We start from the raw sequence: 107564 nt of genomic DNA on the forward strand, positions 1-107564 counted from the left end.
CTTCCCACTGTTATTCTATCCAGTGCTTCAAAAGAGGTTGTCCTGTCTTGCGACAAGTAATAATATATCAAGTTTCTTCGCTCAGGTCAATCAAAATATGTCATTTTTTACAACTTTTTTTCATTGCCGATCATTATCCTATTTTGTTCACCTAATGTTCGCATTTGATACACTTTCAACTTGAAGTAGTTATTCTTTCGTTCCGATTTCGGTCTTAATGCGCACGTACTTTAACTATCTAATTTTTCTTTCTTCTCTTCTGATAAATAGAAAATCAACCAAATGCTCAAAGAAGCTTTCAGCATTTGGTTGATTCTATTTTATCTCATCGTCGGGAATAGCAGTACGTCTCTAATTGACTGTGCATCAGTCAGCAGCATAACAAGCCGGTCAATACCGATTCCCAAACCTCCTGTTGGCGGGAGTCCATACTCCAGAGCTTCAATAAAGTCTTCATCCACACCGTGTGCTTCATCATTCCCCTGCTCCCGCTCTTTTTCCTGACCTTCAAATCGTTCTCTTTGATCAATTGGGTCATTTAGCTCTGTAAATGCGTTTGCAAACTCTTTACCTACAATAAAGAGTTCAAAGCGGTCTGTAAAGCGACCATCTTCAGGATTCTTTTTCGCCAGAGGAGATACTTCTACCGGATGACCATAAATAAATGTCGGCTGCTGCAGTGTTTCCTCTGCATAGGTCTCAAAGAATTCGTTTAAGATATGGCCTACTGCCATATTTTCATTTATTTCCACATTATGTTCTTCAGCCAATGCACGAGCTTCCTCTATAGTCATTTCTTTCCAAAAATCAACACCTGTCTGCTCTTTAATTGCATCCACCATATGCAGACGTTTGAACTCACTGCCTAGGTCAATTTGTTTTCCATCATAACTGATAGTTGTGGTTTTCAACACTTTTTCAGCCGCATTACGGATAATTCCTTCCGTCAAATCCATTACGTCATTAAAATCTGTATAAGCAGTATAAGCTTCCAGCATTGTAAATTCCGGATTATGTGTCGTATCTATTCCTTCATTACGGAAGACACGACCAATTTCATAAACTTTTTCCATGCCGCCTACAATTAATCGTTTTAAATGCAGCTCCAGTGCGATTCGTAAATATAAATCCATATCCAAAGCATTATGGTGTGTAATAAATGGTCGAGCAGTTGCTCCGCCGGCTTCATTATGAAGCACTGGTGTTTCAACTTCAACATATCCTTGTCCATCCAAATATCTGCGAATTTCACTGATAATCTGACTGCGTTTCATGAATCGGTCAAAGCTTTCTTTATTACTGATTAAATCAAGATAACGCTGGCGATACCTCTGCTCAATATTTGTCAGTCCATGATATTTATCAGGAAGAGGACGTAATGCTTTAGTTAAAAGCTCAATTGTTTTTGCTTTGACTGTCACTTCTCCTGTGTCTGTTTTCATAATTTGACCGGTGACTCCAAAAAAGTCACCCAAATCTGCGTGTTTAAAAAGCTCGTATGCTTCATCGCCGACTTGATCTTTGCGTACATATATTTGAATTTGCCCCTCACGATCCTGCAGGTGAGCAAACCCAGCTTTTCCTTTTCCTCGTTTTGTCATCATACGGCCGGCAACGCTCGCTGACAGCTCTTTTTCATTCAACTCTTCTTTTGTCTGCTCATCAAAAGATTCGTGCAATTCTGCAGAATTATGTGTACGGTCAAAACGTTTACCGAATGGATCAATTCCTTCTTCACGCAGTTTTTCCATCTTTTCACGCCGCACCAACATTTGGTCATTCAAATCTGCGACTTGTGATTGTTGTTCTTCAGACACTTTTCTTCCTCCATTCTTAAAATAAACATACACTAATAATGCCATAGTAATTCTAAAAAAAGCAAGCCGAATATTGCTATTCGGCTTGAAATTATTTATTTTAGGACCTAGCTAAAAGCTATTGAGGAATCGAGTTGCCCATGCATTTCCCAATAGACATGTTTGTATCGGGAATCGAACATTGTGAGACTCGTAGATACAGGGATTTTCTGTCGGTGTAGGAACTTTTAGTAACTAGGAAAATAGGGAGTTGTTATCAACTTTCAACAAATAATTGTATAGAAGCTTCCCGTTTTTGACGAAATAGTACAGGTGTTTTGGAAATAGATAGCTGAAGCTTTTCCTTTTTTGCTTATAGGGGATGAATCATGATATGCGCAATGCTGATTAAGTGAATGCGAAAAAATTCATTCCATTAATGGGAGTCCGCTCAGTTAATATTTTTGGAAAGAGTCGCCGCTAGAGCTTTCATATAAAGCCTAGATGGCTTCTTCTATTTTGTTGCTGGTTGACTTCTCTACAAACTGATCCATTAGCTCCACGATTTCTTTTTGAGTATCAGCCTGATTAATTGCTGCTTTTACTTTTGCCGCTCTTGGAATTCCTTTTAGATAATAAGAGGCATGTTGACGAAATTCTCTGGCTGCGACAGATTCACCTTTTAGGTCTACAAGCCTTTGAAGATGTATTTTTGCTGTTTCAACTTTTTCAAAAGCAGTTGGTTCAGGGATAAGTTCTCCGGTCTCCAAATAATGCTGTGTCCGATGAATCATCCATGGATTGCCTAACGCAGCTCTTCCGATCATAACGCCATCTGCACCCACATAATCCAACATACGTTTTGCATCTTCCGGGGTGCGTACATCTCCATTTCCCATAAAAGGGATGGTAAGTTGGCTTTTTACTTCTTTCAAAATATCCCAATCTGCCTGTCCTTCATACATCTGTATACGTGTTCGACCATGCATGGCAATCGCTGATGCTCCGCCCTTTTCTGCTGCCAAAGCATTATCTACAGCAAAAACGTGCTCGTCATCCCACCCGATCCTCATTTTTACAGTAACTGGTAAATCAACAGATGATGCTACAGCATGAACCATCTCGTAAACTTTATTTGGATCCAGCAGCCACTTTGCTCCGGCTTCTGCTTTAATCACTTTGTTTACCGGGCAGCCCATATTAATATCGATAATATCTGCTTCTGTATTCTCTTGTACAAATTGAGCTGCTTCAACTAGAGTATCCTTATCCCCACCAAATATTTGCAGGCTTAACGGATGTTCCCGCTCGTCAATATACAGCATATCCAATGTCTTTTTATTTCTAAAATGGATGCCTTTATCACTGATCATTTCGCAGACAACCAGCCCTGCACCAAATTCTTTCACTGTTACCCGAAATGCAGCATTTGAAATACCAGCCATTGGAGCAACTACCACGCGATTGGGAATCTCTACATTACCTATTTTCCACATCAATCAATTCCTCCTAATTTCTTTGGGTATTTTTAATTGCTTCATCTCTAAGTTTCATCAAGTCTTCTTCACTGTACTGATAGTTGTTTCCGCAAAACTGACAAACAGCCTCTGCCCCATGATCTTCTTCGATCATTGCATTTATTTCATCCAATCCTACAGCAATAATTGCCGTGCCGAATTTTTCTTTTGAACAGTCACACTTAAACTGAACAGGCATTTTTTCCAGTATATCTACTTCTCCTTCACCAAGCAGACGTTCTAAAATTTGTTCCGGCGCTTCTCCTTCATCTAATAAACGTGAGACCATCGGAACTTCTTTCAATCGCTGTTCAATAAAATCTATCGTTTTTTCATCAGCCCCCGGCATCACCTGAATCATGAACCCGCCAGCCGCTTTAACTGTTTCATCTGCCTCTACCAACACACTTAATCCTATTGCTGAAGGAATCTGTTCAGAAACAGCCATGAAGTAGGTAAAATCTTCACCAATTTCTCCTGAAACAATAGGTGTCTGCCCGGAAAATGTCTCTTTTAATCCCAAATCTTTGATAACAGTGAAGATGCCTTCTGTACCAACTGCTCCCCGAACGTCTATTTTTCCATTTTCGTTTAACGGAAGACTGACATGCGGATTCTTTATATAACCTTTGACATCACCGCTTCCATTACTGTCAACAATAATTGCACCGGCCGGACCATTCCCCTGAACCTTCACTGTTAGTTTGTCTTCACCTTTTAATGTTGCACCTAGCAGCAACGCACCAACCATTGTTCTGCCAAGAGCTGCAGTTGAAGTACTCCATGCATCATGTCTTTTTTGAGCTTCTGCAATTGTATTAGTAGCGCATATTCCATACGCGCGAATCGATCCTTTATAGCAAAGTGCTTTCACTAAATAATCTTCCATTTTTCATTCCCTCTTCTTTCGGTGCTTTTTGACTCATTATCAGATAATACTAGGAAACCCGCTTTTTTTCAACTAAATAATTTTGACTTTCTCTTTACCCTTAGATATAAATGAACTTTTCTTGCTGTTCAAGTATTTATAATAAAATTTTGAAAACATTCTTTTTTGCACACCATTTTAAGCTCAGATCTGTTAGCTCCTAAAAGCAATGTCAACTGGGCTAAAACGTAAAACAGCTGCAGAGTAGTTTCTCTGCAGCTGTCGGTTGTTTCATTTAATTATTTGTAACGGTCTTCAAACTTTTCCCGATTGTAGTCAGAAGTTGAATCTCCATTAGGATCATCATCGTCTTTTTTATCGAGTTGAACTTTTTTTTCTGTCTCTTCAGAATCAGTTTTCACTTCTTCTTGCTCAGATTGAAGCTCCTCTTTGGTTTTATCAAAGCTTTGTTTTTCTTCTGCCTGTTTTTCTGCATCCTTTTCTTCCAAAGCACGTTTTGCTTCTTCAAATGTTTGTGCCTTTTCACTAGGGAAGTCAGAAGTTTTTCCGGCAGGCATTTCACCAGTTTCAAACAATGATTTGATTGCTTTCGCATTCAGTGTTTCAAATTCCAGAAGTTTTTCTGCAATCAGCTTGTGTGTGTCCCGGTGAGTTTCAATAATTTCACGTGCTTTCGCATGTGCGTCCATCAAGAGCTTACGTACTTCCTGATCTATTTCGAAGGCTACCTGCTCTGAGTAAGCTTTCGTTTGTCCATAGTCACGTCCAACAAATACTTGATGATTTCCTTCATATTGAACAGGTCCTAATTTATCACTCATTCCATATTCAGTCACCATGCTGCGGGCCAACGCAGTTGCCTGCTCAAAGTCATTGGAAGCACCTGTAGACTGAACCCCAAAGACAATTTCTTCTGCAGTTCGTCCACCCAGTAATCCTACCAGTTGTTCAAACATATCTTCTTTTGTCATAAGGAACTGATCTTCTTTTGGCAGAGCAATCATATACCCGCCGGCGCGGCCTCTAGGAATAATCGTTACCTTGTGTACAACACGAGCACGGCTTAATACCAATCCGACAATAGTATGTCCAGCTTCATGGTAGGCAACCATTTCACGTTCTCTTTTGTTGATTACCCGATCCTTCTTAGCTGGTCCGGCAATTACACGATCTTCTGCTTCATCAATATCAGAAGCATCAATTTTCTTTTTATTTCTTCTTGCAGCAACTAAAGCAGCTTCATTCAGAACATTTTCCAAATCGGCTCCGGCAAAGCCAGGAGTTTGTTGCGCTACTACTTTCAAGTCTACATCATCTGATAATGGTTTGTTTCGTGCATGGACTCGCAAAATTGCTTCACGACCTTTAACATCCGGGCGCCCCACTAAAATCTGACGGTCAAAACGTCCAGGACGAAGCAACGCCTGATCGAGTACATCTGAACGGTTTGTTGCAGCAATAACGATAACACCCTCATTACCATCAAAACCATCCATTTCAACCAGCAGCTGATTCAAGGTCTGTTCTCGCTCGTCATGTCCGCCGCCCATACCGGCACCACGTTGACGACCTACCGCGTCAATTTCATCAATGAAAATGATGGCAGGTGCATTTTTCTTCGCCGTTTCAAATAAATCACGAACACGGCTTGCTCCGACACCGACAAACATTTCCACAAATTCAGAACCTGAGATTGAGTAGAATGGTACACCAGCTTCACCTGCAACTGCTTTTGCAAGTAAGGTTTTACCAGTTCCCGGAGGTCCTTCCAGCAATACACCGGCTGGGATACGCGCACCCAGTTCGACAAATCGTCGCGGATCCTTCAAGAATTCAACCACTTCAACAAGTTCCTGTTTCTCTTCCTCTGCACCGGCAACATCTGTAAAACGTACACGGTTCGCAGATTTATCTGCTTCTTTGGCTTTGGATTTTCCGAAATTCATTACTCGGCCGCCGCCACCGCCACCACCGCCTTGCTGTCCCATCATCATGTAAAACATGAAGAACAGCAAAATCAGAGGAAGGAAGCTGAAAATAAGTGAGATCCAAGTTCCACTGGTTGATTGTTCTTTAACACTCAGCGTAACATCATTTTCCTGAGCTGCATTCTGAATTTCTGTTAATGTTGTATCACTTGGAAGTACAATTGTAGAAAAGTTTTTGGTTGTCGTCTCAGTAGTTCCCCAGAATGACAAACCTGTTTGATTTTCTACTTTTTGTTCTTTCCTGTATTCACCAACAATTTTAAATACTCCGTTTGTTGGTTGAATAGTCATTTCCTTAATATTTCCATCTTGTAATTGTTCATTAAAAGTAGAAAACTCGATATCAGGAGATTGCGAGCTGTTATTTCCAAAAATAAAGCTCCCAACCATGATCATCGCTAAAATGACTAATACATAGTAGAGCCCGTTTTTCATGCCGTTCCCTTTTTTATTCATATCTGTCCACCTAGCCTGTCTTTTAGAAATTATTCACATTTTTATTTTATCAATTCTGACCTTTATATTGTAACATAACTATTTCAAGGAGAGATATTATTTTGTTTCATACACCTCTGGCTTTAATACCCCAACATATGGCAGGTTCCGATAAGCCTCTGCATAATCCAGACCGTAGCCTACTACAAATTCATTTGGAATGTTAAATCCAACGTAGTCTGCCTCGATGTCTACGACACGGCCCTCTGGTTTATCAAGAAATGTGACAATTTTCACGGAAGCTGCTTTCCTGTACTTGAACAAGTCAACCAGATAAGCCAGCGTACGTCCACTGTCAATGATATCTTCTACAATTAAGATATGACGTCCCTCTACATTTGTATCCAAATCTTTGATGATTTTTACCTCACCGGAAGAAACAGCGGCATTGCCATAACTTGACACATCCATAAAATCCATTTCCAAATTGGTATCGATTTCGCGAATAACATCAGCAAGAAAAGGAACTGCACCTTTTAATATCCCAACAACCAATGGACTTTTATCTTTGTAGTCTTCAGTCAACCTTTTCCCCAGCTCAGCTGTTTTCTCAATAATCTGTTCTTTTGTAATCAAAACGCTTTTAATATCTTTGTCTAGCATGACGCTCTCCTCTCAACTTTACTCCTTTGTCCGATAAAGGAGTCTGTAGTGTATTTTATCAGTTTCTTTAGGAATACTCAAATAAGAATTCGCAAAATTAGGTACCCAAATGACCTCTTCATCGGCAGTCAAAACGACCCATGCATTTTCTCTTAATGAATTTGTCACTTTTTTATCAATAAATATCCGGTTTAAACGTTTTGTCAGGGTTTCAGACAATGCGATTCTGTCACCGTCTTCCCTATGCCTGATTTTTAATGGCAGTATCACTTCGGAAGAAAGAAGTCTCTCCAGCGGTTTCCATTCTCGAACCTTTTCCGGAACAGTCAGCTTTGTCTCAGAACTTTCCAGCCCAATCCATTCATTTTCAGATAAAAACAGCCCCTGATTCTTTTCTAAAATATGTGTGACAAACGAAGAGCTTATGGTTTCTTTCGTTAAATAACCGATATTGTATTCTTTTATAAAGTACCAGCCTTTTTTCAGAAAAATTCTTTGTTGAGGATTGCTGCTGTCCAGACTGCTTAGTATAAACTCAAGCTGATCTTGATTCATTTCAATATTTTGCCGGATCAATGTCTGTTGCAGCAGATACTGCAAAAAGAAATATTTCATACCGCTGCTTTCTTTTTTCAGCTCCGTCAAATCAACTTCCCAGCCAAAATTATTTTTACTTACCCATTGTTTATACTTCTTTTCCATGATCCCATTAATTAATTCATCAGCCATTGAGACTTGTGTGCTGAATGTTTCAACATGTTTAAGGAAATTGGGGTTTTCTTCTTTCAAATAGGGGATAACACGATGTCGTATTCTATTTCTGAAATAGACCTCTGATTGATTGGAACTATCTTCAAAATACACAATATTCTGTTCGTTTGCGAATACTTTCAGCTCTTCTTTAGAAAAAATCAAAAAAGGTCGAACTAATTTGCCAGTCCCAAATGCCTGAACTTTTTTTATTCCGGCTAAATTCACTAATCGACTGCCGCGAACCCACTTCATCAAAATAGTTTCCGCCTGATCATCTGCATGATGTGCAGTCATGATTGTCGTATAATTATATTGAGCCATAAGCTTTCTAAAAAAATTATAGCGAAACTCTCTGTATCTTGCCTCCTGATTATTTTCAGGTATTTCTTCCTGCCATACTTCCAAATAGAAAGGGAGTTGATGTTCTGTACAGAACTCTTCTATATAGGTCGATTCTTTTTTAGATTCCGGTCGCAAGTTATGATTGAGATGAGCCACACCGATTGTACAGCCTGACATTTCAGATACTTTCATCATCGCATACAATAAAATCATAGAGTCAACGCCGCCGGAAACTGCAAGCAAAATCCGCTCTTCGGGATGCCAGCAGTCTAATTGCTTTACTTCCTGATAAAATTTTTCCAGCACGTGTTTCTCCTCCCCATTCATCAACCCCTATAACGAAAGCTGTTTCCCCTTTTCCAACGACAAAAATCCGATTTACTTATCTAGGGTATATCTAAAAACTCAAGCGATGAATATTTTGATGTTTTTTATAGAATCCATCGTCATAAATACTCGCTTATGAACCACATAAGCTGTGTTTTCTTCCTTGACTTCAACAAAAATCACTGGAAAATTTGAATTCCACTAGCTTTTCATTCACGCTCTAGTATACCTTCATTACTTTATTCATTTTTCCCCCAAAAATTGAAGGACCTTCTGCTTTCAAAGCAAATAAAAGATTTTCTGGTGTTTAAAACATCCCAAAAGCAAAGAAAAGGGGGTGCGACAAAAAAGTCACATCCCCTAGAAACCTAATATCAGACATATTAATGTCACAGTCCCCATCAGAGCTTCGCATACCGTCCTGTTAACTTACTGTTGGGTAAGCAGGTCTGGCAATCTCGCTAGATGTTCCTACACTAAATCTACGAGTCTTACATTGCCCGATTTTCGATACAAACGCTTCTATATTTGAAAAACGTTGGCAGCTCTAGACAAATGAAGATATGTCATAACCTCACACTTCAATTAATTTCGGCGTCCGCCTCGTCCGCCTCGCTTGCCCTCTGTATTTCTGCGCAGCGAAGATAAGCGATCGTCACTATCTTTTAAAAAGGAACTCATTAATGAATCAAAATCCTGTCCGCTATTAGAATGATTGTTCACTGGTTTATTAAACTGTTTTTTGGGCGCCGAGTGATGACCTCTGTCGCGATTATCCTGCTGGCTGCTGCGATTATCCTGAGAGCTGTTGTTACGACGTTGGAAATTGCTTTTAGGCGCTTCCGGATTATCCTGCGCTTTACGGATAGATAAACCTACCTTACCATCATCTCCTACAGAAGTAACCTTTACTGTTACTTCATCTCCTACAGATAAAATATCGTTGATATCTTTTACAAAACCATTCGATACTTCACTGATATGGACTAAACCAGTTTTTCCTTCACCTAAATCAATGAAGGCCCCAAAATTTGTAATTCCTGACACTTTTCCAGACAGCTTTGCTCCTACTTCGATTGACATAAAAAATGTGTTCCTCCTATTTTTACCCTAGTAATTAAATATATATATTCAGTCAGCATCCAATTATTCGTCGGATGATTGCGACTGTGTTTGACTGCTTTCTGTTGTAGTAGTGGCGGTAGTGGTTTCTTTATCTGTACTGATTGCCGAGCCAAAATCAGGAACATGGTAAATCTGTTCCCCTTCTTTGTACATGTAGTAACGACTTCTTGCCAGTTTTGCGACATAATTAGGATCCTTCAACAAGGCTACGTCTTCTTCCAATCGCCTTAATTTTTTATCCACTTCCGACGATTCAGCAACAACTTCTTCCTTTTGCTTTTCAAAAGAATGCAGTTTCTGATAATCCTTAAGCAGTTCAATGCCGGATATGGAAAAAACAACGATTGCGATAAAAAAGATGACTGCGAGCCGACGACGTTTAAAAATCAATTTTTTTTGCTGTTTCTGAAACTCCGCATATTGTTCCTTGGTATATTCATTATTCAGTGCAGCAATGTTATTTGATTCTTTTTTATTTCTTCCCATTTCTTTCGCTCCACTCACTTTTGTATGTCCGCTTTATTATACCAACATCTTCAAAGGTTGTCTAATCTTAATCTTCAGAATTTTCAACTCTTGTTTCAGAAATAATTTCATACATTTTCTGTGCATCTTCTTTTTTAGTTGAATCATGCAGCTCTTTTACCGAGAATTCCAACAGCTTATTCCCAAATCGAATTTTGATAACGTCTCCCAGCTTGACATTGCTGGAAGATTTTGCAAGAATTCCATTGATCTGAATTCTCCCCTTATCCGCAACTTCCTTAGCAACAGATCTTCTCTTAATAATTCTAGAGACTTTTAAAAATTTATCTAAACGCATAGGCTCACCTCTTTTTCATTCTTAAAACTTTCTTACCAAATGGTACCATCAGCCATTCTCTGACTGTAAACAGTCGTAATTGTATAATTACAAAGAAAAATGTTGTCAGACCAAGCCCGACACCAATTAATGCAAAGATCAGCGCCAGCCCTCTATGCGCTGTAATCCCAAAAATCAGTCCGAGTACTCCTTGGTAAATCAATAAGACTATAACCATTATCCCAAGGCCAGTCAATAGCTTTCTTAAAAAGTTTCGTTCCTGCCAGAATTGATTCAACTTCCTGTCTGACATTTTCATCAATACCCCCTGAGTAACAAGTAAAGCAAAAATGGTTGAAAGACTTGAACCAACTGTTCCAAATCTCTGAGTCATAATACTGGTCAGCAGAAGCTTTACCAATATCCCGGCAGAAGCTGCCAGAAAAGAGATTTTAAAATTATTTTTACTTTGTAAAATACTCTGATAAGCCTGAATAATTGCCATAAAAGCAATGGCAAATACATAAAGACCCAGTACACCGTTTCCCTTATAATCTTTAAATAAAGCAAAATTTATATAGGGAAGCAGCATTAGAAGTCCTGCTGAAGCCGCCGAAGCCACTGTAGTTGTCAATCTCAAAAACATTTTTGCTGCTTCATTAAACTGCTTATCTTTTTTACCAATAAAATATTTTGTGAGCGCAGGAAGAAATGTAGAGCTAAGTGCAAGAGCAACTACAAGTCCCAGCTGAACTAAAGGCTGACCTCTGTCATAAATCCCTTTGTCTATTTTAGCGGCTTTATCGGTCATTCCCGATAAAACTAAAGCATTCTTAATAAAAAATGAATCAACCAGCTGAAAAACAATCAAAAAAGCGCTGTATAAAGAAACAAGTCCACCCTCAATAAACAATCGATGAAACAACTGTCTGCCTTCTTTATCTATTTTCCAGTGAATAAAATAATTTGAGCTTGCAGGCTGTATTTTCCGATCATAATACCACAGACTGAAAACTGCTGCAGCTCCGCCCAATACTGCCCCGCCCATTGCCATTGTGCCGGTTTGATAGACATTCCAGCGAAATGATTTAAAGAAGCCGGCGGCCAGCAGAATTACACCTACACGAATCACTTGTTCAAGTACCTGAGAGACCGCACTTGGTGTCATCAGCAGATGTCCCTGAAAGTTCCCCCTGTAAAAAGACAAAACAGGAACCAGCAGAAAAGTGATCGAAACAACCTGAATAAGAGAAGCCAGTTGGATATCTCCCATTAGATAGGCCAGCCAGCTGCTTCCAAAAAAGAAAAAGAGGACGCAGCCCAGACCGACTGCTGAAACAAACGGAAACAGTCGCTGCAGGACCAGTTTTTTTTCACTGGTTGTTTCCTGCTCTGCAACGATTTTTGAAATAAACTGGGGCAGGCCCGACAACGCAAGTGTCATGGCAATACCATAAATCGGATAAACCTGCTGATAAACATAAAAGCCTTCATCCCCAACCAGATTCTGAAAAGGAACTCGATAAACAGCGCTCAGTAATTTGGCTATGAAAGAGGCTATAGTCATTACCAGTGCCCCCTGAAGCATTAAACGAATTTCCTTGTGCGCCATTTCGATTCCTCCCGTCTCTTTTTACTACAAACTCGTTTTCTGTTTATATTTTTCCTGTCGCAAAGCTGAAACAAAAGCTGAAACTTCCTGAAGCCAGGCAGCTGCTTTCATTCCATTGTACAGTTGCAGCCGTATCGTCATTTTTTCATTATCCACAGCCAAATCGGCTTTTAGAGAAGTAACCGCCAAAACTTCAAATATTTGCTCAACAGTGTATGTTTTTGTCCCAACTTTACTCAGCGTAAATTTGATTACCTGCTGGTTCTTACGGATTGTTTCAAGTAGGGCCCTGTCTCCATCCATTTTTATCAGGCCTGTCATCAGAAGATAGGCAACCTCATCTGGGTATTCGCCAAATCGATCCAAAAGATCTGCTTCCAGCTCTTCGTACATCTCTTTATTCTCCAGCTGACGGATACGTTTATAAATTTCAATTTTCTGCCGTTCATCTGAAATATACTCATTTGGAAGATACGCATCAATTCCCAAGTCTATCTCAACTGATGTTTTCTGATCCAGAACTTTCTTCCCTTGCTTGCGGGCAACAGCATCCTCCAGCATTTGAGAATACATGTCGAATCCAACTGAATCAATAAAGCCATGCTGCTGAGCCCCTAAAAGGTTGCCGGCTCCACGGATAGATAAATCCCGCATCGCTATTTTAAAACCGGACCCCAGTTCAGTGAAGTCTTTAATAGCTTCCAATCGTTTTTCACTGACTTCATTCAAAATTTTCTGCTGCTCATACATGAAATATGCATAGGCGACACGATTACTCCGCCCAACACGGCCGCGCAATTGATATAACGTTGACAATCCCATATAATCAGCATTTTCAACAAATAATGTATTCGCATTTGGAATGTCTACACCTGTTTCAATAATAGTTGTTGTTACTAAAATATCATACTGCCGCTCAATGAAATCAAAGAGTGTGTTCTCAAGCTGAATTTCAGTCATCTGACCATGAGCATAGGCAATTCGGGCTTGTGGGACCAGCGCCTGAAGCTCTTCCACTTTTTTCTCAATTGTGTCCACTCGATTATATAAATAGAAAATCTGACCGTCTCTGGCCAGCTCCCGCTCAATCGCTTCACGAATAGCACCAAGATTATTTTCCATTACATAGGTTTGAATCGGATATCGGTTTTCAGGCGGTGTTTCAATCACAGACAGATCTCTTACGCCAAGCATCGACATATGCAGGGTTCTTGGAATCGGTGTAGCTGTCAGAGTCAGAACATCCACCTGGGACCGCAGCTGCTTCAGCCGTTCCTTATGCTTAACCCCAAACCGCTGCTCTTCATCTATAATCAAAAGTCCCAGATCGCCAAACACAATATCCTTTGATAAAAGACGATGAGTTCCCACTACGATATCTACCTGACCTTTTTGTAACTGCTGGGTTGTTTCATTTTGCTGCTTTTTTGTTCTAAACCGGCTCAATAAACCAACCTCTACAGGAAACCCTTCAAATCGGTCCTGAATCGTTTCATAGTGCTGCTGAGCTAAAATGGTTGTCGGAACAAGAAATGCCACCTGTTTTCCAGCTGAAATGGCTTTGAAAGCTGCACGCAGCGCAACTTCTGTTTTACCAAAACCAACGTCACCTACCAGCAGGCGATCCATTGGTCGGCTCTTTTCCATATCATGCTTGATTTCAGCAGAACTGCGAAGTTGATCTTCCGTTTCTGAATAAGGAAAGGCATTCTCGAATTCTTTTTGATAGCCGTCATCTGGAGGAAACGCAAAGCCTTTTTCAGAATCCCGGGCAGCGTATAATTGAATCAGATCATCTGCAATATCTTCAATTTTCGCAGAAACTTTACTTTTCGTTTTTGTCCATTCGCTTCCGCCAAGCTTGTTGATTTTCGGTGTTTTAGATTCTGCAGCAACAAATTTCTGAATTAAATTCAGCTGAGTGACGGGAATAAAAAGCTTGTCATCATTTTTATACAGAATAGTGATATAGTCCTGATGAACACCATCAACTTCCAGTGTTTCCATGCCTATATATTTACCAATCCCATGATTCACATGAACCACGTAATCTCCCTTTTTCAAATCACTGTAGCTTTTCAAACGTTCAGCATTTGAAATGGTCTGACGCCGGGTTTTCTTTTTGGTGACTGTATGAAAAATCTCTTTTTCTGTTATCACGACTAATTTTTCTGAAGGCAATTCAAAGCCTGTCTGCAACTCTCCGGGAACCAGCTGAATTCTTCCTTCTAAAAGCTGATTTTCGGCAACTGCCACACTGGATATATCAAAATCTCTGAACAGACTTTCAACTTTCTGAGCTCTCTCCTTCGTCGGTACGAACACTAAAACTGTTTGATCCTGTTTTTTCCAACGGTCCATTTCGGCCTTCAATAATGGCATCTGACCAAAAAACTGCTGCATGGACCGATATTGAAAATTGTGTATCTCCTGAAAACGAAGATTTCCCATTCCTTTTTGGAAAAGAGAAAAGAATGTTGCCGCAAAACGCTGCTTTCTCAACTGATCATGAATCCCCATACCAAAAGTTTGTTCAGAAAAAACACGCTTCTCTTCCAGCTTTAGGACATGCCATTCGGCTTCTTCACGCGCAATTTCTCTTTCAGTTTCCAAGATGCGGGCATAATCATCCACAACCAGAAGACTGTCCTCAGGCAGGTAATCCAAGATAGTTGTCGGTCCTTTATACAGAATATCAGCATAGTAACGGGCATTTTCCGTAGGAATGCCCTCTTCCCATGAAGTAATAATCTGACCAAAGTATTCTTCCAGAAACACTTTATCTGTTTCTTCCTTAGTCACAGACAACCGTTTTTCCAGTAAATCCTGTAACCGAACAATTCCAGACGACAGATCTTCATCTGAAAAAACTGTATCCGTCACGGGAGATAGATCCACTGAATCAATTACTTCAATTGAACGTTGCGTATCTGCTTCAAAATAACGTAAAGAATCTATTTCCACATCAAACAGCTCTGCTCTTACCGGATACTGTGAATTAAGGGGATAAACATCAACAATACTCCCTCTGATACTGAATTCTCCCGGCTTCCCTACTAAGGACTGTCTTTCGTAACCCATTAGAACCAGTTTTTGTGCCAGCTTATCCAACTCAACCTCTGTACCAATTTTCCAGTGAAGCTGTCCCTGTCTCCATGTTTCTTTTTCAGGAAGAAATTTTCTTAACCCCGCTGCAGGTACGACTATAATCCCTGTTTTGTCAGAAAGTAAAAAATTCAGTGCTTCAATGCGGTCGGTCCTGGCTTCTGGCGAAGAAAAGGCCATTTCTGCTGACAAAACCTCGTCAACAGGAAACAGATGGACTTCATCATCAGAAAGAACATTTCTCAAGTCTTCTACTAGCTGATTTGCATAGTATAGATTGGGTACAGCCACCATCATTTTCTTCTTTTTATATTGATAGCCGCTGGTCATGACCAGCGTTTTCGCAGAGCCGGAAAGTCCCGTAATCAGTTGTCGGTGATTTCCAGTAAGTTTTTTAACCCACTCTTGAACAATACTGCTTTCACTAATTCGTTCAATAATATTCATCTGGCTAACCACCTCCTGTTATTTCCCATTAAATTGATTCATCGTATCTATAAAAGTATGCCCTTCGCATGCAAAAAGGGCAGCATCCGCTGCTCTTTTAACTGCCAGCAGAATATCCTCATGGACTGCTTTAGGAAATTTACTCAGCACATATTGAACAACTGTTTCATTTCCTGCCGGTCGACCAATTCCTACTTTAATTCTTGGAAATACATTTGTCCCCAAATGTGAGATGAGGCTTTTCATTCCGTTATGTCCGCCTGCTCCGCCTTTTTCTCTCAGGCGAATCTTGCCAATCTCCAAGTCAAGATCATCATAGATTACGATAAGTTCATGATCCTCCACACCATAATAAGTCATTAACGGTCCCACTGAACGACCGGATTCATTCATAAATGTCAGCGGCTTCACCAGCATGATCTTTTCTGTTCCTATAAAGAACTCTGCAATGTCCGCCTCAAACTGAGACTTTTTAAACACAGCCCCTTGCCGATAAGCAATTTCATCCACTGTAATAAATCCTATATTATGCTTCGTTTCCTGATATTTACTTCCTGGATTTCCCAATCCAACGATCATTTTCATTACAGACTCCCCTTTAATCTCTTTATTCAGTGAATCATTAACTGCTGTCATAAAACTCATTGAATCTTTTATGTCCGAAAACTGCTTCATGTTTACTATTTTTCCAAAACTGTGCTAATAATATTCTCAAGAAGCAATTGTCCAACACAAAATACCCGAGCAGTCAATTAACTGCCCAGATTCTATCTTCACAGTATAACACAATATCAGCTGTTCCTAATATTTTAAAGATTAAAAATTCAATAATTTACAGTTTGAAACCTTAGAACAGTGTAATAAGCAAGAATAGTGAACTATCGAACATGAAAGAGTTACCATTTATAACAGGTAAAAAAACTGTACTAATTTTGAGCGTAATCACGTGACAAAAAGCACAGGTAATGATACTATTTTTGTAGCAAAGAAACCTAAGAAGGGAATGGTACACATGAACGCAGCTGCAGAAAAAAAAGATCATCAAAAGGTAATTTTAGTGGGTGACGGTGCTGTTGGCTCCAGTTATGCTTTTGCTCTAGTTACTCAAAATATTGCTCAGGAAGTTGGTATCATTGATATCAACACGAAAAAGACTGAAGGAGATGCAATGGATCTTTCTCACGCCCTTGCCTTTACTTCTCCCAAGAAAATTTATGCTGCCTCTTATGAAGACTGTCACGATGCAGATCTTGTTGTACTGACAGCTGGTGCTCCACAAAAGCCTGGTGAAACAAGGATTGATCTGGTTCATAAAAATTTAAAAATAAATAAAGAAATTGTCACTCAAATCGTTGACTCAGGATTTAACGGAATCTTTTTAGTCGCAGCCAATCCTGTTGATATCTTGACATACTCTACATGGAAGTTCTCAGGATTTCCTAAAGAACGCGTGATTGGTTCTGGAACTTCCCTTGACTCTGCCCGTTTCCGTCAGGCAATTGCTGAATTGGTAGAGGTTGATGCACGTAACGTCCATGCCTATATTCTGGGCGAACACGGTGATACTGAATTTCCAGTCTGGTCACATGCAAATGTTGCCGGTCTGCAGATTTATGAATGGATCAAAAACAATCCTGAGGTAGACGAAGAAGCAATGGTTAATTTATTCTTCAACGTACGTGATGCAGCTTACTCCATTATTGATAAAAAAGGTGCGACATTCTATGGAATTGCAGTTGCTCTCGCCCGAATCACAAAAGCAATATTGGATGATGAAAATTCTGTCTTCCCGTTGTCAGTCTATCTGGATGGCGAATATGATCAAAAAGATATTTTTATCGGAGCTCCTGCAGTCATCAATCGTCAGGGCGTCAAACAGGTTATCGAAATTCCGCTGTCGGATTCCGAAAAAGACCGAATGAATGCTTCTGCTTCGGCACTTAAAGAAGTGATTAATTCTGCATTTGAAAAGTTTGAAGCTGAGGAAAAATAAAAGACGGATTACTGCAAAAGAAAATATCAAAAAATATTGGGAACTGTGCATCAGATGAACAAGGCTGATGTACGGTTCTTTTTGCAAACAAACAGGGGGACTGTGACATTAGTATGTCTGAGTCCCCTAGAGCCGAATAAACAGTGTTGCAGAAGCTTTATCACACCCTCCTGTTTGGATAGATACTTTTTGTAATTATTTAAAAATTTCACTCCATTTTGCCGCACACAATTGTACTAATACAATCCATCTGTTCCTTCTTTAGTTACAATGTAAATATTTTTCATTTGAGTATAAGCATCCAGCATTGACTTGTGTGTCTCTCTGCCAATTCCCGATTTTTTATACCCTCCGAACGGTGCACCTGCCGGCAACTGATTATAGGTATTGATCCACATCCTGCCTGTCCTAACTCCTTTAGCTACTCTTAAAGCAGTGTTAATATTTTGGGAATAGACAGCTCCCCCCAAACCGTATTCAGAACGATTAGCCATTTCAATCACTTCTTCTTCTGTTTTAAATTTAATCACTGTGGCAACCGGACCAAATATCTCTTCTTGTGCAATACACATTGCATTTGATGCATCTGCCAGAAGAGTCGGCGCTAGAAAAGCTCCTTTATCCAGACCATTTTTAGTTACACGGGCTCCGCCCGTAACAAGTCTGGCACCTTCTTTAATTCCAATATCCACATATTTCAGAATACCTTCCAGTTGCCGTTCATTCACCTGTGCACCCATTTGAGTATCTTTTTCCCAAGGCAATCCAACTTTTATCTCTTCAAATTTTATTTTCAGCTCTGCAAGAAAACGATCATAAATCCCTTCCTGAATAAAAATTCTGGAACCTGCACAACAAACCTGACCCTGATTAAATAAAATACCCATCTGTGCGCCTTCCAATGCTCTTTCCCAGTTTGCATCATCAAAAATAATATTTGCTGACTTTCCACCCAGCTCCAGTGTAGCAGGAATTAAACGCTTAGCAGCCGCTTTCGCCACTGTATAACCGACTTCCGTTGAGCCTGTAAATGCCAGCTTGTCAAAGCCTTCATGCTCCAGCATATAGTTTCCTGAGTCAGAGCCTTTACCTGTGATTAAATTCACGACACCTTTAGGAAGAACCTGATCAAAAATTTTGAATAACTCCAGTAAGCTCAGTGAGGTTGCTGAAGAAGGGTGAATAACGACTGTATTTCCAGCTGCCAGTGCAGGAGCCAGCTTCCACGCTCCCATTAGTAACGGAAAATTCCAAGGGATAATCTGACCAACAACACCTATAGGTTCTTTAATAACTAAAGAAAGAGTATCTTTATCAAATTCCTTTAAAGTTCCTTCCTCTGAGCGAATCACACCAGCAAAATAGCGGAAATGATCTGAGCTCAGCGGAACATCGATACTTAACGTTTCTCTGATTGGTTTGCCGTTATCCAAGGTTTCAACCATAGCCAGGCGATCTGCATTTTCATCAATTAAATCAGCAATTTTTAGCAGCATATTACTTCTGGTAACTACGTCAACATCCTTCCAAGTGATAAATGCTTTTTGAGCCGCTTCAACCGCTCTGTCTACATCTTCATGGACTGCATCAATAAATTCTGCCAATGCCTCTCCATTACTTGGATTATAACTGGTCTTTTTCTTATTTCCTGATCCGGCAGTCCATTCTCCATCAATATACAATTGATAACTTGCATCCACAACTCCAAAAAAATCTGTTGAATTACTCAAAAAATTACCGCCTTTCTTTTTATGTTTACGCTTACAATTATAATAGATCAACTTGAAAAGTACAGTAGAATCATCAAAACGAATTATTTCGAAATATATTACGCATTCATCTTGTATATAGGACCTTAAAACAGTAACGAAAAAAACTGACAAAAAGCTCAGAAGCTAAATGACAGTTTCTTAAGTTTGGACAAAATTAATTCTGATAAAGAATTTTTTTCTCAAGCAATGCTTGTTTGATTATCTCCAAATGTTGCTGATCCCTGCAACGGATTGTATGCAAATGAAGTCCGCCAGTCAGTTCTGACAGAAGTGCAGCGCGGCTGTGCTTAAGTGTATTAATAAAACGCTGTACCTCGCTTTCTGAACTGATTCTTAAATTTCCGGTCAGCTCGCCATAGATTGGGTGCTCCACAATAACATCAAGAATCTCGCCGCCCAGCTCTACGATACAGGATAATTCTTCTTCCGTCTGATCCGGCCGATGCTGACAGACAATCTTTGCTGAAAATCCCCGTTCTTCTTTCTCCAACATATATCCTCGTGCAGTTGCGATGATCTCATGTCCTGAAGCACGCAGCAAAGCTACATCTCCTACAATAATTTGACGGCTGACTACGAACTTTCCAGCTAATTTGCTCGCACTGACCGGCTTTTCAGCTTCCTTCAGTACTTCTAAAATCTCTGTCCGTCGTTTTGTCCCCTCCATATTTTCACCTCATTTATTACTTATCTATCTGGTCTTTTTGATATTTTTTGGAAACATCCATGATTCCCTGATAAGTATCTTTTAAGGCCTCTCTGTACGCTTCATTTTTAGCGTAAGAAGCAGCTTTTTCCAGAATTTTTTCTTCTCTTGAAGGATCGAATACTTTTTGACCACGGCTCTTTTTAATCGCTGCAATTTCTGTAACAGCATCCATTCTTTGTTCTAAAAGAGCAATAATTTTTCGGTCAATCAAATCAATTTTTTCTCTTTGGCTGTCTAAATCATCTGATTCTGAAGCAGGTTCATCCTCAACAGACTTGATAAATCTTGCAGGATTTCCTCCAACTACATAGTTATCCGGGACAGATTCCGTTACAACTGAACCTGCAGCAACCACGACATTATCCCCCAAAGTCACGCCTGGAATGATAATCACACCGCCGCCCAGCCAGACATTATCTCCAATTGTAATCGGTTTACCAAACTCCAATCCGCTGTTTCGTTTTACCGGATTTAATGGATGCGAAGCAGTATACAACTGAACATTTGGGCCAAACATGCAGTTATCTCCAATTGTAATTGGACATATATCCAAAAATATACTATTAAAGTTGGCGTAAAAGTTCTTCCCTACATGGATATTGTAGCCATAGTCAAAACTTATCTCGGGTTCGATATGAGCATTGCTCCCTGTAGAACCAAATGACTCTTCTACCAGCTGCCTTCTAATTTGTCGATCTGCTTCATTATTAATCAGCTTCATTTGTTCTCTCGCATGTTTTCGACCTGCCACTAATTCAGGGTCTGAAGCAAAATATAATTCTCCATCGATCATTTTTTGTTTTTCCGTCTTAAAAGTCTCCACTGACCATCATTCCTTCGCAGTAATTTGTTTAAATAGTTCAACAGCATCTGTTTCTATATAATATGCTTGTTTTTGAATTGGAACCGGTTGTTGATTGACAACCATTATTTTCGCTGTGGGTTGAGCATAAAAAATCAAGTCGCAGAAGGGATGAACCTGAAAAGTTGTTCCGACAATTACAATCAATTCAGCTTGTGCCACTGCTTCAACAGCATGCTCTATTATCTGTTCTTCAAATCCCTCTTCATACAAAACAATATCCGGACGAAGCTGTCCACCACAATGATCATGTCGGTCACTATTTAAATATGCGGCAACATCAACCTCCTGACAACATTTTTCGCAGGAACAGCAATATAAGCTTCCATGAAAATCAATTCTGTTTTCACTCCCGGCTCTTTGATGAAGACCGTCAATATTCTGGGAAACTGTCCAGCAGTTTTTCGACTTTTCCAAATCAGCGATCACCTGATGAATAACATTTGGCTTTGCTTTCGGATGATAAAGCTTCTTGACAAAGTGATAAAATTTTTCCGGTTCTTTCAGCAGACAGGTTCGGCTAAGCAAATATTCCGGCCGCTCCAATCCCTGATACACGCCTTTTAACGAGCGATAATCAGGAATTCCTGACGCTGTGGACACTCCTGCTCCCGTTAAGAAAGTGATCGACTGTGCCGCTTCAATCCAGTTTTTTCCATCAGTTATACTTCTTTTTTCCATCATTTTAGTCAACTCCCGCTCTTTACTATTATAGACGATAAAAGAAAAAGAAGGGAATATTTTCCCGTAAAATTTTGTGTTTTATTACTAAGAAAAAGAGAACAGAAATACAGTGCGCCCCTGAGCTAGATTTTTTGGTCTAACTAAAGAGGCGCACTTCAGAAATCCTTACGGTTCTTTCTTATTTGCTTTTAGAAGGCATTTGATGGATGAACTATAGCCTGTCTTTTATTCTTTCGCTTCCTTTTGCTCTATTCTTCTGTATTATACGCATGTTCAACTGTTTCGATTTTTTGAATTCCCAACTTATCAAACAACAATGCTTTATAGGCTATATATGCATTGTATTCCAGTCGTTCCAGCATATCATTTGCTTTATGCAGTGTTTCTTCCAAAACTAAAACACCATGTTTATTCAGCAGCATAACCTTTGACAGTACATCGTCCCCTAAACTTCTTACATGGCTGCTGACAATCTCCGCCAGTTCAGGAGAACAGGCTGGTGCAAAAGGCAGGCAGGGGATCTGTCCAAATTTTTGGGTGGCTTCTGTTAAATTCGGCATATCCATTCCCTGAGAAGCAAAAACCATGGATTCTCTGGCATGACCATGAAGCACACAGCCAACTTTACGATTTTCCCGATAACAGGCCATATGCATATTGATTTCTCTTGTCAGCCGACCATAACCTTCAATAATCGTTTCGTTCATATCCACAACAAGAATTTGATAAGGAGACAAGTCACATAAATAATTCTGAGACATCAATGTCGGCGTCATGATAATATGTTCATCATTCAGGCGTACACTAATGTTTCCTCCTGCCGCGTTTGTTCCATAACGCTGATAAATGTTTCTTGTAATTTTACATAAATCTTCTCTTTCTGCTTGATAAAGCATCAAATTCCTCCTAAATTGTATTTTGACAGACAGTCAATTCTACCTGACTCATCAGCTGTTCTGCTTCAACAGGATCAAAATAAGAACTATCTTCATATTGCACTTTACTGGCTGCACAGGCACTTCCCGTTTTCAACGCCGCTTCAATATCCCAGTCTTTGGAAAAAGCTGCCAGAAAAGCACCCACAAAACAATCCCCTGCTCCAGTGTCGTTTACTTCGTTCACTTTCGGTGCTTTTACCTGATACCTTTTCCCTTCATAGCAGCAAATGCTTCCCAGCTCTCCCTTGGAAGCAATAACGCAGGTGGTTTTCTGTGCCAGTTGATTCAAGGCATAGTCAGCAGAGCCCTCTTCAGACAGGAGCAGCTCAGTCAGCTCAAATTCATTGGGCTTGATAAAATCCACACCTAAATCAACAGCTCTCACCAATGCTTCTCCTGACAAGTCACAGGCAATAAAACAGTTTTTTCCCTTTAAACCTATGATCAGTTTTTCCAAATCAGACAAATTAAAATTCTCCGGCAATGATCCGGCAATCAGCACAACATCTTCAGCAGTCACTTGTTCCTCCAAATAAGCCAACAGCTCGTTTTTTATACTCTCTGGCACTAAAAAGCTGGGTTCTGTCAACATAGTCGTCCCCTGATTATTGGGTTCAATGATAACTATGGATTCTCGTGTCTGCTCATCTGGTATTTTCAAAAACAGATGTGAAATATTCTTCTGTTCCAGTACCTGTTCAAATTTCTCTAAATTCTTTTCTCCGGCAAATCCCAATGCTAGATTAGGGACGCCCAAACGCGACATTGCATAAGAGCCATGGGTTCCCTTTCCCCCAATATCATAAGTAACTTTTGCAGCTCGATTGGTTTTTCTTTTTGACAAATGCTTCTCCAGAAACACCAGACGATCAATAGCCGGATTTAACGTAATTGTATAAATCATAGACTTCCCTCTTTTATTTTAAGCGTATTTAAAATATATTCTAAAAAATACTATGAAAACTTAACAGCAGTACGATTTACACTCGTTTTTCCACTCCTTCCCTCCTATGCCGCAGACCTGTTATCTAAGAGGGGAAGCGAACACTTTACAGTGCGCATCATTGAGCTAAGTTTACTCTCCTGACACGCTTTCTTATTGCGCTTTTTATCTCAGAACGCTCAATGTTAGAGGCTCACTATCAAGGGCATTGGCTATTTAGAGCAGAGTTTTCATAGATTATTTTGAGTTGCCATTTTAAGCTTCTGATGTTTCAAATATTTCACCATCCTCTGCCTGCTGTGCTGCTTTTGCTTCGTCCAGAAGTTCATGGTAATAGAAGAGGAAGCATATCACCCAGACAACAAGGATAATCAGTGGAATAAAGTTTCCTTCCAAAAACTTGAAGACATGGGAGAATGCATACGTAAATACAGGTCCATCAATTGAACTATTGGAGATCATTTTCCCAGCTTCCAGCTGTACAGCACCGGTTGTATTTGCCAAGTCGGTCATAAACGGTGCAAATGCAGTACCAACCCACAGGAAAATCGGCGAGCCAATTGTACACAGAATAATCATCCGCAGCAAATTTCCTCCTGTTACAAGGAAAGCAGGCACTGCCAAAGCTATATTGATAATTCCCGCAAACGGAAGGAGTTCATTTCCCGGTAAAAACATTGAGAAAATCAAGGTGACAGGAACTGAATAAATAACAGCCAGCCAGATTTCATTTGAACCGCCCATAAACGGCCAATCCAATCCGACAAGTAAGGTTCTGCCTTCAAATTTCTTATTCATAAAGTCACTTACTGCCTCTGAAATAGGGGACAATGCGTGCATAAAATACTTTGTGATTACTGGAAACAGCGTTAACGCAGTAGCCGCCTGAATAGCCAGAGTCAGAGTTTCTGCAATTGTGTAGCGGGCAAGGATACCAAAAAGACAGCCTAAAATGAATCCAAGCACATGATTCTCAGCAAAAATCCCGACTTTATCTTTTAATGCTTCTGCATCAAAGTCTCTATTTAGTGCCGGAATTTTCCTCAACAGCTTGTCAATCGGATAAAAAATCGCTGCAAGAAAGACCATTTTATGGGTACAGGTTACGCCGGGAATTCCTGATAATATTTCAATCCTGTGCTGATGTGCATCCGCACACTTCAACTCAAATATAATTTGGATCGCTGCAACTCCGAATGCAAGCGGAATACTCCCGGTAATCCCTACAACAGCAACAGCCGTAAATATTTTCCCCCAAACATTCCAGAGATCGGCATTAAAGGTATTGGTTTTATTGATAACCAGCATAACGACATTGATCCCTATCATTAAAGGAAACATTAAAAATGCATATGGCCAGGACCACGAGATCGTTGACATGGTAGTCCAGCCGCCATCAACAATCGGCAGTGAAATACCAGCTGTATCCAGCATTGCTTCTGCCGCCGGACTTATCGCTCCGGTCATAAAGTTGATCAGCATCGTCATTCCCATGAAAGCAACCCCAAGTGTCAAGCCTGAACTGATGGCATCCTTCACCTTCATTCCTACAATCAGTCCTGCGATAATAATAATAATCGGAACAAAAACAGCTGCACCTAAACTCAATAGATAGTTAACAATATTACTCAGTATCTCCATCATTTTTCCTCCTCATTCTTATGAGTTATTCACTGCAAATATCAATCAGCTTTTGAAGCTCTGCTTCCTGTCCCATCCCTGTTAAAAATGCAATACCATTAATGACAGGAATCGGATACTCTTTTTTTGTTTTTGTAATTGTGATATACGCCACGCTTGAATCCATATAACGATCTACTGATTTCAAATCCACCGCCTCCACATAAGCATCTACTTTCCGTTCTTTTAAAAGACGACTCACTTTACTTGCAACAGTCTGAGATGTTGCCACTCCGCTTCCACATGCTACAATAATTCTTTTCATCTTCTTCCTCCTGATCTGCTGAACAGCTTTTAAGTATAAGCCTTACAGCATTTTTATCTGTCTGATAATTATTTCTTTTTTTGATACTGCCATTTTTTTCTTAAAATAACTCTGAAAATTCCCACCAAATCTGCAACAAATTCCTCCTGTCTCTTTCAGCTGTTGACTCCTGCCGTACACATGCATCTATTTCTGCTGCTATTTTTACCCTGATAATTATTCTGGCTGATCAAAATTCTTTTGAATAACAGCCATGACTTCTTTGCACGTTCTCACCTCTAATAATTGCTGCACAGCTTCATCATTTGATAAAAGATTCATCAGCTTCTGCAAGGCGATCACCTGATCACCGTTTTTCAGAACACCCAGCATAAAGATTAACTTTGCCTGTATTTTCCCTTCAGCAATGCCCATCGGTTCAAATTCAATACTTTTTTGCGGAATAATCACTGCAATAAATGGTTCGTTCAGATTCTCCGGATCAGCATGCGGGATTGCGACTCCAACTGTTGTTGTCTGAATCCCCGTGGGAAACTGTTCTTCTCTCTTTAAAATACTTTGATAATAGTTCTCTTTCACATAGCCTTCTTTGAACATGTAATTGTTAAACCATTTAAACAATGCTGTTCGATCTTCCAGTTCCTGTTCAATAAAAATCAGCTCTTCACTAAATAGTTCTGTCCCCACCATATTTTTCACCTCTTTATGTCTTTTGAATAATACATTTTTTACTTTTATGTGATGGTACTCAGTCCTCGTTCAATCAAAGAAAAGAGGTCTTCGTCCAATCTCACATTACTTAACTCTTTCTGTATCTCCTTTTCCAGAAAGAGCTGATTTATTGTTAAAAGCCACTCCACATGTTGATTTTCAATGGATGGTGCCAATGCAATCACTATTTGCATATTCTCTTGATTCGGCAGCTGTACTTTTTCTTTTATCAAAAGAATCTGATAGTCCGGCTTTATCACGCCATATTCAGGCTTTGCATGCGGGAGATAGCATTCATGGGCAATCATCATATAGGGATAGTCCTGATGGAAAATTTCTTTACATTCGCTAATGTATTCTTTCGTAACAGAATGGCGCTCCTCTAAAGGCTGGAAGACCTCAGTCAATGCCTCATCCAGAGTTGCTGTTTCAATGACTGTGACATGTTTCGGTGTCAAGCGAAAATAATCTTCTTTCACAGCAACTTCCTGTTGATTATTTTGGGTATAAAAGCTTTCGATGCGCATAAACGCATCTTCCTTACAAAATTCTGGAAACAAGTCGCTAAGATAGCCAAACAATTCTTTTGTCTTTTTAGTTACGTCCTGATTAATAGCAAGTTCCACCTGCATTTTGATTTTCTCCCTTGCCTCTCTGTCTAAAACCGGCGGCACTAAAAAAGTCGTAATTTCTGTGTGAATCGGAATGGTTGTAAATATAAAATCAGGATCAAAACCACTCTGAGAAACTTCGTGAATAGCATAAGCTCCAACAAATTCTATTTTTGGAAACAGCAGCCGCAGATTTTCCAGTAAAAGCTTGGAAATAGACATACCGCTGCGGCATAACACCATCGCTTTAAAAACCGGTGCTTCAGTTTCTTCAGCAGTGTGCATCATGGAACTGACCACAATCATTGCAATAAATACAATTTCTTCTTTCGGGAATGCTCTTCCTGTAAGCTGTTCAAATACGGTGACTCCTTCCTTAATCTTTGAATACAGCGGTTTATATTCTTCGATAAAGACATCAGTCAAAGGATTCTTTATATTCATACTCAGCAGACACCGATAGATCGCCGGTCTTAAATGGAGCAGAAGCTTCTCTTTCAATCCTTCTCTGCTGCGAAACTGCATCACGCATTCTTCTTCCAAAAAGACAATAAATTTATCCATCGCCCGTACAAGCTCTTCACTTTCCGACAGGCTCAATTTTCTGTTAATCATTGTTGCTGACAGAATTTGCAGAACCAGGTACAACAAATCATTCTCATTTAAGCCGAAAACATTTCTGAATATATCTGCATACATCGGAAATTCTTTTGTATTCTTGATATCATATTTCTCAAATTTAAAATGCCAGTTACTTGTAAACAATTGTGCCCTTCGAATCAGAAAAGCCAATACCAGCGGCAATTCTTCCATACTTTCCTCTGTGAACGTAAGCTGCGCTTTTTTCTGAAGATGCACCAGTCTTCTTTTTAGCAAAAACACTTCGTATTCCTGAACAAACCCTGTTTCCAGCAAAAAATATTTACCGGAAGGCTGCTTTAATAAATTTTTCAGTATATTAACTAATTCATTTCGAATGATAAATTCAGATCCAAGTAAGGTATATCCCGATTTTCTTGAATATTTCAGGAATATTCCACTTTCCTCCAAGTCTTGCTTCAAGCGTTTAATATCTGCCAATGCAGTATTTTTGCTTACAAGCAGCTGATCCGCCAGTTCCTGAAGATTCAAATCCTCTTCACTTAACAGCAAATTCAAAAAGAGAAGGGCTTTTCGATAATCCGCTTCATAATAAGTAAACAGTATCTGTTTATGCTTTTTAAGATAGCCATAACATTTTTCCCGATCTTTATCTGATAAATAAATCTGCTGATTTTCAATACCAAGTTCGGAATTGAGAGTATGGTTGATCGTCTTTAAATGTTCTATCAAATCCATTTGTGATAAAAGATTTGAAGACAGGAGTTTCTCTATCACTAGGTTGTCTCTTTGCAGAATATCTTGAATCAAGGCCATTTCCAAACTATCCATCATTGTCACCCGCTTTCTAGTTCTATCTTAACTGAATAATTGGTGTATCCTTTCTGTTTTCATCACAAAATGTAACCGCTGTCTTTTTTTAAATTGGGATGTTCTCCTTTTCTTTTTTATTTATTCCTTATAAAATGTGAAACAATTCCCTTTTTTGACTCTAAACTTTTGCTTAGCTGTTTTCTCCTATATTTTCTATCAGAAAAAAGTGTCTCCCACGTTTAACAGACAGTAAAAAAAGGAGGCGAGTTCATAACTCACATTCACCTAATCCTCTGACATAAGCTGATTAAATTCCAAATAATAGCCGTCTAAAAAAAGACCCAACCCATCAATGATACAATGGAGGATTGGAAAAATAATTGCAACAGCTCTGATCTTGTATTTCTTTTCTATTTTTTGACCTTCCGCTTTCAGCTCTCTGTTAAATTCCTGCTTTTCAAAGAAAGAGAGTAGAAAAATCCCTATGGAGATAATTACGACTGCTCCAAACTGAATGCCGTCCATTGTACCTCCCAGTAAAAAGAAAGTCAGCAAAGTTGAAACAGCACCCGAAAAGTTGCTTATGGGAGAAGAGATAGATAATTCGATATAGCGCAAACCAAAATAGCCGATTGCCATTGATAGAATATACATCAAAGAAACCGACAAATAGAGAATTATATTACGTCAATCATAGGCAATCCCCTCATAAATGACATAGTAAAACAATACATGAAGCCCCCTGACCAGACCAACCATTACAGTTGTTTTTGTTGCAGTAAATCAGTCTCTCTGATTATTTCCTTTTTTGTAAAACAAATCTGCTGCTCACCATGCCAAAACTGTTAGCAGTGCAAGTAGAAACCACATGCAGACACCCCATTCCCTTAAACATTTTCATCTTTAATAAGGTAAAGGATAGAGACGGTCAATAAAAATATTGTCGTATCATTATGTTTTCCTATCTAATATTTCGAATTAGCTTTTATAATGATTGTTATTGGTTTAGCAGGGTTGACCTGCTGAAACTATTTCCATTTAACAACAGTTTTTCACCAGCTTTTCATGACAAAAAATCCAGAACATGATAAAATACTACTGAACAAAGTGAGGTGAAATGATGTGGTAGCATTTATTATTTACTGGGCAGCAATCCTGGTATGTATTGCATGGGGTGTATTAAGTCTCGGCTTTTCAGTTTTCTATCTGTCTCGCAAGGAAAATGGAAACCTTTGGGCTTTCGCTTTATTCAATGTACTTGCTGGTATTGTATTAGCAATTGTATTGGTTATTTATAAAACATGGGATTTCGATATCACGACTTATTCAAGTCTGATCTACGCTATTTTAGCAACATATGGTGTAATGACTGTCTTACAGGCGATTCTTGGGAGAGAACCTAAAACACCGGCTAAAGCATAAAAAAACGTAAATAAAAAGTTCAGGGCATGTATGTTGCTGAATGCTGAAAGCTAGATTCAAAATCTGACTTTCAGCATTCACTGCAACGAATGTACTGAACTTTTTTATTATTCAATTCATTATTAATCAATAATACTTGGAGCCCTACTCACCCAATCCGTTATCCTGATTTTGAGTATTCTCGTATTGTGGAATCTCCCTTAGATTTCTGAGACTGATATCCAGATATATCATTACTTTTTCAGTTTAGACAATTGTCCTCCCCGCAATCGATTGCTCATAATTATTCGTAGTATCAAGAAAGAGAAAACGAATCATTTTTTTAGTAAGTGCACTAATTCCAGTTAGGCAAATTTTCTGATAGATAAAAAAGCTATAAAGTAACCCGTCAATTTGTTAAGAAGAAAGCTTTTGTGCTTCTTCTGTTGAACAAGGCTCTTCCCCCCCTTAGTCAATAGCCCTTGTAGAGTAATTAAAATCCTTTCAAGAAAAATCAACGGGCAGGAATCATCACTCCTTTGTTTAAGAAATAATTGCTTTAGAAGGAGCAGAAAGAATAAAAGCTGATGTTATGAGGAATACGAAGCAAGGAAGAAATAATACATTTCTTTTCGTAGGCTTCAGTATAATAATTGTTTCTTTCTATTTTTATGTAGTTTCTAAAAAAAGAAGATACACTTCACCTTTAGCAAGTGGGAAATAAATACCCAACTTGTTAGACATGAAGCATATCTTAAAAGAGTTATTCAGTTACTGTTTATCTATAGAATTTAAATCTTTTTTTATTTGAGTTGTAGAAATTTCAGGTGTTCGTTCTAAATAAATGACTTTAGCATCTGTTTTTTTCTCAATAAAGTCAAACTTTCCAGCCCAATCATCGCCCATGACAAAAGTAGAGACATTGTGTGTAAAAATATCTGAAACCTTTTGTTCCCAACTCTCCTCAGGAATCACCTGATCTACATAGCGGATAGCCTCTAGCAGTTGCTTGCGTTGTTCAAAAGAGAAGTAAGGTTTCTTTTTTTTCTCTTTAATACTAAATTCATCTGTGGAGAGAGCGATAATCAAAAAATCGCCTTTTTCTTTGGCACGTCTTAACAGATTTATATGGCCATAATGAAGCAAGTCAAATGTTCCATAAGTTATTATTTTTTTCATTGAAAACATTCCTTTTGTCCGAAGCAAGAAGGTATTGTGGATTCGTTTATTTTTTTTCTTTTACATTAATCTTATTTGCAGAAATATAACCATATTTAGTGATAAGTCTAGGTGTCCCACCATCTGACCATCCAATACCTAAAACTTCTATTGTAGTGTATTTATAAAGTTTCTTATTTGTTTTACTGTATTTTGAGAACTCAACTGAGTCATAAACAAACAAGCTATGAAGAAGTCGTATTTTTTTTACAGTTGGATCAATGACAAACCTGTCATAATCGTTTCTTACCAGAATTAGATTAGTCAAATTAAGAATTATTCGATGATTATCATTTGTAACAAAATAAGTATTTTCAGTAGAACTATCTATTAGATAACCTTTTACATCAATAATACTTCCAGCAGAATAAATTGATCCATCTTCTTTTTCTATATCTGTTTTTGCAGCTAATTTTAATGGAAATTTGTACTTTGAAGTATCTAAACTCTGCAAAGAAACATCCGTGGAATCATTAGAATAGCTATAATTAGATCTGTAAGAAGAAACAAAGCCAGTTTCTACTTTGAACACAGGATTTCCATTTTGATTAAAGAGTCTTTCAAGTACTTGAAAATATTGGTTAGCTAGGTTGTTTTTTGAAGATGGTTGCGTCAATTCAGGATCATGGTAAATTTGCAGGTCTTTTACTGGTGCAATATAATCACCAGATTTTGCAAAAATAAATGAAGCAGCTATGATTTCATTATCTGATTCATTAAGCTGTTCAATCAAATACTCCATATTATTATTTTTGAGAGCCAATTGTTTTTTTTCGCTTAATTTATAAATAAATTCCGTTATTTTTAAATTCACATTCATATCAATAGTGAAAAAATCTGTCATATTTTCTAAGTAAGTATTTCGGGCCCCCTCATCAGTGATAATCATATTAATTTCATGTAATAGATCTTCTAAACTAAATAATGTTTTGAACATATTTTTTTCATTAAGTTCGTCCAACTCGTTATAAGTGTGCAACTCTCCAGCACGAAATTCTTCATAGTCTGGAATAAATTGTATAACTGGAATTTTACTTTCTACAGCATCAAATAGATAAGAAGAAAAATCTGTAATCATCATTTCATAATCATCTACAGAAATAACTGCCGAAGAAGACAATATACTAACATGCTTATTAGTTAATGCAATATCAGATAAAATATCATTAAATATTGGGTGTAATTTTATATCTAGTTGGAGTGACTGTTTCTTCAAATATTCTTCAATTGCTACAGATTGAGTTAATTCAATTAATGTTGCATAAAATTTTGATTTTTTGAAAGCTTCTATATTAGGAATCCAGCCGCCATTAACATTTTTTCCTATCATAACTGATGATCTCCAAGAAGGAGCGTATAAAAGTTTTCGTTTTTGAACAGATGGGTTAATTCTATATAGTTCATCTTCAACTGTCTTTTTCGATGAAATTGAATTAAAACGCGGCATACCGACAGGTAAGAGCTGTTCAGATGAATAACCATAGATATCAATATAGTTTTTATATTCTTGTTTTGTAGAAGTTACAATACCAAGTATATGTTTATTTTTTTCATTACTCAGAAGTCGGGGCATATTAGCATGCAAAACACCATGTTGTAGATAAACCACATTCAAATTGAATAGTCCTGAAAGTTTATTAACATCTACAATCGGGAAAGGACAAAAAATTTCTACATCCTGAAAAGAAGAGATAATGATTTCTGCATTAATAAAGAGTTCTTTATGCTTATCTGTAGCAAAATAGACGATGTTTCTTTGATCAATTGCTGAAGATAATATTATATTTTCAACTTTTGAACCTCTGTGTAAAACATAGTACCTAGTTATTCCATCATCTAATGATATATCGTGAATAAATTGATAGTATGCATTATCTATAGCTGTACTAGAATCGGAATAGAGCCAAATCTTAGCTGCATTATCAATTGTTTTATAAATAATAGCTTGTGCTAATGTATTATTTTCAAGTTTTTCTAATTTTTGCAAAAAACCAATTTCTAAATAAGGGGAATAACTTGCAGAATGTTTTCTTATATACAATGTAGAATTACTATCAACTAAAGAAAAAATGAAGCCATTTCTTACAACAGTATTTTTCCCAAGCTCATTTGGAAAAAGACGATTATTTAAAACTGAGACTACCTGAGGACAAAATTCTTTATTATCTAAGTAGAAACCTACATTTAAGTTTCCTTCAATTAGATTTTCAAGAGGAATACTTATATTTATTGCAAAAAATTTATGTGTTTTTATTTTATTTCGGTAATAACTGTATGAAGATTCAAAACTACAAATTTCTTTTTCTATATCCCCATTCCTGTAAAAAAATTTGGGGTTCAAGATTGCTCCAAAGTGAAGTTTGAAAAAACCTGAGAGCAGCAATCTATTATTTTTTATATCTAAATCAGTCCAAAAGTATTCCACTTTTTTGTCAATTCTAACTAGTTCATTCTTTTGATAATATTCAATACTATTTTCTCTGCATTTGTAGTCAATTGAAATTCCCTTAAGCTCAGCAATCATGTCCATAAAAAAGGAATCCCAATTTTTTGAATTTTTGAGTCCTTCTAAAATTATTTCAGAATTAATATAGGCTAATATTTTTTTAAACTCATCCAGCCATGCAGCATATTCAAAGTGATTTAAATGTTTAGGGAGTAATTTTGTTCCTAACCAACGCCAGCCATACTCATTTAATAAAACTCCTTGAACATATTTGGGGATTGTATTATCCATTCTTTTAGTAGCTTTAATCAATGTTTTTGACCATGTCAATAAAATATCTGAAGCCTGTACAGGATTTGCATATTTATCGACTGTAGAAAAACCAGATTTTAAGTAATCATAAGTAAGCCCTTCTTTTACATAGCCAATACAATTTTTTCTTATAATATATTGGGTTACAAATAAAGAATCTTCAGCATACGGTAATTCTTCATCAAAATAGATTTTTTCGTCTTCGGGAAGATTTTTAATTACTACGTTTAAGCGAGCCTGTGATATGTGATAATTCAAATCTGTTGGGTAAAGTCCAGATCCATTTTTATATAATGTATTTTTGACAGAATCATTTATTTTTCTGTAAATAAATTTTTGGTTCGAATTCCTTACAAGTTTATATTCTTTGTAATCTTTAGGAAAACCATATTTTGCAAATACTTCAATAGGATATTCATATAAATATCTTTCAGGATAAGCAACTATATCAGTTTCTTTTCCTGTATCAGATTCAAGAAAATCAATAATCGGTTCAAAATGATTATTTGAGTATGTATCATCAGCATCTAAAAATGTAATGAACTTTCCAGTAGCTACTTTAAGCCCTAAATTTCTGGCTTTTGATACACCATTATGATATCCATCTAATATAATTATATTTGTATCCAATCTGTTTTTCCATGCATTGATAATTTCTCTAGAATTATCTGTAGAGCCATCATCAATAATAACAATCTCCAATTCTTCAATTGAAAGATTTTGATTATTATAAATGGATATTAAAGCATCTTCTATCGTATCTTCAGCATTGTACACAGGTATAATAACAGAGATCAACATTTTTATTTAGCACCTTTCTGCATAAATTGTATTTTTCTTAACACCTAGTGCTCCAACCAAATTATAAATGATATTCAATGGTAGAATATTTTAACTTGTATGATTCAATGACAAGAACAAGTATCTGCTAATTAATAGGAGAAAATGAGGTTGTGACAAAGCTTCTCCATGCGACGAGTAACCGCAGGAGCAGAAGTGTTCTGTCTCAAGAACCAGATAGGTATCATGCATCATCTACTCTGACAAGTCAATCGTAGTGATTTATATCAATAAGTCGGAATATACGAAAATTGTCAAGAAACACTAGTTATAAAATGAATAGCTGTGAATTGATACCTCCCTGGAGCTACTCATATTTTCAGTATCATTCAACTTATTTCCAGAACTGCTGTCTCTACGAGTCTAACGATTCTCGAGACAAAACATTACGCTGTATCCGTTTGTCTGCATCTACGGTTCTCACTACACTTCGTTTCGATCTCATCAATTTCTAAATGGCAGAGCCGCTAAGAATTGAAGGACTTCGTTCCGATCCTCGAAGCATGGAGGGGCTTTGCTCCTACGCTTCTTCGAATGCTCGTCGCATGTCTGGGGGGCAGGTATGAACTTGCTCCTACGGTTTCTTCGAATGCTCGTCGTATGTCTGAGGGGCAGGTATGAACTTGCTCCTACGGTTTCTTCGAATGCTCGTCGCATGTCTGGGGGCAGGTATGAACTTGCTCCTACGGTTTCTTCGAATGCTCGTCGCATGTCTGGGGGGCAGGTATGAACTTGCTCCTACGGTTTCTTCGAATGCTCGTCGTATATCTGGGGGGCAGGTATGAACTTGCTCCTACGGTTTCTTCGAATGCTCGAATCATACAAAGACTGAAACACTGTTTATTCGATTTTAGGGATCTCAGACATACTTTTGTCACAGTCCCACTCCCGTACTGGCTATACGTTTCTTGGATTAGAAGCATAACTATATTTTTAATTCGGTCAACGGTCAACACACTAATCTTTATTAAGGTATTACACTATCTTAATAAATCTCTTATAGTGTTTAGCTTTTTAGTCAATTCAGTATTTTTATGTTTTTCCACAGCTATTTCTTTTGTCTTTTTCTCTTTATACCAGTCTAATCCAAAACTTAAGCGATTTATTTTTTCACTATCAGAAACACTAATTATTGGTTTTACAGGTTTTTCATAATTAATTTTGGCTAATACTTCATCTATAGGAGCAAATTTTCTGTTTCGATCTTTAGAAAAAATTGTTTCTATACCATTAGTATTTAAAAAATCAAGATAATGATCAAAATTATGTTCCTGTTGTCTTTCAGGGGACTTGAAATCTGTTTCTTCTACATATTGGCTAAGTGGTTTATCATAGTCTATTAAATGAAGAGGTATAGAAGGTAGCTTATGATATGAAACAAGTTCTCTGACTCTGGCATCACTTGCAATAGTTAGGCTTGGTGTACCGTTAATTGTTGCTGTAATGTTTCCATGTAATCTACTCCCAACACTAAAGTCTACTGTTTTCATATAATCAAACCAACTTTTGGCATTTAAGAAAAATTTTACTTTTCCTTCTTTATAAAAATCACTTTCAATTGAATAAGGGTAACTATCTGCGGTATGTGCAATCGAAGGACCACCTAAATAGCCAGTTACCATTTCACTCCAGACTTGAGGAATAAAAAAATGATCAGGAAATTGTTTGCTTATACTGACAAGATAGTCCATTAGGTCTTGTGACATACCTTGGGTTCCATTTAATGATATTCTTGAATTTTCTTGCAAATTAATTTCTCTAAGAGTTAGATTTCTACCAAAAGTATAAAGTGAAGGACACCCAATGACTGAAAAATCTTTTTCTGGTGTATAGCCTAATTTGGTGAGATATTCTGCAGTAATTTCACCACGTAAACCAATCATTGAAGATTTTTCCAGTGCCGCATTGATGAATGCTTTAGTATCATCATCAAATACAAATTTTTCCTGTAGATTAGGCTCATAGGAAGCGCGCATTCCAATTCCTAGTATACAAATAGGAATCTTTAAACGCTTAAAAAGTTCGGTATACAATTTCAAATATTTTCTGAAATCAGGTCTGAATGCATCTGCAAAAGGAAGAACATAGAGATCAAAATTTTCATTAATCCAATCAGCTCTGTTAGGATCCATAATTAATCCATCTGGAGTTAAAGTATTTACTTCATCATATAATAGTCTATATACAGAATATTGATAAACTAAATTTCCAACATTTACTCCAAAGCGATCTTTTTTTAATAATTCTTCTGCTGTATAATTTTCTAATGGTGTCATTGCTGATCTAATTAAAATGCGCATAGTTTTTCTCCTTAAATTGCTGTTTTTAATAAATATTTATTGATTATTGTATTTCTATCAAATAATCAATAATCCGTTCTGATGATCGACCATCCAAGTAATCAAAGCTATATTCGATAAATTTTTCAATTTTTGGTATATCAGCCTTAATTTGCTCATCAAGTAAATGAATTAATTCATCAGAAGAATAAGCTACTGGGCCAGGTACAAATTGTTTAAAATCAAAATAAAAGCCTCTTTTCTCAATATATTCATCCAAATCAGGAGTGAAAAATATAATCTTCTTCTTTAATAAAGCATATTCAAAAATAACTGAAGAATAGTCAGTAACTAGAACATCTGTAATGATTAACAAATCATTTATTTCTCTAAATTCAGAGACATCAAAGAAAAAATCCTTATATTTATCAGAGATTGTATATTCCTTTATAAAAGGATGAAATTTTATAAGACAAATATAGTTTGAATTGGCATACGTTTCATATAGCTTTTCGTAGTCAAGCCAGTCATTAGGATAGTAAGCTGATAATTGTCCGTTTCCTCGAAAAGTTGGTGCAAATAGTATTATTTTTTTATTGATTATAAAAGGAAGCTTCGTCTTTAAATATGTTTCAATTTTTGACATTTTTTTTAAGTCAAAAAATAAATCTGTACGAGGTATACCTAAAGGCAGGATGGTAGATGAAGAAACGCCAAACCCTTCCGCATACTGTTCTATAACATTTGAAGAACTGACAAAAACTTTAGTATAATTTTTATGGTTTTTTGATTTTGGAGAAGGTCCACCTGGGAGACCCATTCGACTATAACCAAATTTTTTAAAAGCACCTGCAGCATGCCAAACTTGTATTAGATCTGTTTCTTTCCTTATTTTCAGTTGATAGATCAATGGAAAAAAATCATCAATAAGTATGTATCGGCTTCTGGCCAATGACCATGCGAATTTAATAAGATAAAAAAGAGTTTTCTTGTCATTTATTGATGATTTTAAAAAAAAGACACTTGAAAACTGTTTATTTCTTCGATTAATTTCTGTATATAAGTACTCCAAATTTCCCGATAAAGTGGCTCGACTATCTGAGGCAAAGGTTATTCTTTTTTTATTGATGGGAATAATAGAAAAGCACATATATAATATTTTGAAACTAAATGTTTTTGCCTTTCTAAATAGTTTCAATAATTTCATCTTTTTATCCTCATTTCCGGTTTGAAAAGTTTAATACTGTAAAAATGATATTTAATTAGAGATTCGTTAACTAGAAAAGATAAGTAAATATCATTTTAGTAGTGAAAGAGGGAATTAATTTAATCTTTTTGACAATACCCTTTTATAGCTGTTACTTATTATTTCCAAATGAGTATAGTTCTCATCAACTTCCTCAAAAATGATTTCTGGATATTCGTGAGACAACTGTAGTAACTTTTTATAATCATAATCTGATTTTCCTGTAACAATCATAATTTTTTCAGGGAAATCAGGTTTTATTTGTTCTCTTTGTTGAATCTGTTTAAATAGAGCAGAATCATTATTTGAAAGCTCAGCTTTTAGTGTTGGTACTTTTAATATATCAATGTAATGAGCAATGTCCAGAATTGGTGCAATAAGGGTTAAACTAGTAAGTTGTTTCATATCTTTTCCAACATGGTAGGCACCATATCCACCTTTTGAAGTTCCAACAAAATGGATTTCTTCGTAATTATTCCCGAGATTTACAATGAAATTTTGAATATTAGAGACAATCATTGAACCAAAATTAGTCATATACCACCCATGAATATAGTTGAAATCATCTTCAAGATAGACAAAATCATAGTTAGGATTATTTAATGAGTATTTAAAAAACTGATATTTATCATGTTGAAATAATTCATTCATTGTCTTATGGGTTATTTTATTTTCTTGTCTGTGGATTTCAGCCAGACTTGCTCTTTTTCCTTGAAAAAAAATCATTAGTTTTTTTCCATTATTATTTTTGTAACCATATTTAATCTTTATTTGTCCATCCACGTAAACACGTTGCTTAATTTTCTGCATTTCTTTACTCTTTTGTTTTCTTAAATTGGAAGCATCAAAAGATAAGAAATCTAACAGCTTTTTCATTCGTTCTATTTTGTCAAATGTAGAAATTTGGATAGGATCAATATGCTTAAAATCATTTATAATCATTATATTATTTGAATAGAAATCAGAAGAAGATTGAGCAGATTTATCTATAACTGCATCAAGCAAATTAAAGGTTATAAATCTGTTGAACAACATTTTCTGCCAGGTATTTTTAAGTATTTTATCTAAATTTTCTGAGATAATAATGTTGGGGTACTCGACATTAACAGATCCATTATCCAAAAGTGCCTGATACATCTCGGTAGGTGTCCTATATATATTTTGCATTCTCATACCATCCTAAATTTCAGTAGTTGCTTTTTCTATCAAACATATTTTTAAGATAATTTCATTAATAGTTTCAACAGCTTTGCTATTGTTGGTAACATGTTCATCTACTGCCAAGTGCTTTGTTTTTTCACTCAAGGTTCCTTTTTTCATTTTTATACAAAAATTTTGTATATCTGATAGTTCAATAGCTTGAAAAAAGTCGTATTTAACAAAAAAATTTTTGTTAAAAAAACCAACATTCTGTTCATATTCTTCTAGATCGGGAGTCCAAATCAAGATGGGCCGTTCTGTAATACTGTAATCAATCATCAAAGAAGAGTAATCGGTTATCAATAAATCACTGGATAAGAGCTCCTCATATAGCTGATCTGGACGGACAATATAATCATCGCTAACTCCCTTTGATTGAACGTAAGGATGAACAGATAACTTTAGTTCAAAACCAGGCATCTCTTCCTCAAATAATTTGATTAGTGTTTGAATCAAATGAAGAGAATAGTCCTCATTACCTTTTCTATATGTAGGTGCATAAAAAATTTTAATTTTTTCTGAAATTTGGTAGGGGAACTCTTCATAAATTTTTTTCGCTAGTTCTAGTTGTATTGCACCTGTGGCCATTGTCTGTTCGATGGAAACTCCTAAAGCTTCTGCATAAGCTTTACGATCTTTCTCTGAATTGACGCATACTAAATCATAATTTTTATGTGGAATAAAATTTTTTTTGTTTTGCAAACTGTTACCAAAATGCTTAATGGTTCCTGCTGCATGCCAGATCTGAATAACTTGATTTTTTTTCTGTTTATATATTAAGGCGTTTACTGGAAAGAAATGATCATCAAGAATAATTATTTCGCTTTCTGCAATTAGCTTTGTAGCTTTGAAACAATTTTTTAAATAACTTGATTTCGTTCCTTTCCGGTTAAACATGAGTTGTTTGAATGAAAAAATGCCATAAGCTTGTAAAGAAAGTCCGTCTTTTAATGCTTGCATAGAGGGAGACATTTCTTCACTACGTGAACTGCAAAATAGAATAGAATTTTTTTTAAAAGGTATAACGAAACTCCAAAATAGGTATAAAACAGAAAATATAAGCTTCAGTACATTTATCTTTAAATAAGCTAGATATTCCATTTCATCACGGCTTTTCCCCAAGTATTTTGCAGTTCGCACTCAAAGAAATGATGAATCTCAGAAATCGTTGAGATATCTTGAACGATACCGATTAGTCCTTCCAAGCGTTTTCTTGCATGCTCATGTTCATGTAAAAATTGAACAGTTTTCTCAAAATCTTCTCTACCACTACGGCTGCTTCCAACCATTGTCAAGCCTTTTTCTAAAACCATTCGAGTATTAATTTCTATCAGACGTTCAGAAACCCCCATAACAGCAATAGTTCCTTCCGGTTTTATGTGATCTATAATCTGATTGATAGCATCTTGACTGCCCATACCGCCAACGCATTCTACGGCTTGAGAAATCATTAAATCTAAAGGAATCTCATCAATTAAATAGATTTCATGAGCAAAAGAAAAATATTGAAGCTTTTCAGGATTTTTACCAAATACTATGATCTTAGATTTCGGAAAGAACCGCTTTAATAACAGACTGGTAATAAATCCTAAATTACCATCTCCCCATACACCAAAAGATTCTATATCGCTATTCATTCTTTTTTGCATTCTTGATATTGAGTGAATTGCGACAGAAATCAATTCTGTATAGGCAGCTACCTCAGAAGGTAGTGAATCTGGTACAGTTACCAATCGGTTGGGTGTTGTAAAAACATATTCTTGCATTAATCCATCAAAACCGCTGGAGCGAAAACGTGAACTTGGTAAATAGTTCTCTTTAATGTGTTCAGAGCTTTCTGTAGGTGTATTCGGAACTAACACTACACGTTGCCCTCGTTTAAATGTTCCTGTTTTATCCAAAACAATTTCACCGATACCCTCGTGAATTAGCGCCATTGGTAATTTCTTCTTTAATACCTCTTTATCCCTTGAACCAGTATAGTAACGCTGATCTGCATGACAGATAGAAAGGTAGGTAGGTCTGACAATAGTTGTTCTATTTGAAATCTTCTCTTCTATGGAAAATTGTTCAAATTGTCTTGGACCTGTCAGACGAATCACTTGATTAATCATTTTCTCTCTCCTCAAGTAAAGCGTTAGCGATTTTTAAATCATAGGGTGCAGTAATTTTAATGTTGAATAATTCTCCATCCACCATTTTGACCTTTTCACCAGCTAATAAACAAATCTTACAGGAATCACTGAGAATATTTTTCTGTTCCTCCGTCAATAAACTATAGGATCTTTTTAGTACCTTGATATTAAACGTTTGGGGTGTTTGCCCTTGATACATCTCATCTCTGTTTGGAATATCAGAAATAATGTCTTGTCTCACTTGGACAATAGTATCAAATGCTGGAATTCCTGTATCAACAGCAGTGTAGTTCTCTGTTGCTGCTAAATTATCACTAATAATTCTCTTCGTAATAAATGGACGAACTGCATCGTGAATCAGTAGTACGTCTTTGTCTGTAATGGTATATTCTGTTTCAATATATTCTATGGCCTTATTTAAGGTATCATTTCGTTCTTCCCCACCTTCAATAACCACAATTCGTGGATCATCAGAGCCAATATACTTTTTGATTAAATCTTGAGTGTATTGAATCCAACTTTCTGAACAAGAAATAATGATTTTTTCAAAATCAGGGTTTAGTATAAACTTCTCTAAAGTATGAATAATAATTGGCTTATCTCCAAGTAATAAAAACTGCTTTGGCATTGTCGTATTCCCCATTCGTTTTCCACTGCCAGCAGCCATGATTTGTGCAAAGTACATAGTTTTTCCTCCAAGCATGATAATTAAATATAATCGACAAACTTTGCTCTGAATTTCAGATGTAGATGGGAGCCGATAATCAGTAGAATCAGAGCTGTCAACCAAAAGATCAGGGTATAATTTCCTTTTTCCCAGAACCAGCTTCTAGATAAAAAACTGTCTCGAAACCCTTCAATGATATAGTAAAAGGGATTCAATTTAAGTATATTGATCAATCCAACAGGTAAATTTCGATTTTCTATGTTCCAAATAGGACCTGAAACATAGAAGAGAACTCGGAAAATAGATTGCAACATAATATGATAATCACGTACTAAAGTAGTCAGTGTGGCATTCAAGATACTGAACGAAAAAATAAAAATAATCATTGCTGCAAAATAGTACAGGCTTTGCAACCAATAAAGTGTAGGATAGACACTTGCGCTAATCAAAACAATCAGTGTAATAAAGAACATCCAAAAAAAGTTCATTAAATTACTGACAATTGAAATGGAAGGAAGAGCACTTACCGGGAATTTCATTTTTGCCACTAAGCCAACATTCTTATAAATACTATTTGAAGCACCTATAATCGCGCTGTTGATAAAAAACCAAGTGCTGATTCCAATCATCATCCAAACAATAAAAGGAACGCCTTCAATTTCTCTACCTCCGTTAACCCCAAGTCCAAAAATCATATAGTAAATTCCAATTTGAATCATAGGATTTAAAATCTGCCACATTAATCCTAGATAATGACTTTGATAAGTCGCCTTTTCTTCATATTTAGACATCCGGAAAATAATACCCAGATTATTTAGTTGTTCTTTGATAATAATGAATACTTCTTTCATAATCTGCTCCTTTTATTCTCCTTGCGGGATAACCAGTATCTGTCCCACATTGATGTCGGTTGATTCTAAGTTGTTTGTCAGAATCAATGCATCAACTGTTGTTTGATGCTGGAAGGCAATATCCTCTAGTGTATCACCTTCTACAACCATATAATTGCCGTTTTCATCTACTGAGGTGCTACTTTCCGAAGTCTCAGGTTCAATTGAAGTACTTAGAACAGGCTCCACAGCTGGCAATGTTGAATCATATGTCACTATAGAGGCATGGGTTGAGGGGACTGTTGAATCGGCACTTCTTGATGAAGTCGATGTCTTCCTACTTTTTTTAGGTTCTTCCAGCTGTGTAAACATCGATTTAAACGGCTGATTAACCACACTGGAAATTGCTCGTCCACTAAAACTAACCATACTTAAAAACAGAGTCATCACCATCAGAAAAGCTAAGAAAACTCTTGTGCTGGCGGACATATTACGTCCTACTTGTATTGGTTCAGTATCTTTATTAATTTCTTTGATTTCAACTCGTGACATTTGGTTATCTTCAATTTTATTAATTTCCTCTCGGCGAAATCGTTTCAAACTGAACGTTTTCTGAGTAGATACCTGTTCTTCTTTGTAGTCGCTTTGTTCTTTCTTCGTTAAACCCTTGAACCATGTATTAAATTTTTTATATTCGGCAATCACTTCTTTGGTAGGGCCAAACATTTTTAACTGCCCATAGTGCATCCAAATCGTCTTTTCACACAGTTTTTCCACTTGACCTAATGAATGGCTGACAAAGAAAATTGTTTTGCCTTGTTCCTTGAATTCCATCATTTTGTGCAAGCATTTCTGATAAAAGGTGTCATCACCGACTGCTAATGCTTCATCAATGATTAATATATCTGGATTCTGATGTACAGCTATCGCAAACCCTAACCGGCTTTTCATCCCACTGGAATAACTTTTTACCGGCTGGTTAATAAAGTCTCCTAATTCAGAGAAATCAATAATTTCTGAAGTGATTGCTTCGATTTCTTTATTGGTCATTCCCAACATCAGACACTTTAGCCGGATATTTTCCATTCCCGTAAGTGGTCCTTTTAGTCCAGCACCAATGGAAATGATGGAGGTTTCTCCATTGATTTCCAAACTACCGGAAGTAGGAGGGATAATTCCGCTTAAGATATTGGATAATGTTGATTTCCCTGAACCATTAATCCCAATAATTCCGATAGTTTCTCCATCCTGAACTTCAAAAGAAACGCCTTTCAACGCCCAAAACTTTGGAATATTTTTTCTTTTAATTGAAAAGAGACTTTTTAGTTTATCTGATTTTTTCTTGAGCAGATCGTATTCTTTTGTGATGTATTGTGCTTTTACTTTATACGTCAATAGACTTCCCTCGTTTTATAGTAGTATTAGGGTATAGACATACATAGTACCCAAACTAGTTATTTTCTATTTTTTGTTCGTAGTACCTTCCAGACATACTGTGGAATCTGAATCAGCCGGTCATAACGATGGAACTTAATCGATCGGTACAGCCATTCAATGTTGTGATCCAGAAAGAATTTCGGTGCTCTCGGTACTGCTCCTGACAGCACATCAAAGGTCCCGCCCACATTCAAAAAGACTTTGGCATTCAATTCCTCTACATGCCGTTCCAGAAAAATCTCTTGCTTGGGTGATCCCAGCGCCACAAACAGAAAGTCCGGTGCCGCTTCATTGATAATCTCCACAATATTTGGTTCCTCTTTACTGGTAAAGCCATGCAAGTGATCGGCAATCACCAAATTCGGATATTGCTTTTGAATGTTTTCCGCTGCCTGTGCCACGATCTCTTTCTTCGCCCCATAAAGAAAAATCCGTTTCCTGTATTCATTGGCATATGTCAAACAGTTGTCCATCACATCAATGCCGGTGATCCGTTCGGTAATTTCCCCGCCGGTTACCTTGGACATCTTGACAATACCAATCCCATCGGCGATCCGATGGGTTGCCCGATGGATGTATTGAAAGACCTCCGGCTGCTCATACGCCTGTAAAGTAATCTGTGGATTCACGCTCGTAATGATCATTTTTTTATTTGAAGCCAGATAGTCCGGAATGTCTTCCAGAATCTTTTCGTGGGTTAACACATCTACCGGCAGTCCCCCTATGTATTCTGTTTTCATTTTATTCTCCCCAATCCGGCATCAACCAACGCCAACACTCGTTTTCCTGCTTCGCCATCGTTATATTGATTCCACTGTTCTCCCCATTGAACAGCTCGTTCTTCAAAAGAACTGAATTCGTTTTTGTTCAATACCTCGGTCAATTCTTCTGTTGTCTTCGTTACGGGTCCCGGTGCATAATCCAAAAATTCTTTCTGAATACCGGGCATTGCTTTATAAATTTCTAGATCTGGTACAAAAAAAATAACTTTGCCGTTCGTTCTGCTCACCATAAATTCGAACAGACTGGCGGAATAATCGGTAACCAGAATCTCTGTCTGTGGAAACAACTGTTCTAAAGATTCTTTTGTCAGCGCAACATTATTCGGCAGTACCAGCTTATCAATGCTTACAGCAGGATGCAGCTTTAACAGAAAGCTTTGTTCAGAAAGCTGTGAAAATGCTTGAATTGCGCTTTCAATGACTGCCATCATAGCTGCTGAATTCTCGCGGTAGGTGGGTGCATAGAGTATGGAGCTGCCGTGTTGTGTCGCAATGCTTTGCTTGACAAGCAAGTCTGCCTTGGGAAAGCCCAGATAACGAAGGACTTCCGGTGCTGCTTTCCAGCTGTTCACAAAGACCTGGCCCATGGCCTCTGAGCTGACCACAATATCTGTAAAAGCATCGTAGACTTTCTGGAACCGGCGCTGATCAGAAGTGCTGCGGTTTAGGGTGGCGGAATCCTCCCAACCAAAAGTTTTAACAGCACCGATCGCATGCCAAAGCTGGATGATTCGCCGGTTTTTGTTTGGTTTCAAGATAGCCAGCTCTGGAAAATAGTTATCTGCCATAACCACTTGAGCTTGCTTTAAATAGGAAATTCCATTATGAACCAGCAACTGTTTTTGGCTGTAGGGTAGAATAGTGACCCCTTTTTCAGCTAATTTCTTAGCATATAATTGATTGTTTTCAGTGAAGAATAACAAAAAATCAGTTGAATACTTTTCAGCTAGTCGTTGAATAACTTCTCCATCATTGCTCGAAAAGCTCATCAAATATACGATTGTAACTTGCTTTTTTACTGTTTTTGGCAATAGACGTAAGAACAATAAATAGAAAACCTTTAGGTACTTCACAATATTCACACTTTCTGAAATTTATTAAAGAAATTGTGGTAGGCAAACAACTAGTCTCTCTAAATTGTCTTTCCTACAAATATTAATTGAAGATCAGCACTTTAAATTACGTACCATAAATAATAATTTCCCAGAAGAAAAAATATTTTATGTATTATGAAGTATTATTAATATAGAATGCTAACGATGCTTCTAACTCTCTCCCGCTAAACTCAACCATTATGAACTATAGCAACTGATGTCATATAAATAAAAAAATGTGGTTAATATGCTTGAAAAATTTCATGTTTTGCGTAAAAACATGAAATTTTCTAGTATGTATTTCTTCCATTTTTTCACTTACTAACCCATTTTTTGTACACAACAATTAAATTCTACACATATTACTATTAAAAATCAATAACACATAGGACGAATTTGCTCTTTTTATCTTTCAATTTGATTAAAAGATTGGGAAAAACCTTCTATAATTCTATAAATAAAAGTTTGAGAGTAATTTTCTTGTTTTTTTCCACCGTCAAATTCGCCGTCAAAGAAAGGATTGAATACTCTTTATGGCTAAAGGAGAAAATATTTACAAAAGAAAGGATGGACGTTGGGAAGGTCGGTATCCTAAGGGGCGAAAAGAAAATGGTTCTTTATACTATGGCTATATTTATGGTGATACCTATCGTTCAGTCAAAGAAAGACTTTTTGAAAGAAAGACCTATTATTACCTAGAACAGTCATCAAAAGTACGGCCCTATACTGGCACATTTACTGATTGGGGAAATTTTTGGTTAAGAGAAATAAAAGGAAAACTTATCAAAGTAAGTACCTATACAAGTTATCAAAATAAGTTTCATGTTCATCTTTTCCCATTATTAGGTAAGTATAAATTGGAAAAAATTACCATCTATCATATTTCTGATTTGATCGGTCATTTAACTAAACGATTAGCTTCCAGTTCTGTTCAATTAATCTTTCATCTATTAAAAGATTGTCTGGAAACAGCAAAACAAAAAAAATACATCGCTGTTAATCCTTGTGATAATGTTATATTGCCTGCTATACAAAATAAAAAAGTAGAAGCTTTCTCTATGGAAATACAGAAACAAATGATTCAAATCAGTCAAAAAGAAACTAAATATTTACCCGTGTTATTAGCCTTAGAATCGGGTCTTCGAATTGGTGAGATTTGTGGATTAAAATGGGCAGACATTGATTTTACTTCGTCAGTCCTTCATGTTCGAAGAACCGTCCAGCGAGTTTCAAGCCAAGATAAACACAAAAAAACCGAACTTATAGAAGGAACACCGAAAACGACTAAAGGATTCCGCACAATTCCTTTGACCTGTACATTAAGAAATACGTTATTAGATATAAAAAAAAGGAACTCTTCGTTTTCTGAATATGTGGTCACAACAGGAAAAAACAAACAGGTTGAACCACGTACAATCAATTACAGATTTGTTCAGTTGAAAAGACAGCTGGGGATTGAGCAAGGAACCTTCCATGCTTTACGCCATAGCTTCGCTACACGCTGCATTACTTTAGGAGGGAATGTTGCTGCTGTCAGTGCAATGCTTGGACATTCATCCATCAAGATGACACTAGACACATACACCAGCAGTTTTCTAGAAGATCAACGCAGTATTGTTGAAAAATTTACGTTCAAATAGGAAAAGCCCTATAAAGACTTAATCTCTATCCTATTCTGAGCCGTCAGTTTCGCCGTCATAAGTGAATTTGATGACTATTTTTATTGGGAATTTGCGGGTTATTCCTATTTTTACGCAAAATATGAAATTTCCACATGTAATTATTTTAACCTCTGTCAGTCTCTGCGCCGTCAGTTTCGCCGTCAAAAGCGAAATTGATGGCTATTTTTATTGGGAATTTGCGAGTTATTCCTATTTTTACGCAAAACATGAAATTTTTAACCATACCCAAACCTGCTACCAGCTTTAATAAATTCTCTTTTTTAGAAGGCTATTTCTAAAAATAAATCAAAGTAGTGATTATTGAATTTTAACTCTTTTTTTTAATGTATGAAAGATTCTTGCTTTACTCGTCCAGATAGTAAAAAAGACACACAAGGATAATCAGAATAATACCTAATTTATCCGAAATTTTATTAACTGTTCAAGATACTACCCAAATAAGAAATGATCTCGGAAAAGAGCTTGTTATGAACTATTTAAAATCTTTCTATCTATTTTTAATATACTGGCTTCCTCTATCGAAAAAAAAGCAAGTTACAATTGTATATTTGATGAGCTTTTCGAGTAATGATGGAGAAGTTATTAAACGACTAGCTGAAAAGTATTCGACTGATTTTTTGTTATTCTTCACTGAAAACAATCGATTATATGCCGAGAAATTAGCTGAAAAAGGGGTCACTATTCTACCCTACAGCCAAAAACAGTTGCTGGTTCATAATGGAATTTCCTATTTAAAGCAAGCTCAAGTGGTTGTGGCAGATAACTATTTTCCAGAGCTGGCTATCTTGAAACCAAACAAAAATCGGCGAATCATCCAGCTTTGGCATGCGATCGGTGCTGTTAAAACTTTTGGTTGGGAGGATTCCGCCACCCTAAACCGCAGCACTTCTGATCAGCGCCGGTTCCAGAAAGTCTACGATGCTTTTACAGATATTGTGGTCAGCTCAGAGGCCATGGGCCAGGTCTTTGTGAACAGCTGGAAAGCAGCACCGGAAGTCCTTCGTTATCTGGGCTTTCCCAAGGCAGACTTGCTTGTCAAGCAAAGCATTGCGACACAACACGGCAGCTCCATACTCTATGCACCCACCTACCGCGAGAATTCAGCAGCTATGATGGCAGTCATTGAAAGCGCAATTCAAGCATTTTCACAGCTTTCTGAACAAAGCTTTCTGTTAAAGCTGCATCCTGCTGTAAGCATTGATAAGCTGGTACTGCCGAATAATGTTGCGCTGACAAAAGAATCTTTAGAACAGTTGTTTCCACAGACAGAGATTCTGGTTACCGATTATTCTGCCAGTCTGTTCGAATTTATGGTGAACAGAACGAACGGCAAAGTTATTTTTTTTGTACCAGATCTAGAAATTTATAAAGCAATGCCCGGTATTCAGAAAGAATTTTTGGATTATGCACCGGGACCCGTAACGAAGACAACAGAAGAATTGACCGAGGTATTGAACAAAAACGAATTCAGTTCTTTTGAAGAACGAGCTGTTCAATGGGAAGAACAGTGGAATCAATATAACGATGGCAAAGCAGGAAAACGAGTGTTGGCGTTGGTTGATGCCGGATTGGGGAGAATAAAATGAAAACAGAATACATAGGGGGACTGCCGGTAGATGTGTTAACCCACGAAAAGATTCTGGAAGACATTCCGGACTATCTGGCTTCAAATAAAAAAATGATCATTACGAGCGTGAATCCACAGATTACTTTACAGGCGTATGAACAGCCGGAGGTCTTTCAATACATCCATCGGGCAACCCATCGGATCGCCGATGGGATTGGTATTGTCAAGATGTCCAAGGTAACCGGCGGGGAAATTACCGAACGGATCACCGGCATTGATGTGATGGACAACTGTTTGACATATGCCAATGAATACAGGAAACGGATTTTTCTTTATGGGGCGAAGAAAGAGATCGTGGCACAGGCAGCGGAAAACATTCAAAAGCAATATCCGAATTTGGTGATTGCCGATCACTTGCATGGCTTTACCAGTAAAGAGGAACCAAATATTGTGGAGATTATCAATGAAGCGGCACCGGACTTTCTGTTTGTGGCGCTGGGATCACCCAAGCAGGAGATTTTTCTGGAACGGCATGTAGAGGAATTGAATGCCAAAGTCTTTTTGAATGTGGGCGGGACCTTTGATGTGCTGTCAGGAGCAGTACCGAGAGCACCGAAATTCTTTCTGGATCACAATATTGAATGGCTGTACCGATCGATTAAGTTCCATCGTTATGACCGGCTGATTCAGATTCCACAGTATATCTGGAAGGTTATGCGTACCAAACGAGGAAAATAAGAAGTAGTTGCCAGCAACCACTTCAATCTATTCTACATAAAAAACGAGGGAAGTCTATTGACGTATAAAGTAAAAGCGCAATACATCACAAAAGAATATGATCTGCTCAAGAAAAAATCAGATAAACTAAAAAGTCTCTTTTCAATTAAAAGAAAAAATATTCCAAAGTTTTGGGCTTTAAAGGGTGTATCTTTTGAGGTTCATGATGGAGAGACAGTGGGCATTATAGGAATTAATGGATCTGGGAAATCCACCTTGTCCAACATCTTAAGCGGGATTATTCCCCCCACCTCCGGTAATTTGGAAATCAATGGAGAAACCTCCATCATTTCCATTGGCGCCGGACTAAAAGGTCCGCTTACGGGAATGGAAAATATCCGGCTAAAGTGTCTGATGTTGGGAATGACCAACAAAGAAATCGCAGCAATCACTTCAGAAATTATTGATTTCTCTGAATTAGGAGACTTTATCAATCAGCCGGTAAAAAGCTATTCCAGTGGGATGAAAAGTCGACTAGGATTTGCGATTGCGGTACACCAAAACCCAGATATATTGATCATTGATGAGGCTCTGGCAGTTGGTGACGACACGTTTTATCAAAAATGCTTGCACAAAATGATGGAATTTAAGGAACAAGGGAAGACCATCTTTTTTGTCAGTCATGCCCTAGGTCAAGTAGCCAACTTATGTGATAAGACGATTTGGATGCACTATGGGCAGTTAAAAATGTTTGGTCCTACCAAAGAAGTGATTGCCGAATATAAAAAATTTAATACATGGTTCAAGGGTTTAACGAAGAAAGAACAAAGCGACTACAAAGAAGAACAGGTATCTACTCAGAAAACGTTCAGTTTGAAACGTCTTCGCCGTGAGGAAATCAATCAAATTGCAGATACTCAAATGTCTCGAATGGAGATTAAAGAAATACAAAAGGATACAGAACCAATCCAAGTGGGGCGCAACATGTCTGGTGGGACGCGGGTGCTCTTAGCCGTTTTAATGCTTATTACTCTGTTCCTATGTATGGTTAGTTTCAGTGGCCGGGCTATTTCCAGTGTCGTTGCTCAACCGTTCAAAACTTTGTTCTATCAGTTAGATGAACCAAAGAAAGATACAGCTACAAAAGATTCTACCCAAAGCTCCACTACGCGGACTTTTGATTCGACAATTGTCCAGCCCCCAACAGAAACAAGTGAAACATCAACAGCAATGAGTTCTACAGGTAATCTCTTAACAACAGAAAGCACAACTGTACCTGTATCAGAAAGTTATCTAGTTCAAGAAGGAGATACACTTGATGGCATTGCTGCAGAGCATCAGACAACAGTTGAGGCCCTGATTTTAACAAATAATCTGGAATCAACTGACATAAATGTAGGACAAGTACTGACTATCCCGCAAGGAGAATAAAAGGAGCAGATTATGAAAGAAGTAGTCATTATTATCAAGGAACAGCTAAATAATCTGGGTATTATTTTCCGGATGTCCAAATACGAGGAAAAAGCAACTTATCAAAGTCACTATCTTGGCTTGATATGGCAGATATTAAATCCAATGATTCAGATTGGAATTTATTATATGATCTTTGGTCTGGGTGTAAATGGCGGCAGAGAAATTAAAGGTGTACCTTTTATTGTCTGGATGATGATCGGAATCAGCACTTGGTTTTTTATTAATGGTTCAGTTATTGGTGCCTCTAACAGTATTTATCGTAATGTCGGTTTAGTGGCAAAAATGAAATTTCCAGTCAGTGCCTTACCTTCAATTTCCATAGCCAGTAATTTAATCAACTATTTTTGGATGATACTGATCACTTTTCTTTTTCTGATTAACGCAGGAATTTATCCCAGCCTGTATTGGCTGCAAAGTCTGTACTATTTTGCAGCAATGATTATTTTTATTTTTTCGTTCAGTATCTTGAATGCTACATTAACCACCTTAGTTCGAGACTACCATATTTTGCTGCAATCTGTCTTTCGTGTTGTATTTTTCATCTCAGGACCTATCTGGGATATTGAGAATCGAAATCTTCCGGTTAAGTTGGTACGAATACTCAAGCTGAATCCATTCTATTACCTTATTGAAGGCTTTCGAGACAGCTTCCTTTCCAGAGAATGGTTTTGGGAAAAAGGAAATTACACGATGATCTTCTGGCTGATGGCTTTGATTCTTCTGATTATTGGTTCCCATCTGCATTTGAAGTTCAGAGCAAAGTTTGTTGACTATATATGAATCTCAAAAAGACTTCTACATTCTTTTATTAAGTTGGGTATGCAAAATATAATTAGGAATTTTTATTCTATTTTGCATTCCACTTTTCAAGGTATCAGATATTAACTATTAAAAAAGCATCCATTCTACTAGTAAAACTCAAATTTACTTAATTTAAGGATCAAATTGATAGGGAGAGAATAATGAAAAAGTTCCGTAGACGAATAGAGCATCTATATCACTTGTTTGTACAAGTTGTATTCAGCATCCTTGGAGCACTCCCTAAAAAAAGATTATTCTTTTTTGAAAGCTTCCATGGAAAACAATATAGTGACAATCCTCGTGCGATTTATGAATATTTACAAAAAGAATATCCAGAGATTCCTTGTTTATGGGCTGTAAAAAAAGGATTCGAAAAGCCTTTTATTGAAAATAATGTTCCCTATGTTCGGCGTTTGGGTTTGAAATGGCTGTTGATAATGCCTAGAGCAAAATACTGGATTTTTAATACACGTATGCCAGCATGGATGAAAAAGAATGAACAAACAATCTACATCCAAACTTGGCATGGAACTCCTTTAAAAAAACTTGGCTTAGATATTGAAAATATTTCAATGCCAGGAACTACCACCAAACAATATCGGAAAAATTTTGAAAATGAAGCTGCTCGCTGGGATTATTTGCTATCGGCAAACGCCTTTAGTTCTAACATTTTCAAAAACGCATTTAATTATCAGGGAGAAATTCTTGAAATTGGTTATCCGCGGAATGATATTTTGTTGGATAAAAAGCATTATTCCATAAATAAGCAACGAGTTCTGAAAAATTTAGGTTTGAGTGAACGGAAAAAGATAATCTTATATGCTCCAACTTGGCGAGACACAGAGTTTTACAGTAAAGGTGCTTATAAATATATTAATCATTTTCCATTTGATCAAGTATTAAAAAATTCGGAGAACTCTGTTATTTTATTTCGTGCACATTACTTAATTGCTAATCAGCTAGATAGTTCCAAATATGACAATCGGGTAATCGATTGTTCCAATTATCCGGATATTAAAGATTTATATCTTATTTCAGACTTATTGATTACCGATTATTCTTCTGTAATGTTTGATTTTGCTTATACAGAACGACCAATACTTTTTTTTATGTACGATCAACAAGACTACTTACAAAATATTCGTGGCTGCTATCTTAATCTTGAAAAAATTCTTCCTGGCCCTATTATAAAAACGCAAGAAGAATTAACTAACAAGATTCTGGAGTTGATTGATAGAGATTTTATTACGGTCAATACTCGCTATGAAAAATTCAAAGAAACTTTTTGTCCTGATATAAAAATTAGTTCATCCGAGCATTTAATTAACAAACTATTCAAAAATAAATAGATTGAGGAGCTGTTTTATGAAACGAGTTATAACCTATGGAACATTTGATTTATTACATTACGGACATATTAATTTGTTAAGACGTGCAAAGGAACAAGGTGATTACTTAATTGTTGCCTTATCGACTGATGAATTTAATTGGAAGGAAAAGCAGAAAAAATGCTATTTTAGTTTCGATAAACGGAAAAAATTACTTGAAGCAATCCGCTACGTTGACTTGGTTATTCCAGAAAATGGCTGGGAGCAGAAAACAACTGATGTAAAAGAATATCATATCGATAAATTTGTAATGGGTGATGATTGGGCTGGAAAATTTGATTTCATTCAGGAAGAAACTGATGCTGCTGTAATATATTTGGCACGTACACCTGAAATATCCACTAGCCAAATAAAAAAAGATTTGCTTGGAAGTTAGAACAATAAAAAGAATGAGCAGATTCAACTATTCATGGAAATAATTAAATGTCAAAAGTTCCTGATCATTTTGTTAGTTGCTATCTGTTGCTTGAAATAAGTGAGTACGGAAACTAACTGAGAAAACGGAGTACCCCTCTCTCCTAGCTGACTCAACCAGTTCTCATTTTTCTAATGAGATAGAGGAGATACCCAATAAACTCAAGGATAGTTACTTATTATAATAAGAGTACCTGAGAAGAAAAAGCTGAAGGAATCCAGAATTCTTGATTCCAGAAAACCTCAGTGTCTATCATCCTTGGCATGTTTCCATACTCGCACGAAATAATATTGAGGAGATTTTACTAAATGGAGAAAAATGAACTATCATGGCTTAGAAAAACTTTTAGAACATACCTCCCTGAGGATATGAGACGTAAATTACGTGATAAATTTAATGTTGAGAGTAAAGAAAAAATTTCTCAGAAAAATGAAACGAATTGGTATGAAAAATATAGTAAACAAGTGACAGAACAATTGAAAAACAATTTGCAGGCTCGTCTTAGAACATACTATGCTTCTAAATTCGATTCGGCAATAATAAATGAAAACGTCATTCTTTATGAAGTTAGAGATGGCACTATTTTTACAGACTCCCCTTTTGCAATTTTCCAGTATATGATAAGCCAAAAAGAATTTGAAAATTTTGAGCATCAAATTGTTTTTACTGCTGAAAAAAAAGGTGTTTTTTTTGAGTTACAAAAAAAATATCCTGAAGTTAATCTTAAATTAATTATTCGAGATACGTTTGAATACATGGATGCGTTATTGGAAGCAAAATATTTAATTAATAATAGTACTTTCAATTCATTTTATTTGAAACGTGAAGGTCAAATCTATATCAATACCTGGCATGGAACTGCTCTGAAACATATGGGATCTGACTATGTTCAAGATCCAATGAACGCTAAGAATGTGATGCGGAATTTTCTGATGACTGATTATATTTTGTCACCTAATGATCATATGACAAACCTCTTTCTCCATTCGTACAAACTTGATGGTATATGGGAAGGAACAATTTTGGAAGGTGGACACGCTAGAAATGACTCGTTATTTACTGGCTTGGTTGAAAAAGTGCAACAAGATATAACTGATCGGGGGATAGATTATGATCGCACGAAAAAAACTGTTTGCTACATGCCCACTTGGCGAGGATCTGACGTTGGCGCACCAACAGATATGATTTTAACTCTTAGTAACGAAATCAAATTATTAGAAAATGAACTAGGAAACTCATATAATGTTTTATTAAAAGTTCACCCTTATGTTTTTGATAAAGCAGATCAAAGTTCTCTTTTTAAAGGGAAACTAATTCCTAATGATTTTGATTCAAATGAATTATTTGAGATTATAGATATTATGATTACAGACTATTCAAGTGTCTTTTTTGACTTTCTTTTAACAGGAAAACCAATTCTTTTCTATTGTTGGGACAATGACATTTATGAAAATGAACGTGGAATGTATTTTGATGCTTCCGAATTGCCAGGTCCAACTGTTTATACTTTAGATGATCTAATTAATGCGATTAAGGATATCACTCAAATTGAGATAGACCATAAAGAAATTTACAAAAAATGTCAGAAACGTTTTGTGAGTCATGATGATGGAGATGTCACAAAGAGATATGTGGAACGAATTTTCAAAAGCAATAAAACGAATGGTATGAAAGAAGTTAAAGCAAATACATCAAAAATCAAATTGCTAATTCATCCAGGCGGCATGATTGACAATGGTATTACAAACTCGTTTTTAAATCTGATTGATCAAATAGACTATGATAAGTATGATGTTACTGCTTTCCTACATGATTCAACAAACCCAGAGATAGTAAAAAATTGGAATAAAATGAATCGTCATGTTCGAAAAATGTTTAAACCAGGCTTGCCAATATATACATTTGAAGAAAATATTTTTGATAGATATTTAAAGAATGTTCATATGCCAAGTGAAGTAGATAAATATTTGCCTGAATTGGGTTATAAAAGAGAAGCCCAAAGATTATTTGCTGGCTTACATTTCGATGTGACAATCAACTTTGACGGTTATTCCTATTTTTGGGCTAAATATTTACTTTTCGTTGGTGCTAAAAAGAAAATTTGTTTCATGCATAATGATTTATATTCTGAAATAAATAAAAAGGTAAATGGTGAATATACCATCCGAAATGATCTGCTCGGATTATTTTCTTTGTATCCAAAATTTGATTCACTCATTTCTGTATCTAAAAACCTGATGAATATTAATTTGGACGGATTGAAGGAATATGTAAAACCTTCACAAATGGGATTTGTGGAGAATTCGATTAATATAGAAAAAATTGTAAATCGCCCACAAGCTGATTCAGATATTGAAATTAATAAGCATGAACAAATTTGGGTTTTAATGCCCAATACATCGTTAACCACGTTTGACACTCTTCATGAGATACCTCTCAGAAAAAAAAGTATCAAAATTGATAAAATAGTGATTGTTCGTTCTATTGCAGAATATGTAAATTCAGAAACAATTTACTATAAAATAATATGTCAAAATCAATATTTAGGCTGGGTATCTGAACATGATTTAATTCCTTACATGTCTGATGATGATATGCATTTTTTAACGAGAAGGACAAAATTTGATTATAGTGGTATCTTTTCAAATTCCGTTCAAAGTTGCGATGTTAGAAAACAACCACAATTTGGTGCCGAAATAAATTCACTCAACGTTCAACTATTTTCAAATTGTATACTGCGTATTGATGAAATAGCCATTGATAAATTTTCTACGTACATTCATTGTTCATATGAGAAGTATAAAATTGGATGGATTGAGATAGCAGACATAAAAATTACTAAGAATGAATTACTATTTGAACAAGAAGCTTCTGAACTTTTCGAAGAATTTAAAGAGTGGACAAATGCTAAGATTTTCAATAAGCGTATCTATGCTCAAATAAAATTTCCAACAGTCCAGACTTATGATAGTTGTCAGCAAATCCACAAGCAATTCAATGAATGGTCTCCAGGTGTCAATTACGTTTACAAGGTGTTGGATAAATCGGTTGTAGATGGTATGACTTATTGTAAATTATCTCTTGGAGAACATTGTATTGGTTGGGTTGATGAACATCAATTAGACTTTCTAGCAACACGTATTCCCGAATTTTCGAAATATGAATTCATGGATTGGCAACAAAAAGATGTTCTTTTTGTTCCTAAGAAAAATGTAATTAAGTTATATAAAAATATTAGTTTAGATTCTTATGAAGAAATTAATTCTGAAATCTTTTTAGCGAAAGCTTGTTCTATCGAAGGACAGAGTATATCCCATAATACATTGATTTTTAAAGTTCAGATTGAAGGCTCTCATTATTTTGTGACAGCTGAAGACATTGCAGTTGAGACATTAAGTTTAGAAAATGTATTAATTGGAAGCAACAATTATGAAAAATATAATTTTATTAGTCCTAAATTCGTTATTTCAAAAATATTAAGTACACAAGGACTCATTTATCGAGTTTTTGAAAACAATCAAGTTCGATTATATAACGAACAAGAATTACTAGGAATGATTCCAATAGTTAGTAAGCAAATTATTAAGAATATAAATTATGTAAATAGTGTTGGAGCAGTAAAAGCAGGAGATGCTATCTGGTTAAATCCATATGGTATGTTTGAACCCACTGTTCGTGTTGCTACAAGCTATTTAGTATCAGGACTTAAGTTTATAACCGATTATGAGGTCACTTTATTAAATGGCGTGACCTATAAGAGACTTCTTTTCAATGATCATTTCTACGGCTGGATAAATTCTGAATATTTTATTACTGATTTTTCTTTGGAAAATATGGATAGTGATCATTATAGTAATTTACCTAAGCAATTATTTTTGTTGGATCAAGAGATTTCATTGGAAATAACGAATTCAATAAGTACATTCAATAAAATTTTTGAAAAACTTAGTGGTGAATTGACCTACAATAAAATTAAGACAAATACCAAATTGAAAGTTGATGCTAAAATGATACTTCAAAATGGAGAAGAATATTATCGGCTATCCTCCAAACAAGAATATGCCGGATGGATTTCAGAAGAAGAATTATTTGATGTATCTTTAAACAAAAAAGTAGAAAAAAAACAATCAGATATCAACTACCTTGTATCTGAAAAGGACATATCCTTATTGGCCAAGAAAAAGGATAGCCAGCTTAAATGCTATTTGAGTGAGCAAGATATCTTGTTAAATGAAGCACATACAATTTCTTTAACAGACACTTTCCAAATTGAACGAGTTCTAAATTATACTCATGGCATGTTTTATAAGATTTTCCATGAATCTAAATCGATATATTGTTTTTCAAAAGATGTTGAAATTGTATATTCAGACTTTCTATCGGATTTATCATCAGAAATTAGACAAGAAATTAAGCCAGATGATATTTTGATTGTTGCAATGGGGAGATTATCTCCTGAGAAAAATCAAGGTGAATTGATATTTGCGATGGAGAAAGTAACAAAACAATTTCCTAACGCTAAGTTAATTTTATTAGGGAAAGGTCCTCTCGAACAAGAATTAAGAACCAGGGTAGCGATGCTAAATCTACAGAAAAATGTCTTTTTTGCGGGACAAATCGACTATCCATTCAGTGTAATTCGTCAATCGGACATATTTGCTTTAGCATCTATTCATGAAGGTCAGCCAATGGTACTGTTAGAGTCATTAGTTCTAGGTAAGAAAATTGTTGCTTCAAATATTCCTCAAAACGAACAAATTTTAGGAGCGAATGATGATTATGGAATATTAACAAAAGGTCTTTTTTCTGATGATCTTTCGGAAGCTTTGCTAAAAGCTTTAACCTCAACTAATAATTTTAAGAAATTTGATGGTGAAAAGTATAATTGTAACGCTTTAAATCAATTTTATAATTTGATTGAGAGTTAAGTGGAAAGTTTGGTGAAAATGAAAAGATTGAATTTGAGTGAATTAAGTGAGACTTATGCTAAAAAATATGATGATGTATCAATTGATGAATATTTAATTTTATATGAAACAAGGGATGGTCAATCAATAGTTGATTCTCCTTTAGCACTATTTATTGAATTAGCTAAAAATCCAGATTACAGAAATATGAAGCATATTTGGGTTATTGATGATGAACAATTAATTGAAAAAAATTCAATTCCAATTGAATTAAGAAGTCAAGTTAAGTTCGTAATAAGAAATACGCCAAAATACATTCACTATTTGCTTCAAGCAAAGTATTTAATTACAAACTCAACATTTCAATCTTTTTTTTCAAAAAAAGAAGGACAAGTCTATTTAAATACATGGCATGGAACCCCTTTGAAATATATGGGGTTCGACATTCCGGGTAATCCTTCTCATTCACAGAATGTCTTACGGAATTTGTTGATGACAGATTTCATTCTCTCTCCCAATTCTCATACGACAAATATTTTTGCGCATAGCTACAAATTGAAAGGGATTTACAATGGAACTGTATTAGAAACAGGTTACCCTCGTATTGATTTTTTTAAGAAAGCAGATAACGATGAATATTTCAGACAATTAAAAAAGGACAATTTGATTTTCGATAGAAGTTTACCAACTATTCTTTATATGCCAACTTGGCGTGGTGAATCAATTAAAAATCCTACAAATGATATTGAACAATTGATTCATGAAATGGAGCTATTAACAAGTCAGTTCCATGGCAGATACAACGTTTTTTTGAAAGTTCACCCTTACATGTATAACAGTATCTGTAAAAATGAAAGAATTAAAAAACAATTGGTACCAGACTATTGGGAGCCCAATTACATTTTAAGTATTACAGATGTTTTAATTACAGATTTTTCCAGTTCATTTGTTGATTTTTTAATTACATCAAAACCAATTATTTTTTATGTTTGGGATATGGAGTTATACGAACAACATAGAGGCACGTATTGGAAAATGGATGAGCTGCCAGGTGATTGTGTTTTTACAGTTCGAGAAATGATTCAAGCTGTTAATAATTTAGAATTGTGTGAGTCTAAGCATGTATCGAAATATAGAGAATTTGTTGATGAATTAGTTCCTTATGAAGACGGAAATGTTTCAAAGAGAATTATAGAACGAGTTTTTAAAGGGCAACAAAATGATTCTATAAACGAAATTATACTAGCTGATGATAAAAAAAAGAAAATACTTTTTTATTCTGGAGGACTACTCAAAAATGGAATTACTTCAAGTTTTCTAAATTTGTTAGATAGGTTAGACTACCAAAAATTAGATGTATCAGTTTTAATTCCACCAGTAAGTGATAGTAATGTTGAAAGTATAAAAAGGATAAATTCCAATGTACGTTTAATTTTTAAATCAGGAAGAAATTTGTATTCTAAAAAAGAAAAGAAACAGTTAAAAAAAGATGCAAACAATCGCTCTGGGAAACTTACTAAAGCATTTAAACGTGAAAGTTCTCGTGTCTTATCAGGAATAAGGTTCGATAGTGTAATTGATTATAGCGGCTATAGCCCTGCTTGGGCAAGGATAGTTGCTTATGCTAATGCTCAACAAAAGATAATCTATCAGCATAATGAACTTGCGAAAGAAATCGAAAAGAGAATAGATGGAAATCAGCCACATGGAAAACGATTGAATGAGATTTTTTGGTTATATAAGGAATTTGATAAAGTAAATAGTGTTTCAAAAAGCTTAATGGAAATCAATTATAAGTCGTTACGTAGTTTTTTAACGCTCAAACAAGTATCCTATACAGGGAATATTATTAGCATCAGCAGCCAAAATGAAGAAAAAAAAACGCGAATCGACAACCGAATTGTAGCTAAAAAAGAATGTTTTTCAGTTGAAGATTTTGGAGATTTACCTCATGTATTCGCTAATTACAAGGATATTAATATTACTTGTGGTGAAAATTTGCGCACTAAACCTGGAGATATTCTGTCTTTCATTGCCGAGGCTTTATTTTCCGGTAAATATTACTACAAGATAATATTGAATTCTGAATATTTGGGATGGATTGAGCAAAAAAACTTGCCTCAAAGTGTGCAAAAATTTGAAGTTTCAAAGCAAAGAGTAAATATTGTTGCTAGTTTAAAAAGAAATAATGATAAATTGATTTATCGCACATTACCTACTAAACAAGAAGAATTGTCAAAGGGAATTAGTTATGTTCGTTACTTGTCCAATCGATATGTATGGGTTAAAGAAATATGTTCAACTCAATTAGGAGCCTTTTGTCATATTTATGACTGGAAAAAATCGATTGGTTGGATAAAAAAAGAGTGTTTAACTAATCAACATACTATGCTTAACTTATCACCCTCACAAGTATACTTTCTATTAAAAAACAGCCGAACATATACCTGTATTAGTCAAAGTGTAATAAAAGAAAGATCTACTCTTTTACTTGATCGACCATTACTTGTAGATTTGTATTCAGAACCTAAAGGAATAATGGGTCATAAACTTATAATCAGTTCATATCCACTACTACCTTCCAATAATTATATTATTAACGTTGAAACTATGGTTAATAACGAATTGTGGGTTCAAATTGTTCGCGGAAATCAAGTTTTAGGATGGTCCAAAAAGCAATCACTGAAGTTGAATCAGTTGAGTCAAATGATGACTGTACAAAATGATTTATTAAATAAAAAAGAAACTCAAGTAGTAATTGAAAATGATTCCAGGGAAATTCGGTATGTCTTTGCAGGAAGATTTTCACCTGAAAAAAATCACCAAAATTTGATTATGGCTTTTAACGAGATTAGTAAAATGCTCCCGAATGCAAAGTTGTATTTGTTAGGAGAAGGACCGTTACTTTTAAAGATGGAAAAACTGGTTTATGATTTGAATTTAACGCAAAGAGTTATTTTTCTAGGTCAAACAAACAAGCCATTCCCAATTTTAGAATTGATGGACATCTTGGTAGTCCCCTCTTTTTATGAGGGGCAACCAATGATTATATTGGAGGCTCTTGCATTAGGTCTAAAAATTGTAGCTACTGATATTCCTCAAAATAGAAATCTCCTTGACAATAATTATGGTTTGTTGAGTTCAAGTGCTGGAGTGGAAGATTTAAAAAATGCCATGTTACAAGTTTTAAATTCAAAATTGAAATTTAAACGTTTTGATGTAGCGACATACAATGAAAATGCATTAAATTTATTTTATAAATTAATTAATATGAGTACCGAGAGCACCAAATAGGACCAAAGAAATGGAGGTTCGTAATATGAAAATAAAAGTATCTACGTTAGGCTCATGTATGACCAGAGATCCTTTCAATTCTTTGTTTAATCCTAATTATAAAGATTTCTATAAATTGTCAGTCAATCAATTTCATACATCAATCATTTCTTTAATGTCAAAACCAATAGAGTATGATTCGACAAAGTTCAATTACGTTGAAAGCGTTAAGGAGTTTGCTGATTGGCATTTTAGAACAGAATTGAATAAGCGATTTCTAAATGATTTAGTTCTTTCACAGCCAGATTATTTAATCATTGATTTTTATGCCGATATACATTTTGGTGTAATAAAAGTTGGTGAGTCGTATTTAACAAATAAAGAGTATTCTTACAAAAAAAACGAGTTGTGGAATATCTTAAATCATGGAGCTCATTATAATGTTGAATTAGATTTTGTTGCCTTTTTCGAAATTTTTAAAAAGGCTTTGGATGAATTCATTGCTTTTGTCAACAAATATTTGAAAAAGACGATTATTATTGTTAATCAGGCTAGATATACCTATGAATACTGGGATAGTATTCATAAAAAAGTGAATATTTTTGGAAGAAAAACGCCAGAAGAGTATTTAGAATTGAATAAGCTATGGTCTGAGTTAGACAACTATATACTGAAAAATCCAAATGTTAGATCTATTTCTTATGACAAAAAATATTATGCAGATCCTAATTATAGGTTTGGCGGACTAGATGATGTACATTACATGCATAATTATTATGATGACTTTCTAAAAAAAATATTGGCAATCACATTTAATGATTTAACTAATCAAAATATTGATCTTGAGCCAACGATTGTTGAAGGAAATCTTATTCAAAACTCGAAATTTGCCTTTGGAAATTCCAGTTGGAAAGTCTTTAACCCTCAAATTTTTTCTATTCAAGATGAAATGCTTACTGTAAGTGCACACGGGAATATTGAGAATAAATGGAATCAAATTGTTTCAGAAGCAATAGAAGTGGCAGAGAATGATCGATTATACTTCTCTTTTAAATTTGAGGCAATTGATTTATCTGATATGGAAGATACAGATCCGATTGTAATTATAAGAACTTTTGAAAAACGGAATGTTTTTAAAGCAAAAGATGCTATTAAAGAAATAAAAATCACTAAATCGGAAGTACTGGAGCAATTGTCTGAAAAATCTACTAATTATTTTATTAGAGAAGTAGAGTTAGAAGGCAAGTACGTAAAAGTAATTCCGTATCTAAAGAAAAATGGTTCTTATAATTTAACGGAATTGCAATTGTCTTATGCTGACGGTGGTTATCAAGTGGCATTAAACGAGTTACATTAGTATTTTAAATCGTCTATTTGTGAAATAAAATTGAATAAATAGGTGGCTCATTGCCTATTTAGAGAGGAGAATATTTATGAATTATGACTTAAAGAAAAAAATATTCAGAGTTGTAGTACTTTCAAGCTTAGCAATTATTGGCTTAGGATTTGATCAAACTGAGAGTGAAGCAGCGCCACTAGTTAGTAATGGGAATGCAGTGACTAGTCTACCTAACCCTACCGCTCGCTATGATACGTCTCTAACTTATTATGGATATACAGAGCCTTATGCGACTATCTCATATAACTCAATTGATATAGCGGGAAATCGTATTTTGCTTGGATATGGAAAAGCAGACCAAAATGGTTGGTTTAAGTTTGATTTGTCCCATCGTTTAAGAGCCGGGGTTTATTCTTGGGTCTATGTAACTTCTAATCAAGACTGGGCCAATGGAGAGACGCTAAATGGTCGAACTATTTCAACTGGAACCTCAAAAAAAAGTGACTTTTCGGTCTATGAAAGAGTTGTAGATGGAGGAAAGTATTTTGACTCAAACGATCCATCTAACAAATTGAATCGTTCGGTGTTGGGAGGCAATGTCACATACTTAAGAAATAAAAATACAACTCCTTTAGTTGATCAGAGTATCCTACCTAAAGCGATTACAATATCTAAGCCTAATGAAATAATTTCTGATCAGTTTGGCGAAAGAACGTCGAATTCATATCCGTACGGAAATCTTTTTACCTATAAAGCTGGTATTGACTTATACCAAGGTACAGAAAACGGACAGACGGAACCGGTGTCATGGTCTTGGAATGGATTAACTACAACAGGAGCAGCTACTAATGGTAAAGATGCTAAGTTTGTTTCAAAAATGAGATTGATTCGTACCGCAGATACAGGTGCTACCCTTGAGTGGCAAGGTACAACTTACAAAATGGATGCTCAACAAGGAGCAGCAATGGATACAAAAGGCAATTTATATGTTGTTTATGACAGCGACAATGACGCAAAAAATTTGGGTGGTTTTGTCATGCGGATTTCGGCTAGTTTTGTTCAATATCTGACATCTACCGAAGGAAAAGAACAAGTTGACAATAAAAACACCCCACTTTGGCTAACGACAGAGGATGTTAAAAAAGCTTTAGATAGTGGACAAATTGCGCTAAGTGAGATTTTGCCAATCGTTCATGGTGCGGTATTAACGGTAGTGGATGATACTCCTTATGTTCTAACAACAAATAAAGAATTTACGACTCAAACGCTTACCAAGCTTTCTTATAGCTATGCTTTAGGTAAAGGACCACAAAATACCGGTACGACAGCGAAATATAAGGACACAGCAACACGCACTTTGTTAACTGCTACAGATGTTGTATCAGGAACGTTTAAGAAGAATGATCATCAACAAGCAACGGGTGTTTCACTTATGCCTAAAAACTTTACCATGGTTGATAATGATACTGGATACTTTGTGATTCCGTACAGCAAATCTTCTGGAAATCAGAAGGGGTGGTATGGATATGCTGTTTATCAAGTCAAAGTTGCAAATGAGCAACTAAATATTCGGCAAAATCCAATTGTTATCCAAAATATACTTGGAGACACAAAATCAGATGGCACGGGAATTGATCCAGCTCAAAGTATAAGTTATAATCCTAATGATGGTCGACTTTACATTACAGCTAATGATGTGTGGATGAGTTTTGATTTAGAAAAATATAATACAGTTGGTACTAAAGCATTAAGTAAGTATGTTTCAGGAGCATCTGTAAGTTATACACAGTCAACAGCAACAGATAATGCTAACCCGATTGAAACACAACTTGGTGCGATTGATATCGGGTTAGCAAGTACAAAATTGAATAGTAAAATGGAGACTGAGCAGCTCATATTTTTTGGAGATAAAACATACTTGATTGCCAATAATTATAATCAACTATTAGAAGCTAAATAAACTTAATATTTTTGATTCTTCATATCAATAGTGTTGGTTAAGCTAAATGAATTATGCATAGAATCGGACGGACCTCAAAATCTGTCTGATTTTTTCATGTAAGGTGAGCGGGAAATAAACGAACGCATACTAATCATAAGAAATAATCACTATACTAAAGCTATCAAAGTAGACGATTGTTTCGTTTCATGTTTCTTCTTCCCCCCTTTGCCTTCCTATCTCCCCTTCTTGAAATGATTGTTCTTACTGGAAAGTTAGGAATGAATAACTGATGCTCGTTGATTTTTCTCGAGTCGATACCTGTTACTTAGTTTGTGGACATACTGACCTTCGCAAAGGAGTTGACAATCTTTCTGCGATTGTCTCCCGCTTATAATACTACTAAATTATTTTCCCTCTCCTTCCTATATAAAACTTGACTCTCTTTCCCTCTTTTATATCTTTTCCAGATTTATTTATCCCTCTTTTTTCATATTCTTTCCCTTTTCTCAATGGTTACTCTTGACACATGAACAGACATTCATATATAATAATCATGAATACATGAACATTCAATCATATAACTAGTTCAATCGAATATATTATGGAATTTATCTATGAAAGAAAGGGTGAATAGACATGGAACATACACACACTGAAATACATGAACATAACCACAACTGCGGTCATAATCATGGTCACGGAAATACATCCACTATATTATTTTTTGCAGGTCTCATTACCTATCTTGCTGCTTTTGCTATAAAAGAAGACAGTTTTCTGCAAATCTTTCTTTATATTTTTTCCATGATTGCTGCCGGGCAGCATGTTATTATGGAAGGTTTTGGAGATACCATTAAGGATACTATCGCAAAGAAAAGATTTACGCCCAATGTGCATATTTTGATGACTCTTGCTGCTCTGGTTGCATCCGTTATTGGTGATTTTGATGAGGGTGCTCTCTTGATCCTGATTTTCTCTGGTGCACATTTCCTTGAAGATTATGCAGAAGGTAAAAGTAAACGCGAAATTACTAATTTATTAAAAATGAATCCAACTGAAGCACGTTTGATTCAAGAGGATGGCTCAACAAAACTGGTTGCTGTCTCTACTCTGCAAATAGGCGATCAATTGCAGGTCCTAAATGGAGATCAGGTTCCTACAGATGGTGTGATTCTTTCAGGAACCGGAGTTATAGATGAAGCATCAATTAATGGCGAAAGTATTCCGAAAGAAAAAACGATTGGTGATACTGTCTTTGGCAGTACAATTAACGGTACCAGTTCTTTCACAATGGAAGTTACAAAGGACAGTAAAGATACCGTCTTTGCAAAAATTCTTAAGCTGGTTGAGCAGTCTCAGTCCAACCTTTCTAAAACAGCTACTAAAATCAAATTACTGGAACCAAAATATGTAACAGCTGTTCTGATTATTGTGCCTCTGTTCATTCTTGCAGCACCATTCCTGTTAGGCTGGAGTTGGGAACTAAGTTTTTATCGGGGAATGGTTCTACTGATTTCTGCTTCTCCCTGTGCTCTTGCTGCCAGCGCTGTTCCGGCTACATTAGCTGGTATTTCCAATCTTGCTAAAAGAGGAGTCCTTTTCAAAGGCGGTACATTTTTGTCAAATCTCGCAGACATCAAAGCTGTTGCTTTTGATAAAACAGGCACTCTGACTGAAGGAAAACCTGTAGTCACTGATTATTATTTTCATACAGATGATAAGAAAGCTAAAGCTAAATGGCTTAAAGTTCTTTCCTCCATGGAAAAAGAAGCAAACCATCCTTTAGCAAATGCTATTTTGGCTAAATTCCCTCCTGTTGATGCAATTAAAATGGCAGTAACAAATGAAATCGGAAAAGGTTTATTGGCTCACTATGACAACAAAAACTACCGATTAGGAAAACCTGATTTATTTGAACAGGTTCCACCAATTATCCATCGAAAAAAAGAAATGCTTTCTGAATCAGGAAAAACGGTCATCTATTTCAGTGAAAACGACTCCGTTGTAGGATTAATAGCTATGATGGCTATTCCAAATCCAAAAGCTAAAGAAGTGATCTCTTATCTGAAAGAACAAAATATCCATACAACCATGATTACCGGAGATGCCGAAAAAACCGGGCAGGCTGTTGCAAAAGTTCTTGGTATTGACGAAGTTGCCGGAAATGTTCTGCCGGAAAATAAATCTACAATTGTTAAAGAGCACCAGAAAAAATTTGGTATGACTGCTATGCTAGGTGACGGTGTCAATGATGCTCCGGCTCTGGTTACTGCAGATATCGGTTTTGCGATGGGCGACGGAACAGATATTGCCATTGATGTTGCTGATACCGTTCTGATGAACAACGATCTTCAAAAATTCAGTTACGCACATAAAGTCTCTAAACGACTGAATAAAATTGTCTGGCAAAACATTATTTTTTCCATGATGGTTGTTGCTCTTCTGGTGGTCCTTAACCTATTAGGCAAAATGGACATTGCAATCGGTGTCATTGCTCATGAAGGAAGTACCTTGATTGTCATACTAAACGGGCTGCGCCTGTTACTGCCGGTTAAAAATTAAATCATAAAATGACCCTGCTTCATCTTTGAAACAGGGTTTCACTTTATCTACAAGCCAAGTACTTTTTATTCCGCACATTCAACCACATTTGCACACCATTTCGAAAGTACACCGAAACCTCAAAATAACCTCTATTGATTTTTCCGGCATAGTTTTCAACAATTATCAATGAGGCTTGAGTAATTCTGTTCATCGAAACTATATCAATTCTACTCTCTATTTTGATTAAAACATTTAAAGATAAACAGCTCCCATTACTTTTTTGTTCTTTTCTAAACGATATTTTAATTTGCTCATCATATTCCAAAAAATCTCAATGTAATCAATTTCTTCCTTATGATCTTCAAAAAATCTCATAATATTATCATATCCCATTTTGTTTCCACATCTATATTTTTTGATAGCACTGTTATCTCTGCAATAATTACACCAGAAATTTCATACTCTGACGATCAATTCCTTCAAACTATTTTTATAATTAAACGGTTTCCCAACTGCACATTGTTCCTAACCAGGCTCCTGCTGGTACTGCTGTATAAGATCCACCTGTCCGATAGCGTGCCAGTTGAATAGTACCATCTTGATTAACATGTAATAAATATTCCTCACATTTTGAAGCTTGCTGTAAAATGATCACACTTCTAACAGGTCTGTATTCGGTTGGTATTTTTGCCATCGTAACACTTGTACCTGAAGCTATTTCATTTAGATTCTTAATAGCACCATACATGTAACACCTGCCATCACTTCCTTTACGAATGATACAATGACTTATATTTGTTGGATCTGAACTGTAGTTCTCAAAGCCTTCTTCAAAAGTTGGAATGACTTCAGAGGCTGCAGTCGGAGCTGTTTCCATTTCCTTCCAAACACCTGTACCAGATGTTGGATGCACCATTCTAAAAAATTTTCTGGGCGTACTACTGCTGTTTACAGATATTTCTTGATAAGAGTAGGAGGAGGAAGTGGCAGCAGGCATATTAAAAACATACCAGGCTTTTGCACCGGAAATTGGCAATTCAGAGTAATCAGTTAGCTTCTGTACCTCTGTTGAATTAACATAAAACCAACCTGGATAGGCAGATAATGCTTTCAAGCTAGTAACAGTAGGTGACATATTTTGAATTAGTGTTGTATATCCTGTATCCGCAGTCAATTTCACATTCTGCGTTTTCCCGGCATCTGCCAGTTCTTTCCAGGCATAAGCAACGGTTGGAGTTGTTATTCTGATTACAGGTCTAGCATGATAAGCCGCCGCTGAAGTATTTCTGAGCCACATTTGATAAACCCCGCCTGCAGTATCTCCAGCTGTGTTAATGAGCCAACCGGCACCTTTTACATCTGAAGGAAGGGAAGATTCATTGGTCATTGCCGCCAATTCTGCAGCCGTAATATAGAAAGTTCCCGGTTCCTGTATTTCCAATAAAGATTGAGGTAACTTAGGCAAGGTACTAATTCTTCTGCCGAAGTTATCTTTCGTAGTAACTTTCCATTCTCCCCAACTGTTATTGTAAAAATTCCGTTCAAATGTAAGCCAGCCGGAAATAGGATGTGTAATTAATTTTTGGTGTATACCGCTATGCTTCGTGACCTCTAAACTAAATGCCAGCTGAACTGGGCAATTCATTAATGTTTTAGTGGTTAAATTTAATGAACAATTATAATGGCCTTCGCTTCTGTAATCATTCAAATCAGCACTTTCAGGAATATCCTGTGCTGCTTTAAAAAATTTCTTATCTGCTTCTGCTTTAGTGTAGGCGTTCAATCCATCAATTTTCTTCTCTAAAACAGACAAATCAAGCTCCATCTGATCAGCTTTTTCAATCAACTCTATATATATTTTCTCCAATTGTTCATGCGAAGCATTCTTATCAGTCATGTAAGTTGTCCATTCCTGATTAAACTGATTCAGCAATTTAGTAAACTCTGTTTCGTATTTTTTAGCCTCTCCGTTGCTGAGATCTGCATTCTTTTTTACATCCACGATAACGTCTTCTGAAGAAATACACAGACCTTTTGAATCATATAAACGGAAGAATGCTACCTGATAGCGCCCTGTCACTGAAGTATCCCGCCCTGAAAAAGTATACATCGCTTCCCCTTCTACTGCTGTCGTAATTGTCGCATCTCCTTTAACATATAATTTGTTGCTGAGATTTCCTTCAAACTTAAGGGTCAGCCCCTCAAGAGAAAAGACTTCCCCGTTTTTCTTTACCAGAATTTCAACGGTTTGCAACCCTTGATCTCCCTGACGCAAAACAATATAATTCGATGGATTTCGTGTTTGTTTCTCTAAATCTATTACTATTTTTTGAGTATTCATTCTTTCACCTCTTCTTTTGTTTTACTTATTGATGAACTTGTTACAACAATCAACTTTCAAATTTTTTATTTTATGATTTGATATTAACTCTTATTATGCCTATATTTTTATTTTCCAGATCAATCATCCCGCTTTAATCTTGAACAATTACACAGGCATCCCAACGCAATTCTGTCCAGTTCTTTGGACATCTCATCCTAATGTTGCCGTTGGATTGAAAAGAGATCGCTGCACTTGTACCATCTTGAATAGTTCCGGTAATCGTCACATCTCGGGATGGAAAGACCAGCATTTCCGATGGCTTCCATGTTCCTATAGAAACCCAAAAACCATCACCTCCACCAGCAGTTGTTCTTTTAATAATTCCGGCGGTCTGGATTCCACTCTTTCCCTGAATATAAATTTTCTTTATTTTCGGTTGATACCAGTTTTCATTTGGATACTCCCATGAAAGTCCTGAAGCCAAAGTCAGGTAGTACCAATCATGATCAATCAGAGAATCATAGCTAAGTACACCAATTTTATTACCATAAGCAAGTCGTAATCCTTGATTGCTTAAAGCCCATGCAGACAACTGATTTCCATCAGAATCATTGATTCGGCAAAGCAGCTCCTGAGGGTTAATTTCCAAGAACCCACTTTGACTGGTTTCTGGAACAACATATTCCATTCGTAATTTGGCGGCATCCAGTTTCGTCAATCCGACCAGACGAGCTCCCTGATCCATCATGTCAAACGTATTAATTATTTTTGATCCGGTCATGACTGTGCCAGTGATCTCTCCACCAAAAATTTTAACGGCATTTAGTTCTATAATATTCAATATGGACTGCTGAATCGTTTGAGGATTCCATTTCTTTCCGTCCCAAACAAAATAGCCGGTAATTGAGTCAGGGTTATTAATATCCTGCCTCCACCACTGTTGTCCAGCCTTAGGATTCGACGGCTCCTTGGAAGAGGTGAATGGATAGGTAATGCCTTCTACCTTATTTTGGAGTGCTTTCAGTTGTTCATCGTCATACATTGCCGACCAAATATATTCCTTGGGATTTGTTGAAGGGGTTAACGTTGCCTTGTTATGGGCAATTCCAATATATTTCTTGCCCTCAGGATTCTCACTGATCTCATTTCCGTTTACATCATCTGCATAGCGAATCCACGTATAAGTTGGCAGCCCATTTTGCCCTGGCGGTCCTTCTAATCCATCCTGTCCGTCCTGACCGATGATTTTAACCCAAAGACCATCATAATCTCTGGAATCATCTGAAGGCGTCGGCTGATTTAACCCGTATTTTATAGCCATATATGTTTTACCAAGAGGCATAGCGGAAATATTTTTTCCATTCTCATCATCAGCGTAACGAATCCACGGAAAATAGGTATCTCCTGATTTTATCGTCTGAATTTTATCAGCCAGATCTTGAAGCCGCTGATTGATCCCACTGGACTTTATCAAATAGTTTCCAAGAACTGCTGTCGCTTTCTTGTTAGATCTGGAACGCTCCAGTTTTAAAACTCTTGCCTGTAAATACAAATTATCTTCATCATCAACAATATTGACTGTATCACCAATTCGTACATCATCTGGAAGGAAAGCAATATCTACTTCATAATTGATCTCCGGCTCAGAACGTTTTCTCAGCTCCTTTACAGCCTCTGCGCAGAGCAGATCTTTATCTAATGTATCGTAGTTAAAATTGGCGACAATGTGTCCAACATTTGTCCCTGTTTCACTTAAATAACGGCTCCAGACTGACAATGCCTGTCTGTCCAGCAGGTACATCCCTTCTACGTAAAAGCGCCCATCATCATAGTTGTATCCCTGTAATGTAATTCCTTCAGAATCGCCTTCGGTTTTTCCTCCGTAAACTCTGAAAGCTGTCGCAAGATTTTCTATCGTTTCTTCTGTAACGATATTATCGATATCTCGGTTGAGTCGTAATTCAATTTGTGTTTCATTTCCCCGTTTTTGAAAAATGTCGATATATTTCCTGACAACTTTCATTCCTTTTATCTCAAACCGAAAGGAAAATTCTGCTTGATCAAATGCTTCAACAATTGCCAATAAACGTTTTGTCGCTGTCTCTTCATTAGAAAATGGCAGTTTCTTTTGAAGTGTAGAAACTTCATTTTGACCAATTTCAAATCCTGAATCATAAATTGCACGATTAATGTAATAGGAAATCGGCTGTTCTTTGGCAGGCTCACTCCACTGGTCCACCACTTCGTTAAGAAGATCTAATCCCGCATCTTCGGCATAAATGAATACTTCTCTGTTTTTCCTGTTTTTTTCTTTTCGAATAATCGTATAAAAACGAATCTGCTTATCTTCGTCCTGCATTAACAGGTAATTACCGATTTGAGTTAAGCGGTTGATTTCTGTCAGATTATCTTCAATAGATAAATAGCCAGTAAGAATAGAAGACCCCTTTTCAATTTCCTGTGACTCCGTGTCATCATAGAATTTTAGTGCCTTTGGTAAAGTTCCTGTTGAAGCCATTCCCAAGATGGAAAACTTTCTATCCGCAAAATATAGAATCATAAGAACACCTCATTAAAGCTGATTTTCATCTCCGGCTTCTTTGAAAACTCAGAGTACAGACAATGAATTTGATTTTCCCCTGTCTTCAGCATAAATTGTTCCCAGTCATTTCCAAGTGCTCCCAGTCCAGGTGTTTCCAATCCATTCAATAAAACCGTTCCCTTCCCAGTATCAATAGAGAGAACATCATACTCACCAAACTTGTTGGGAATATCAATCCATTTCTCCACATTATGCTTTTGGAATCTGCAGGAAGTATATATATTCACCGCCATTGCCGGAAGTGTCTTCCATTGTGCCGCATAAAAAGTAATGAATTTTCCTTCAAGATTTGCTGCAGCAGAATTATTGAAAGAGAATATCCCAGAAGGAGTTGTAAATGTAAATTGATTATTAAATTTATCCACCTTCCATGAACCTCCCCACCAGCCGGTAAGCATGTTTCCGGTAAAGGATTTTGAAGGTATCTCCTTCACAACCTGTCCGTTAATAACCAGACAACATGTCATCTCATGCGCACTTGTATTACTTTTTACAAAAATAATACCAGCAACATTTTTACCCTCTGGAGTGTTTACCAGCCATTGCTGCATCCCAGCTTGTTCAACAGAGCCCGAGATAAAAAATTGACCGATTTCAAAGGTCCAGTTTTTGGCAGTATCTTTCCCTTCACTATCCGGTGTAAACGGGCGGGTAATAGATGGGCCATGCCAGCCTTCACCTGTTCCATAACTTATTGTTCGCAGACTTGGAAATTTTTGCCCAGCCCAAGGATCATAACTAATGTTATAGACATCGTAGGATAAACCGCTGCCACTTTGCTTGCACTCCATTCCCTTATATTGAACAACAAAGCCTTCGTTTGTACGCCACTTAGATTTTGCAAATGTATCCTCCCAAAAGTTAACTCCGCAAATATCAATAATGCCATATTCTGATTTCTCGTAGGCAACGCCGTTGACTTCATCAGGATCGCCAAATTGGAGTAACGCTCCTTCATCATTAATAAAGCCGACAAATCCATTATCGGAAGTCATCTGCACCTCTATCTTCGGAAATGACTCAAATGTGCCAGAATTATAAATGTCCAGAACATCTTTTTTACGGTTGGTTGCTTCCTTCGCCTGAACACTGTATGCAACTCCATCCGGAATCTGCCAGGTAATCGTGCCGAACCCTAGGAATCTTTTTTCCGAAACATCAATATCTCCGGTTGGAAGAGCCATATAATATTTATCTGGCTCATCTGTAAAAATTAATTGTGCCGGTTCGGATACATTCAGTATCCGAGCCAGTTCTCTTCTTTTATTTATTAAATCATTTCTTACTACAAAGGGCATCTCAATGATCTTTTCATCCAGACTATAGCCGGTATATCGTTTGAAATGGTGGGCTCCCACCTGCAGCGTATGATTCGTTCTTGTTGTGCCGATTCCCCGGCGGAAGTCTTCTGTCACCCTTAAATAAGGAGACAAATCAACTCCATTAAAAATCACTGTAAAATCATTCAAATTCTCTCGCCTCCTAATCTTGCATCTGCGCGATTGATCCGGTCAATTTCAGGCTTCATAAACTTAGCTGTTCCTTTAGCAATTTCACGACCATCCGCTTCAAAAGTTGCTTCAAAATACATCGGCGGTTGATTGTTTCCATGGGTAGATACTGCCGAATCATATTTGGCAACCAGCGCACTTGAAGCAGCACCTGTATGAAGCAGTTCAGGATTGGCACTGAGATTCATCATACCTAATTCATTGTTTAATTTTGTACTCAGCATATTTGAAAGATCTGCATTTGGCACTGCATCAATCGTTGCCGCTTCAGCCAGTTTCTTAGACAGTTTTGAGACAGGAGCAATCATTGCTTCAATTCCAGCACCAAATCCTTCTCCTGTCCATTCGCCCATCTGAATCATTACCTTGGAAGGTGAAGCGATTCTCAACCATTTTTTTACCGTATCCACTGCCCCTTTTGCCAAAGCAGCTGCTTTTTCTTTAACTTCCGTTATCATGTTGTCTATCCCATTAATAAAGCCCATTGTCAAATCCACGCCAGCATTTTTCATATCCTTAACAAATCCGGTTACTCCATCAATGACTGAGCGGGCAATTTCTCCGGCTTTTGTACCAGCTTCACTAATTTTCTGACCAATCCCGTTAATTAGATTTGTAATCAGTTCGATTCCTTTTATAAGCATCTGTCCTAGGAACTCACCAATTTTTGAGAGAATCCCCAGCATAAGATTTCCTATCGCTCCGAGTAATTGCCCGAGCATGCTCAGCAATCCGGTAATTAATGCCGTAATTAATTGCACGCCGACAGACAAAATTCTTGGCAGATTTTTTATCAGCGTAAAAACTAGTGCCGTTAATAACATAAATGCTGTGGCAATGAGTTGCGGCAGAACTGCAATCAGACCTTCAATTAATGCCCATACCAGAGTAATGCCTACTTCAATGATTTGTGCCCGGTTTTCTATCAGCGTAAAAACTAGTGCCGTAAGGATTGTTACCGCTGCCTCAAGCAGAGCTGGCAGGACTTCGAGCAGACCGGCTATAATTGCCAGCAGAATTTTTATTCCAGCATTCAGCAACATCGGTAAATTTTCAATTAAAAGTGCAACAAATGTCGTTACAATAACAATGACTGCTTCAACGATAAACGGCAATGCAGTCATCAGACCTTCAATCAGAGCATTTAACAGGGCCACCCCTGATTCAACCAATAGTGATAGATTTTCCAAAATAGCTGTAAGTAATCCTGTAATAATCCCAATTCCGGCATCAACCAGCCCTGGCAGCATCCCTGCAATTCCTTCAATTAAACCTGTCAGCATCGCTGCACCTGTCTCAATAAATGAAGGAAGCATATTGATGATTTCCATAATAACGTTCATAATTGATTCGACTACCATCGTTAACAATTCTGGAACAGATATTCCCATTCCTTCTGCAATTGAGGCAATCATTTTAGTCCCCATAATCAGCAATTTGGGAATTCCTCCCAAAATAAAACCTATAATTGTCGGAATTAGGTTTTTAAATATTTCTAAAAGACCGGACATATCTCCACTTTGAAAAGCTTGAAGAATGGCTTCTTTAAAAAGAGACAGCTTTTCGGTCACTGTCCCCAAAATGTTTTTAATGAATTCAAAAACAACTGCCATTCCTCCTCTTAACATTTCAGAGTTCTGGTAAGCTGACGTAAAGGCTTCTATTACCGAAGCTCTAAAATTCTTAACTTTTTCTATTACAACTGCCGTAGCTACTTTTAAGTATTCAAAGACAGCCTGCACAACATTTCTAAATGTTTCTGAACGCTGATAGGCTGTATAAAGAATCACGGCTAATGCGGTAATCGCCGCAACAGCTAAAAAGATCGGACTTGCCAGAAGACCACCTGCTCCACCAACACCCATCAGCATAGTTTTAAATCCTCTGAGTGCACTGATTGTCGGACCGATCGCTGTCGTTATTGAATTAACAATCAAAATTGACTTCAGTGCAGCTGCAAAAACCACCAGCGCTCCGGTAACTGTATAAACAATAGCTGGATATCTATTTAAAAAATCCGCAAAACGGTTCACCACATCTGAAGCAACCTCAATCATTTTTGTAAACGGCTCCAGTAGCGGCTGCCCAAATGCTGCTTTTATATTTTCCACTGCCTCCTTCCATCTTTGCATAACAGCAGAAAAATTGTCCTGACCGCTTGCTTCGGCAGCCGCATTAAAAATAGATTTCAATGCATTGTTCAATTTTTTCGAGACTATTCCTGCCGTATTTAAAGACTCTGCAGACAGTTGCGTCATTCGGTCTATTAGCACTTCGACTTCACTTGTTGCATCACCTGTGTCCACTTCAACCATTACCGACTCAACCAACTGAAGGTCGTTTAGCCGTTGTTCAAAAGCATCCAGCACACTGTCAGCTCGTGAAGAGTTAACAGCCAGTGCTACGCGTATTTCTTCCATACTCATTTTCTTTCACCTCGTTTCTGTTTTTCTTCGTACCAGCGTCTTCTTTCCACCAAATCCATTGCTTCGAACACAGCTGCCTCATGATTTGTTTTTAACGCAACAGCTTTTTTCGCTTCAAGAATCTGCTGCCTTTCCTCCATGCTGCATTTTTCAGGAATCTTCATCCTCCGAATATCAATGACTTTTCTGAGCTTCGTCTGTTCACTTAGACCAGATAGCAACACTGAAAATTCTTCCCAGTGCATTCTCCCTCTTTCCTCCATCAGATTAATTCCATAATCCTGACGAAAACTGGCATAAATATACGGAGTATCTTCAATCAAATCGTAATACTTTGTCTCAGGCGGACGCTCTTCAATCAATACATTTCCCATTAAGTCTTTATTTTCTCCGGCAATATTTTTGACTTCACCAAAAATCTTTTTCAAAATAACAGTAAACAACTGTTCTTTTTGTTCCCATGGAATCATTTCCAGTTCTTCTTCCGTAAGATTTCCCAGCATTACCAGTGCTAAAAGAACTTTGAAATGCTCACTTTCCTCTTCATTTTGAAACACCTCATACCATCTGAGTACACTTGAAAACTCAAGATTCAGCTGATAGTGATTTCCGGCTATTTCTACCTCGTCATTTAAGCCCCAGGCCAATGAAAGTGTCATTGTTCATCACTTCTTTTTCCCGTCAACAAATTGCTGCAGTTTATTTTTTTCCTGAATAGCCCGATATTGCTCCATTACCCCGATAAATGCATCAAGGATGGCTTCGGCATCTTCCCCAGCTTTTTCATAGAGTTGGTTAAATGCATCTTTTCCAAGAACTGTATCAATTGCTTTTTTGATGATCTTGATAGTTTTTTCGTAAACAGCTGTTTCTGAGATTTCATCCGAAGTATCTTTCAATTCATCGGCTTGCTTCAAAAGTACTTTTTGTTCTTCTTCCAGACTTGCCAGTACCTGACGATATTCCTTTCTTTTACGATCACTGGTCAGTAATTTAAACTCCAAACCGCCTATATTTACTGGAATAAAACCATTGCTTAAACTGACATTGATTTCTTTATTATTTTTGATTTGCTTTGACATATATTTTCCTCCTCCATGGATCTGTTTAGAACGTAATGGAAATGCAGAAACTCAGTATTGAAGTCTGAATATTCTGATTTTTTATCCTGATATTCTGTTTCTGCATTTCCACAGTGCATGTGATAGTACGTTACCTATCACTATTACCTAGTGCTCTGACCAACTTAGAAATTACACTAAAAGATCGTCTATAAATGATGTTCAATAGTCGAATTTTTTAACTTATATATTTCAATGACAAGAACGAGCAGCTTCAAAAACAGCTGGATAGTTGCCCACGCATTTCCAAGTAGATACAAGGATTTCCCACTTTTACAAGAACAGCTGGCGAGATTGCCAATCCTGCTTTGTCAGTTTCACTTGTGTAAGAACATTTAGTGAAATGATATGCGTGACCTCTATAAATATTCCTTGAATAGAGGCTAGCTCATCTAGGAGTATTAGCAGGATGGTATTCAATACTACTGGATATGCCTCACATTTCTTGGTATAGAAGCGTAGCTTAGGTTTAAATCAGTCGATACACTGGTTCTGCTTTTCACTGGCTGACAACTATGCTTTTGTATCTTTTGGTAGTCCGTTAAATGAAATCGTGCATTCAAAATTACCTCGCATATTTGCGTCTCCACCAGTATGAATAATTCCTGTTAGTGTTGATTTTCCTTCACGAATTCGTCCATCAGGTTCTGTATGACGGAAATAAATCAAACGGCCATCTCCTGATTTAGACAGGCAGTCACGAACAAAGTCTTGTGCTGGATCATCTTTATAACGGCGGTGCCCTTTAAATGCATACGCACTTGTGACGCTAGTAACATCAATATTGCTGCCGCCTTTGTCTCCATAATAAGCATAAGTTTCTGTTTCTTCTTCAGTTGTCGGTTCTACAGTTTGGATTCCTGCTGCTAGTTCAAATAATTGCGGTTCAGTATCTCCTGTCGGTATGGGACCCACTTCATATTTATTCATCCAGTTTGGTGCAAAGCCTGTTGCTCCTGTCTCCGGTGCAAGTTTCATAAATGTTTGTTTGATCATCATTGTTCCTCCTAGTTTTTTTGAATTAATAGATTTGCTTTGATTTTGAGAATATAAATAAATTCTTCATTATCAGTTATTTCCAGTAACTGAGGTAATTGGACTCCTTCGCAGGAACGAAGGATAAAGCTGCCCGAATCACTTACCACAGTCAGGAGCTCTCCATTTATGTCAGGTCTGGGAAAATCGTCCAGCTCCTGATAAATAAGATATGATTCCTGTCGTGCCTTTTTCTGATCACTGTTTTTTATTGACACCTGAAAATTTACATTATAGTATCTGGAATGATCTAAAAAACGAATTTCTGTTTCTGATGGTTCATCCAAAATAGCTATACCTTTCTCCTGATTTGTCAATGGTCGAAAAATAATTTCTTTTTCTCCCTGCTTGTTCAGACTTGCTGAATCAATATCCAGCTGCTTCAATAAATATTCAGCAATTTTCTCATAAAAGTCCATCTCTTGTTTCCCAACTGCAGATACGGTTCTTTTGAATAAATACCTATACGTCTTTTTGGATGCTTTTCGTATATTGCTTTATTCAACAGAAAATTTATCCTCATTCTTTTTATGCTTTTCTTATTCGTTGTTCATAAATAATGTGTCAAAAACCTATCTACAGATGAACAGTTCCTTCATTTTTGGGCTTCCAAAAATGTCTTCTTCTGTTCCTTTAGGATCCTCCTTTCTCCCGACCAATCCGGCGCCGGTTCTCATCGGTAAATTAAGTCTATACCCAAAAGGCGATTTTAAACTTTCACTTTACTCCCAGAAGACCCTTGCTTTACTTTCACCAGTTGTCCCTCATCGTAAGATTCAGCAAAATGCAACAGCGCTCCATCCAGCTCCCGGTAAAATTTACTTTCACTTATATGGTAGTTTAAAGACAGAGCAACATTTGTCTCCTTATTATTTATATATTTGTCATAGATCAGCCGACGTTCAAATGCAGATAATTTATTAATCGCCGAAGCAATTTGCTTTAGTTCAACCTCTGCCAAAATTTTTCTTTCAACAACCTGTTCTTCCTTATGGTTCTTTTCATCCTCACCTAAGTCAAAATAATAACTTGCCGTAACTTTAGGTAGTTTTTCAGTTCTTGCCAACCGACTCAACTGAGGAAAAGTCCGCAATGTCAGGCGGGCATTTTGTTTCGTTTTTTTCTTATCAATTTCGGGGAAAATTAACATAACTTATATCTCCTTTAACTTATTTTTAGAACCAAGCTCAATGAATCTACTGTCAACATATAATTGAACCAGCTCTTTAACCGTAAATCTTCAATTCCAATAAATTTTTTTAGAAATTAGAAAGTATTATCTTCTTTACTTATCTACTATAACCGCTCTTATATACTCAATTTTCCTGATTTTTTCCGTTTTTTCTCTCTATTCAGAATATCCAAATAAAAAACAAGGTTTGAAATCATTAAGACTATATGTAACTTCTGAATTTAAAATAAATACAGCCTGATTTTGACAGGAACACTCAAAATAGGGCTTTATTGTATAAAAAATTTTAAGATAAACGGAAAAATACTTAGCTGCAATTCTGTTTCTTTGCTTCCTACTTTATTCACTTTACATGGATTCCCAACTGCCACACTCTGTACCGATATAGACTTGGTCACAATATTTTCTAATCCACCACATGATCTCCAATCGCAACTCTAGGCATAATACTAATATTCTTGCCAATCTAAACATAATTTCCAATTGCTACAGGGACCGACTGGACCATTAGGGTTAGAGGAGTTTTTCTGGAAAATCTTTTTTCTGCCTTCATCGGGTGAGGTACTGTACAAATATATCCCCCGAGGTCAATTAATGAATAAATTGACCGTAATCAACATAAAAAAGGACAGAAATATGTATATTTTCCCCTAAAGTTTCCAGCATTTTTTCAAGTTCTCTCATAGCAGCCGTTCACTTTTCATATTAGTTATTAAAATGTTTAAAAAAATAAAATTAATTATTTATAGATTGATATATATTTATATAAACCTATAAATTCCTGCTGTATTTAAAAGGTTGGGATAAGAACCCTCAGATTAAATACTTAATAGATTCTGCAATGAAATGCAAAAAAGGAGTGAATTTCTCCACTCCAAAAATACTTTTTTTTAGCTATTCTGTACTTTAGATTCTGCATTTGTTTTTATTTCAACTATAAATTAGCGACGATGCCCAGTACCGTGACTGGAAGACTGATTCCCCCCATGATGATATCCCCGACCTCTCATAGCTCCATTATGCATGGTATTCTGATTTTGGTTATTTTCTGGGGAATCTCCGGCATTTCTCTGATTATAATAACTGCAAGTACCTGCACAATTTGCCGCATGATTTCCTGTTCCATCACAAATACCTGTACCTGGCGGCTGATTTCCCTGAGTCGTACAGCTGCCATCGCAAATTTCATTCCAATGGCCCATCCCGTTACAGATACCTGCATTTTGAGTCATTGGCTGATTAGCATCTGGTTGAACCAAATCAACAGTTTGTTCAGATTCCTTTCTATCAATGGCCGTCAGTCCAGCATTTTCTTCTAATTTAGTTTGCTGTGGAATTGCCTGTTTTGTTGTTTCTGTCTGGACACGTACTGCTTCGTCTCTGCAAAATGCTATCAAACCGACTGTCTTTCTAGTCAAATTTGCTAATTGTAATCCGGACTTTTCTCGAAAAGCTGCTGCTTCAGCAGAAGATATTGCTGTCTGACCATTAACTATCGGTGCATAAAAGCCTATGAGTAAACACACAATCATTCCAATAACCACCATTAAACTTGTTCTCTTTTTCATTTTTCCTCACCTCATTTCTCTATCTACTTTACAGTGTAAAAAGAAGTTATGGCAGAAGTGTGACAAAAGAGCCGGCTTTTTCAACGGGTGTTCTCTATTGGTAAATAAAAAGTAACGACTACCTGGCATCCAGACTCATTGTCAATGGTAATTTCTCCCGAATGCCGTTGGATGATTTGCTGACAAATAGCCAGTCCCAAGCCTGTTCCCTCTTCTGAATTTATGCGGTTTCCTCTGTGAAACGTTTCAAATAACGCCTGAGAATCTATAGGGTTTATAGAGCCGCTTTGATTTTTGAGTTTAAAACAAAGCTGATTCTTAATCTTTTCGATACTTAACAGAATTTCTGAATTATTATTGCTGTATTTATTTGCGTTGTCCAGTAAATTTTTCATCAGCTGAGTAAGCCGGACGTGATCTCCATAAATGTAGTCAGGCTCTGTCAATTGATTGTCTATCTTTAATACCTGGCCTTTCTCCTTCAATTTCCAACGGTAAGCTCTGACTGCATCCTCTATAATTTCAAGAGGATCAACACTTTCCATATTTAAACTAAATTCTACAGATTGAAGTCTGCTTAATTCCAATAGATCATTGACCAGCCGTTCTAAACACCCTGCTTCTTTCAGCAATTGCTGATGATATAGTTTCAGTTCTTTCTGAGAAGTAACTAATTCATCCGTCAAAGCTTCCAGAGAGCTCTTCATCACCATTACTGGCGTTCTTAATTCATGAGAAATTTGTGAAAGAAATTCTTTTTCTCCCCGTATTTTATTTTCCTGCTCATTTTTTGCCTGCTCAAGTCGCTTACTTAAAATAGACAGTCGTTCAGCCAGTTCATTCAGTTCATCTTCTGTTTGGAACTTTAAAGCCGGAGGATACTTTTCATTAATTAATGCATCTGTATAGTTCTCCATCTCTCTGATTGGTGAAACAAAGTCTCTGGCCAGTCTGATCAACAGCAGAATACTGATAAGTAAAGCGATGAGCATACTGATAAGTAAAATTAAATAACCATTTGCCTGATTCTGATGAATACTGGCAACATCGGAGTACATCACAACAATACCGACCACTTGATTTTCCACAAGAATGGGCAACACCATCGTGATCGAAGATAATTGAAACAGACCTCCTTCTTTAATGGAAGCTGAGCTCTTGCTTAAATACACGCTTTCAATCAACTGATCGGCTGCTTCAGGCAACTCCTGATCTGTTGTATTTCCATGGTGACTATTTAAAAGCGCCTGCTTATTTTGATCAACTACCCAGACATAGTCTCCGGCAATTTGATTAATAAAATTCAAATAAGTACCATAACCCATCATCCCACTATGATTGTTTTGACCACTGCCCATTCTGGAAGAAAGTGTTTCTCCTGAAAAGTAATCAGCCAAGGTATTTTGAATGATTTCTCCTCTGTGACTTACTTCTTCCATATGGAGATCCTCGGTCTGCTTTGAAAAAATGACAGCAAACAACACTCCGATCATTATAGTCATCATAATTAGCAATGTGGAAACCAATCGAATGAGACGGCCTAATATACTTTTTTTCATTCCATCACCTCAAGCGCATAGCCTTCTCCCCAAATCGTTTTTATTTTACAGGAAGAACCCGCTGTTTTCAGCTTCACTCTCAATCGCTTAATATGACTGTCAACAGTTCTCGGATCACCATAATAATCCATTCCCCAAGCACTGTCCAAAAGATTCTCTCTTGTGAACACCTTCTTTGGATATTGAAGAAACAAGATTAAAAGCTCAAATTCCTTCTTAGTCAGAATAACTTTTGAATGACCTATCTTTATTTCTTTTGTCTTTTGATCAATAAAAATATTGCCATAAAAAAGAGCTGAATCCACAGTATTTTTTTCAAAATCAATTCTTCTCAGCAATGCCTTTATTCGTGCAACTACTTCCTTGGGCGAAAAAGGCTTCACAATATAATCATCTGCACCAATCTCCAAGCCAAGAATCCGATCTGCATCTTCAGACTTTGCAGTAATCATAATAATCGGCACAATAGAGGTCCTTCGAATTTTTTTACAGATGGTAAAACCATCAACATTTGGAAGCATAATGTCCAGCAAAATCAGATCTGCAGGCTCAGTTGGAAATAAATCCAATGCCTCTTTTCCATCATAAATATGCTTCGTTTCATACCCTTCCTTTTGCAGATATTTTTCCAGAACATCAACAATTTGATGGTTATCTTCAATAATCAAAATCTTTTGCATTCGTCTCTCCCTTCTGAAACCCAGTCCTTTTCCTTTCCACTCCAGTAAAACTGCTTTTTTCTCATTATAGTTGAAAAGAAGGAGCTTTACATCAGTAACTAATGAGAATCGATTTCAGTCCTTTCAGATAATTCCGCCCTTAAATAGAAGTAATCCAACATTCTAAATCTTTAACAGCTTCTTCTCCGCTTTTCTCTTAATAAATCAATTCGATACTTAAACCCAAATAATCAAAATTCTTTTCGTATTTTTTTGAATTTACCCCCAATTTTTGACACTAATACAGAAAAGCATTGAACTAACAATATTTCGAAGTATCCTTCATTTATTTAGAAAACAGCTTCTGTAACTGCTGATATAATAGGCTTTTTAGTGAAAAACGGGGAAATTCAAAGTATTTTTGATTGACAATCATTTACAACTCTAATATTATAGATAAAAAGACTCTTTAATAACTTTTTATCATTTTCACTCATAATAACTAATGAAAGTGGTGAACGCAATGAAATACACAAAAGCAACAAACTACGCACTCCATATTATTGCTTATCTAATCAGCAGCAAATCTCAGGAAAAGTCCTCCATATACACTTTGGCAGAACAGTTCAAGCTTTCTCCCACATATTTGTCCAAAATTTTGACACAACTGACAAAAGCCGGACTGGTCAGTTCGACACCAGGAGCAAAAGGCGGTTATCAGCTGGCTGCTCCTAAAGAAACGATTTCCTTCCTCGATGTCATTCAGGCAGTTGAGGGAAGAGCACCTCTGCTTGTTTGTGATATGTCTGTGAATCACAATTGTGTGATTCAACAAGTTATTACTAATGCTGAAAAGGAAATGAATAACTTTTTAGCTGAAAAAAAGATTATTGATATTCTTTAACCAAGCTGTTTTTTTCAACGATTCATCAAAATCATTTTATTCAAAGGAGATCTATTTATGAATCATTCACATCATCCAACCAATCCTGACTTCTTTCAAAAAAAAGTTGCCAATCTTGAACAGCATCGCATTGAAACTATTACGTTTGAAGAGATTGCAGCACTCTTGGCTATCCAATCAACAGATAAAATTGCTGATTTAGGTGCCGGCACCGGATATTTTACATTTCCACTCGCTGAAATTGCAGAAACCGTTATTGCTGTTGATTTAGATATGCAAATGCTGGCATATATCAAAGAGAAAATGGAAAATCAGCAAATGTCCAATATTAAACCAGTACATTCTGCTTTGACAAACCTCCCCTTAGAAAATCATTCTGTTGATAAAGCCTTAGCTTCAATTGCCTTGCATGAAATTCCGGAGCTTTCTCAGGCACTGGATGAAATTAAACGTATCCTAAAGTCAGGCGGTTATTTTCTTTGTGTGGAAATTGAAAGAGATGTGACGGGCACTCATAACCATCCCCGAATCACACAGGAAGAAATGAGGAAGTATCTGTTGGAAGCTGGTTTTACAATTATCGATGAAAGAATTCCAACTAAAGGAATTTACGCCATTACTGCACAAATCTGACAAATTAGAAAAACAGACTATTATGTCAAGCTGTTTTTTATTATAATCGAGCTAAGCAGACTGCATTCTGATTGCTTCAATTAAATAAATAGTCAGAGAACGGAAAAGGATGGATGACAAATGAAAACAGCAAGAATCAGCAGTATCATTGATTTGACCGAAGGCGGTTGTAATGCCTGCGGAATTATAAAATGTGAGTCCTATACACTGACAATGGACGGTTTGGAGACACCTTTGGAGGAATTAACAGTGAGTACACTTGTCATGACTCTGGCTCTGAAAAGCGGTTTTAAACAGGAAATGAAGATGGCGCTTCTTGATGACTATATTTCTTTTACAAAAGGAGATCTTGAGGTGAAACTGTTTGAAGATTATGATCGACTCACTTATAAAAGTGCAGCTGCAGAAATGAACACACGGGATCGTATTGCAGATACACAAGAATTAACAGAGACAGCAAATAATATTCTGACTACTCTGTTTCAAATAGAAGCTATTGCTTTTGAGTATTAAATACGTCCTTAAGCTATTTATTGATCGACATCCTTTTGTCGATCTTTTTTTGTAAAACTTTTTCTCTAGAGAGCAAAAGGAAGGCATCTTTATCTGAAAATCACTTTCCAGATAAAGACACCTTCCTTAATTATTCAGTTATTTATTTTTTTCTATGTTAGTTGCGAATCATATAGTCAAATGCTCCTAAAGCAGCCGTTGCCCCTGATCCCATAGAAATAATAATTTGTTTATAAGCGCTGTCAGTACAATCACCTGCTGCAAATACCCCCGGCAAACTTGTTGCACCGCGTTTGTCAACAACGATTTCACCCATTCTTGTAAGCTCCAGTGTATCTCCAAGCCAATCTGTATTTGGAACCAGACCAATCAGCACAAAGACACCTTGAACCTCCAGATGAACTTCTTCATTAGTTTCACGATCTGCATACGTAATACCATTTACTTTATCTGTACCCGTGATTTCCTTCGTCTGAACATTTTTCAAGACAGTTACGTTTGGTAATGAGTATAAACGATTCTGAAGCACTTGATCTGCTTTCAATTCAGGCATAAATTCAAGAACAGTAACATGTTTTACTACTCCAGCCAAATCAATAGCCGCTTCGATTCCAGAGTTTCCTCCACCAATAACGGCAATATCTTTGCCTTCAAATAACGGACCATCACAGTGCGGACAGTAAGCCACACCTTTGTTCTTAAATTCCTGCTCACCGGGAACACCAACATTACGCCAACGGGCACCTGTTGCAAGAATAGCCGTTTTACTTTTCAGAACCGCTCCGTTTTCAAGGGTTACCTCAACAAAATCTTTTTTCTCCAATTTAGCCGTTCGCTGAGATTTCATCACATCTACGGGATATTCATTCACATGCTCTTCTACCTGAGCCATCAGCTTCGGACCTTCTGTATATTTTGTTCCAATAACATTTTCAATACCCAGTGTTTCCAGAACCTGTCCGCCAAATGTTTCAGCAACAAGACCGGTACGGATTCCTTTGCGGGCAGCGTAAATAGCTGCGCTGGCTCCGGCAGGTCCTCCTCCGATAACCAAAACATCATAAGGATCTTTCCCTTCAAATTCAGAAGCATCTGCTGGACCGGCAGCTTTTTCAAGAATCTGTTCAATCGTCATACGTCCGCTTGAGAATTCTTCCCCATTTAACAAGACAGTCGGTACAGCCATGATTCCTTTAGCTTCCACTTCCTCTTTAAACATACCGCCTTCAACCATTGTATGTGAAATTTTAGGATTCACAACACTCATGATATTCAGTGCCTGAACAACATCCGGACAGTTATGACAAGTCAAACTCACATACGTTTCAAAATGCAGTTCCTTGTCAATGCTTTGAATCTGTTTGATTATTTTCTCATCAACCTTAGGCGCACGTCCGCTGACCTGCAGTAAAGCAAGAACCAGAGAAGTAAACTCATGTCCTAAAGGAAGTCCTGCAAAAGCAACACCGCTTCCTCCATCTGCACGATCGACAGCAAAGCTTGGGGTTTTATCAAGCTGAACTTTTTCCATGGAAATTTTTGGAGACATTGAAACAATTTCTTCAACAAGTTCCAGCACTTTTTGAGAATTTTCATCAGAACCGATGCTTGCTTTCAACACAATATTATTTTCTAAAAGCTCAAGATATTGAGCCAATTGACCTTTAATTTCTGTATCTAACGCCATTTGAATCCTCCTTAAATTTTACCTACAAGATCAAGGCTAGGCTTCAGAGTTTCTTCGCCCTCTTTCCATTTTGCAGGACAAACTTCACCTGGATTTTTACGTACGTATTGTGCAGCTTTAACTTTATCGATCATAATACTTGCATCGCGACCGATGCCGTCTGCATTGATTTCCACTGTTTGAACCACGCCATCAGGATCAACAAGGAATGTTCCACGTTGTGACAGCCCTTCCTCTTCATCCAATACATCAAAAATACGAGAAATCTTTTGACTTGGGTCACCAATCATAATGTATTCAATTTTACCAATCGCTTCTGATTGGTCATGCCAGCCTTTATGAACAAAATGAGTATCTGTAGAAACAGAATAAACTTCTACGCCCAGTTCTTTCAATGCTTTGTACTGATCCTGTAAATCTTCCAGTTCGGTAGGGCAGACAAAAGAAAAGTCAGCAGGATAAAAACAGAAAATGCTCCACTGACCTTTTAAATCTTCAGAAGATACATCGATAAATTCCCCCTGATGATATGCTTTTGCAGTAAATGCTTCAACTTCTTTTCCAATTAATGACATATAAAATTCCTCCTAAAAGTATTTGTATTGAGAATACGTAATGTAAATGATACCTGAAACTTCATGATTCAATTTTTGAAAAATGAAATTACAATTAAAATTATCAATGTTCTGCCATAAAAAGTCAAGAGGTAATTATAATTGTTAAAAACTTATAATTATTCTAATTTACAGATTCAAAAACCTTTAAATACAGAATTTGTGAAATATTAATCATAATTAACAAGAAAGCTCCATTCTCAATTACACCTTTTTTTATTCTCTTTTTCTCATATCTTTTTATATTAAAAACTCTCATTTACCAAGCTTTGACTATTTTACTATATTTTACTTAGTGTAATTTTCAACATTCCACAGTCCATTCAAACCAAGATAAACATATTCTCCTTCAACAACTGCTTTCGATGGAATTGGTTCAGCAAATTTTTTCGGTATTTTGACTGTAACTGCATCTTCTTTCAGAAAAAAATAAACCCCAAAAGCTCCTAATAGAAGCATTCTGAAAACCCACAAATAATCATTTTGAGTGGTATCAATAACCAAATCAAAAACCACTGTCTTATTTTCAATTCGGTAGATAGCTTTGAGTGAATGAAGCGGCGTTTTCTAACTCCAAAACAAAACGGTATTTGGTGAAGCAACAAGTCTTTCATAATATTTTTCCAGCTCTTTCAACCTAGGCTGATCATTCAAATAAGTTATTTGATTCTCTATATAAATGTAATGTGGCTATTGATTAAACTGCTTCCACAGTCCATCAAATATATCTCCATCCAGTCCCATAACCTTGACCTTATTTGGATACGCCGATGTAATCATGCGATTATCTCCCTCTTCTGAATTTTAGTATGTATTTCTTTTATTTTATCATGTAATTTATTTTTTATAGTCGTCAATAAAAAAATACGTTACATACAGAAATCCTGCATCTCCCGCACTTCTCTTAAAGTTGGAAAGGAGCACATTCAGTTTCTAAACTTCACAATGAATGACAAATTTATTTCCCTCTATTGCTAATCAGCGCTTCAATTTCTTCAAAGCAATAGATTCTTGGTTAGCTATAATACATCATCACATCTTACATTTCCCAACAGGCTATGATAGACTTATTTTGTTAAAATAAATCATTTTCTACAGATTTTTTTAGATACTCGACTATTCAAAAAATATTTACTAAATGAGGTGCTTGATATTTGGAACCAAAAGATCTGCGAACCATTTACCCGGATGCTGAGCGGCATAATTATCCGGCAATTGATCCAGCTTACTTATCAATTCCTACCGATAGCGGCTATCTCTGGCTTTTAAAAAAGAAACTGTCAGAGAAAGAACAGCTATTACTGGCATTGCTTTCCAAAGAAGTTCCCTCTTCTGGAAAATCAACTAACAGTCTCTGGTATCAAATTTTATTTCGGCAGAAGAGAATTGAAAAAGAAGGACATTTTCGTGTGATTCAAATCCAGCTGCAGCTGCCTGATGATTTCCTGATTGATGCATGGAAAGAACATATTAATGGGATTTTTTCGCATGCTGAAGATTCTCTTTTCTTAACACCTCAAAGTGCTTTGCTCATTGAAAAACAAGCAGAGTATACATTAACGAAAGAAGAGCTCGAAGGGATTTTCCTGACACTGGATGATGATTTTGGGACACTCAGCTCTGTATTTATCGGAGGCTTTCATGGCAGTACCTCTGCATTCCCTGCTCTTTTTGAAGAGGAACAAACGATTTTTCGGGAAGAATCTCATTTGATGAACAGGCAAAGGGTCTTTGATATTTCTGATGTAGCGCTGCATTATTTTACCAAGGATGCACTGGCAAAAAGCAGCCTAATTCTATCAATGAAAGAAGAATGGGTAATTGATGAAGAGATGAAGGAAATCATATATATATTATGGCGCAATCAGGGAAATATCAGTTCAACTGCCAAAGAACTGTTTATGCACCGGAATACTTTACAATATCGGCTGGAAAAATTCCAGGAGAATACCAGCCTGCAATTAAAAAATACAGATGATTTAATTCTCTGTTTTTTATTACTAAACAGCTGAATAACACGATCGTACAGGAATAATCTGCTTGTACGATTTTTTTGTATGTTCTGAAAACCCCCAGCTATGCTGGGGGTTCTTGAGAGCTTCCAGCGTGGTAGTAAAAAAGCCTCCTAAACTGATAAGATGAAGTTGGTTTCCCGACCACCACATCAAAAGTTAAGGAGGCACCTCTATGAAAAAGGCTAACGAAAGTTTATCACACACTGTCTGGAAATGTAAGTATCATTTAGTATTCGCACCAAAATATAGAAGACAGATCATTTATGGAAAGTACAAAACAAGTATAGGGGAAATATTGAGAGAGTTATGCGAGAGAAAAGGAGTTGAGATACTTGAAGCAAATGCATGTAGAGATCACATTCATATGCTGGTAAGTATTCCACCTAAACTAAGTGTTTCTCAATTTATGGGGTATTTAAAAGGAAAAAGCAGTTTAATGATTTTCGATAGACATGCCAATCTAAAATACAGATATGGGAACCGAAAATTTTGGTGTAGGGATTATTATGTGGACACAGTAGGGAGAAATAAAAAACAGATAGAAGAATACATTCGTAATCAATTACAGGATGATTTAGTAGCAGATCAACTGACCTTGTTTGAGGAGATTGATCCGTTTACAGGAAAAGCAAACAAAAAGAAGTAAGAAAGGGCTCCTTTAAGGAGTCGTGAGTAATTGTGGTGCTAGCGGGAGACCTTTCTTCAGTGGGCCTTTCAGGCTCTGGCCGGTAATAGAGGCTTTCAGCCGCAGAGCAAACCTCCAGTTCACACTGGAGGTTTTGATTGTTCCTCATATTTCTCAGCCAAAATAATAAATTTTTCCCTACCTGCTGCTCACTGTTTTACTGATGAACAATCCTTTAAAATCCAATCTGAAAAAGTATTTTTCTCTGTTTCGGCAAATTGACGAAAATCTGTCCAATTTCTTGGGCAACCTACCCTTGTTGGCAGATACCGCTTTCATATATACTGAATTCATCCAAAACAGAGAGAAGAGGAAAAAAGAATGGTAGAAATTGCTTTAAAAAACATTTACAAAAAATATGACAACGCTGAAAATTACTCAGTGACAGACTTTAACTTAGATATTGCAGATCGTGAATTTATTGTTTTTGTTGGACCTTCCGGCTGTGGTAAATCAACAACATTACGGATGATTGCCGGCTTAGAAGACATCTCTGAAGGTCAGCTGATTATTGGCGATAAAGTTATGAACGATGTTGCGCCAAAAGATCGTGACATCGCAATGGTATTCCAAAACTATGCATTGTATCCCCATATGACCGTTTTTGACAATATGGCATTTGGACTGAAATTGCGGAAATATGACAAAACAGAAATTAAAAAACGTGTAGAAAATGCCGCTGAAATTTTGGGTTTAACGGAATATCTGCAGCGTAAACCAGCGGCTTTATCAGGTGGTCAGCGTCAGCGGGTTGCTCTGGGACGTGCGATCGTTCGGGATGCAAAAGTCTTTCTGATGGATGAGCCGTTATCAAACCTGGATGCAAAATTACGTGTTGCCATGCGCGCAGAAATTGCTAAATTGCACCGTCGTCTGGAAACAACAACGATCTATGTGACCCATGATCAGACAGAAGCGATGACCATGGCTGACAGAATCGTTATTATGAAAGACGGTCTTGTTCAGCAAATCGGTTCTCCTAAAGAAGTATATGATACCCCAAATAATATTTTTGTGGCTGGATTTATCGGTTCACCGGCAATGAACTTCTTCAATGTTACGCTGAATAACGGTATGATTTCTGATGGAAATGACTTCAATTTAAGATTACCTGAGGGGCAAAACAAGATGCTGGTTCAAAAAGGTTATGAAGGGAAAGAAGTCGTGTTCGGTATTCGTCCTGAAGATATCCACAGCGAGCCTTTAGCATTGGAAGCAGCACCTGAAACAGTGATTCGTTCTGAGATTGTCGTTTCAGAGTTACTGGGTGCCGAAACAATGCTTTATACCAGAGTAGGAAAACATGAGTTTATTTCAAAGGTAGATGCACGCGAACTGCATACGCCGGGTGAAACAATTAAATTGGCATTCAATCTTAATAAAGGACATTTCTTTGATAAAGAAACGGAACAAGTGATTAAGTTGCCTTAAATAAATTATTTTGAAGAGGGACTGCGATATAAGTCCCCGTCCCCCCCTATAAAATGACTGAAATCAGTTTATAGGGGGGATTTTAGGTACCCCCAGCCCTTAATAATTATAACCGAATAAACGGTGTTCCACCTCTGTACGCTTCACTGCACATACAGTTCTGCCAGACCAAGAGAGAGCTAGCTTCATTTAAGGAATATTTATCGACAGCATACTCTATCTATGCTGGAAGAAACGGCATGAAGAAGCTTTGACATAGCCTTAGCTCTTTACAACAACCTATTTGTGCAAAAAAGTCTGTTCAAACCTTTCATTTCAGCATCTGAATGGTTAACAGTTTGCAGTCAATTTTTTTAAGTCAGCGAAATAAATTTCTAAATAGTCAAAGAGAATACCTTTCGTTTAATTTGTCACTTTGACGAAAAAACAAGTGACTTCTTGTGCACTCTACCATTGTTGTCCTGCAGCGTTTTCATCTATACTTAAGGTAGCCAAACGAACCATTAAATTTTATCATTTGGTCCCCTTAGACCTTCTTGCTTCGGCAGAAGGTCTTCTTTTTTATACTTTAACTTAAGAACATAAATACCGACATTCGTTACAAAAAACCTAACTGGCAGACTGCTCGATAAATAGATAAAGAAATTAGAGCGTGTCTGAAAACAATAGAGAGAACCGAATTATCAGTTCTACTGATGTAGGAATGGTAGACGTACTGAGAATGAACTTGATTTTATTTCATAAAATCAATGCATTGAATCGAAAGTAAGAACTTGCTTCTACGCTTCTTCGAATGTTCGTCGCATGTCTTAGGGGCATACAAGAACTTGCTTCTACAAATGATCGTCACATGTCTTTAAATGGACGCGTTTGTATCGAGAATCGAGCATTGTGAGACTCATAGCGACAGGGATTTTCTACGAGTATATAAACTTCTAGTAAAATTGCCAGTCCCACTTTTGTAGGAACCGTTAGCGGGATAGTATGCAAAACGACAATCTCATGAACATTTAGACCTTCAATCTTAATCACCACAAAGGCATACAAAGACTGAAACACCGTTTATTCGGTTTTAGGGGGCTGGGACCCTCTTTAAACGGAACTAGCTCATATCTATTTTTTTCGAGAAAACTCATTCCTAGAGTTCTCAGACTAGTCCTGATCGTAGACTTAAAAATGGACAAAAAATGATCGTTCATGGTCTTTAGCAAACTGAACGATCACTTCTTTTGATTTTAATCTTGCTGCTGTCTTAAACAGCCTTGCTTAATTGAACAGCCTTCCATTTCTCCTTGAAGGATACTGTAAATTCAGTAATTTTTGTAACGTTGAGCTTGGTATCTTAAAAATCAGACATACTAATGTTGAGTTCTACAAACTCTCTCCGTTCGATGCAATTACTTCTTTATACCAGTAGAAACTATCTTTTTTATATCGATTTAACGAACCCTTTTGAGTTTCATCTTGATCAACATAAACAAATCCATACCGCTTTTGATACCCATTCAACCAGCTGAGGAGATCAGTATATGACCATGTACAATAGCCTAAAACGGTAACACCATCAGTAATTGCTTCCTGAATAGCATGAACATGATGTTTCAGATAATCAATACGATAATCATCATGAATCTCTTTCTCCGTTGTCAGTTTATCATATTCTCCTAATCCATTTTCTGTAATTAGAATCGGCATACGATAACGGCTGGTCAACCTTCTTAAAGCAATTCTTAAGCCCTGAGGATCAATTTCCCAATCCCAATTTGTTCGTTCAACAAAAGGATTCTCAACACGCTTAAACACACCTGGAAGCCCTGATTCTTCTGAAGATCCTTTTTCACCAGTCGTATTCATTTTCCCCATACCAACACCATCCAGCGGATTGAATGCTGCTGTATTTGTTTGATAATAATTGATACCGATAAAATCCGGTTTCCCACTTTTCAGCAGCTCGATGTCCCCATCTTCAATAACCGGTGCAAGTCCCTGCTCTTCCAAATAATTTAAAGCGGCAATTGGATACTCACCAAAGACGTATACATCCAACCAAAGATGCGCATTCAAATCCTCTGAGTCCTCCGCTGCCAAAACATTTTTAGGATCGCTGTTAAAGGAATAATTGGGACTATAAGCAAAGCTTGGACCAATCATACCTGGCATATCCATATCGTGAAAGTTTTTGATAACGGCAGCATTTGCAAGATTCGCGAAATGATTTACCTGATACATTCTTTTTGGGTCCTGTACTGCAGGTGGATGGCTTGCCAGCAGATAGCCATGAGCTACGAAAATATTCTGTTCATTCAAGCTGACCCAATGCTTTATTTTCCCTTTGAAAGTTTCAAAAAGCACCGCTGCATAGTTTGTAAAATCATCAATAATCTTACGTGATTCCCATCCTAGATACTCATCTTGAAGTGCTTGAGGAAGATCCCAATGATACAATGTTAAAATCGGCTCAATTCCGTTCTCAAGTAATTCATCTACTAAGTCAATATAGAATTGGAGCCCGGGACGATTCACTTCTCCACGTCCACTAGGGAATATCCTAGTCCAGGCAACAGAAAAGCGATAGGCTTTTAAGCCCTGTTCCTTCATTAACGCTATATCTTCTTTATATCGATGATAATGGTCAACAGCTACATCCCCATTTGTTCCTTTAAAAGTTTTCCCTGGAATGCGCACAAATTCGTCCCATACTGATACGCCTTTGCCATCTTCCTGCCAAGCGCCTTCTACCTGATATGCTGCAGAAGCTGAACCCCACAGAAAATCTTTTGGAAATTTTTTAAGTTGTTTATGTTCCAATTCTCAGACCTCCATCTAGTTTTTGACCAATCCGTATTTTCACTTACTCTGGATTCTATCTGCTCTGTTTCAACTATTATTAATTACTGCTTACTATCTCTTATTGTCAGATATAAGCTAATCATTACAAAAAATTGACTAGTCATTATGATTGTAGCTTCTTTTGATCTTACAATCAACTGTTTATTCTTACTTATTTTTAGAGCTGTACATTTTAAACCAGCCAGTTTCCAACGAGCATTCAGCCAGATTAAGTTCGTAACCTTATTTGCAGAAAAAAGATTTATCTGCAATAATTTATGTTTCCAAAAATAGACTCTGAAATTCTGAATTTTTTATTCTAATCCATCAGTCTGATTATTTATGTAAAGTTCAGTCAGTAAGAAATCTTTCTATTCGATCAAAAGAATATTCTATTTGAAAAAGCTTGGATATTCCCATTGACTCCTTACCAACATACAGATGCCCTCCACAGCATCCGGTAGTCCATGTCAGATCCCCCAGAGCTAGATAAACCGCTTCTGTCGGCAACTCTTTTTCTCCCACTTTTTGGCGAATTAATCCACAGCAGGAATAAGGTATATTGGTATATTCTTCTACTGGAACATGAAGTTCTTTTAGCCAGCATAAGAATATGGTGCAGATTATTCTTTTTCTGGATTGATCAACAGCTTTTTCAGAACCCTACGTAATGAAACCCACGTTGTTTCCCCTACTCCCTAGTTTAATAAAATGAATACTGTATAATGAAAGCCTTCTTTAACTACTGATAACGCTGAAGAACGTACCCAAAATTTCGGTCAGGTACCCAGTGCTTTTACAAGAATTATTGATGCTGCTTCTAATGAAAAGTTGATTCGCTATGATTTAGGTGAAGATTTTTCTATTGAAACAGCAATTGTTGCAGGAGAATTATATCGTCATAACCGCAAATGGAAACTCACTGCAATCGGTAGCAGTTATCAAGATGGTCTTACAGCATTAGTTCAAGTATATGGATTAGATATGGGTTAGACATGCAATAACAGTTGCTATATAATTAACTTCAAGACTTGGGAGGCGGGACAAAAGCAATCATCTCAGAGAATTAAGAAGGAATATCCGGAAATTGTCAAGGAACACCAGTCATAAAATGAATAGCTGTGAATGGATACCTTCTTGGAGCTGCTCATATTTTCAGTATAGTTCGACTTATTTCCAGAACTGCTGTCTCTACGAGTCCAACGATTCTCGAGACGAAACATTACGCTGTATCCGTTTTTCTGCGTCTATGGTTCTCAACTACACTACACTACACTACACTTCGTTTCGATCTCATCAATTTCTAAATGGCAGAGCTGCTAAGAATTGAAGGACTTCGTTCCAATCCTCGAAGCATGGAGGTGCTTTGTTCCTACGCTCCTACGAATGCTCATCACATGTCTGAAGGGCAAGTAAGAATGTGCTCCTACACTTCTTACGAATGCTCAGATCATACAAAGACTGGAACACCGTTCATTCGACTTTAGGGGTATCGGACATACTTATATCACAGTCCCACAATGAAAAGGAGAGCCGCAGTCCTTTCTGCTTCCTCTCAGTGGTAGGAGCAGATTAGGAATGGGGACATCGGACCATAATATGACTACAATCTTTTAGAAAGATTATTTTCACAACAAAAAGGAGAGTAACACGTGAACAAAACATTTACTGGTTTAACGGCTGAACAGGTCGAACAATCCCGCAAAGAGCATGGGACAAATGCTTTGACTGAAAAGCAGGCTGAGTCATTTCTTGACAAATTAAAAGGAAATTTTGACGATCCAATTATTAAAATTCTGATCGTTGCGTTGGTACTAAATCTGATTTTTTCTTTTCTTGGTTATGCAGAGTGGTATGAAGCTCTGGGAATTGCAATTGCTGTTTTACTAGCAACATTGATTGGAACATGGAGCGAATACTCAAATGAAAGTGCCTTCCAAAAACTACAGGAGGATGCTTCTAAAATTGTTGTAAAAGTCTATCGTGATGGTCATGTTGCTGAAATTAAAATTGATGACATTGTTCAGGGAGATGAAATTATTTTGCAGACAGGAGATAAAATTCCTGCTGACGGACTCTTGCTTGATGGTGATTTGAAAGTAGACCAGGCTTCTCTGAACGGAGAATCTGATGAAGCTAAAAAAATCCCTCTTCCTAAAGGCGGGATCTATGAAGATGGTGATACCTTTGATGAACATGCATTGTTCCGTGGTGCAGTTATTACTTCTGGTGAAGCGGTAATGAAGGTGACAAAAATTGGAGATGCATCCTTCTTCGGACAAATGGCTTCTGAGCTTACCATTGATGAGCGTGAGTCTCCATTGAAGTTAAAGCTTGCCGGTCTGGCTGATACAATTTCTAAAGTTGGTTATACTGGCGGTATATTGATTTTTGCAGCCTTTATGATTAACCGCATCCTAGTACAGAACAGTTTTGATGGAGCTCAAATTTCTGAATACTTCTCAAATCTTGGTGCTTTCGGAAATGATATCGTTGAAGCTTTCATTCTTGCAGTAATTATTATCGTTGTTGCTGTTCCCGAAGGATTACCAATGATGATTGCCATGGTACTTTCCCAAAATATGAAGAAAATGCTTCGCAACAATATTCTGGTTCGTAAACTGGAAGGGATCGAAACAAGCGGAAGCTTGAACATGCTGTTTTCTGATAAAACAGGAACAATCACAAAAGGAAAATTGGATGTCGTTTCCTTTATTAATGGTGCGAATGACAATTTTGATACATTGGCTGATGTTCCGGAGAAACTGCAAAAAATTATCAGCAGTGCTGTTATCAACAACACAAATGCAGTAATTTCTGAAGACAGTAACGGAAATGTATTGATTATCGGAGGGAATCCAACAGAGAAAGCCGTTCTTGCATTTGTAGAAAAAAATGAAAATGTTCGTGCAACTTTGGAACATGTTTCAGTAATCCCTTTTTCATCTGCCAGAAAGTTTTCAGCAACACAAGTAGCAGGTGACTGGAATACAACCTTGATCAAAGGAGCTCCTGAAATGATCCTGCCAAACTGTTCTGCTTACTATGATACAGATGGACATAAACAGCCTTTTACAAAACAAACAGTTCTGGAAACAGAAATTAATGAATTGGCAGAACGATCTATTCGTGTACTGCTTTTAGCAACTACAGAAGACATCATTACAGAAGAAAGTCTGCCAAATGACTATACGTTAATCGGCATTCTGGCAATCCGTGATGACGTACGTCCAGAAGCCATTGAAGCAATCGAAGAAGTTCATCAAGCAGGCGTACAGGTAGTTATGATTACTGGGGACCGTAAAGAAACAGCAATCGCCATTGCCAAAGATGCTAAAATTTTGACTGCAGATAACGAGGTTGTTCTGACTTCTCAGGAATTAAATGAAATGCCGGATGAAGAAGTAAAATCTATTCTTCCAAATATTCGCGTCATCGCCCGTGCATTGCCAACTGATAAATCTCGTCTGGTTCGTCTGTCACAGGAAATCGGCTTAGTAGTCGGAATGACTGGTGACGGTGTAAATGACAGTCCAGCCCTAAAACGTGCTGACGTCGGCTTCGCAATGGGCAGCGGAACCGAAGTTGCGAAAGAAGCCGGAGACATTGTTATTCTTGATGATAACTTTAAATCTATCGCTCAAGCCATTTTGTTTGGTCGTACGATTTATCGTTCCATTCAGAAGTTCATTGTGTTCCAACTGACATTAAATGTTGGTGCTTTATTAATCAGTTTCATTGCTCCGTTTATCGGTATTGATCATCCGCTGACCATCACCCAAATGCTATGGGTTAACCTGGTAATGGATACACTGGCTGCTTTGGCATTCGGTGCCGAACCAACCCTGAAGCGTTATATGAGAGAGAAGCCAAAACGTCGTGATGAAAATATTGTGACCCCCTCTATGTTAGCTGCTTTTGTTTTTGAAGGTGTAATAATTACAGGGATTGGTCTTTGGATGTTGAAAGGAACCTTCTTATCTCAGTATTTCACCAGCGGAACAGGCAATATTGCACTTTACACAGGATTCTTCTCATTCTTTATTCTGTATGCTGTGTTTAATGGTTTCAATGTCAGAACAGAGAAATTGAACATCTTTGATAACCTGAACAGAAATAAAATGTTCCTGCGTATCATGATATTGATTATCGTTGTTCAGATTCTAATGACCTTTGTCGGCGGAGCAATTTTGAGAACTACTCCGCTGAGTGTTACAGAATGGGCAATTGTCCTAGGACTTTCCATAGCGGCAATTCCAATTGATATGCTGCGAAAAGTCGTGTCAAAAGTAATTAACAAATAAGTATTAGATAGAAAAAATAAGCGCAGGTTTCTGTTTATTTGCCAGCAGAAACCTGCGCTTTAATTTTGCGCTTACTGAAAAAGGCGCTGCAATTAATAATGTTAGTGAGCTATCATCGGCATCTTTTATTTACACTAGAAAAGACACCTTGAATTCCTTTAAATTAACGTCAACTAAAACCAATTTAAAGATAAATCAAAATGTCTCACCTAAGAGAATTTTTTTCAAAGAACAATTCCTAATAATATCTATTCTTTATAAAATTCATTTTGCAAAATCATATAGTAAATAATCCTCCTAATCAAATGAGCAACAACATTGTTCTGATGAACATCCATACCAGCACAACATTCATAAATGATTTCCATAAAAAGCACTCCTTCATCAAAAGCAGGAAAGGAGTGCCTTATTTCTTATTCTATCAAATTTTTATACACATACTTATAGGCTATATTTCAGGATTATCAAGAGATAAAGCAAGTTAATTTGACATTCAGCATATATTACTTTCCAAAAATCGTATCGACTTTTCCCCTCTACATCTTGAATATACTGCACCTTTCATTATTCAAGACAAACGAGTAGTACGAGTTTATGAATGTTTGACATGGAGCCTCTACTTGCCTTTTCTATTCGATTTCTTCTGACAATACCCGTTAACAACCAATCTTTTTTACTCTTCAAAGACCAAGGGATTATTCTTCTTCAATTGTATCAATTTGCTTAATGTGCTCGAATTCTTTTGGAATTTTATCAGATTCATAACTGATAATATATTCACCATTAACATACATATCATAGTTACTGCCGTTTTTAACAAAAAAACTATTTTTCGTTGATATGTCGTAGGTTACAGATTCTGTCTCACGATCTACTGCATAAGGTTCAAAGATAACAGCACTAGACAAAAAGAATAACACCACAATTATTCCCATGAGTATTTCAACTGATAGTTTATTTTTTTGACCACTTAAAATACATTTAGATCTTTGCAATAACTTAGAAGACGATTTTGATGAAAAATTAAAATATACATTCTTATTGAAAGAGTAATTTTGGTTTTCACTCTGAAGTTTACTTACTTTTATCAAGGTCTCAACATACTCGATTTTTTGAGCTTCATCAAAAGTATGTATTACATTCGAATCCACTCTAATTTCCAATATTTGATTCATTCTATCCCTGAATAGATAAATTAAAGGATTCCACCAGTAAATAATTGAAATTAAAGAGTACACATACTTTATATATAAATCCAAATTTGAAATATGTGTAAGCTCGTGGGATAAAATCAGCTCTTTCTCTCTAGCTGTAAAACAATTTTTAGGAAGAACAATAATCGGTGAAAATACTCCTATCACTGATGGAGGGATACGTTCATCTACAAAAAGAATCTTTAATGATTTATCTTTATAATGAATTTGATCTGAATCTGAACAAAGACGAGAGAAAGATTTTATCTTAAAATATGACCTTATAAATCTGATAAGCTTTATACTCAAAACGAATAGCCAAACAAAAAGTAAAACGGATGACAGTGACACTGCAATATCACTCCAGAGGGTAACTATTTTATATGCTAACAACTTATTTATTGCTGGTAAGAGAACCCTCGAAGGTAAAGTTATTGTGTGAAAAAATTCAAAAGGAATTACTAATCTTAAAATAAAAAGAGCACTAAAAATATAAAGAACATTAGAACTGACTAGTCTGCTATCCCCCAGATATCTCATTAACAAAAAAATTAAAATTAGAATTATTGAATTCCCAAATTGAAAAGTCATAAACGAAGACAGTGATAAATGCAAAATACTCACTCCAGTTCTTTCTTCTTCGATCTAATTAAATCTTCAATTGCCTTTATTTCCTCTACCTCATCATTTTTAGCGCGAGATCCCAAAAATTGAGAAATCAGTTCTGTTAATTTGATATCCTCAAATTGATTAAGAATAAACTCTTCTTTACTTATTGAAAAGGTATAACTTCTTGTTAAAACAGTTCCACTATATACAATATCCGATACCTTTGCCAATCCCTTATTCATCAACTTCTTCAAAGTAACTTGAACTGTACTCATCACTAATGTAGTATCAATCTCACAAATTTGTTTTGCTGTTACAGGTACATTCTTTTTCCATAAAATATTAAGTACTTGCTGTTCTTTCGGATTAATTTTCATCTTTTCCATACCGTATTCCTCTCAACTACCTAAAAGGTTTGTAATTATCATACTGCCAATATCCAGTTCCCCATCCATTTTTGCTTAGAATAATTATATTTTCTTTTATACATCTTACCGTTTTTAGTCTTATATCGCCAACCAATAATATCAGCACGAGTTTGAACGATTGATTGCTTACTCTCAACTGCCTCAGCAAAAACTTCCTTCCCAAAAAAGGAGCCGAATACTGTTAATAAGCACATAGCTATAAACAACTTTTTCTTCATTTTTTTGAGCTCCCATTCTTACTGTTACAACTATTTTTATAATTGGATTAAATCACATAAACTATATTTTGTAAACAAAAAAATAACGTCTGTTTTTCACTATTTTCTCTATATTTTTCTGCTATACCAAATAGTTTCCTTGCTCTGATATCATTGCTGCGCACAAAATAAATAACTTCAGGTTCTGATAATATTCAACGTTCTCACTGCAATGCCCTTATAAACAATATTATTAGTTATTATAATTATTCTGTATCATAGAAAAGGTCACCAGATTTTTTTATTTACGCTTTTGTTATATCCAAACCATAATGATTTCACTCAGTTATTTACTAATAACAGCTTACCATTCTCAAGTATGAATTGAGCATCACAAATCTTTGCCACAGCATCACTATGAGTAACCATTATCAGTCTGGCTCCAGTCTGCTTGATTCTTTCAAGAAGTGCCAGTATCTCCTGCTCTGTCTTTTCATCTAAAGCCCCTGTAGGCTCATCAGCTAGTAAAACTTTGGGTTTCTTTATCAAAGCTCTGGCAATTGCCACTCTTTGTGCTTCTCCACCGGAAATTTCTGATATTTTTTTTAAGCCATAATTTGAAAGTCCAACTAAATCAAGTAGTTTATTTACTTTCTGGGTATTTTTCTTTCTTCCCAAAGTAAGCTGAATATTTGCACTTACATTTCTATCCTCTAGTAAATTATAATTTTGAGTTATGAGCCCAATATTCTTTTTCCTAAATTCAATATTTTTCGACGTACTTTTACTAACTATTTTGTTTTCAAATGTATAGACTCCATCATACACTGTATCTAAACCAGCCAAAAGTTTTAAAAGTGTCGTTTTCCCCGATCCGCTGCGTCCAGTTATAGCAACTGAGCGATATTCCCCTAAAGAGAATTCCATATTATCGAAAAGTAATATTTGGGTTTTAGGAATTGTTTTTCTTATACCATGTAAATCAATCAAGTGTCATAACTCCCTTCTTTTAATAAAAATCAGAAAAGCTTAAATGTACATCTTTCTTCAAGAACATGACCATCAAAGAATAGTCAAAAATCAGAAAACCAAAAGTGCTGAGTAAGACAATTAAAAAAATTGGCATATTTTTAATAGGCATCACAAGAAAACAAAAACTAAAAATTAATGAAACAAGAACATTACCAAAGACCACATCATTAAAAAGTAATGACTTTATCTTTTTTATTGACTCACCATTAAAATAAGCGATAGCGTATCTTTTTCTTCTCTGATTATAAATTTTGTAAGTAAGAAATATCATTATATTTAAAATAGATAAGGTTATGAAAATAAGAATCCAGTACAATAATGTTCGATTCGTGTTGATAAGCCCGTACATCCGATGATACTGCAAAGTGAAAGCGGGAATATCCAAGAGGGTATAGTCGTAAAAATCGGATTTTTTTGCAATACTCGACAACAAATTATTCAAATAATCAAAATTTTGTCCCTGTTTGATAATAATGTCCCCACCTATCATAGCAAAATACAAAATGCCTAAAAATTCTTTATTACTTTCAGTAACATCCAGCAACTTTTCTGGATAAGGAACGATTATATAATTATCCAAATATTTATTAATGTCATTTTTATAAAAGACAGAAGTATCTTTCTCCAAAAAACCTGCAACTTTAAATTTATATTCTTTAGTATAAAAAATTCCGCTCAAAACTTCATTTAAATTATAGATCTTTTTGTAATCCGCTCCCAGAAGAATTGGCAGCGTATCTTGTTCTAAACTCAATTCATGCCAAAAATCACTGGAACCTTGCTCAAGCTGAATATTATAGAAATCAAAAAAATGTTTGTTCATTTGGAATGCCTTTATATCTGAAACCGTAATATTGGTAATTGGATCAAGATAGCTATCGACAATTTCTACTTCGCTTCCCATCCCATAGCGTTCGTTAAATTCTATTCCTCCTCGAAAATTTTTGAGCTGTAAAGGCTGATCAAACGACGATGCAAAATTCAGGGCTTCATTTCTATTTAATAGATTATAAAACGTTTTTACTGTTTCCAAAGATGCTCGGGATTGCCTAAAATTATAAAAATCGTCTGGATCAAATAATGTATCCACCATGGCAAACATCTTATTCTCTGTACCTTCCTTCACTGTATAGTGAAGCTGCCTATTTATGTTGCTTGAAAAGGAAAAAAATATATAGAGTAAAAAAAGAAGCAGAAGCAATATGCTGGATTTCAATAAAATTAAAAGACCATTTCTCTTGAGATTATAAATTAATTCCATTTCTTAATTTCCCCTCTCCCTTTACAAAAAAAACTGTAAAAATAATTAATAAGAAAACACTTTCAGAACAAAACAGCTTTGTCAAAAAGTAATAATCAACAGAGATATCTCTTAATAAATAAGAAGAAAGCAGATTGGGAATGCCTGCGCACAGGCTGATTATAAGTAAATAGCTGCTGCATTTACTATATCTTTTAAGTGTCGACAGACCTAAAATATAATTCACTTCGTTTTCTTTTTTCAAATCCATATACACAATATAAGCCATCAGAACACTGCTCATTAAAATAATGACTAAACTTAGCCCATAAATAATTGGGGAAAAGAAATCGCTGTTTATTTTTCTGTCAAGTCCAATATTATTTTGATAGTAGTCTTTTTTCTCATAATATGCCTTATAATTATTTCCAATTTTTGTGCCATCTACTGTTAAAAATTTCTTTGCAGAATCAAATACTGCTGAATCATTAATTAAAACGGAATTATCTAAAAAGCTGGGTCTACTGTATCCCAAATACCCAATCACCTTATAGCTCACATTATTATAGACATAGTACTCTCTTCCACCGTTTTCAACAACAACCACTTCATTGCCAACTAATGCTTCTTTAGAATTGGGTATTGAGAAAAATTTACCTTTACTTAAAGGAAATAGCTTGTTTGAATAATCTTTGGAAAAATATCCTCTAACTATATCTGTATTATTACTTTCCAAGGGTACAAAAACCGCTAAATCATCTACATCTTTGAATGTATTGTCCACTATTGTTTCAAAATTGTCTTTGACAAACAGATGCTCAATTGAATACAAGTCGTTACTCTCTAAAAATAATTTAGTTTGTCTTACGTGATACTCATTTACCAACGTAAGTAAAAAGTATGTACTAAAAACTAAGAAAATAGAAATGAGCATATTTTTATTTTTCATGAATACACCTCTATAATTAAAATCATCCTAATTTATTTTTCTTGATTAAACACAATTGGAGTTAGAAAACTTTATTTCTCCTAACCCCAATAACACTATTCTCATGTCAAAAAAATACTAATTAAATATCTTATCTCCCATAGTAAGTTCTTGCAGCAGCTGTATCCCCTCCATATGCAGGTTTAAACCAAGGAGATATAGCTTCCGTACCACTAGTTCCCCATCTTCTTCCGGAAGTGTTGACCACTGCCCCTGTCCAATATCTTTCCATTTGTGCAGTGGTATAGTGAAACACGCCACTCCATGTAGTCCATCCATGCGCTCGGGAACAGGTAGTTCCACCCATTACTTTTGTTTCTCTTTTCCCTGTATGCCTGGCTGTACTACGAGTTAAAAACTCATTGTAATTAGTATAACTTCCTGTTTCTTCACTCCAGCCGCCAACTTCTTCTGCACTAACAGCCAAAGGTAAAAGTACTCCTCCAACAGCAAAAAAGACAGCAACTGATAAAAAAAACTTTTTCATTCATAAGACCTTCTTTCTATCGGTATAACAAAATATTATCATCAATACATTTTTTTGTAAACTAAGTATTTAAAAATACAAAACAAATACATAGTTATTGATCAGAAAATTTGCAATTGATACGCAATAATCATGTATTTTTTTAACTAACTATCTGCTATCAACAAGAGTGAACGGAAAGTAACAGGGATATTTTGGAGGCAGAAAATCAATGATATTACAAAATTTCATAAATTAATTTTTTATACCTTCGGTCTCACGTTTTATATAGTATTCGTATTTCATCTTTTTGATACCATTGGTAGTATTCGCATCAAGAGACGACTTCGTGCCTTAAATTTCTAATTGAGCTATCGTCAATCACTTTTTCACACGTACAAATTCCTTATGTTGTAATTTATATTTAGTACCACAACTAAAACAAATCATTTCTTTATTTGCTTTTCGTTCAGCTTTTTTACCACAATCACAATCTACATACCAAGGAATATCTCTAAACTTATAATAATCATTTTTAATAGGTTTTCCTAAGGTATTATAAATGGTTCTATTCAGCATATAAAAACCTCCCTTTTTTATGATAGCCTTGCAAACAACTTGAAAAGTGTACTAAATGAAACATAAAAATATAACTGGGAAGATCAACAATAAAATTAATGGAATCAAAGTTTGAACTGGATCTGACAAGATTGATGCTGCAATCTCTATACTAAATTGTTCGAAAGGAGATACTGGATTCTCTTCTAACAATACTCCATCAACTGTTTTTGCTTCTCTCGTTAAGTTCATCTTCTTCAAAAGAGTAGGAACTTCGTTAAATGTTTGAGTGTTTACAAGCCTTCCTTGAACGAGTCGACGAAACCGAGTCCCAACATTTCCTTCACATCGAATTAGAGTTACAATTGAGTGCTCTCCCATAGACTGATTTTCAATATATTCTACTTCACTGTCTTCAATTATTTTGTTCTCTATCACTTCGTACACATAGACATTCTGAAAGTCAGTTGTATAAATTAGTATACAATTATGAAAAACATTAATTTTTATTATTAATTTCACTACAATAGGATACTATAACAAAAACATTGGTATAGATAGTGATCAATTTAAAATATATTTGTTAACTATCAATATTTCTAGTACTATAACAAAAATAAACGGCCTCCTTTTCTAAAACAAACAGGAACCACACAACTATTTTATCTCTAAAATAGTTGTGTGGTTTTCAAATTTAATTTTTCTTAGAACAAAAATATTTTAGCCCATTGTCAATGAATATTAGTGATAAGAATTCAATGATCTAAAGAAAGTAGATACGAGGGACTATGCCAAAGTAAATGAGTCTGGGACAATAGTCCGTCCTCAAAAAGAAAACACGCTCGATTTTGGCAATAATCATCAAAATCGAGCGTGTTCTTTCTTTTTTACGTATCTTCCTCTCCATATATTTTCCCAATTTCCT

The 107564-nt window shown here is 36.4% G+C and carries 82 protein-coding genes and 1 pseudogene; 22 read left to right on the forward strand and 61 right to left on the reverse strand.

The window, feature by feature from the left end:
- Window positions 1-320: 320 nt before the first annotated feature.
- The 12 genes from lysS to pth form a co-directional block, all read right to left on the reverse strand.
- Window positions 321-1817 carry a lysine--tRNA ligase gene (lysS, locus tag LI951_RS12430; protein WP_229442389.1) on the reverse strand — a complete coding sequence of 499 codons (1497 nt, stop codon included), beginning with the start codon at window positions 1815-1817 and terminating at the stop codon, window positions 321-323.
- Between the two features lie 479 nt (window positions 1818-2296).
- A complete protein-coding gene (dusB, locus tag LI951_RS12435) occupies window positions 2297-3292 on the reverse strand; it encodes a tRNA dihydrouridine synthase DusB (protein WP_229442390.1) in 996 nt (331 codons plus the stop codon).
- A 13-nt stretch (window positions 3293-3305) separates the two neighbouring features.
- Complete coding sequence (gene hslO, locus LI951_RS12440) at window positions 3306-4202, reverse strand: Hsp33 family molecular chaperone HslO (protein WP_202068807.1); 897 nt, start codon at window positions 4200-4202, stop codon at window positions 3306-3308.
- Window positions 4203-4480: 278 nt separating this feature from the next.
- A complete protein-coding gene (gene ftsH, locus LI951_RS12445) occupies window positions 4481-6646 on the reverse strand; it encodes an ATP-dependent zinc metalloprotease FtsH (RefSeq protein ID WP_202068809.1) in 2166 nt (721 codons plus the stop codon).
- A gap of 96 nt (window positions 6647-6742) precedes the next feature.
- Window positions 6743-7288 (reverse strand): hypoxanthine phosphoribosyltransferase, encoded by a 546-nt coding sequence (gene hpt / locus LI951_RS12450; protein ID WP_229442391.1) that lies wholly within the window; start codon window positions 7286-7288, stop codon window positions 6743-6745.
- Between the two features lie 18 nt (window positions 7289-7306).
- Complete coding sequence (gene tilS / locus LI951_RS12455) at window positions 7307-8689, reverse strand: tRNA lysidine(34) synthetase TilS (protein ID WP_229442392.1); 1383 nt, start codon at window positions 8687-8689, stop codon at window positions 7307-7309.
- Window positions 8690-9295: 606 nt separating this feature from the next.
- Window positions 9296-9793: a S1 domain-containing RNA-binding protein gene (locus tag LI951_RS12460; RefSeq protein WP_202068814.1), complete on the reverse strand. Its 498-nt coding sequence runs from the start codon at window positions 9791-9793 to the stop codon at window positions 9296-9298.
- Between the two features lie 63 nt (window positions 9794-9856).
- Window positions 9857-10321 (reverse strand): FtsB family cell division protein, encoded by a 465-nt coding sequence (locus LI951_RS12465; RefSeq protein ID WP_202068815.1) that lies wholly within the window; start codon window positions 10319-10321, stop codon window positions 9857-9859.
- 67 nt (window positions 10322-10388) lie between these two features.
- Window positions 10389-10658, reverse strand: a complete 270-nt coding sequence (locus tag LI951_RS12470; protein ID WP_202068816.1) for an RNA-binding S4 domain-containing protein — start codon at window positions 10656-10658, stop codon at window positions 10389-10391.
- Window positions 10659-10662: 4 nt separating this feature from the next.
- The gene (locus LI951_RS12475) at window positions 10663-12249 is read right to left on the reverse strand and encodes a putative polysaccharide biosynthesis protein (RefSeq protein WP_229442393.1); all 1587 of its coding nucleotides are present in this window, start codon (window positions 12247-12249) and stop codon (window positions 10663-10665) included.
- A 24-nt stretch (window positions 12250-12273) separates the two neighbouring features.
- On the reverse strand, window positions 12274-15801 hold the full coding sequence (gene mfd, locus LI951_RS12480) for a transcription-repair coupling factor (RefSeq protein ID WP_229442394.1): 3528 nt from the start codon (window positions 15799-15801) through the stop codon (window positions 12274-12276).
- Window positions 15802-15819: 18 nt separating this feature from the next.
- Window positions 15820-16386, reverse strand: coding sequence for an aminoacyl-tRNA hydrolase (gene pth, locus LI951_RS12485; RefSeq protein WP_229442395.1), 567 nt, complete (start codon window positions 16384-16386; stop codon window positions 15820-15822).
- A 427-nt stretch (window positions 16387-16813) separates the two neighbouring features.
- Between pth and LI951_RS12490 the strand changes: the two genes are divergently transcribed.
- A complete protein-coding gene (locus LI951_RS12490) occupies window positions 16814-17794 on the forward strand; it encodes an L-lactate dehydrogenase (protein WP_229442444.1) in 981 nt (326 codons plus the stop codon).
- Between the two features lie 236 nt (window positions 17795-18030).
- Here LI951_RS12490 and LI951_RS12495 read toward each other — a convergent pair whose 3' ends face one another.
- From LI951_RS12495 to LI951_RS12545, 11 genes are all read right to left on the reverse strand, one after another.
- Window positions 18031-19524, reverse strand: a complete 1494-nt coding sequence (locus tag LI951_RS12495; RefSeq protein WP_202068819.1) for an aldehyde dehydrogenase family protein — start codon at window positions 19522-19524, stop codon at window positions 18031-18033.
- A gap of 196 nt (window positions 19525-19720) precedes the next feature.
- Window positions 19721-20233, reverse strand: a complete 513-nt coding sequence (locus tag LI951_RS12500) for a transcription repressor NadR (protein ID WP_202068821.1) — start codon at window positions 20231-20233, stop codon at window positions 19721-19723.
- Window positions 20234-20249: 16 nt separating this feature from the next.
- A complete protein-coding gene (locus LI951_RS12505) occupies window positions 20250-21098 on the reverse strand; it encodes a chorismate mutase (protein WP_229442396.1) in 849 nt (282 codons plus the stop codon).
- A gap of 6 nt (window positions 21099-21104) precedes the next feature.
- The gene (locus tag LI951_RS12510) at window positions 21105-21818 is read right to left on the reverse strand and encodes an NAD-dependent protein deacylase (RefSeq protein ID WP_229442445.1); all 714 of its coding nucleotides are present in this window, start codon (window positions 21816-21818) and stop codon (window positions 21105-21107) included.
- A gap of 251 nt (window positions 21819-22069) precedes the next feature.
- Window positions 22070-22717, reverse strand: a complete 648-nt coding sequence (locus LI951_RS12515) for a class II aldolase/adducin family protein (protein WP_229442397.1) — start codon at window positions 22715-22717, stop codon at window positions 22070-22072.
- Window positions 22718-22727: 10 nt separating this feature from the next.
- Window positions 22728-23663: a 1-phosphofructokinase family hexose kinase gene (locus tag LI951_RS12520; RefSeq protein ID WP_229442398.1), complete on the reverse strand. Its 936-nt coding sequence runs from the start codon at window positions 23661-23663 to the stop codon at window positions 22728-22730.
- Between the two features lie 294 nt (window positions 23664-23957).
- Window positions 23958-25343: a PTS galactitol transporter subunit IIC gene (locus LI951_RS12525; protein ID WP_229442399.1), complete on the reverse strand. Its 1386-nt coding sequence runs from the start codon at window positions 25341-25343 to the stop codon at window positions 23958-23960.
- A 25-nt stretch (window positions 25344-25368) separates the two neighbouring features.
- The gene (locus tag LI951_RS12530; RefSeq protein WP_202068825.1) at window positions 25369-25647 is read right to left on the reverse strand and encodes a PTS sugar transporter subunit IIB; all 279 of its coding nucleotides are present in this window, start codon (window positions 25645-25647) and stop codon (window positions 25369-25371) included.
- A 216-nt stretch (window positions 25648-25863) separates the two neighbouring features.
- The gene (locus LI951_RS12535) at window positions 25864-26337 is read right to left on the reverse strand and encodes a PTS sugar transporter subunit IIA (protein ID WP_202068826.1); all 474 of its coding nucleotides are present in this window, start codon (window positions 26335-26337) and stop codon (window positions 25864-25866) included.
- 44 nt (window positions 26338-26381) lie between these two features.
- Window positions 26382-28403: a BglG family transcription antiterminator gene (locus LI951_RS12540; protein ID WP_229442400.1), complete on the reverse strand. Its 2022-nt coding sequence runs from the start codon at window positions 28401-28403 to the stop codon at window positions 26382-26384.
- A gap of 264 nt (window positions 28404-28667) precedes the next feature.
- Window positions 28668-29036 carry a hypothetical protein gene (locus tag LI951_RS12545; protein WP_229442401.1) on the reverse strand — a complete coding sequence of 123 codons (369 nt, stop codon included), beginning with the start codon at window positions 29034-29036 and terminating at the stop codon, window positions 28668-28670.
- Between the two features lie 468 nt (window positions 29037-29504).
- Here LI951_RS12545 and LI951_RS12550 point away from each other — a divergent pair, with 468 nt between their 5' ends.
- On the forward strand, window positions 29505-29804 hold the full coding sequence (locus LI951_RS12550; RefSeq protein ID WP_202068830.1) for a hypothetical protein: 300 nt from the start codon (window positions 29505-29507) through the stop codon (window positions 29802-29804).
- A gap of 750 nt (window positions 29805-30554) precedes the next feature.
- Here LI951_RS12550 and tagD (LI951_RS12555) read toward each other — a convergent pair.
- The 12 genes from tagD (LI951_RS12555) to LI951_RS12610 form a co-directional block, all read right to left on the reverse strand.
- Complete coding sequence (gene tagD, locus LI951_RS12555; RefSeq protein ID WP_229442402.1) at window positions 30555-30962, reverse strand: glycerol-3-phosphate cytidylyltransferase; 408 nt, start codon at window positions 30960-30962, stop codon at window positions 30555-30557.
- 46 nt (window positions 30963-31008) lie between these two features.
- Window positions 31009-34560 carry a glycosyltransferase gene (locus tag LI951_RS12560; protein WP_229442403.1) on the reverse strand — a complete coding sequence of 1184 codons (3552 nt, stop codon included), beginning with the start codon at window positions 34558-34560 and terminating at the stop codon, window positions 31009-31011.
- Window positions 34561-35579: 1019 nt separating this feature from the next.
- Window positions 35580-36899, reverse strand: a complete 1320-nt coding sequence (locus tag LI951_RS12565) for a polysaccharide pyruvyl transferase family protein (RefSeq protein WP_229442404.1) — start codon at window positions 36897-36899, stop codon at window positions 35580-35582.
- A gap of 43 nt (window positions 36900-36942) precedes the next feature.
- Window positions 36943-38085, reverse strand: coding sequence for a CDP-glycerol glycerophosphotransferase family protein (locus LI951_RS12570; protein ID WP_229442405.1), 1143 nt, complete (start codon window positions 38083-38085; stop codon window positions 36943-36945).
- 114 nt (window positions 38086-38199) lie between these two features.
- The gene (locus LI951_RS12575) at window positions 38200-39291 is read right to left on the reverse strand and encodes a hypothetical protein (RefSeq protein ID WP_229442406.1); all 1092 of its coding nucleotides are present in this window, start codon (window positions 39289-39291) and stop codon (window positions 38200-38202) included.
- 12 nt (window positions 39292-39303) lie between these two features.
- A complete protein-coding gene (locus LI951_RS12580) occupies window positions 39304-40425 on the reverse strand; it encodes a CDP-glycerol glycerophosphotransferase family protein (RefSeq protein ID WP_229442407.1) in 1122 nt (373 codons plus the stop codon).
- Window positions 40413-41438 (reverse strand): alcohol dehydrogenase catalytic domain-containing protein, encoded by a 1026-nt coding sequence (locus LI951_RS12585; protein ID WP_229442408.1) that lies wholly within the window; start codon window positions 41436-41438, stop codon window positions 40413-40415. Before LI951_RS12585 ends, LI951_RS12580 begins: the two co-directional genes overlap by 13 nt.
- A complete protein-coding gene (locus LI951_RS12590; RefSeq protein ID WP_229442409.1) occupies window positions 41431-42144 on the reverse strand; it encodes a 2-C-methyl-D-erythritol 4-phosphate cytidylyltransferase in 714 nt (237 codons plus the stop codon). The genes LI951_RS12585 and LI951_RS12590 overlap by 8 nt, the downstream gene beginning before the upstream one ends.
- Window positions 42145-42167: 23 nt before the next feature.
- Window positions 42168-42977, reverse strand: a complete 810-nt coding sequence (locus LI951_RS12595) for an ABC transporter permease (RefSeq protein WP_229442410.1) — start codon at window positions 42975-42977, stop codon at window positions 42168-42170.
- Window positions 42978-42989: 12 nt separating this feature from the next.
- Complete coding sequence (locus LI951_RS12600) at window positions 42990-44351, reverse strand: ATP-binding cassette domain-containing protein (protein ID WP_229442411.1); 1362 nt, start codon at window positions 44349-44351, stop codon at window positions 42990-42992.
- A 59-nt stretch (window positions 44352-44410) separates the two neighbouring features.
- Window positions 44411-45133, reverse strand: coding sequence for a WecB/TagA/CpsF family glycosyltransferase (locus LI951_RS12605; RefSeq protein WP_229442412.1), 723 nt, complete (start codon window positions 45131-45133; stop codon window positions 44411-44413).
- Window positions 45130-46248, reverse strand: coding sequence for a CDP-glycerol glycerophosphotransferase family protein (locus LI951_RS12610; RefSeq protein ID WP_229442413.1), 1119 nt, complete (start codon window positions 46246-46248; stop codon window positions 45130-45132). The genes LI951_RS12605 and LI951_RS12610 overlap by 4 nt, the downstream gene beginning before the upstream one ends.
- Window positions 46249-46802: 554 nt before the next feature.
- On the opposite strand from LI951_RS12610, the gene LI951_RS12615 reads away from it, so the two are divergent.
- The 12 genes from LI951_RS12615 (at window position 46803) to LI951_RS12670 (ending at window position 68335) form a co-directional block, all read left to right on the forward strand.
- A complete protein-coding gene (locus LI951_RS12615) occupies window positions 46803-47909 on the forward strand; it encodes a tyrosine-type recombinase/integrase (protein WP_229442414.1) in 1107 nt (368 codons plus the stop codon).
- A 509-nt stretch (window positions 47910-48418) separates the two neighbouring features.
- On the forward strand, window positions 48419-49537 hold the full coding sequence (locus tag LI951_RS12620) for a CDP-glycerol glycerophosphotransferase family protein (RefSeq protein ID WP_229442415.1): 1119 nt from the start codon (window positions 48419-48421) through the stop codon (window positions 49535-49537).
- Window positions 49534-50256, forward strand: coding sequence for a WecB/TagA/CpsF family glycosyltransferase (locus tag LI951_RS12625; RefSeq protein WP_229442416.1), 723 nt, complete (start codon window positions 49534-49536; stop codon window positions 50254-50256). Before LI951_RS12620 ends, LI951_RS12625 begins: the two co-directional genes overlap by 4 nt.
- A gap of 57 nt (window positions 50257-50313) precedes the next feature.
- Complete coding sequence (locus tag LI951_RS12630) at window positions 50314-51666, forward strand: ATP-binding cassette domain-containing protein (RefSeq protein WP_229442417.1); 1353 nt, start codon at window positions 50314-50316, stop codon at window positions 51664-51666.
- A gap of 12 nt (window positions 51667-51678) precedes the next feature.
- A complete protein-coding gene (locus LI951_RS12635; RefSeq protein ID WP_202067856.1) occupies window positions 51679-52488 on the forward strand; it encodes an ABC transporter permease in 810 nt (269 codons plus the stop codon).
- Window positions 52489-52670: 182 nt separating this feature from the next.
- Window positions 52671-53858 (forward strand): CDP-glycerol glycerophosphotransferase family protein, encoded by a 1188-nt coding sequence (locus tag LI951_RS12640; RefSeq protein WP_229442418.1) that lies wholly within the window; start codon window positions 52671-52673, stop codon window positions 53856-53858.
- Between the two features lie 16 nt (window positions 53859-53874).
- Complete coding sequence (gene tagD / locus LI951_RS12645; RefSeq protein ID WP_202067858.1) at window positions 53875-54273, forward strand: glycerol-3-phosphate cytidylyltransferase; 399 nt, start codon at window positions 53875-53877, stop codon at window positions 54271-54273.
- A gap of 347 nt (window positions 54274-54620) precedes the next feature.
- Window positions 54621-59240 (forward strand): CDP-glycerol glycerophosphotransferase family protein, encoded by a 4620-nt coding sequence (locus LI951_RS12650; protein ID WP_229442419.1) that lies wholly within the window; start codon window positions 54621-54623, stop codon window positions 59238-59240.
- An 18-nt stretch (window positions 59241-59258) separates the two neighbouring features.
- Window positions 59259-62513, forward strand: coding sequence for a CDP-glycerol glycerophosphotransferase family protein (locus LI951_RS12655; protein ID WP_229442446.1), 3255 nt, complete (start codon window positions 59259-59261; stop codon window positions 62511-62513).
- Window positions 62514-62538: 25 nt separating this feature from the next.
- The gene (locus LI951_RS12660) at window positions 62539-63849 is read left to right on the forward strand and encodes a DUF6270 domain-containing protein (protein WP_229442420.1); all 1311 of its coding nucleotides are present in this window, start codon (window positions 62539-62541) and stop codon (window positions 63847-63849) included.
- Between the two features lie 76 nt (window positions 63850-63925).
- Window positions 63926-65791 (forward strand): hypothetical protein, encoded by a 1866-nt coding sequence (locus tag LI951_RS12665; protein ID WP_202067862.1) that lies wholly within the window; start codon window positions 63926-63928, stop codon window positions 65789-65791.
- Between the two features lie 618 nt (window positions 65792-66409).
- Window positions 66410-68335 (forward strand): heavy metal translocating P-type ATPase, encoded by a 1926-nt coding sequence (locus LI951_RS12670; protein WP_229442421.1) that lies wholly within the window; start codon window positions 66410-66412, stop codon window positions 68333-68335.
- Window positions 68336-68569: 234 nt separating this feature from the next.
- Here LI951_RS12670 and LI951_RS12675 read toward each other — a convergent pair whose 3' ends face one another.
- The 13 genes from LI951_RS12675 to LI951_RS12735 form a co-directional block, all read right to left on the reverse strand.
- Window positions 68570-68710: a hypothetical protein gene (locus LI951_RS12675; RefSeq protein ID WP_229442422.1), complete on the reverse strand. Its 141-nt coding sequence runs from the start codon at window positions 68708-68710 to the stop codon at window positions 68570-68572.
- Window positions 68711-68813: 103 nt separating this feature from the next.
- On the reverse strand, window positions 68814-70658 hold the full coding sequence (locus LI951_RS12680; RefSeq protein WP_229442423.1) for a BppU family phage baseplate upper protein: 1845 nt from the start codon (window positions 70656-70658) through the stop codon (window positions 68814-68816).
- 133 nt (window positions 70659-70791) lie between these two features.
- Complete coding sequence (locus LI951_RS12685) at window positions 70792-73200, reverse strand: phage tail spike protein (RefSeq protein WP_229442424.1); 2409 nt, start codon at window positions 73198-73200, stop codon at window positions 70792-70794.
- Window positions 73197-74711, reverse strand: a complete 1515-nt coding sequence (locus LI951_RS12690; protein WP_229442425.1) for a distal tail protein Dit — start codon at window positions 74709-74711, stop codon at window positions 73197-73199. Before LI951_RS12690 ends, LI951_RS12685 begins: the two co-directional genes overlap by 4 nt.
- Window positions 74708-77179: a hypothetical protein gene (locus tag LI951_RS12695; RefSeq protein ID WP_229442426.1), complete on the reverse strand. Its 2472-nt coding sequence runs from the start codon at window positions 77177-77179 to the stop codon at window positions 74708-74710. The genes LI951_RS12690 and LI951_RS12695 overlap by 4 nt, the downstream gene beginning before the upstream one ends.
- On the reverse strand, window positions 77176-77838 hold the full coding sequence (locus tag LI951_RS12700; protein ID WP_202067869.1) for a Gp15 family bacteriophage protein: 663 nt from the start codon (window positions 77836-77838) through the stop codon (window positions 77176-77178). Before LI951_RS12700 ends, LI951_RS12695 begins: the two co-directional genes overlap by 4 nt.
- Window positions 77839-77844: 6 nt before the next feature.
- Window positions 77845-78261, reverse strand: a complete 417-nt coding sequence (locus LI951_RS12705; protein WP_202067870.1) for a hypothetical protein — start codon at window positions 78259-78261, stop codon at window positions 77845-77847.
- A 552-nt stretch (window positions 78262-78813) separates the two neighbouring features.
- On the reverse strand, window positions 78814-79299 hold the full coding sequence (locus LI951_RS12710; RefSeq protein ID WP_229442427.1) for a phage tail tube protein: 486 nt from the start codon (window positions 79297-79299) through the stop codon (window positions 78814-78816).
- A gap of 8 nt (window positions 79300-79307) precedes the next feature.
- Entirely contained in the window at window positions 79308-79754 is a 447-nt protein-coding gene (locus LI951_RS12715; RefSeq protein ID WP_202067871.1) for a phage tail terminator protein, read from the reverse strand.
- 290 nt (window positions 79755-80044) lie between these two features.
- Entirely contained in the window at window positions 80045-80485 is a 441-nt protein-coding gene (locus LI951_RS12720; RefSeq protein WP_229442428.1) for an ArpU family phage packaging/lysis transcriptional regulator, read from the reverse strand.
- Window positions 80486-81468: 983 nt separating this feature from the next.
- Window positions 81469-82095, reverse strand: a complete 627-nt coding sequence (locus LI951_RS12725) for a hypothetical protein (protein WP_229442429.1) — start codon at window positions 82093-82095, stop codon at window positions 81469-81471.
- 80 nt (window positions 82096-82175) lie between these two features.
- Entirely contained in the window at window positions 82176-83654 is a 1479-nt protein-coding gene (locus LI951_RS12730; protein WP_229442430.1) for a sensor histidine kinase, read from the reverse strand.
- Complete coding sequence (locus LI951_RS12735; protein ID WP_229442431.1) at window positions 83651-84334, reverse strand: response regulator transcription factor; 684 nt, start codon at window positions 84332-84334, stop codon at window positions 83651-83653. Before LI951_RS12735 ends, LI951_RS12730 begins: the two co-directional genes overlap by 4 nt.
- 502 nt (window positions 84335-84836) lie before the next feature.
- Here LI951_RS12735 and LI951_RS12740 point away from each other — a divergent pair.
- The 3 genes from LI951_RS12740 (at window position 84837) to LI951_RS12750 (ending at window position 86363) form a co-directional block, all read left to right on the forward strand.
- On the forward strand, window positions 84837-85217 hold the full coding sequence (locus tag LI951_RS12740) for an RrF2 family transcriptional regulator (RefSeq protein WP_202067876.1): 381 nt from the start codon (window positions 84837-84839) through the stop codon (window positions 85215-85217).
- 57 nt (window positions 85218-85274) lie between these two features.
- Window positions 85275-85850, forward strand: coding sequence for a class I SAM-dependent methyltransferase (locus tag LI951_RS12745; protein WP_202067877.1), 576 nt, complete (start codon window positions 85275-85277; stop codon window positions 85848-85850).
- Between the two features lie 120 nt (window positions 85851-85970).
- Entirely contained in the window at window positions 85971-86363 is a 393-nt protein-coding gene (locus tag LI951_RS12750) for a DUF4809 family protein (RefSeq protein ID WP_202067878.1), read from the forward strand.
- A 157-nt stretch (window positions 86364-86520) separates the two neighbouring features.
- On the opposite strand, the gene ahpF is transcribed toward LI951_RS12750, so the two are convergent.
- The 3 genes from ahpF to LI951_RS12765 form a co-directional block, all read right to left on the reverse strand.
- Window positions 86521-88050 carry an alkyl hydroperoxide reductase subunit F gene (ahpF, locus tag LI951_RS12755; protein ID WP_229442432.1) on the reverse strand — a complete coding sequence of 510 codons (1530 nt, stop codon included), beginning with the start codon at window positions 88048-88050 and terminating at the stop codon, window positions 86521-86523.
- 11 nt (window positions 88051-88061) lie between these two features.
- The gene (gene ahpC / locus LI951_RS12760) at window positions 88062-88625 is read right to left on the reverse strand and encodes an alkyl hydroperoxide reductase subunit C (protein WP_202067880.1); all 564 of its coding nucleotides are present in this window, start codon (window positions 88623-88625) and stop codon (window positions 88062-88064) included.
- A 327-nt stretch (window positions 88626-88952) separates the two neighbouring features.
- Window positions 88953-89123 carry a hypothetical protein gene (locus LI951_RS12765; RefSeq protein WP_202067881.1) on the reverse strand — a complete coding sequence of 57 codons (171 nt, stop codon included), beginning with the start codon at window positions 89121-89123 and terminating at the stop codon, window positions 88953-88955.
- A gap of 695 nt (window positions 89124-89818) precedes the next feature.
- On the opposite strand from LI951_RS12765, the gene LI951_RS12770 reads away from it, so the two are divergent.
- The 3 genes from LI951_RS12770 to LI951_RS12780 all read left to right on the forward strand — a co-directional run bounded on the left by LI951_RS12770 (window position 89819) and on the right by LI951_RS12780 (window position 92795).
- Window positions 89819-90676, forward strand: coding sequence for a helix-turn-helix domain-containing protein (locus LI951_RS12770; protein ID WP_229442433.1), 858 nt, complete (start codon window positions 89819-89821; stop codon window positions 90674-90676).
- 175 nt (window positions 90677-90851) lie between these two features.
- A complete protein-coding gene (tnpA, locus tag LI951_RS12775; protein ID WP_229442434.1) occupies window positions 90852-91325 on the forward strand; it encodes an IS200/IS605 family transposase in 474 nt (157 codons plus the stop codon).
- A gap of 360 nt (window positions 91326-91685) precedes the next feature.
- A complete protein-coding gene (locus tag LI951_RS12780; RefSeq protein ID WP_229442435.1) occupies window positions 91686-92795 on the forward strand; it encodes an ABC transporter ATP-binding protein in 1110 nt (369 codons plus the stop codon).
- A 1371-nt stretch (window positions 92796-94166) separates the two neighbouring features.
- Here LI951_RS12780 and LI951_RS12785 read toward each other — a convergent pair.
- Entirely contained in the window at window positions 94167-95603 is a 1437-nt protein-coding gene (locus LI951_RS12785) for a glycoside hydrolase family 1 protein (protein WP_229442436.1), read from the reverse strand.
- 771 nt (window positions 95604-96374) lie between these two features.
- Between LI951_RS12785 and LI951_RS12790 the strand changes: the two are divergent.
- Both LI951_RS12790 and LI951_RS12795 read left to right on the forward strand, forming a co-directional pair.
- Window positions 96375-96617 (forward strand): annotated as a pseudogene (locus tag LI951_RS12790) (TerD family protein); the annotation flags it as partial.
- A gap of 659 nt (window positions 96618-97276) precedes the next feature.
- Window positions 97277-99928, forward strand: a complete 2652-nt coding sequence (locus LI951_RS12795) for a calcium-translocating P-type ATPase, PMCA-type (protein ID WP_229442437.1) — start codon at window positions 97277-97279, stop codon at window positions 99926-99928.
- A 695-nt stretch (window positions 99929-100623) separates the two neighbouring features.
- Here LI951_RS12795 and LI951_RS12800 read toward each other — a convergent pair.
- From LI951_RS12800 to LI951_RS12840, 9 genes are all read right to left on the reverse strand, one after another.
- Complete coding sequence (locus LI951_RS12800) at window positions 100624-101736, reverse strand: M56 family metallopeptidase (RefSeq protein WP_229442438.1); 1113 nt, start codon at window positions 101734-101736, stop codon at window positions 100624-100626.
- Window positions 101737-101741: 5 nt separating this feature from the next.
- On the reverse strand, window positions 101742-102116 hold the full coding sequence (locus tag LI951_RS12805) for a BlaI/MecI/CopY family transcriptional regulator (protein WP_202067888.1): 375 nt from the start codon (window positions 102114-102116) through the stop codon (window positions 101742-101744).
- A gap of 38 nt (window positions 102117-102154) precedes the next feature.
- Complete coding sequence (locus LI951_RS12810) at window positions 102155-102376, reverse strand: hypothetical protein (RefSeq protein ID WP_202067889.1); 222 nt, start codon at window positions 102374-102376, stop codon at window positions 102155-102157.
- Between the two features lie 321 nt (window positions 102377-102697).
- The gene (locus LI951_RS12815) at window positions 102698-103345 is read right to left on the reverse strand and encodes an ABC transporter ATP-binding protein (RefSeq protein WP_229442439.1); all 648 of its coding nucleotides are present in this window, start codon (window positions 103343-103345) and stop codon (window positions 102698-102700) included.
- A gap of 19 nt (window positions 103346-103364) precedes the next feature.
- The gene (locus LI951_RS12820) at window positions 103365-104648 is read right to left on the reverse strand and encodes a hypothetical protein (protein ID WP_229442440.1); all 1284 of its coding nucleotides are present in this window, start codon (window positions 104646-104648) and stop codon (window positions 103365-103367) included.
- The gene (locus tag LI951_RS12825; RefSeq protein ID WP_229442441.1) at window positions 104632-105576 is read right to left on the reverse strand and encodes a hypothetical protein; all 945 of its coding nucleotides are present in this window, start codon (window positions 105574-105576) and stop codon (window positions 104632-104634) included. The genes LI951_RS12820 and LI951_RS12825 overlap by 17 nt, the downstream gene beginning before the upstream one ends.
- A 130-nt stretch (window positions 105577-105706) precedes the next feature.
- Window positions 105707-106102, reverse strand: a complete 396-nt coding sequence (locus tag LI951_RS12830) for a hypothetical protein (RefSeq protein WP_229442442.1) — start codon at window positions 106100-106102, stop codon at window positions 105707-105709.
- A 360-nt stretch (window positions 106103-106462) separates the two neighbouring features.
- A complete protein-coding gene (locus tag LI951_RS12835) occupies window positions 106463-106660 on the reverse strand; it encodes a hypothetical protein (protein WP_202067893.1) in 198 nt (65 codons plus the stop codon).
- 51 nt (window positions 106661-106711) lie between these two features.
- A complete protein-coding gene (locus tag LI951_RS12840) occupies window positions 106712-107086 on the reverse strand; it encodes a hypothetical protein (RefSeq protein WP_229442443.1) in 375 nt (124 codons plus the stop codon).
- Window positions 107087-107564: the final 478 nt, after the last annotated feature.

This window comes from Enterococcus sp. BWT-B8 (assembly GCF_020567625.1).
Taxonomy (GTDB): domain Bacteria; phylum Bacillota; class Bacilli; order Lactobacillales; family Enterococcaceae; genus Enterococcus_L.

Coding starts and splice junctions, on each gene's coding strand:
- hslO (WP_202068807.1), bottom strand. CDS start 4,202: ATGGAAGATTATTTAGTGAAAGCACTTTGCTATAAAGGATCGATTCGC.
- ftsH (WP_202068809.1), bottom strand. CDS start 6,646: ATGAATAAAAAAGGGAACGGCATGAAAAACGGGCTCTACTATGTATTA.
- LI951_RS12515 (WP_229442397.1), bottom strand. CDS start 22,717: ATGCTTTATCAAGCAGAAAGAGAAGATTTATGTAAAATTACAAGAAAC.
- LI951_RS12520 (WP_229442398.1), bottom strand. CDS start 23,663: ATGATTTATACAATTACGTTAAATCCGGCTATTGATCGTCTGGTGTTT.
- LI951_RS12740 (WP_202067876.1), top strand. CDS start 84,837: ATGAAATACACAAAAGCAACAAACTACGCACTCCATATTATTGCTTAT.
- LI951_RS12660 (WP_229442420.1), top strand. CDS start 62,539: ATGAAAATAAAAGTATCTACGTTAGGCTCATGTATGACCAGAGATCCT.
- LI951_RS12625 (WP_229442416.1), top strand. CDS start 49,534: ATGAAAACAGAATACATAGGGGGACTGCCGGTAGATGTGTTAACCCAC.
- LI951_RS12830 (WP_229442442.1), bottom strand. CDS start 106,102: ATGAAAAAGTTTTTTTTATCAGTTGCTGTCTTTTTTGCTGTTGGAGGA.
- LI951_RS12560 (WP_229442403.1), bottom strand. CDS start 34,560: ATGTTGATCTCTGTTATTATACCTGTGTACAATGCTGAAGATACGATA.
- LI951_RS12685 (WP_229442424.1), bottom strand. CDS start 73,200: ATGATTCTATATTTTGCGGATAGAAAGTTTTCCATCTTGGGAATGGCT.
- mfd (WP_229442394.1), bottom strand. CDS start 15,801: ATGAATATTATTGAACGAATTAGTGAAAGCAGTATTGTTCAAGAGTGG.
- LI951_RS12670 (WP_229442421.1), top strand. CDS start 66,410: ATGGAACATACACACACTGAAATACATGAACATAACCACAACTGCGGT.
- LI951_RS12735 (WP_229442431.1), bottom strand. CDS start 84,334: ATGCAAAAGATTTTGATTATTGAAGATAACCATCAAATTGTTGATGTT.
- LI951_RS12595 (WP_229442410.1), bottom strand. CDS start 42,977: ATGAAAGAAGTATTCATTATTATCAAAGAACAACTAAATAATCTGGGT.
- LI951_RS12510 (WP_229442445.1), bottom strand. CDS start 21,818: ATGGAAAAAAGAAGTATAACTGATGGAAAAAACTGGATTGAAGCGGCA.
- LI951_RS12565 (WP_229442404.1), bottom strand. CDS start 36,899: ATGCGCATTTTAATTAGATCAGCAATGACACCATTAGAAAATTATACA.
- LI951_RS12695 (WP_229442426.1), bottom strand. CDS start 77,179: ATGAGTATGGAAGAAATACGCGTAGCACTGGCTGTTAACTCTTCACGA.
- LI951_RS12475 (WP_229442393.1), bottom strand. CDS start 12,249: ATGGCGCACAAGGAAATTCGTTTAATGCTTCAGGGGGCACTGGTAATG.
- LI951_RS12620 (WP_229442415.1), top strand. CDS start 48,419: ATGAACTATTTAAAATCTTTCTATCTATTTTTAATATACTGGCTTCCT.
- LI951_RS12525 (WP_229442399.1), bottom strand. CDS start 25,343: ATGGAGATACTGAGTAATATTGTTAACTATCTATTGAGTTTAGGTGCA.
- LI951_RS12640 (WP_229442418.1), top strand. CDS start 52,671: ATGAAAAAGTTCCGTAGACGAATAGAGCATCTATATCACTTGTTTGTA.
- LI951_RS12585 (WP_229442408.1), bottom strand. CDS start 41,438: ATGATTAATCAAGTGATTCGTCTGACAGGTCCAAGACAATTTGAACAA.
- LI951_RS12730 (WP_229442430.1), bottom strand. CDS start 83,654: ATGAAAAAAAGTATATTAGGCCGTCTCATTCGATTGGTTTCCACATTG.
- LI951_RS12720 (WP_229442428.1), bottom strand. CDS start 80,485: ATGTTAATTTTCCCCGAAATTGATAAGAAAAAAACGAAACAAAATGCC.
- LI951_RS12540 (WP_229442400.1), bottom strand. CDS start 28,403: ATGATGGATAGTTTGGAAATGGCCTTGATTCAAGATATTCTGCAAAGA.
- LI951_RS12465 (WP_202068815.1), bottom strand. CDS start 10,321: ATGGGAAGAAATAAAAAAGAATCAAATAACATTGCTGCACTGAATAAT.
- LI951_RS12715 (WP_202067871.1), bottom strand. CDS start 79,754: ATGGACTTTTATGAGAAAATTGCTGAATATTTATTGAAGCAGCTGGAT.
- LI951_RS12580 (WP_229442407.1), bottom strand. CDS start 40,425: ATGGAATATCTAGCTTATTTAAAGATAAATGTACTGAAGCTTATATTT.
- LI951_RS12490 (WP_229442444.1), top strand. CDS start 16,814: ATGAACGCAGCTGCAGAAAAAAAAGATCATCAAAAGGTAATTTTAGTG.
- dusB (WP_229442390.1), bottom strand. CDS start 3,292: ATGTGGAAAATAGGTAATGTAGAGATTCCCAATCGCGTGGTAGTTGCT.
- pth (WP_229442395.1), bottom strand. CDS start 16,386: ATGAAAATGATCGTTGGATTGGGAAATCCAGGAAGTAAATATCAGGAA.
- LI951_RS12605 (WP_229442412.1), bottom strand. CDS start 45,133: ATGAAAACAGAATACATAGGGGGACTGCCGGTAGATGTGTTAACCCAC.
- LI951_RS12460 (WP_202068814.1), bottom strand. CDS start 9,793: ATGTCAATCGAAGTAGGAGCAAAGCTGTCTGGAAAAGTGTCAGGAATT.
- LI951_RS12535 (WP_202068826.1), bottom strand. CDS start 26,337: ATGGTGGGGACAGAACTATTTAGTGAAGAGCTGATTTTTATTGAACAG.
- LI951_RS12470 (WP_202068816.1), bottom strand. CDS start 10,658: ATGCGTTTAGATAAATTTTTAAAAGTCTCTAGAATTATTAAGAGAAGA.
- LI951_RS12820 (WP_229442440.1), bottom strand. CDS start 104,648: ATGGAATTAATTTATAATCTCAAGAGAAATGGTCTTTTAATTTTATTG.
- LI951_RS12805 (WP_202067888.1), bottom strand. CDS start 102,116: ATGGAAAAGATGAAAATTAATCCGAAAGAACAGCAAGTACTTAATATT.
- LI951_RS12590 (WP_229442409.1), bottom strand. CDS start 42,144: ATGTACTTTGCACAAATCATGGCTGCTGGCAGTGGAAAACGAATGGGG.
- LI951_RS12675 (WP_229442422.1), bottom strand. CDS start 68,710: ATGGGATATGATAATATTATGAGATTTTTTGAAGATCATAAGGAAGAA.
- LI951_RS12570 (WP_229442405.1), bottom strand. CDS start 38,085: ATGAAATTATTGAAACTATTTAGAAAGGCAAAAACATTTAGTTTCAAA.
- LI951_RS12530 (WP_202068825.1), bottom strand. CDS start 25,647: ATGAAAAGAATTATTGTAGCATGTGGAAGCGGAGTGGCAACATCTCAG.
- LI951_RS12780 (WP_229442435.1), top strand. CDS start 91,686: ATGGTAGAAATTGCTTTAAAAAACATTTACAAAAAATATGACAACGCT.
- tagD (WP_202067858.1), top strand. CDS start 53,875: ATGAAACGAGTTATAACCTATGGAACATTTGATTTATTACATTACGGA.
- LI951_RS12705 (WP_202067870.1), bottom strand. CDS start 78,261: ATGTCAAAGCAAATCAAAAATAATAAAGAAATCAATGTCAGTTTAAGC.
- LI951_RS12710 (WP_229442427.1), bottom strand. CDS start 79,299: ATGATGATCAAACAAACATTTATGAAACTTGCACCGGAGACAGGAGCA.
- LI951_RS12765 (WP_202067881.1), bottom strand. CDS start 89,123: ATGCTTCTATTAGGAGCTTTTGGGGTTTATTTTTTTCTGAAAGAAGAT.
- LI951_RS12680 (WP_229442423.1), bottom strand. CDS start 70,658: ATGAATACTCAAAAAATAGTAATAGATTTAGAGAAACAAACACGAAAT.
- LI951_RS12575 (WP_229442406.1), bottom strand. CDS start 39,291: ATGCAAAATATATATAGGACACCTACCGAGATGTATCAGGCACTTTTG.
- LI951_RS12545 (WP_229442401.1), bottom strand. CDS start 29,036: ATGTATATTCTATCAATGGCAATCGGCTATTTTGGTTTGCGCTATATC.
- LI951_RS12635 (WP_202067856.1), top strand. CDS start 51,679: ATGAAAGAAGTAGTCATTATTATCAAGGAACAGCTAAATAATCTGGGT.
- LI951_RS12745 (WP_202067877.1), top strand. CDS start 85,275: ATGAATCATTCACATCATCCAACCAATCCTGACTTCTTTCAAAAAAAA.
- LI951_RS12835 (WP_202067893.1), bottom strand. CDS start 106,660: ATGCTGAATAGAACCATTTATAATACCTTAGGAAAACCTATTAAAAAT.
- ahpC (WP_202067880.1), bottom strand. CDS start 88,625: ATGTCATTAATTGGAAAAGAAGTTGAAGCATTTACTGCAAAAGCATAT.
- LI951_RS12810 (WP_202067889.1), bottom strand. CDS start 102,376: ATGAAGAAAAAGTTGTTTATAGCTATGTGCTTATTAACAGTATTCGGC.
- ahpF (WP_229442432.1), bottom strand. CDS start 88,050: ATGGCGTTAGATACAGAAATTAAAGGTCAATTGGCTCAATATCTTGAG.
- LI951_RS12825 (WP_229442441.1), bottom strand. CDS start 105,576: ATGAAAAATAAAAATATGCTCATTTCTATTTTCTTAGTTTTTAGTACA.
- LI951_RS12500 (WP_202068821.1), bottom strand. CDS start 20,233: ATGGAGGGGACAAAACGACGGACAGAGATTTTAGAAGTACTGAAGGAA.
- hpt (WP_229442391.1), bottom strand. CDS start 7,288: ATGCTAGACAAAGATATTAAAAGCGTTTTGATTACAAAAGAACAGATT.
- tnpA (WP_229442434.1), top strand. CDS start 90,852: ATGAAAAAGGCTAACGAAAGTTTATCACACACTGTCTGGAAATGTAAG.
- LI951_RS12650 (WP_229442419.1), top strand. CDS start 54,621: ATGGAGAAAAATGAACTATCATGGCTTAGAAAAACTTTTAGAACATAC.
- LI951_RS12655 (WP_229442446.1), top strand. CDS start 59,259: ATGAAAAGATTGAATTTGAGTGAATTAAGTGAGACTTATGCTAAAAAA.
- LI951_RS12615 (WP_229442414.1), top strand. CDS start 46,803: ATGGCTAAAGGAGAAAATATTTACAAAAGAAAGGATGGACGTTGGGAA.
- tagD (WP_229442402.1), bottom strand. CDS start 30,962: ATGAAAAAAATAATAACTTATGGAACATTTGACTTGCTTCATTATGGC.
- LI951_RS12700 (WP_202067869.1), bottom strand. CDS start 77,838: ATGACACTTTCATTGGCCTGGGGCTTAAATGACGAGGTAGAAATAGCC.
- LI951_RS12750 (WP_202067878.1), top strand. CDS start 85,971: ATGAAAACAGCAAGAATCAGCAGTATCATTGATTTGACCGAAGGCGGT.
- LI951_RS12725 (WP_229442429.1), bottom strand. CDS start 82,095: ATGAAAAAGAGAACAAGTTTAATGGTGGTTATTGGAATGATTGTGTGT.
- LI951_RS12665 (WP_202067862.1), top strand. CDS start 63,926: ATGAATTATGACTTAAAGAAAAAAATATTCAGAGTTGTAGTACTTTCA.